Genomic DNA, 115,343 nt, shown 5'->3' with positions numbered 1-115,343 from the left:
GATCGGTCGTCGGCGCGGTCGAGGCGTCGGCCGCGCCGCCCCCACGGGAGGTGCGCGGGGAGGGCGCTTCATCGCCGCCGCCCCCGGAGGAGCCGGGGCTCCGGGACGGGGCGTCCGGGCCCCGGCGCGAGGGGCCGGGGGTGGACTTCGACCCCGAGGAGCCGCCCACGCTGTCGCTGACGGTGGTTCCGGTCCGGTCCTCCCCCCAGACGTTGGACACCGGGCCGCCGGAGAACATCTCGATCCCCGTGATGACGCTCATGGCGGCGACGAAGACGGCCAGCGCCGCGAGGACGGGGCGCCGCCGGACGCGCCGCCGGGTGCCGTGCGTGGTCGGCTCGCCGTACTCGCCGGATGCCGCCGCCGTCCGTGGGGGCGTGACCGGCTCGGCGGGCCCGGCGAACCGCCGCCGCCCCGTCGGCCGCGTCTGGTCCCGCACCTCCTTGATCTGCTCACCGGTACGCCGGAAGAAGTGCTGGAAGACGGTGCCGCCCGCGGTGGCCACCACGCTCACCACGCCGGCGCCCAGGATCGTCCCGTAGACGCCCAGTCTGGACGCGAGCACCGCGGCGGCGACGGCCGCCAGCGCGCTGCCGGCCACATGGGCCACGCTCAGGTCCATCCGCCCGCTCTTGTGTTGTCCGTCGCCGTCGGCCTTGCCGTGCATCTCCCGCCTCGCTGTGGACATTCGTTCCAGCCCTCAGGGAGAAGTGACCAATAAACGAAGCAGATCGTTCCGATTCTGTCGTTTCTGTGAAACTTGCCACCCAAATTGGGCCTCACTTCGAAGGATTCAGGCTTCGATCGCCCCTCCGGCCATGAACTCGGCTGGCGTGCCGCTCCACCTGAGCGGCCCGAATGGAGTACTGTGACGAGCCTTGGCCCCGCTTTCCCGTCCGGCCGCCCGGACCCAACGGGAGGGGTCAGAAGGCGGCAAACAACCGGCCCGGGCAACTCGGCAAAGTTGTGGCACGCTGCACCCCGGGCAGGCCACACTCGTCTAGCGGGAGAGCAGCGACGCAACCGTGACGTCGGCAGGCACCACCCGGGAGGTCCCCATGCCCGAACTGCGTGTCGTGGCCGTCAGCAACGACGGCACACGGCTGGTGCTCAAGGCTGCGGACAGCACGGAGTACACACTTCCCATCGACGAGCGACTGCGCGCCGCGGTGCGCAACGACCGCGCTCGGCTCGGCCAGATCGAGATCGAGGTCGAGAGCCATCTGCGGCCCCGTGACATCCAGGCCCGTATACGTGCCGGCGCCACCGCCGAAGAGGTCGCGCAGATGGCGGGCATCCCCGTCGACCGTGTGCGGCGCTTCGAGGGCCCGGTGCTCGCGGAGCGCGCCTTCATGGCTGAGCGTGCCCGTAAGACTCCCGTGCGCCGCCCCGGCGAGAACACCGGACCGCAGCTCGGCGAGGCCGTCGCGGAGCGGCTGCTGCTGCGCGGCGCGGAGAAGGACACCACGCAGTGGGACTCCTGGCGGCGCGACGACGGCACCTGGGAGGTGCTGCTGGTCTACCGGGTCGCCGGTGAGCCGCACTCGGCGAGCTGGACCTACGACCCGCCCCGGCGGCTGGTCCAGGCGGTGGACGACGAGGCGCGGGCGCTGATCGGCGAGGCCGACGACACGCCCGAGCCCAGCTTCCCGTTCGTGCCGCGGATCGCCCGGCTGCCGCGCGACCGGGACCGGGACCGTACGTCGTCCGAGCGCATCGACGACGACTCCCCGGCGCCCGCGTCCGCCTCGCTGGACGACGGCCTCGGTGAGCGGGACTCGCTCACCAGCCTGCTGGAGGCCGTGCCCAACTTCCGGGGCGACATGGTCGTGCCCGAATCGCCGGTCGCGTCGGCCCCCGCGCCGGACGAGCCCGCCGAGGAGGAGGCCGTCGAGCCGCCCGCCTCCGCGGCGAGCGCGGGTTCGGCGTACGCGGATGTGCTGATGCCGCGCTCGGTGGCGGGCCACCGCGACCGGCTGACCGGTACGACGGACCGTCAGGCGGAGGCGGACGGCGTCCGTCCGGGCCGCCGGGCCGCGGTGCCGAGCTGGGACGAGATCGTCTTCGGCACCCGGCGCAAGAAGCAGGAGTAGCGACGGAAGGAGCCGCCGGGCCGCGCCACGGCCCGCGGCGCCCGAACCGGGCCCCGCCACCGTACGCCGGTGACGGGGCCCGTCGGTGTGTTCAGCCCCGCTCGGAGCCCGTGGCCACCGGACGGTCCGCGTCCGAGGACCATTCGCTCCAGGAGCCGACGTACAGAGCCGCCGGAACGCCCGCGACCGCCAGCGCCAGCACCTGGTGGGCGGCCGAGACCCCGGAGCCGCAGTACACCCCGACCTCGGCGTCCCCGGTGGCGCCCAGGGCCGCGAACCGCTCCGCCAGCTGATCGGCGGGCAGGAAATGGCCGTCCGCGGTGACGTTCTCGGCCGTGGGGGCGGAGACCGCACCCGGGATATGGCCGCCGACGGGGTCGATGGGCTCGACCTCCCCCCGGTAGCGCTCGGCCGCCCGCGCGTCCAGCAGCACCCCGCGCCGCGCGAGCGCCGCCGCGTCATCCGCCTCCAGCAGCGGCAGCGCCCCGGGCCGCGGGACGAAGTCGCCCTCGGGCACGTCCGGCACATCGGTGGTCAGGGTGCCGCCAACCGCCGTCCAGGCGGGCAGCCCTCCGTCGAGCACCCGGACGGATGAATGCCCCGCCCAGCGCAGCAGCCACCACGCGCGCGCCGCGGCCCACCCCTGTCCGCCGTCGTACACCACCACGCGCCGGTCCTGATGTACCCCGGCTCGACGCATCGCGGTCGCGAACGCGGAAAGATCGGGCAGGGGGTGGCGGCCGGACTTTCCGGGCGGGCCCGCGAGCTCGGTGTCGAGATCGACGTAGACGGCACCAGGCAGATGCCCCGCCTCGTATGTGGGGCGGCCGGGAGGCCCGCCGAGCTGCCAGCGCACATCGAGCAGCAGCGGATGGCGATCTTCCGCCAGCTCGCTCATGAGATCGGATGCGGTGATGATGGCGTTCATGGGGATCATCCTTGCGTAGGTTCTCTGCGACGATTGGACCACCCGGTCACCCGGTGTACGTCTGGGTGACACCAGAGCGCAATGAAGCCGAAACGGATGTGCGGCAATAATTCGGGCATTCTGCTGTGAGGCACGGCGAATTGCGGCTCCGCCAGGGCGCTATGTGCGACAGGTGGTGCAAACATCTGTCGGGCCCCCCGCATCAGCACCTCCGCACGACCGCCCCGCGCCGCCGACCGGCCCGGGGCCGTACGTCCACCACGATGGTCCGAGGAGAGAATGACGTATGACCGAGGCAGCGACTCGGCGCACACCGGGCACGCCCTGCTGGACGAGCCTGATGGTGCACAGCCTTGCCGCGACACAGGACTTCTACCACTCCCTGTTCGGCTGGGAGTTCACCCCCGGCCCACAGCAGCTGGGCGCGTATGTCCGCGCGGTCCAGGGCGGCCGGCCGGTCGCCGGGTTGAGCGAGCTGCCTCCCGAACGCCACTTGCCCGTGGCCTGGATGACCTATCTGGCCTCCGACGACGCCGATGAGACCGCCGAGATGATCCGCGCGTGCGGCGGCACCGTGGCCGTGGGCCCGCTGGACACCGACGAGGCCGGCCGGATGCTGATCGCCGCCGACCCCGAGGGCGCCGTCTTCGGGGTGTGGCAGGAGTGCGCCTACGCGGCGGCCGAGCCCGGGGCGCCGGGCACTCCGGTCTGGCACGAGCTGCTGACCCGTGACGGCACCGGGGTCCTGAAGTTCTACCGGATGGTCTTCGGCTACCAGGCGGAGACGGCGGCCCCGGAGGAGCCGGGCTGCCGCACCCTGCGCCTGGACGGCCGGCCGGTCTGCGCGATCCAGAGCGTGGGCGACGCCCTGCCCCGCGGCCGCGGCCCGTACTGGATGACGCACTTCGCGGTGGACGATGTGGACGAGACGGTGCGCCGGGTGACCGCGCTGGGCGGTCAGGTGGTGCGGCCCCCGACGCGAGGGGCGACCGCTCATCGGGCCACGGTGCGGGACCCGCAGGGGGCCGCCTTCACCGTCGTGCGGCGCACCGAGGGGTGAGCCGGAGCGCCGGCCGGAGGGCTGGGGGCCGATCCACCGGACGCCCCCTCAGTCGACGGGCAGCACATCCGGCGACAGGGCGGCGGCGCGCGCTCGGGCGGCCGTCATCCGGCGCCGGTGGTGACGTCGGCACAGCACCTCATAACCGACCTCGCTCTCCGGCCGGTTGACATCGCCCACGACGACCTGGGCGCCCTCGACGACCATCTGGCCGCCGATGGTACGGGCGTTGTGCGTGGCCCGCGCGCCGCACCAGCACAGCGCCTCCACCTGGAGCACCTCCACCCGGTCGGCGAGCTCCACCAGGCGCTGGGAGCCGGGGAAGAGCTTGCTGCGGAAGTCGGTGGTGATGCCGAAGGCGAAGACATCCACCTCCAGGTCGTCGACCACCCGGGCGAGTTGGTCTATCTGCGGCGGGGTCAGGAACTGCGCCTCGTCCGCGATGATGTAGTCGACCCGGCCCCCGGCGGTCAGCGCGTGGACCACATGGGTGTAGAAGTCGAGGTCGTCGGCGACCTCGATCGCCTTGGTGGCCAGCCCGAGGCGCGAGGAGAGCTTGCCCTCACCCTCCCGGTCGTCCCGGGTGTAGATCATCCCCTGGAGCCCGCGCGCCGAGCGGTTGTGCTGGATCTGGAGAGCGAGGGTGCTCTTCCCGCAGTCCATCGTTCCGGAAAAGAACACCAGCTCGGGCATGGGGAGGCGGAGCCTTTCGTAGGGCGGGTGAAGAGGGGCGCTCAGGAGCGTACTTCGAGGAGCGGAACCAGCTGCTCCAGGGGGGTCATCGAACCGTGCAGCCCGACCATGGCGGACTCCTTGGGCTCGGTGTGCGAGGCGACGATCGCGACGTCGTCGCGGGCGGCCGCCACGATGTCGCCGATCCGCCGGCGCACCCGGTCGTCGACGCCCTTACCGCCGCCATCGGCACCGCCGGGGCCGCCGAACCAGCCCGCCTCGATGGCCTCGTCACGGGAGGCCACCCACATCCGCTCGCCCAGCACCTCACGCCAGACGGCGAGCACATCGCCCGCGGCGCCGGGGACGGCGTACACATGGCGGGCGCGGCCCTCGCCGCCCAGCAGCGCGACGCCCGCGCGCAGCTCCCAGTCGTCGTCGAAGTCGATGCGCGAGTCCGGGTCGAAGGGGATGTCGATCATGCCGTGGTCGGCGGTGACATACAGCGCCGAGCGGGGCGGAAGCCGCTCGGCGAGCCGCTGGACGAGCCCGTCGACATAGCGGAGCTGATCACGCCACTCGCGCGAGTCCACGCCGAAGCGGTGCCCCTTGCCGTCCACCTCGCTGTAGTACGTGTAGACCAGCGAGCGGCCCGCGGCGCCGAGCTGCTCGGCCGCGAGGTCCATCCGCTCCTCACCGGTGAGCCGCCCGTGGAAGGTGCCGCCGCTCAGCGCGATCTTGGTGAGCGGGGTCTCGGCGAAGGTCGGCGCGGAGACCTGGCAGGTGTGCACGCCCGCGGCGTCCGCCAGCTGGAAGACGGTCGGATACGGCTGCCAGAGGTGCGGATCCGTCCAGGGCTGCCAGCGCAGCTGGTTCATCAACTGGCCGGTGGCCGGGTCCAGCACCGTATAGCCGACCAGGCCGTGGGCGCCGGGAGGCAGCCCGGTGCCCACCGAGGCGAGCGAGGTCGCGGTGGTGGACGGGAAACCCGCGGTGAGCGGCTTCCCGGAACCGTTCAGCGAACTGGGCAGCAGCGAGGTCAGGAAGGGCGCCTGCTCGGGGTGGGCGCGCAGCAGCTCCCAGCCGAGGCCGTCGACCAGGAAGACGCAGACCCGGTCGGCGGGCGCGAGCACCAGATCGGAGGAGACCCCCGGGACCTCCTGCCCCGCGGCGACGGCGGGCAGCAGATCGGCGAGCGAGCCGGTGCCGTACTTCGGCAGGGGGGCGGAGCGGGGGTCGAGCGGGGTGGGCTCGGCCCAGAGGGAGGCGGCGGAGGACAGCGGGCCGGTGGCGGAACCGGACATCAGCGACCGGTGTCCGGGGTGGCCGCGGTGGCCTCGGAGAGCGCCTGGGCGAAGGCGAGGGTCTGGCGGACGGTGTCGGGGCCGTCCCCCGCCTCGCTGACCCGCAGGCTGAGGTCGTCGGCGGTGGAGGAGCCGGTGTAGCCGTGGTCGGCCTCGCAGTTGGGGTCGCCGCAGGCGGCGGGCTCCAGGTCGAGGCGGCTGACGGCGCCCCAGCCGATGGTCAGCACCACCTCGCGGGGCAGCGTGCCCGGGGTGTACGACTCGGGGTTGGCGACGACCCGGCTGAGCACGACCGACGAGATCCGCTGGAGCTTCACGGACTCGGTGGAGGTGGTGGCGTACGGCGACGGGGAGGTGCCGTCCGCGGCCTGCTCGTCGGTGTGGCTGACGATGAAGCGATTGCCGGTGAGGACGAGGACCGTGACATGGCGGCGGACCTCGTTGGCATCGAAGGTGGTCTCCTGGTGGACCAGGTACGACACGATGGGCTCGCCGCCCACGGCGGCCTCCACCGCCTCGGCCACGAGTGTCGGGTAATAGCCGCTGCGCTCGATCGCCGCGCGCAGACCCTGGGTCGTCGTACCGGTCTTCGCCATGGGCACCATCCTACGGGGCCGCGCCGACACCGGCGCCTGTGCCCGCCAAGGCCCGCAAGACTCAGTAGGCGGGCATATGGCGCGGGCCGAGGTCGGTGCGCGGGGGCGGCGGGGCGAGCCGCGCCGAGGCGCCGAGCACGGAGAGGCCGTGCTGGGCGACGACGACGGGTTCGAGATCGACGGCGACCATCTCGGGATGGTCGTCCACCAGACGGGACACCCTCAGCAGCAACTCCTCCAGGGCCGCGGTGTCCACCGGTTTGGAGCCGCGCCAGCCGAACAGCAGCGGCGCGGTCCGGATCGACCTGATCAGCTCGGCGGCGTCCCGGCCGGTGACGGGGACGAGACCGTGGGCGGTGTCGCCGAGCAGTTCGGAGGGGGCGCCGGCGAGCCCGAAGGAGAGCACGGCCCCGGCGGCGGGGTCGATGGCGGCCCGTACGACGGTGTCCACGCCGCGCGGTGCCATCCGCTGCACGACCAGCCCCAGCTCCTCGGGCCGGCCCAGGTAGTCGGTCAACTCGGCGTAGGCCCGGCGCAGTTCCGGCTCGACGCCCAGCTCCAGCCGCACTCCGCCCAGGTCGGCGCGGTGGCGCAGGTGGGGGGCGGTGGGCTTGAGCGCGACCGGGAAGCCGAGCCGCTCGGCGGCGCGCACGGCGGTGTCGGGGTCGGGCGCGGGGAGCGCGGGCAGCACGCTGACGCCGTAACGGGCCAGGAGGCGCTGGGTGTCGGCGGCGGACAGCTCGACGCCGGGGCTCACGTCGTCGCCGGGACCGGCGCCCGCGGTGCCGCTGGCGCCGCTCTCCGCGCCGACGCTCGTACGGTCACCGGCGCCGTCACCGATCTCACCGCCGGCGCCTTCACCGGCCCCGCCGCTCGCGCCTTCACCGGTCCCGGCGCTCGCGCCCTCGGCCGGGGCGAGCAGCACCTGGATGTCGGCGGCCGCGCCCGCCTCGTCGATGTCGTCGTACTCCGGGACCCGTCCGGGCTCGGCGGCCTCCTGCCGCCAGCGCGCGTACCGCACGGCCTCGGCGAGCGCGCGCACGGCCCGCTCTGCGGCGGGGTAGGCGGGGATCCGGCGGGTGCCCGGGGCGGGCTCGCCGCCGGTGCCCGCCAGGGCCTCCGCGAGCTCCTGGATCTCCAGGTGGACCACCGCCACCGGCTTGGCAGGGCCGGGCCCGGACGTCTGGGCCGCCTCCCTCACGGCCGTGGCGAGGGCCCGCGCGCTGCCGTCGCCGACCCAGGGGATGGCGGTGACGACGACGGCGTCGGAGGCGTCGTCGGTAAGGGCCTCGGCAAGGGCGCGCCGGAAGTCCTCCGGAGCGGCGGCCGTGGTCAGGTCGTGGGGCGGCAGCGGGCGGAGCCCCTCGGTGAGGCAGGCGTCGTAGGTGATCAGGCCGAGCGACTCGGAGTTGCCGAGGATCGCGACGCGCGGACCGGCGGGCAGCGGCTGGGAGGCGAGCAGCACCCCGGCGTCGGCGAGTTCGGTGACGGTGTCGACCCGAATGACGCCCGCCTGCCGCAGCAGATCGGAGACGGTGGCGTCCGGGATCCGGGTGGTGGGCACGGCATGGCCGGTGGGGGCGCTGCCGGTGTGGCGGGCGCCCTTGACGACGACCACGGGTTTGACGGCGGCCGTGCGCCGGGCCAGCCGGGTGAACTTGCGGGGGTTGCCGATCGACTCCAGGTACATCAGGACGACATCGGTCCGCGGATCGTCGTACCAGTACTGGAGCAGGTCGTTGCCGGAGACGTCGGCGCGGTTCCCGGCGGACACGAAGGTCGATATCCCGGCGATCCCGGCGAGGCTCGCCAGCCCGGCGCCGCGCCGGTGCAGTCCGGACAGCAGCGCGATGCCGATCGCCCCGGACTGGGTGAACAGGCCCAGCCGGCCGGGGTTGGGCAGCTGCGGGGACAGGGAGGCGTTCAGCCGGACGCCCTCGGCGGTGTTGATGACGCCGAAGGCGTTGGGGCCGATGACGCGCATCCCGTGGGACCGGGCCTGGCGGACGAGGTCGCGCTGCCGGTCGCGGCCCTCGCGCCCGCTCTCGGCGTACCCGGCGGAGAGCACCACGAGGCCCTGGACGCCGTGGTCGCCGCATTCGGCCACCACGGCGGGCACCCGCTCGGCGGGGACGGCGACGACGGCCAGGTCCACCGGCTCCTCTATGGCGCGCAGCGAGCGATGGGCCGGGACGCCCTCGGGCTCCAGACGCTCCATGTCGTCGGGGAAGGCGTGGTTGACGGCGTGGACGCGGCCGGTGAAGCCGCCGTCCAGGAGGTTGCGCAGCACGGTGCGGCCGACGCCGCCGGGCGTGCGGCTGGTGCCGATGACGGCGACGGAGCCGGGCGCGAGCAGCCGCTGGACGGAGCGGGCCTCGGCCCGCTGCTCACGCCCGCGCATGACGGCCAGGGAGCGGTCGGTGGGTTCGAGGTCGAACTCGAGCCGGACGACCCCGTCCTCGAAGCTGCGCTTCTGGGTGTAGCCCGCGTCCGTGAACACCTTGATCATCTTGGTGTTGGCGGGCAGCACCTCGGCGGCGAACCGGCGGATGCCCCGCTCGCGCGCGACGGCGGCGATGTGTTCCAGGAGCGCGGAGGCCACCCCACGGCCCTGGTGGGCGTCCTGGACGAGGAAGGCGACCTCGGCCTCGTCGGCGGGGGCCGCGGCGGGCATCCCACGGGCGTCGATGCGGTCGTAGCGCACGGTGGCGATGAACTCGTCCCCGACGGTGGCCGCCAGGCCCACCCGATCGACGTAGTCGTGGTGGGTGAAGCGGTGGACGTCGCGGTCGGAGAGGCGGGGGTAGGGCGCGAAGAAGCGGTAGTACTTCGACTCGTCCGAGACCCGCTCGTAGAAGCTGACCAGCCGCTGGGCGTCATCGGTGGTGATGGGACGGATCTGGGCCGTGCCGCCGTCCCTGAGCACCACATCGGCTTCCCAGTGGGTCGGGTAGGCGTGATGGTCCGACGGGCTCCGCATGGGGCCAGGGTACGGGCCCCGCCCGGTCCGGATGGTGGACACCCTTGCGTCGGGGCCGAGTGTCGGGGGAAGGTCCGTATCGGGCCGGTCCGGGCATGCTCGGACTCACTCGGACATCGTCCGGGTGGATCCGGACACCGTATGATTTTGGTCTAGACAACAGCATCGTCACACCTGAAGGGCAACACCATGGCTGAGCGCCGCGTCACCATCGGCTGGGCCGAGGGCCTGCACGCCCGCCCTGCGTCGATCTTCGTCCGGGCGGCCACCGCCGCCGGCGTCCCCATCACGATCGCCAAGGGCGACGGCACCCCGGTCAACGCCGCCTCCATGCTGGCCGTGCTCGGCCTGGGGGCCCAGGGCGGCGAGGAGGTCGTCCTCGCTTCCGTCGCGGACGACGCCGAGGTCGCGCTCGACCGGCTGGCGAAGCTGGTGGCCGAGGGCCTCGAGGAGCTTCCCGAGACCGTCTGATTCCCGTCCGATTCCCGGGGGATTCTCTTGTGATTCCCGGGTGAATCCGCGAGTCAGGGAATCGGCACAGCGGGGCCGCGGTGGCCGTAATGGCCACCGCGGCCCCGCGGTGGCCGTAATGGCCACCGCGGCCCCGCTGTTTTTCGGTTTCCGCTCTCGGAGACGGAGAACCGAGCGCCGTGAAACCGCGCCGAGAATTCCCACGACTTGTATACGGGATCTCTGTTAATTCCGGCCGCTCGCCGTGTTTTCGGAATGTTTCGAAACCCTCACCGGGGATGGGCGGCGCAGCCGGTATTCCGATAGCGCGCGCTCGGTGTGCGCGGCGGCCAGGGCCCGCGCCCGGTCGGCGTCGCCGCGCGCCACCGCGTCCACCAGCGCGCCGTGCTCCGCCCAGGACTCCACGGCCCGCGCGGCGGGGTCGGGGCGCGGGGCGGACCCGGGCGGCGCGGGGTGCGGCGCGGAAGCCGCCGCGTACACCCATGCGGTCTTGCGGCGCAGCTGGACCAGCATCGCGGCCAGGCTCGGGCTGCCGGACGCCTGGGCGAGCGTCTCGTGGAACCAGTCGCCCAGCGGCCGCAGTTCGCCGAGCCGGCCGCACTGGGCCCGCTCCCGGCCGAGCCGGACCAGCCCGCGCAACACCTTCAGATGGGCCTCGGTGCGGCGCTGTGCGGCCCGTGCGGCGCCCAGCGGCTCCAGCAGCGCGCGGATGTCCAGCAGGTCGGCCGCCTCACGCTCGGAGGGCTGGGCGACACAGGCCCCCGCGTGCCGCCGGGTGGTCACGAAGCCCTCGGACTCCAGGGTGCGCAGGGCCTCGCGGACCGGGACCCGCGAGACGCCGTAGCGCCGGGCGAGGAGTTCCTCGGTGAGCCGGCCGCCGGGCGGATATGTGCCGGAGACGATGTCGTCGCGAATCGCGGCGCACACCGCATGTGCCGAAATCCGGCGGCCGCCCTGGACCTCGGTCGTATCCCCGCTCACTTCCGGTCCCACATTGTCGAACCTCCGCCTTAACACCCGCGAAACGCGCCCATTGAACGCGCGTTGAACGACTCTATTCCAATCGGACGCAATTTCCGATGGCGGGGCCCATTTCATGGATATTTTTTGGTCAGTGGGCGGCCGCACGCCGAAGGCCCCGTCCGGTGGACGGGGCCTTCTCGGAGTCTCGCGGCACCGCGGCGGCGTCCGCGCGGTCTTCACGGCCTTCGCGGTCTCGCGGCCTTCACGGTCTCGCGGCCTTCACGGTCTTGCGGCCTTCACGGTCTTGCGGATCGGACGTCGACCAGGGCCGGATGCCGACCGGGGTTCTACGTCGACCGGGTCAGACGTTGACGCCGTGCGAACGCAGATACGACAGCGGGTCGATGTCCGAGCCGTAGTCCTCGCCGGAGCGGGCCTCGAAGTGCAGATGCGGACCGGTGACGTTGCCGGTGGCGCCCGACAGGCCGATCTGCTGGCCGGGGGTGACCTGCTGGCCGACCGAGACGCTGATCGACGACAGGTGGCCGTACTGGGTGTAGGTGCCGTCGTTCATCTTGATGACGACATTGTTGCCGTAGGAGCCGCCCCAGCCCGCCTCGACGACCTCGCCGATGCCCACGGAGTGCACCGAGGTGCCGGTGGAGGCGTGGAAGTCGATACCGGTGTGGCTGCCGGAGGACCACAGACCGCTGGACGCGTGGTAGCCGGTGGAGACGTAGGAGCCGGTGATCGGCGACACGAAGGTGTTGAGGCGCCGGCGCTCGGCCTCGCGCGCCGCGCGCTCCTTGGCCTCACGCTCGGCCTTGGCCTTCTTCGCCGCGGCCTCCGCCTTCCTGGCGGCCTCCTGGCGGGCGATCGCCTCCGCCTTGGCCTTGGCGGCGGCCTGCTCGGCGGCGGTCTCCTGGGACTGCGCCTGGGCCTCGATATGGTCCGCGATCCCGTCGCCGATGGCGATCGCCTGGGTCAGACCGGCCTGCTGGGGAGCGGTGCCCCCGTCGGCCGCGAAAGCCTGCCCGGTTATCCCGGCGACGACGCCCGAGGCGACCGTGGTGATACCCACGACGTTCGCGCCGGTGCGGATGTTGACCTTGGTGGTGCGGCGGTGCTTCCCGGTGGCAGCGCGGGTGGACGCCATATTGTGGCGCACTCCTTTCCTTCCTTCTCGCCTACCGGGTTAGCTGACGGGTTCGGAGCAGGAAGGTCTCCTACGGACTCCTCCCCCGGCCGGGGAAGGCGCCCGATTCACCCCTGGGGACGTGTTGGGTCCCCGGCTCCCCTGGCTTGCGCCGTACGGGGACTCGGCGATGGCTGTCCGTGCCGCGGGTGCGGCGAGTCGCTGGCGAACAGCCGGACCGACGCTAGACGGGCCCGCTTTCGATCACCAAACGGTTCCCGATTTTTGTTGCTCTCCCCACAAACCAAACAAGCAGCCACCCCCATAAACCGGACATGAAGGAAGGACCCCGGCACCTCTCGGTGCCGGGGTCCTTCCCCTGTTCGCTCGTTGCCGGACCGCCCTGCCGGACCGCCCCGCCGGACCGTCGGCGAGCCCGCCGGATGGGCGGCTCATCGACCGGATCCGGCCAACTCCGGGCGGTTCAGCCGGAGATGACGCGCACCTCGCCGATGCCCAGCGCCCGGACCGGCTCCGCGATCGCCGAGGCGTCCCCGACCAGCACCGTGACCAGCCGGTCCGCCGGGAAGGCGCTCACCACCGCGGCGGTCGCCTCCACCGTGCCGGTCTCCGCGAGCCGGGCGTACAACTGCGCCTGGAAATCGTCCGGAAGATGCTGCTCGACCTGGTCGGCGAGGGTGCCCGCGACGGCCGCCGCCGTCTCGTACTTCAGCGGGGCGACGCCCACCAGGTTCTGCACCGCGACATCGCGCTCCTCGTCGGTGAGCCCCTCCTCCTTCAGCGTGCGCAGCACCTTCCAGAGGTCCTCCAGCGCGGGTCCGGTGACCTCGGTGGCCACCGAGCCGCTGATCGCCAGCATCGCGGCGCCCCCGGATCCGCCCGCGGGCGCGGAGCGCAGCACCTGGCCGAAGGCGCGCACCCCGTAGGTGTAGCCCTTCTCCTCGCGCAGCACCCGGTCGAGGCGGGAGGTGAGGGTGCCGCCCAGGCAGTACGTGCCGAGCACCTGCGCGGGCCAGACCCGGTCGTGGCGGTCGGCGCCGATGCGCCCGATGAGCAGCTGGGTCTGCACCGCGCCCGGCCGGTCGACGATCACCACACGGCCGGTGTCGTCCGCGACGATCGGCGGAGCCGTGCGCGGCGCGGCCGTCCCGCCCGTCCAGGCGCCGAGGGTGTCGGCGAGCGCTTGGTCGACGTCGACACCGGCGAGGTCGCCCACGATGACGGCGGTGGCGGTGGAGGGCCGGACATGCGCCTCGTAGAAGGCCCGCACGGCCGCGGCGTCGATGCCCTCGATGGTCTCCTGGGTGCCCTGGCGCGGCCGGGACATCCGCGACTCGGCCGGGAAGAGGTCCGCGGCGAAGGCCATCGAGGCGCGGCGGGCCGGATTGGCCAGCTCATGGGGGATCTCGTCCAGCCGGTTGCGCACCAGCCGCTCGACCTCGCCGTCCGGGAAGGCGGGGGCGCGCAGGGCGTCGGCCAGCAGACCGAGCGCCTTGGGCAGCCGGGAGACCGGAACCTCCAAGGAAACGCGGACACCGGGGTGGTCGGCGTGCGCGTCCAGCGTGGCGCCGCAGCGCTCGAGCTCTGCGGCGAACTCCTCGGCGTCGTGCTTGTCGGTGCCCTCCGACAGGGCGCGCGCCATGATCGTGGCGACGCCTTCGAGCCCGGCCGGCTCGGCGTCCAGCGGCGCCTCCAGGTTGATCTCGACGGCGACGACCTGCTGGCCGGGGCGGTGGCAGCGCAGCACGGTGAGGCCGTTGGGCAGCTCACCGCGCTCGGGGGCCGGGAACGCCCACGGCCTGGGGGCGCCGCCCTTGGGCTGCGGGTGGAACGTCATGGTCGCGGTGACGGCGTCGCTCACTGGGCCGCCTCCCCTTCTGCGTCGGTCTCGGCGGCTTCGTCGGCGGTGCCGGCTGCGTCCTCGGCGCCCTGGACGGGCTCGTAGACCAGCACGGCGCGGTTGTCGGGACGCAGCCGCGCCGCGGCCACGGCCCGCACCTCCTCGGGGGTGATGTCCAGCACCCGCTCCACGGCGGTCAGCGCCAGCTGCGGATCGCCGAAGAGCACGGCGTACCGGCAGAGCTCGTCGGCCCGGCCGCCGACCGTGGCCAGCCGGTCCAGCCACTCCCGCTCGATCTGCGCCTGAGCGCGCTCCATCTCCTGCGGGGTGGGCCCCTCCTCGGCGAAGCGGGCCAGCTCCTCGTCGACGGCGGCCTCGATGGCGGGCACCTCGACACCGCCGGAGGTCTTCACGTCCAGCCAGCCCAGCGAGGGGGCGCCCGAAAGCCGCAGCAGGCCGAATCCGGCGGCCACCGCGGTGCGATCGCGGCGCACCAGGCGGTTGTGGAGCCGGGAGGACTCCCCGCCGCCGAGGACGGTCAGCGCCAGGTCGGCGGCGTCGGACTCACGGGTGCCGTCGTGCGGCAGCCGGTACGCAGCCATCAGGGCGCGGGCCGGGACCTCCTCCTCCACGACCTCGCGCAGCTGGCCGCCGATCACCTCCGGGAGCGTGCCGTCGCGGGGCGGCCGCTTGCCGTCGTGGGAGGCGATGGAGCCGAAGTACTTCTCGACCCAGGCGAGCGTCTGCTCGGGGTCGATGTCGCCGACGATCGACAGGACGGCGTTGTTGGGGGCGTAGTAGGTGCGGAAGAACTCCCGCGCGTCCTCCAGGGAGGCCGCGTCCAGGTCGGCCATGGAGCCGATCGGGGTGTGGTGGTACGGGTGGCCCTCGGGGTAGGCCATGGCGACGAGCTTCTCGAAGGCGGTGCCGTACGGGACGTTGTCGTACCGCTGGCGGCGCTCGTTCTTGACGACGTCGCGCTGGTTCTCCAGGCTCTCCTCGTCCAGCGCGGTCAGCAGGGACCCCATGCGGTCGGCCTCCAGCCACAGGGCGAGCTCGACCTGGTGGGCGGGCATGGTCTCGAAGTAATTGGTGCGCTCGAAGCTGGTCGTGCCGTTGAGCGAGCCGCCGGCCCCCTGCACCAGCTCGAAGTGGCCGTTGCCGGTGACCTGCGCCGAGCCCTGGAACATCAGGTGCTCGAAGAGGTGGGCCAGGCCGGTGCGCCCCTTGACCTCATGGCGTGAGCCGACGTCGTACCACAGACAGACCGCGGCGACCGGGGTCAGATGGTCCTCGGAGAGCACCACGCGCAGGCCATTGGCCAGGCGGTGCTCGGTCGCTTTCAGGCCGCCGGAGCCGGCCTGCTGCGTGGCCGTGTGACCCATGGGCATGTACGTCCCTTCGATCGCGTGATGGAGCGCGTGCCAGCCGCTTGCGCAGCGCTTCTGTCACTGTATGCAAGGGGACGGACATCTGGCGAAGTTCCGGTCCGTTCCCGTCCACGCGAGCTTCCCCGAACCGTTTCCGCGGCCCCTCGGGCACCTGACCCGGGCCCCCGCGAAGGGCCTTCGGACGGGGCCGCGGAGCGCGGTTCGGGGCCCCGTCCGGGCCCCGGCCACCCCGGGCCGTTCCACACTTGTCGGTGGACGGGGCCACAATGGTCCGCGTCAGATCCCGCAACGGCAGTTGAAGGAGCCGCAAGCGCGATGGCCCGCCGCCGCACCAAGACCCCGCCGCCGGACGACTTCGAGGAGCGCATCCTCGACATCGACGTCGTCGACGAGATGCAGGGCTCCTACCTCGAGTACGCCTACTCGGTCATCTACTCGCGCGCGCTGCCCGACGCCCGAGACGGGCTGAAGCCCGTGCACCGCCGCATCCTCTACCAGATGAACGAGATGGGGCTGCGCCCCGAGCGCGGCTTCGTGAAGTGCGCCCGCGTCGTCGGCGAGGTGATGGGAAAGCTCCACCCGCACGGCGACGCGTCGATCTACGACGCGCTGGTGCGCATGGCGCAGCCCTTCTCCATGCGCCTGCCGATGGTCGACGGCCATGGCAACTTCGGCTCGCTGGGCAATGACGACCCGCCGGCCGCGATGCGGTACACCGAGTGCCGGATGGCGTCGGCCACCTCGCTGATGACGGAGTCGATCGACGAGGAAACGGTCGACTTCTCACCGAACTACGACGGCAGTGAGCAGGAGCCCGTCACCCTCCCCGCCGCCTATCCGAACCTGCTGGTCAACGGCACGTCCGGAATCGCGGTCGGCATGGCGACCAATATGCCGCCGCACAACCTGGGCGAGGTCATCGCCGCCGCCCGCCATCTGATCAGGCATCCGGCCGCCGACCTCGACACGCTGATGCGGTTCGTACCGGGGCCCGATCTGCCGACCGGCGGCCGGGTCGTGGGCCTGAGCGGCGTCCGGGACGCTTACGAGACGGGGCGCGGCACCTTCAAGATCCGCGCCACGGTGGCCGTGGAGGACGTGACGGCCCGCCGTAAGGGCCTGGTCGTCACCGAGCTGCCCTTCGCCGTGGGGCCCGAGAAGGTCATCTCCAAGATCAAGGACCTGGTCGGCGCCAAGAAGCTCCAGGGCATCGCGGACGTCAAGGACCTCACCGACCGTGAGCACGGGCTGCGGCTGGTGATCGAGGTCAAGAACGGTTTCAACCCCGAGGCCGTCCTGGAGCAGCTCTACAAGCTCACGCCGATGGAGGAGTCCTTCGGCATCAACAACGTGGCGCTGGTGGACGGCCAGCCGCTCACGCTGGGGCTGAAGGAGCTGCTGGAGGTCTATCTCGACCACCGCTTCAACGTGGTCCGGCGGCGCAGCGAGTTCCGGCGCACCAAGCGGCGCAACCGGCTGCACCTGGTCGAGGGTCTGCTGGTGGCGCTCCTCGACATCGACGAGGTCATCCGCCTCATCCGGCAGAGCGAGAACGCGGCGGAGGCCAAGCGGTCGCTGATCGAGCGCTTCGGCCTCTCCGACATCCAGACGCAGTACATCCTGGACACCCCGCTGCGCCGGCTCACCAAGTTCGACCGGCTGGAGCTGGAGTCGGAGCGCGACCGGCTCAAAGCCGAGATCGAGGAGCTCACCCGGATCCTCGACTCCGACGCCGAGCTGCGCAAGCTGGTCTCCGGCGAACTGGCCGCGGTGGCCAAGAAGTTCGGCACCCCGCGCCGCACAGTGCTGCTGGAGTCGTCCAACGCGCCGGTGACCGCGGTGCCGCTGGAGGTCGCGGACGACCCCTGCCGGGTGCTGCTGTCCTCCACCGGGCTGCTGGCCCGCACCGCCGACGGCGAGCCGCTCCCGGTCGAGGGGAAGGCCAAGCGCGCCAAGCACGATGTGATCGTCTCGGCGGTCCCGGCGACGGCCCGTGGCTCCGTGGGGGCGGTGACCTCGACCGGGCGGCTGCTGCGGCTGTCGGTGATCGACCTCCCCATGCTCCCGGAGTCGGCCGCGCCCCCCAATCTGGCGGGCGGGGCGCCCATCGCCGAGTTCCTCTCGCTGGAGGACGGCGAGGAGCTGATCTGCCTCACCACCCTGGACGAGTCCTCACCGGGGCTCGCCATCGGCACGGAGCAGGGCGTCGTCAAGCGCGTGGTCCCCGACTACCCGGCCAACAAGGACGAGTTGGAAGTGATCGGCCTCAAGGAGGGCGACCGGGTCGTGGGCGCGGTGGAGCTGAGCACCGGCGAGGAGGACCTGGTCTTCATCACCGACGACGCCCAGCTGCTGCGGTACACGGCGAGCCAGGTGCGGCCGCAGGGCCGCGCCGCGGGCGGTATGGCCGGTATCAAGCTCGGCTCCGGCGCCAAGGTGATCTCGTTCACGGCCGTGGACCCGGCGGCCGACGCGGTGGTCTTCACGGTCGCGGGCGCGAGCGGCACGCTCGATGACTCGGTACAGCAGTCGGCCAAGCTCACCCCCTTCGACCAGTACCCGCGCAAGGGCCGGGCCACGGGCGGGGTGCGCTGCCAGCGGTTCCTGAAGGGCGAGGACTACCTGGTCATGGCCTGGGCGGGCGCGACCCCGGCCCGCGCGGCGGGGGCCAATGGAGCCCCGGCGGCGCTGCCGGAGATCGACCCGCGCCGGGACGGCTCGGGCGAGCCGCTCGCCAAGCCGGTGACGGTGGTGGCCGGGCCGGTGTAGTCCGGAGGCCGACACGGCCCGGACGAGCGGAACGAGCGCGTAGGGGCGCGGCACCGTGAAGGTGCCGCCCCCCTACGACGTTCCCGGGGCATCCGCGGCGTTGCCGCCCCTCGGGTCGGTGTTCGTGAACGCCGCCCCGCTTCCGGAGCTGGGCCTCGCCGCGTTGTCGGGGTCGGCCGAGGGGGCAGTACGCGAGCCCCCGGTACGAGGGCCCAGGACGAGCGCGATCCGCCACACGGGCGACCGCACCAGGCCCCCGGTGAAGGCGGACCCTGGCCTGCCCTCCGGACGGTGGAAGCCACGGCGAACGATTCAGTGGCCGCTGCCGTTGCGCCGGGCGCGCATCTGCCGCAGGGCCAGGCGCGCACCGTCATGGCCGCGGTCCGCCGCCCGCCGGAAGTGCCGCTCCGCCTCGCCGAGCTCGCCGTGGTCCAGATGGACGGTGCCGAGCACCACCAGGGCCGAGAGGTCACCGGTCGCGGCGGCCTTGCCGAGCCAGTGGACCGCCTCCGCGTAAGCGCCCCGCCGGCCCAGCCCGATGCCGTAGACGGTCATCCCCCGCGGATCACCGGCCTCGGCAGCCTTACGGGCGAGCGATTCGGGAATCGGCCGCCCCTCGTCGTAGGCCGCCCGCACCATCGCCGTCAGCCCGGGATCCAGCGCACGCGTCCCGCGTCTCCCCCGGCGCCTTCGCCATCGCGCCCATAAGCCGCCCATATCCACCCCCTCCGCCCCCGGAGCGCCATTCTCCCGCCTGCTCCCACCCCCATGGAACGGCGGATACGCGGCGGGATCCGGACTGCCGCCCTCCGCCGCACGGGGCCGATGAGGCGGCACAAGGCTGCTCCCGCTCTCGGCTCCACCATGGCTCCGGCGTCCACTCGCGACTTCGGTGCGCACAATCGATCAAGAGAGGTTAGGCTTACCTTCGTGAGCACGTGCGCGACCGCCTCCCGCGACCTGTCCGAGCCGCTCGCCGGGACGGCGGCCACCGCTTCCACCTGGCTGCTGGTGGAACAGCCCGGCCCCTGGGGCACCGAGGCCCTCACCTCCAGTCGGCTCGACAGGGCCGTCGGACGCGCCCTGGAGCGCGCCGCCGAGGGCACCGGCGTACGGGTCGCGCTGATCCGCCGCCCCGGCCGCCACGCCGATCTGCACACCGGCGCCCGGCACCGGGTGTTCGTGGCCCACACCCTGCCCGGCCGCTCCTGGATCCGCACCACCGCCCTGGACGACCCGGCGGGGCTGCTCGGCCTGGACTTCGCCGCGCTGGGCGCGGGCGACCCCGGCGGGCTCACCCTGCGGCCCCACACCCCCGCCGCCTGGGAGGAGTACACCGGCGATCCGCTGGTGCTGGTGTGCACCAACGGCAAGCGCGACCGCTGCTGCGCCCTGCTCGGCCGCCCGCTGGCCGGTGAGCTGACCGCCTCCGGGGTCCACGGCACCTGGGAGATCACGCATATCGGCGGCCATCGCTTCGCCCCCACCCTCGTCGTACTGCCGCACGGCTACACCTACGGCCGCGCCACCGCGCAGAGCGTCAAGGACGTCATCGAGGCGCTGCGCCAGGGCCGGGTCGTCACCGACGGCTGCCGCGGCCGCTCCGCCTGGGAGCGCCCCGGCCAGGCGGCGGAACTGGCCGTCCGCGAACTGACCGGCGAGGACGGTGCCGACGCGCTGACCATCGCACGGACCGAGGGCGAGGCCCCGGTCTGGTCCGTGACCGTCGCGCACCGCGACGGCCGGGCCTGGCGGGTGAGCGTCGCGCAGGTCGCCGGGGCGCCGCCGCGGCCGGAGAGCTGCGGTTCCCCGCTGGGCTCCCCGACCCGGATGGAGGTCGTCGGGATCCACACCGGCCGACGGCCCGCACGCGGCGTACGCGCGATGGCCGCGGGCCGCCTCTGAACACCCGGGCCCGGCATCGTAGGAACCACGCCGTAAGACCCGGGCCCGGCCCCGTAGGAACCACGCCGAAGACCCCGCCGTAAGACCCGCGCCCGGCCCTGTGGAAACCACGCCGTAAGACCCGCGCCCGGCCCCATGGGAACCACGCCGTAGGGCCCGGACCGTGCTCCGTAAGGCCCACGCCCCCGCCCAGTAGCGCCCCGGGAGCGCCGCTCCCCGGCCCCTCCCCCGGGTCCTGGCGCGGATCCCCCGGCCCGCCCTTGGTTACGCTTCGTTGCCATGAGCGCCGCGATACCGCCGGGGCGGTCAGCCGCGGCCACACGGTGGCGCATCGGCTGGCCCCGACGCGTCTTCTCCCAGGTCCTGCTGATGCAGCTGGCCATCGCCACGGGTGTCACCGTGCTCGCGACCGGCCTCTTCCTCGCTCCGCTCAGCGATCACCTCGACGACCAGGCCATGCGCCGTGCCCTCGCCATCGCCCAGACCACGGCCGCCGAGCCCCGGCTGGCCGAGGCGCTCCAGCACACCCGGCCGGCACCCGGCGGGCCGGTGCAGACCGAGGCGGAGCGCATCCGCCGCGCGACCGGCGCCGAATATGTCGTGATCATGGATCGGCACGGGGTGCGCTGGTCGCACACCTCCCCGGGCGAGATCGGGAAGCATGTCTCCACCGACCCCACCGACGCCATCCAGGGCCGGGACGTCATGGAGATCGACGAGGGCACGCTCGGTCGGTCGGCCCGCGGCAAGGTGCCGCTGCGCGCCGGGGACGGCCGTATCGTCGGCGCCGTCTCGGTGGGCATCTCCTACGAGAGCGTGCGCGCCCGGCTCGTCGCCTCGGTTCCGGAGATGCTCGCCTACGCGGGCGGCGCGCTCGCCGTCGGTGCCCTCGCGGCGTATGTGGTCGCCCGCCGGCTTCAGCGACGCACCCATGACCTGGCCTTCTCCGATATCTCCGCACTGCTCGCCGAGCGCGAGGCGATGCTCCACGGCATCCGGGAAGGCGTCGTCGCCCTCGACGCCCACGGCCGTATCCGGCTGGTCAACGACGAGGCGCAGCGGCTGCTGGAGCTGCGCCCCGAGGGCACCGGGCAGCCCCTGGAGGCGGTGCTGCCCCCGGGCCGTACGACCGATGTGCTGTCCGGGCGGGCCACCGGCGCCGATCTGCTGACCGTCAGCGGCGGCCGGGTGCTGGTCGCCAACCGGATGCCGACGGACGACGGCGGCGCCGTGGTCACCCTGCGCGACCGCACCGAACTGGAGCGACTGGGCCGTGAGCTGGACGGCACCCGGGGGCTGATCGACGCCCTGCGGGCACAGGACCATGAGCACGCCAACCGGATGCACACCCTCCTGGGCCTGCTCGAACTCGAACTCCACGACGAGGCGATGGAGTTCATCACCGAGACGATCGGAGTGCATCGGGCCACCGCCGAGCAGGTCACCGAGCGGGTGCACGATCCGCTGCTGGCCTCCCTGCTGGTCGGCAAGGCCACGGTCGCCACCGAACGCGGGGTGGCGCTGTACGTCGCCGAGGACAGCCTGCTGCCCAACCGGCTGGTGGATCCGCCCGGCCTGGTGACGATCGTCGGCAATCTCATCGACAACGCCCTGGACGCGGCGGTCGGCTCACGGGAGCCACGGGTCGAGGTGACGCTGTGCGCGGACGACCGTACGGTGCTGCTGCGGGTCTCCGACACCGGCCCCGGGATCCCCGCCGATCGGCGCGATGTGGTCTTCACCGAGGGCTGGTCGACCAAGGAGCCGCCCGCGCACGGGAAGCGCGGCATAGGGCTCGCGCTGGTCCGCCGCCTCGCCGAACGCCAGGGCGGCAGCGTCCGGGTGTCCGATCGCGAGGGCGGAGGCGCGGAGTTCACCGTCGTCCTCCCCGAGGCGCTGGCCGAACAGCCGGCCGGGGCGCCGCTGACCGCGACAGGAGAGTCACGATGACCCTTGGAACCGGACCGGGCGGGCACCTGGAGGTGCTGGTCGTGGACGACGACCTCCGGGTGGCCCGGGTCAACGCCGCGTACGTCGGCAAAGTGGCCGGTTTCCGCGTCGCCGGGCAGGCGCACAGCGCCACCGAGGCGCTGGCCTTCCTGAAGCGCACCCCCGTCGACCTGGTGCTGCTCGACCACTATCTGCCGGATGAGACGGGACTGTCGCTGGTGCGGCGGCTGCGTCAGCTCGGCCACCACAACGACATCATCATGGTGACCGCGGCCCGCGATATCGCGACCGTCCAGGCGGCGATGCGCCATGGGGCGCTCCAGTACCTCGTCAAGCCCTTCACCTTCGCGGGGCTGCGCGCCAAGTTGGAGGGGTACGCGGCGCTGCGCCGTGCGCTGGAGGGCGACGGCGAGGCCGGTCAGGACCAGGTGGACCGGATCTTCGGCGCCCTCGGCGGGGCCTCGGCCGGCCCCGCCGAGCTGCCCAAAGGCCATTCGGCGCTCACCGCGGATCTCGTACGGGAGGTGCTGCGGGGCGCCGAGGGCCCGCTGTCGGCGCAGGAGGTGGCCGAGCGCTCCTCGCTCAGCCGACAGACCGCCCAGCGCTATCTGAAGCTGCTGGAGCGCACGGGCCGGGTGCGGCTCAGCCTCAAATACGGCGAGACCGGCCGCCCCGAACATCGCTATGTGTGGGTCTGAGCCCTGCCCTCGCGCCCATGAGGCCGTGCCCGCCCATGAGGCCATCAGGCCGCGCCCGCTCCGGTTAGGGCGCGCACCTCCGTCTCGGCGTGCTTGGCGGCATGGCCGGGGACGTCCGCGGGCGCGGGTGAGGTGACCGTTCCGAGCCAGCCCGCGAGGAACCCGAGGGGCACCGAGACCAGGCCCGGGTTCCGCAGCGGGAACAGGTGGAAGTCCACCCCGGGGAAGATCGCGTCCGGGCCGCCGGAGACCACCGGGGAGAGCACCACCAGCACCACCGCCGGAAGCAGCCCGCCGTAGACCGACCACACCGCGCCGCGCGAGGTGAACCGCCGCCAGAACAGCGAGTACAGCAGCACCGGAAGGTTCGCCGACGCGGCGGCTGCGAACGCCAGCCCCACCAGGAACGCCACATTGAGGTCCTCGGCGAGCAGCCCGAGCCCGATCGCGGCCGCCCCGATCCCCACCGCGGCGATCCGCGCGACCACCACCTCACCGCGCGGTGTGCGGTGCGCCCGCCGGCTCAGCGAGCCATAGAGGTCATGGGCGACGGAGGCCGAGGAGGCGAGGGTGATGCCCGCGACAACGGCGAGGATGGTGGCGAAGGCGATGGCGGCGACGACCGCGAACAGCACCGTGCCCCCGGTCGATCCGGCGCCGCCGCCGAGGTCGAGCGCGAGCAGCGGAACGGCCGTGTTCCCGGCCGCACCGGAGGTCCGCACGGCATCGGAGCCCAGCACGGCGGCCGCGCCGAAGCCGAGCACGATCGTCATCAGATAGAAGCCGCCGATCAGCCCGATGGCCCAGATCACCGAGCGGCGGGCGGCGCGGGCGGTGGGCACCGTGTAGAAGCGCGAGAGGATGTGCGGCAGCCCGGCGGTGCCCAGCACCAGGGCAAGGCCGAGGCTCACGAAGTCCAGCCGGGCGGTCCAGTCGCCGCCGTACGTGAGCCCGGGGGCGAGGAAGTCCGCGCCGTGGCCGCTGTTCCGCGCCGCGGTGCCGAGCAGGGCGTCGAGATCGCCGCGGAAGCGTACGAGCACCAGGGCGGTCAGCGCGATCGCCCCGCCCATCAGCAGCACGGCCTTCACGATCTGGATCCAGGTCGTGGCGCGCATTCCGCCCAGCGTCACGAAGACCACCATCAGGGTGCCCACGCCGATCACCGTCCAGGCGCGGGCGCGGCCGCCGGTCTCCCCGATCAGCAGGGCGATCAGACTGCCCGCGCCGACCATCTGGGCCACCAGATAGAGCACACAGACCGTGACCGAGGAGACGCCCGCGGCGATCCGGACCCGGCGCTCCCGCATCCGGGCGGCCAGCACATCGGCCAGGGTGAACCGGCCGCAGTTGCGGACGAGTTCGGCGACCAGCAGCAGGACCACCAGCCAGGCCACGAAGAAGCCCACGCAGTAGAGCACCCCGTCATAGCCGAACAGCGCGATGAGACCGGAGATCCCGAGGAAGGACGCGGCCGACAGATAGTCCCCCGCGATGGCGAAGCCGTTCTCCATCGGGGAGAACAGCCGCCCGCCCGCGTAGAACTCCTCCGGCGAGCCGTGCCGCCGACGCCCCGCCCAGGTGGTGATCCCCAGGGTGACCGCCACGAAGACGCCGAAGAGCAGCAGCGCCAGGCTCTGGTGATTGCCGGTCACCGCCCGCGCCCCCGCATCATCTCCTGTGTCACCCAGCGGAGTTCGAGCGCGACCCGGTCCCTGCGCAGCCGTGCGTGCCGGGCGTATGCCCAGGCCAGCAGGAAGGTGGTGGCGAACTGCGCGAGCCCCGCGACCATCGCCACATTGAGCGCGCCCACCACCGGGCGGGCCATCAGATCCGGCGCGGTGGTCGCCGCGACGACATACGCGAGGTACCAGATGAGGAACGCGGCGGCCGCCGGGAACGCGAACCGGCGGTAGCGCCGGCGCACCTCCTGGAAGGCGGCGCTGCCGTGCACCTCCGTGTAGACCTCGCGGGCGGCGGGCGGACGCGTGCGACGAGGTCCGCTGTCCATGTCGTCCGCCTCACCCCAGCCGGACGCGAGCGCGTCGTACCACGGGTCCTCCAGGCGCGCCGCTCCCGTAGCGCGCGCGTTGTGCATATCCACCCCGAACACTCCTTGTTCACTACCGCATTCGCCCCGTGACCAAGGATGGGCAGATCAGAAAGATCCAGGACCCTTCAATACCGGACGTTCACCCCATCAGGTGACTCAGGTGATGAACAGCCCGGAAACGGCACCCCGGAAGGGGCACGCCGGAAGCGGGCCGGGCGGGAAACGACGGCAGGGCCTCCCGGGTGGGAGACCCCGCCGAACCGGCCCTGCCGGCGAGCCGCATGCCGGACGTCAGACGTCGATACGCGACCGGTCCAGGGTCGCCGCCGAATTGGTGATGAACTCCTTACGGGGCGCGACCTCATTGCCCATGAGCAGGTCGAAGGCGCGCTCGGCGGCCTCCAGGTCGCTGATGTTGATACGCCGCAGGGTGCGGTGGCGCGGGTCCATCGTGGTCTCCGCGAGCTGGTCGGCGTCCATCTCACCGAGACCCTTGTAGCGCTGGATGCCGTCCTTGTAGCGGACCTCCCGGCGCTGGAGGTCCAGCAGCGTCTCCTGGAGCTCCTGGTCGGAGTAGGTGTAGAGGTACTTGCTCTGCCCCCGCTTGGGGTTCACCAGCTCCACCCGGTGCAGCGGCGGCACCGCCGAGAAGACCCGCCCCTGCTCGACCATCGGCCGCATATAGCGCTGGAAGAGGGTCAGCAGCAGACAGCGGATGTGGGCACCGTCGACATCGGCGTCGGCGAGGAAGATCACCTTGCCGTAGCGCGCCTGGTCGATGTCGAAGGTCCGGCCCGATCCGGCCCCTATCACCTGGATGATCGCGCCGCACTCGGCGTTCTTGAGCATGTCGGCGATGGACGACTTCTGCACGTTGAGGATCTTGCCGCGGATCGGCAGCAGCGCCTGGAACTCGGAGTTCCGGGCCAGCTTGGCCGTGCCCAGCGCCGAGTCCCCCTCGACGATGAACAGCTCGCTGCGGCCCACGTCGTCACTGCGGCAGTCGGCCAGCTTCGCGGGCAGCGAGGAGGACTCCAGCGCGGTCTTACGGCGCTGCGCCTCCTTGTGCTGGCGCGCCGCGATACGCGTACGGGCCGCGGCCACGACCTTCTCCAGGACGGCCCGGGCCTGCTGCTTGGCATCCCGCTTGGAGGAGGTCAGGAACGCCTTGAGCTCCTTGGCGACCACATTGGCCACGATGCGGGAGGCCGCCGAGGTGCCCAGCACCTCCTTGGTCTGGCCCTCGAACTGCGGCTCCGCCAGCCGGACGGTCACCACCGCCGTCATGCCCTCCATGGCGTCGTCCTTGACGACGTCGTCCTCGGCGACGCGCAGCAGCTTGGCGGCGCGCAGCGCCTCGTTCACGGTCTTGGCGATCGAGCGCTCGAAGCCGGAGACATGGGTGCCGCCCTTGGGGGTGGCGATGATGTTGACGAAGGACTTGATGGTCGTGTCGTAGCCGGTGCCCCAGCGCAGCGCGATGTCGACGCCCAGCTCACGGGTGACCTCGGTGGGCGTCATATGGCCGCGCTCGTCCAGGACCGGCACGGTCTCCTTGAAGGTGCCCTGCCCGGACAGCCGCAGCACATCGCAGACGGCTTTGTCCTGCGCGAGGTACTCGCAGAACTCGCTGATCCCCCCGTCGTAGTGGAAGGTCTCCTCGACCGGCCCCTCCTCCCCCTCCAGGCCCCGCTCGTCCCGGACGACCAGGGTCAGCCCCGGGACCAGGAAGGCGGTCTGCCGGGCACGGGCGTGCAGCGTCTCCAGGGAGAGCTTGGCGTCCTTGAGGAAGATCTGGCGGTCCGCCCAGTAGCGGACGCGGGTGCCGTTGCGGGTCTTGGGGACCCTCTTGCCCTTGAGGAGGCCGCTGGACGGGTCGAACGGGGCGTCCGGCCCGGATTCGGTGAAGATCCCGGGGACGCCACGGCGGAAGCTGATCGCGTGGGTCTTGCCGTCGCGGTCCACCTCCACGTCGAGACGGGCGGACAGCGCGTTCACCACGGAGGCGCCGACGCCGTGCAGACCGCCCGAGGCCGCGTACGAGCCGCCGCCGAACTTCCCGCCGGCGTGCAGCTTGGTCATCACGACCTCGACGCCGGACAGCCCCGTCTTGGGCTCGACGTCCACCGGGATACCCCGGCCGTTGTCCCGCACCTCCACGGAGCCGTCGTCGTGGAGGATCACCTCGATGTGATCGCAGAAGCCGCCCAGGGCCTCGTCCACCGAGTTGTCGATGATCTCCCAGAGGCAGTGCATGAGGCCACGGCTGTCGGTCGAACCGATGTACATGCCGGGGCGCTTGCGCACTGCCTCGAGCCCCTCGAGGACGAGAAGGTGCCGCGCGGTGTAGTTGGAGCCGCCCCGGTCTGCCCCGGTCAGCAGCGCAGTGGACGGCACGGACGTGTCGGCGGTCACGCGGTTCGCTCCTCGCTGAATTTCTCTTGGCCCAGCTGTGGGCACGATGGTGGCATGTTCGCCCGTCAGAGCGTACCGAGGCTTGATAGAGCCTTTGTGCCGCCACCCGTTGAAACGTCCATGCTAGTCGCACCGGCCACCGTTTCGCTCGTATGTTCGATACCTCACGGCGGTGACGCACAGATCACGTTCCCTTTCAGGCATGAACCATTTAGGCTCCGGGCACGTCCTCATTCACAACCGGCAACCCGGCCGGGAGGGCAAACCAGACAATCGACGCGAAACATCGAAGCTAGGCAATACGGCTCATTCGCCGCCAAACGTCACCATCCGGCCTACTCAGAAGCAATTTTTGAGAAAAAGCCACGAGCGGGAACGATTTCAGGCTGGTTGGATGTTGACCCTGGTACGACAGCTCGTCGAGCTAGAGAAGAGGCGACGTGACTACTGTTCTGACCCCCGCGAGCCCGTTGACGGCCGCTGACCGCTGCGACCGCTGCGGCGCCCAGGCGTACCTGCGCGTCGTGCTGATCAGCGGTGGTGAACTGCTCTTCTGCGCCCACCACGGGCGCAAGTTCGAGCCGGAACTCAAGAAGATCGCCGCGGAAATACAGGACGAGACCGAGCGGCTCACCGCAGCTCCGGCGTCCGCGTCCAACGACGAACGCTGACGCCTCACACCCACGACGACGAGCGACGCCGGCCCAGGGCCGGGTTCCGGGCGGTCTGCCCCCTGAGCGGGGCGGCCGCCCACGCTCGTATCGCGGACCTTTCCGCATGACCCCACGGGCCCTCCGGGGCTCGTCCCAGGCTTCACCCCGGTCCTTCCGGGCTCCACCGCCACCCCGGCCTCCGCGTCAGCCATGGGCGGCCACCAGATCGGCCACGGCCGAGATCCTCGTGTAGACGCCGGGCCGCCCGGCCACCGCGCAGCCGCTGCCCCAGGACACCAGGCCCACCAGCCGCCCCCGGGCCACCAGTGGCCCTCCGCTGTCGCCCTGACAGGCGTCCCGTCCGCCGTCCGGCAGCCCCGCGCAGACCATGGACCGCGGGTCGTAGTCCCCCTCCGCGTTCCCCGGGTAGGCCCTCTTGCAGACGGTGTCGGCCAGCACCTTCACCGTCGCGGTGCGCAGCGCCGAGGCGTAGCTGCCATCGCCCTCCGTATCGCCCCAGCCGTAGACCGCGGCCCGTTCACCCGCCTTGTACGCCAGGTCGCCGGTGCGCGCCATGGGGATCGTGTAGGCCGCCGGCACCGGGACCCCCAGGGTGAGCACGGCGATGTCCCCGCCCCTGTTGTCGCCCTCGTACGCCGGATTGACCCACACCCGCGCCGGCGGGTACTCCACCCCGTCGGTCTTCCGCAGATCGTTGCGACCGATGATCACCCGGAGGTCCCGCACCTCCCGCCAGTCCTTGCCGAGCACCCCACGGCTCAGACAGTGGGCCGCCGTGACGACCGTCGTGGGGGTCACCACCGCCCCGCCGCAGAACTGGCCGGACCTCTTGTCGCCGAAGAGCGCACGGCTGGCCACGGCCACCGCCCAGGGCGCCTCGACCGTACGGGCCGGATGCCCGCCGATCACCACACGGTCGGCCGTCGCCGGACCGGGCGCGATGAGCACTATGGCGAGCGCGGCGGCCAGCGGTACCGCCAGGGCGACGAGGAGCGCGCGGGGCGACTTAGGCATATAGCCTCCTGACCATACGGAACGAGTCGCACACTCAGCGTTACCCCCTCTGCCGCGAAGCGCATCCCGAGTGGGCCAAGCGGGGAACATTTCGCCGCGACAGCGCGAAGGCCGGGCTCCCCCGAGGGGGCCCGGCCTTCGCGCGGCACCGCCTCCGTTACGAGGCGGTGGTCCGTATCAGTCCAGGTAGTCGCGGAGGACCTGGGAGCGGGACGGGTGGCGCAGCTTCGACATCGTCTTGGACTCGATCTGGCGGATGCGCTCACGCGTCACGCCGTAGACCTTGCCGATCTCGTCGAGGGTCTTCGGCTGGCCGTCGGTGAGGCCGAAGCGCATCGAGACCACGCCCGCCTCACGCTCGCTGAGCGTGTCGAGCACGGAGTGCAGCTGCTCCTGGAGCAGGGTGAAGCTGACCGCGTCGGCCGGGACGACCGCCTCGGAGTCCTCGATGAGGTCACCGAACTCGCTGTCGCCGTCCTCGCCCAGGGGGGTGTGCAGCGAGATCGGCTCACGGCCGTACTTCTGGACCTCGATGACCTTCTCGGGGGTCATGTCGAGCTCCTTGGCCAGCTCCTCCGGGGTGGGCTCACGGCCCAGGTCCTGGAGCATCTGGCGCTGGACGCGCGCCAGCTTGTTGATGACCTCGACCATGTGCACCGGAATACGGATGGTGCGGGCCTGGTCGGCCATGGCTCGGGTGATCGCCTGACGGATCCACCAGGTGGCGTACGTGGAGAACTTGTAGCCCTTGGTGTAGTCGAACTTCTCGACCGCGCGGATCAGACCGAGGTTGCCCTCCTGGATGAGGTCCAGGAAGAGCATGCCGCGGCCCGTGTAGCGCTTGGCCAGCGAGACCACCAGACGGAGGTTGGCCTCCAGGAGGTGGTTCTTGGCGCGGCGGCCGTCCTCGGCGATGATCTCCAGCTCACGCTTGAGCTTGGGGGCCAGCTTGTCGGAGTTGGCGAGCTTGTCCTCGGCGAACAGACCGGCCTCGATGCGCTTGGCGAGCTCGACCTCCTGCTCGGCGTTGAGCAGCGGGACCTTGCCGATCTGCTTGAGGTAGTCCTTGACCGGGTCGGCCGTGGCACCGGCCGCGGCGACCTGCTGCGCGGGGGCGTCGTCCTCGTCCTCGTCGGAGAGCACGAAGCCCGCGTTCTCCGGCTCGCCCTCGGCGCCCTCGGGACCGGGCTTGCCCGGCGTCTCCTCGATGACGTCCTCGCCCTCGAGAAGCTCGTCGGTGACGTCCTTCTTGGTGGCGGTGGTCTTCTTCGCGACCGTCTTCTTGGCGGCGGCGGTGGTGGTCTTCTTGGCAGCTGCCTTCTTGGCCGTGGCCTTCTTGGCTGCGGCCTTCTTCGCGGGGACCGCGGTGGTCTCACCGACCGGGGCGGCGCCGGTGTCCGCCGCGGGGGCGGCCGGGGCGGCGGGGGCCTTCTTGGCAGTGACCGTCTTGGCCGCGACGGTCTTGGTGGCGGTGCGCTTCGCCGGGCTCTTCGCTGCGACGCTCTTACGGGTGCGTTTGGGCGCCTCTGCGGCACTGACCATCAGCGTCACACCCTCCTCGTCGAGGATCTGGTTGAGGCTGCGCAGTACGTTCTTCCACTGGGTTGGCGGAATCTGGTCAGCCTCGAAGGCCCGGCGCACATCGTCGCCGGCGATCTGCCCCTCAGCCTTTCCCCGCTCGATGAGCGCCATGACAGACTCCGACTCGGCGATCTCCGACGGGAGCGTACGGGATGTGCTGGCCGACACGAACAACCTCTCGGAACGTTGGAAACGGCTTCCGGCTCGGTCCGGTGGGGACCGGAGCCGACGACCGCCGGCAGGGATGAACCGACGGCGCGGGCGGAGTGCGGAGGTGTACAGCGTTTACGAGCGACATCCGTATTCCCTCCGCGGCTGCCACCTCTTTAGTCATCGCGCTGCCTCAAAGAGCGTTACGCCCAATACTCGTGGCCCGAGTCACACCCCATAACGGTCTTAATGCCCATCCAACGGGACAGAAAACTCCCGGCGGCGCCCCGACGGGAGTCGCACGGCGCTGATCGATCGATCGCGCCGCGCCGCCGAACCCGCGGCGCGGGATCCGGCGGCGCCCTCTCGTACGCCGTACGGCATCCATCGGGCCGGTGCTCACCGCCGACCGACACCGCCTTGCCGTACGTCGTACGCCGCACGCTCCGGACGCCCAGCGGTCCGGGGTCCGGACGCGCCGCGGATCAGTGCTCGCGCGGCGCGGGCACCCCGACCTCGGCATGATCGAGATCCGGGTGGACGGTCAGCAGCTGGCGCATCGCCGCCTCGGCCGCCGTGGCGTCGCCCTCGCCGATCGCCTCGACGATCCGGCGGTGGTGGGCGACGCCCGCCTCGGTGAGGCGGTCACAGCCGGAGATCGGGGCCCCGGAGACATGGAGCGCGGCGGCGACGATGCCCGCCAGGTGCTCCAGCATCCGATTGCCGCCGACCTGGAGCAGCAGCGCGTGGAACTCGGCGTCGGCGCGGGAGAAGGTGAGGCTGTCACCCTGCGCCAGCGCATGGTTCATGATCTCGACCATGTCGGCGAGCCGCTGCTGCACCTCCTCGCGGCCATGACCGGCGGCGAGACGGGCGGCCAGCGGCTCGATGGTCCAGCGCAGCTCGCACAGCTCACGGCGCTGGTCGTCGCGCTGCGGGCCGAAGGCACGCCACTCGATGATGTCCGGGTCGAGCAGATTCCAGTCGCTGACCGGGCGGACCCGGGTGCCCACATTGGGGCGGGCGCTGACCAGGCCCTTGGCCTCGAGGACGCGCAGCGACTCCCGGACGACGGTGCGGGAGACCTCGAAGCGCTGGCCGATCTCCTCGGGGACGAGCGGACGGTCCGCACCCAGGTCACCGGAGACGATCATCTGGCCCAGCTGCTGAACGAGTTGGCCGTGCAGCCCGCGGCCCCGGTTGCCGGCCGCGCGCCGGCCCACCCGGCCGATCTCCGCCTCGGCACCGTCCCAGGAGGCGGGGGCGCTGCCGCGGTCGGCGCCGGGGCCGTCGGCGTAGGAGTAGCGGTCAAGCTCGCCCGAACCGGCCAGGCCGGAGTCGGCGGGGCGAGCCGCGGTCATCGTGGTGTGCGCAAGGGTACTCACGCATCCTTTGTCGGCGACGCCTCGGAAGCCCTTGAGGTCTTTGGTGAAAAGCACACGAAAGGGTGATCGCCCATTACCTCATAATTGACGCTCAATCGGACAGAAAGAAGCATCCTTCGGGGAGTTGCGAGCAGATCGCGCGATGAGTGTGCGAATCCGCTTCGGGCTTGATCCACCGGCTCCGGACGGGCCGGTCGGTCGGTCGCGGGCTGAGCGACCGGCGGACCGGGCGGGTGGCAGATCGGGCCCGGCCGCCCGGCGCGGGGCCTGGTGGGTGGGTGCTTTGGCGGGTGCTATTGGCGGGTACTCCTGCCGCGCAGACCGGTGAGGGCGTAGGCACACAGCAGGACGGCGACCGACAACATCAGGGCCTGTCCGACGGGTTGGGACGCGAGCCGCAGCGCGACCGCCAGCCCTCTGTCGATCATGGAGGGCGGCCGCTCCAGCGTCGCGGCGCGCAGCCGGTGCGGCAGCATGACCAGCGAACGCAGCGACGGATCCTGCGCCGCACGCTGGACGATGGGCACCGCGAGGATCGGCACGGCGAGCAGGGTGGCCAGCCCGAGCGCGGTGGACCGGAAGACCCCGGCGGCGAGCAGCCCGGCCCATGACGAGCCGATGGTCAGGCCGAAGACGCCGACCACCAGCTCGGGCCAGTCGCCCGGCAGCGGTACCGCGTTACCGCCGACGAGCAGCAGGAGCGCCGCACTGTCGAGCACGATGACGCCGAGCGACAGCAGGACCGCACCGGCCGCGCAGATGGCGAACTTGGCGGCCAGCAGCCCGATTCGGCGGGGCACCGCGTCCCGGGTCGCGGCCAGTGCCGGGTAGCGGAACTCGTCCCCGAAGGCGAGGGCTCCCAGAAGGCCGGCCGCGATGGCGACGGGAGGCAGCGGGAGGTCGGCGGGCCAGCCGGTGAGCCGGTGCAGCTCCCCGGTGGCGCCCGCGCGGGCGAGCAGCACCGAGGCCAGGAGGGAGGCGACGATGGAGGCGACGCCGATCAGCCAGCCGGTACGTACACCGATGGCACGGCGCAACTCATAGCGCATCGGCCAGGCGGGGCCGGGGAAGCGGAGCTTGGGCAGCAGCCGCAGCGGAGGCGCCTCGGGGTCGCGGGCACGGGCACCCGCGACGGTCCCCGGGCCCAGATCGGCGGTCTCCTCGACCAGTCGGTGGACCACGATGTTGTGGCGGTAGGCGGTCTCCCCGACGGTTGCGGGGGACAGACCGTAGACGGAGATGTGGGTCTCGTCGTCCCGCACCACAGAGAACGGGTCGGCGACGGCGGCGACCGGCTCTTCCTCGACCTCGGCTCCGGAGCCGGTGGCGGTAGTGGTACCGGTAGCGGTACCAGCAGCGGCCCCGGTGCGCGCGCCGACTGCTTCGGAGTCGGGAGCGGGGGCCTGGGCAGGCGCGGGGACGGGGGCAGGGACGACCTTGTCGGGCTTGCCGACCTTGCTCGTCTTGCCGACCTTGCTCGTCTTGTCGGGCGTGCTCGCCTGGTCGTCAGCCACGGCTTCCGCGGTGGCCTTCTTCGCTTCGGCCCGGGCAGCGGCGCCCGGGGCGACGGGCCGGGCCTTCCTGACCTTGCGCCAGATCGTTCGCTTCCTGGTCCTGGGCCCGGCGCCCTCGCCCTTGACGACGTCGCCCCCGTCGGCGACGTCGGACTGGACGGCGTCGGGCTCGGCGGCCCCCGCCTTGGCCGCGAGCTCGGCCGCCGCCCGGGCTTCCTCCTCCGCCCGGGCCTCGGCCAACTGCCGTGCGGCTTCGACCTCCTCCTCCAGGACGGCGGCGAGTCGGCCGACGAGCGGCGAGTGGACCACGACACGGGGGCGCAGCCGGGTGCGGGCGAACTCGTCCACCGACTGATCGGCCACCAGCCGGCCCGATTCCAGGGTGAGCACCTGGTCCGCGAGGCGGATGACGCCCTCGGCGTCCTCGGTGGCGACGAGGACGGCGCCACCGTGGGCGGCGAATTGGCGCAGCAGCCCATGGAGCCAGGCGGTCTCGCGGGCCGACAGGCCCCGTGCGGGCTCATCGAGGACCAGCGTGTGCGGATCCCCGAGCAGAGCGGTGGCGAGCCCGAGGCGACGCTCGGCCCCGGTCGACAGATCGCCGAGACGCTCGTCCGCCAGATCGGTGAGACCGACCACGTCGAGCACCACATCGGCGCGTGCGGCGGCCACCCCGGCCGCGGCACCGAGCATCCTCAGATGCCCCCGCACGGTGCGGCCGGGGTGACCGGGGACGTCCTCGAGGAGAACGCCGATCTCATGAGCCGGGCGCCGGATGCGATGCAGGGGGCGGCCCCGGAAGAAGGCGGAGCCATGGCCCCGGTCGAGCTGTAGCAGAAGCCGCAGCGCGGTGGTCTTGCCCGCGCCGGGGGCGCCAAGCAGTGCGGTGACCCGACCCGCCGGGGCCTCGAAGGTGAGGTCGTCCACGACGGGAGGGTGGTTGCGGCGGGGGGTGCTGGTCAGTCCGGTGGCCTGGATCATGGCTTCTCCCGCGGGGCATGGAACCGCTCGACGGCACGTGGGGACTCGCGGCGTACCGGAGAACATTAACCCGCTATGTCCTATTTCTTCGCTACATGCACCTTCCGGGAATTCGTCGTGTCATGGCCGTCACACCTCGGGACGGAGCATGGGCGGGTTGAGCAGCGTCGCCCCTCCGGCCCGGAACAGCTGGGCGGGACGGCCGCCCTGACGGGTCGTCGTACCACCCGTGGGCACCAGGAAGCCCGGGGTGCCGGTGACCTTGCGATGGAAGTTGCGCGGGTCCAGGGCCACGCCCCACACCGCCTCGTACACCCGGCGCAACTCGCCGACCGTGAACTCCTGCGGGCAGAAGGCGGTGGCCAGCGAGGAGTACTCGATCTTGGAGCGGGCACGCTCGACCCCGTCCGCGAGGATGCGGGCGTGGTCGAAGGCGAGCGGGGCGGCCAGATCGCTGTCCCGGCCGAAGGTCCCGTCCTGCTCGAGCAGCGATTCGACCGGGGCCCAGCGCACGCTGTGCGCGTCACCTCCGGGCCGGGGCGCGGGCAGATCGGGCGCCAGCGCGAGGTGCGCCACGCTGACCACTCGCATTCGAGGGTCCCGCTTGGGATCGCCGTACGTGGCGAGCTGCTCGAGATGGGCGGCGTTCGGCGGGACCGGAAGCGTGGGGTCATGGGCGAGCAGCCCGGTCTCCTCGGCCAGCTCCCTGGCAGCGGCGGCGGCGAGATCCTCATCGGACCGCACGAAACCGCCGGGCAGCGCCCACCGTCCCTTGAAGGGCGGCTCCCCGCGGCGGACGGCGAGCGCACACAGCGAATGCCGCCGCACGGTGAGCACGACCAGATCAACGGTGACCGCGAATGCCGGAAAGGCCGATGGGTCGTAGGGCATGACGCGATCATAGTCGTCTGCCTGACGATAATCAGGCCCTTGAGCATGATCACCGATGTTCGTGAAATCGCTCTCTCAACCGCTTGCCCACACGCTTCCCGAACCCCCTTCCGAATGCCGCCGTGCCGTCCCGCGCCCCGGGTCGTCGCGCCTCGGCCCACCCCGCCTGACCTGCCGTCCATCGTCCGTCGTCCGCCCCTGGCCGCCGCGCCCGGGCTTCCTGGCCCGGTCCGGGTCAGCGGCGGCTGCGCGTCCCCCGTCCACCGGTACGGCGCCGGGCGCGCGGCCGTCCTTCCGGCCGGCGCGTGCCTCCCGGGGTGCCCGCCCCGACCGGGCCGCCCTTGCCACCCGAGCCCGCCATTCCACCCGGCCGCTCCCTCCGGTTCTCCGTCTCCCCCGGCACCTCCGCTTCCACTTCCGCCTGTTCCTCCGCTTTCCCCGGCTCCTCCACTCCCGCGGGGGCGGACCCCTCGGTGGGATCGGCCGACTCGACCGGTCCAGCCGTCTCGACCGTTTCGGCTTCGGTAAGGGCTCCAGCGGCTCCCTGCGGCTCGGCGGCCGCCAAATCGCCGAGCCGCTCCAGTTCCGCGTGCACCGCGGCGTGCACGGCCCGGTCTGCGCGATCGGCCCTGTCGGCGCGATCGGCGCGGTCAACCCGGTTGGCGTGATCGGTCCCGTCAGAGCCGTCGACGCGTTCGGAACCGTCGACGCCGTCGGAGCTCTCCCGACGCAGGCATTGACGCAACAGCTTCGGATGGACCCCCTCATTGCACGCCTGGTGCAGCAGCCTGGCGAAGAGGTAGTCGGGATCGACTCGCAGGGCACGGCCGAACGCCACCCGTGCCGTGAGCTCATCACCCGCCGACCAGGCGACCCACCCCGCCAGGGTGAGCGGCGCCGCCGCATGCTCCCCGTACGAGCCGACACAGCGGCGGGCCAGCGCGCGCCACAGCCGCAGCGCCGCGTCGGCGTCCACTTCCTCCATCCACCCGGCCACCCGGTCCCGGGTGCGCCGGTCCTGGAGCCCAATGATCACCGCGGCGGCCTCCCGGTCGTCGAGCAGACCGTCATCGCTGAGATCGGCCGTACAGGCATCGGCGACCGGTGTCTCGGCCTGGAATTCGTCCAGCATCCGGCCCAGCAGACCGAGGGTCTGCGCACGGACCGTCGCGGAGCCACCACCATCCAGAATCCGGGGCACGAGCTCGGCCCCGGCCGCGTCCAGCGCCCGCTCCTGCCCATCGGCCCGGGGCGCGCCGAGCGGGGCGAGCCTGGCCTCCATCTCGCGCAGCGAGCCGCGCACCTGGACCCCCGCGAACGTCGCCGCAGCGGCCATGACCGAGGTGCCGGGCAGGGCGAGCGGAACGCCTTCCGGCGGACAGCAGCGCCGGTCGGGGCAGACATACGACCAGAACCGGCCGCCGGAGATGCACAGCGCCTCGAACACCGGCACGTCCAACCCGCCGCACGCGATGCGCAGCCGCTGGGCGAGGGGCCGCAGCCGCTCCATCGCCTCCTGCCCGGACTCGCCCTCGGCCGGCTCCTGGCACAGGAACAGAACGACCCCCTCCGGCCGTCCGCCACGCCGCTCACAGCCGCTGATCAGGCATTCGGCGAGCTGGTCGCAGACCTCGGGCCACTCCTCCGGGATCCGGGGAATGCCGAGCCTCAGCCTGCCGCCGAACCGGCCGCGCGAGCCGTGCAGCGCGATCATCACGATGCTGTCGTCCGGCTGAAAACCGAGGACATAGGGCAGGGCATCGGCGAGCTCGGCCGGGCTGCGGAGGGTGACCTGCTCTTCGCCGGGCAGCCCGGCCGCTTCGTTGTGTCGAGTCATGGCCCGACGGTCCCTCAGCCCCGGCGGCCCCGCCACCCCTGTGGATAACCTTATCCACAGGCTGCCGGGGGCGTTGGCGCGATGTCGGCGGGATCAGGTTGCATGGGGGCATGAGCGACGAAAATCTGCGTACCTCGGCCGACCGCGTCCTGGCCCGCCTCGTCGGGGACACCACCGGCTCCGCCCGGCTCCGGGAGGATCAATGGCGGGCGATCGAGGCGCTGGTCGCCGAGCGCCGCCGGGCACTGGTCGTGCAGCGCACGGGCTGGGGCAAGTCGGCGGTGTATTTCGTCGCCACCGCGCTGCTGCGCGAGCGCGGCAGCGGTCCGACCGTGATCGTCTCCCCCCTGCTCGCGCTGATGCGCAACCAGGTCGAGGCCGCCGCGCGCGCCGGTATCCACGCCCGCACCATCAATTCCGCCAACACCGAGGAGTGGGACACCATCCAGGCGGAGGTCGCCGCGGGCGAGGTGGATGTGCTGCTGGTGAGCCCCGAGCGGCTGAACAACCCCGACTTCCGCGACGAGGTGCTGCCCCGGCTAGCCGCCGCCACCGGTCTGCTGGTCGTGGACGAGGCACACTGCATCTCCGACTGGGGCCATGACTTCCGGCCCGACTACCGCAGGCTGCGCACCATGCTCGCCGATCTGCCCCAGGGCGTGCCCGTGCTCGCCACGACCGCGACCGCGAACGCACGGGTCACGGCCGATGTGGCCGAGCAGTTGGGCACCGGCGAAGGCACGGGGCGAGCGCTGGTGCTGCGCGGCCCGCTGGACCGGGAGAGCCTGCGGCTGGGCGTGCTGCCGCTGCCGGACGCCGCGCATCGGCTCGGCTGGCTCGCCGACCACCTCGACGACCTGCCGGGCTCCGGGATCATCTACACCCTCACCGTCGCCGCGGCCGAGGAGGTGACCGCGTTTCTGCGGCAGCGCGGCCACACCGTGGCCTCCTACACCGGCAAGACGGAGAACGCGGATCGTCAGCAGGCCGAGGAGGATCTGCTGGCCAACCGGGTCAAGGCGCTGGTCGCCACCTCCGCGCTGGGCATGGGATTCGACAAGCCGGATCTCGGCTTCGTGGTGCATCTCGGTTCACCGTCCTCCCCCATCGCCTACTACCAGCAGGTCGGGCGCGCCGGGCGCGGTGTGGAGCACGCCGAGGTGCTGCTTCTGCCCGGCCGTGAGGACGAGGCGATCTGGCGGTATTTCGCCTCGCTCGCCTTCCCGCCCGAGGAGCAGGTGCGCCGCACCCTCGATGTGCTGGCGGCGTCGGACCGGCCGGTGTCGCTGCCCGCGCTCGAGCCCCAGGTCGAGCTGCGGCGGTCACGTCTGGAGATCATGCTCAAGGTGCTCGACGTGGACGGCGCGGTGCGGCGTGTGCGCGGCGGCTGGACGGCCACCGGTCAGCCCTGGGCGTACGACGCGGAGCGGTATGCGTGGGTGGCACGCCAGCGGGAGGCCGAGCAGCAGGCCATGCGGGAGTACGCCACGACGGCCGACTGCCGGATGGAGTTCCTCCGGCGGCAGCTGGATGACGAGAAGGCGGCGCCGTGCGGCCGTTGTGACAACTGCGCGGGGGCTCGGTTCACCGCCGAGGTGTCCGCCGCCTCGCTGGACGCGGCGCGCGGTGAGCTGGGGCGGCCCGGTGTCGAGGTGGAGCCGCGCCGTATGTGGCCGACCGGGCTGCCCGCGGTGGGCGTCGATCTCAAGGGCCGCATCGCGGCGGGTGAGCAGGCCGCTCCGGGCCGGGCCCTGGGCCGTCTGTCCGACATCGGCTGGGGAAACCGGCTGCGGCCGCTGCTGGCCCCGCAGAGCCCGGACGCCCCGGTGCCCGACGATGTGGCCGGTGCGGTGGTGACGGTGCTCGCCGACTGGGCCAAGGGCCCCGGCGGCTGGGCCTCGGGCGCGCCGGACGCCCCGGACCGCCCGGTGGGCGTGGTCACGATCGCCTCGCGCACCCGTCCGCAGTTGATCCGGACACTGGGCGAACGGATCGCCACCGTCGGCCGGTTGCCCCTGCTCGGGAGCGTGGCGTACCACGACGGCGAGATCGACACCCGGGTGCCGCGCACCAACAGCGCCCAGCGGCTGCGGGCGCTGCATGGCGCGCTGACCGTGCCGCCCCCGCTGGCGGCGGCCCTCGCCGAGGCGGGTGGGCCGGTGCTGCTGGTGGACGATATGGCGGACACCGGCTGGACCTTGGCCGTCGCCTCCCGGCTGCTCCGCCGGGCCGGGGCGGCCGGAGTGTTTCCGCTGGTCCTGGCCGTGCAGGGGTAGGAGCGGCCGGGCCGAGGCGGGGCGTGAACCGGTCAGGAATATAGAACGCACATCCAGGAAAAACGGTCAGTGGCGTCAACTGCGCATTGCCGCGGGCGGGCGCGACCGCGAGAATTGTCAGTAGCTCCCCGCCCCCGGTCCGTCCGTGGTACCGACGGGCTGTGTCGTGGCCCGCGCCCGTGCCCGACCCTTCGCACGGACCGTGGGCGCAGACGAAGGGAGGACCGTGACCTTCGGCTTCGCTCCACCACCGTCCGCCGGTTCCGCTTCCCGGGTCGGCCGGATGCTCCAGCCCGCCGAGTGGGCGGCAGCGGGGATCCCGTTGCTGCGCAACCCGCGCGAGGTGGTCACCGGACTGCACAGTCGCCATCTGCCCACGCCCTCGACCGCCGTCGTCGCGGTCCTCGATCCGGACGAGCGGCTCACGGCGAGCGCTTCGTTCATCCGCCGCGCCGCCGCCGTCGACGGCTGGGACTTCCGGAACGCGCTGCTGGCGCAGTTGCGCCGGGTGATCCCGCACGACCTGCGCCGCCGCACACCGATCCGCACCGCCGTGCTGCTCTACTGCCGCGAGGGCGAGGGCCGGTGGACGGAAGAGGACGGCGCCTGGATGTGGGGGCTGCGCGACGCCTGCACCCTGCACGGTCTGCGCTGTGGCGCGTACATCACGCTGACCCGCGACGGATGGCGGGTCCTCGGCGAGGGGCGGGGCGGCCGTCGGCCGAACTCCGCTTCGCTGCCCACCGAGGTGGGGGTGGCGGTCGAGGGCGACGGCGACGCGAAGGCGCTGCCGCGGCCCCGCCTCGGAGCGCGCAAGGCGCTGAGCCACTCCGCCGCCGTCTGACCAGCTGCGGAGCACGCACGGCCCCTGGTCCGTCCGGCCGCCGGACAGCTCCGCCGCGGGGGCAGAGACTGCCGGACACCGGGCGTTCGGGGACGTGCGGCCTCAGGCGCCCGGACCGATAAGGGTGTTGATCCGCTTCGGGTCGCCGCAGACGATCAGCAGCGTCCCGGCACGGCCCATCGCCTCGGGCAGCGCGTGAGCCACGGCGTCGTTCGCACCACCGTTGACGGCGACGATCACGACAGGGCGGCCCTTGGCTCGGTCGGCACCCGCGTCGGCGTAGAAGACATCGTCTCCGGCGTCGTGCTGCGCCCAGTAGGACGCCTCGCCGAAGGACAGCTCATGCGCCGCCCATGGATGCTGCTCCCCGGTGGTCAGCACCAGGATGTCGGCCGGGGCCCGGCCGGAATCCAGCAGCAGGTCGACCGCCTCGTCCGCCGCGTCCAGCGCACCCTCCACCGTGGCGGGGATCAGCTGGATCTGGGGAGTGGCTTTGGCGGCGGGTGTTTTGGCGGCCGAGGCCGCCGGGGCGGTCGGCAGGGGCTTCGTCGCATCGCTCGTGGTGCGCTGCGACTGGGCCGACGAGGTTCCGGCGGAGCCACGGTTGGGACCGGGGCTTCCAGGCCGACGCGGTGCGGGCCGGGGGCCGGGACCAGGGACAGGACGAGGGGTCGGCGCGGTGCGGCCTGCGGCCGGTGTCGCGCGGGGACCCGGGACACTCTCGTGAATCTGAGGCTCCTCGGGGATGAGAGGCATGGGCTGATGTCTATCAAACGTCGGTGCGAGTCGCATCGGCGGGTGGCGGTTTTGACCGCTTGGTCTGGCTCAGAAGTCGAAGCCGAGTTGGCCTTCGTCCTCCAGCCCGACCGGTTCGGGGGTGTTGCGGATCCGCTTCAGGTGCCGCCAGCGGGGCAGCCCGTCCATATAGGCCCAGGACAGCCGGTGGTGGGGCGTGGGCCCCAGGTCCCGCAGTGCGGCGCGGTGTGTGGGGGACGGATATCCGGCGTTGTCCTCGAAACAGAAGTCCGTGTGGTCGGCTCCCAGTTCGGCCATCATCGCATCCCGGCGCACCTTGGCGATCACCGAGGCGGCGGCGACGGACACACAGGACTGATCGCCCTTGATGACCGTACGGACCGTCCAGGGACCACCGAGGTAGTCGTACTTCCCGTCCAGGATCACCGCGTCCGGCCGGACCGGCAACGTGTCCAGCGCACGCGTGGCGGCGAGCCGGAGAGCGGCCGTCATCCCCAGGGCGTCGATCTCCTCGGGAGAGGAGTGACCCAGGGCGTGTGCGGTGACCCACGAGTCCAACTCCCGGGCCAGGGCCGTGCGCTTCTTGGGGCTCAGCAGCTTGGAGTCGGTGAGTCCGGTGGGCGGACGGCGCAGACCGGTGACCGCCGCGCAGACCGTCACCGGACCGGCCCATGCCCCGCGCCCGACCTCGTCGATACCGACGACGATCTTGGCTCCCGTCGTGGCTCGAAGCGAGCGCTCGACACTGTGGGTGGGCGGTTCATAGGCCATGGCGAGGACAACCTTACGCCGCTCTTACCCGCATTCGGAACCCGGATCCCGGCAGCGGTTGCCAGCCGCCCCCGACGGTTGCCTCCCTGGTGAACCCGGTCGCCGCTTCCGCTCAACGCGGCGCGGCGGAGGGCCGGTTCAACAGGTGGGGCAAACCGGGCGACATACCTCATCACGCCCATGGAACGGGTCAGTCGCCCCGCGCCGGGACCCACCCGGGCAGCGCCTCGGTGCGGTCCTGCCAGTCGGCGGGCGGCGCACCGGCTGCCTCGGCCGCCACCACTCCCCCGGCGATGGCGCAGGTGGTGTCCACATCCCCTCCGGCCGAGGCCGTCTTCCAGATCGTCTCCTCGAAGGAGCCCAGGTGGCGGGCGGCCGCCCACAGGGCGAACGGCACGGTGTCATGGGCGCTGGTACGGCGGCCGCAGCCGAGCACTGCGGCGACGGTCCCCGCGTCCGCGTAGTCGAGCATGTCGCGGGCCCGGCGCAGCCCCGCATGGACGGCGCTGCGCGGCACCACCTCGACCACCCGGTCCAGCAACTCCTCGGGCCCGCCGTGGCCCGCCGGATCGGCCACCAGCGCCGCCGCGGCGGCCACCGCCATGGCGCCCGCCACCGCCTCGCGGTGTTGATGCGTGGTGTACGCCGAGATCTCCGCCTGATGTGTCGCCTGCTCCACATCGCCCGCATACCAGGCGCCCAGCGGGGCGATCCGCATGGCGGCGCCGTTGCCCCAGGACCCCTGCCCCCGGAACAGAGCGGCGGCCAGGTCACGCCAGTTGCCACCCTCCCTGACGAGGCGGAGCATCCGGTTCACGGCGGGGCCATAGCCCCGGTCGAAATCATGGTGGTCGGCGAAGGACCGTGCGAGATCGTCCTGGTCGATCCGGCCGTGGGTCACCAGGACGGCCAGGATCGAGCAGGCCATCTCGGTGTCGTCGGTCCACTGCCAGGGAGCGGGTGGCAGCTCGCGGCGCTTGAGGAACGGATAGTTGGCGGGTACGAAGAACTGGGAGCCGAGGGCGTCGCCCACGGCCAGCCCGCGCAGACTCCGAAGAGCCCGGTGGAAACGGTCAGCGGTCATCGTTGCGCACTCTAACCGGTGCGGCCGTAGGGCTCGGGGGTGCACCAGCGCTCGAACGGCCGGTCCAGGCGGTAGCGCCCGTCCGGGCCGAGCAGCAGGGCCCGTGTCTCACCGTTGCCGGGGTTCGACAGCGACTCGAATTCGGCGACGTTCCAGTGCAGCCACCGCATACAGAACAGCCTCATGGTCAGCCCATGGGTCACCAGCAGGACGTTCGGCGGATGTGCCGGGTCCTGGAAGCTGCGCCACAGGCTCTCCAGGAAGGCGTCCACCCGGTCATAGACATCCGCGCCCGACTCACCCTGCGCGAACCGGTAGAAGAAGTGCCCGTAGGCATCGCGGTACGCCATCTGTTTCCGCACGTCCTCGCGGTCCTGCCAGTTCCCCCAGTCCTGCTCCCGCAGCCGGGGCTCCTCCCTGACCCGGGTACGGGAGGGGTCCAGATCGAGCAGCTTGAGGGTCTGGTGGGTGCGGCGGTACGGCGACACATAGATCGACACCTGTTCGTCGCCGAAGGTGGCGCGCAGCCGCTCGCCCGCCTCCTTCGCCTGCCGGAGTCCGTTCTCGGTCAGCCTCAGAGCATGGTCGGGCACTCTTTCGTACACCGAGTCATCGACATTCCCCTCCGATTCTCCGTGCCGTAGGAGGACGATGCGCCGGGGTCGAGCCATGGCGCCACCCTAGATCGAGGCCGTGGCCAGTGCCTCACCCCCCTCCTCGGCCATGGGCCGGCCTCCGCGTATCTCGCGCCGCCGCCCGGTGAACCGGCTGCGCAGCAGCCGGTCGTGCGAGACCACCACCAGCGCCCCGGTCCACTGGGCCAGCGCCTCCTCCAGCTCCTCCACCAGGCCGAGGGCGAGATGGTTGGTCGGCTCGTCGAGCAGCAGCAGATCGGCGGGGCGGGCCAGCAGCCGGGCGAGCGCCAGCCGGCGGCGCTGGCCCGCGGAGAGCGATCCCACCGGGACATGGAGATCGTCCGAGCGGAACAGCCCGTAGGACAGCAGCAAGGCGGCCTGCTCCTCCGGCGTCCCCGGCAGTCCACGGCCGAAGGCCGACAGCAGCCGCTCCCGGGGCCGGGCCACCGGTATCTCCTGGGCCAAATAGCCGATCCTTCCCCGGCGGACCACCCGCCCCGCCTCCGGTTTCTCCACCCCGGCCATGACCCGCAGCAGGGTGGATTTGCCCGCGCCGTTCGCCCCGTGGACGAGTAGTCTCTCTCCGGCCACCACGGTGAGCCGGTCCACCGCCAGCCGCTCCCCCACGCGGACATCGTGCAGATCGACGAGTACACCGTCCGCCATGCCCCCGGCGGGCAGCGCCGAGAATCTCAGCGGCTCCGGCGGGCGCGGCACCGGGTCCTCCTGGAGCCTGCGCAGCCTCTCCCGGGCGTTCCGCACCCTGCTGGACAGCGAGGACTGCACGCGTCCCCGATCCCGGTCGTAGGCCATTTTGTTGCCGTCCTTCATGCCGCGGCCCGGGGCGACCCGGCGTGCGACGGTGGTGGCGGCCTCGGCCAGCGCGGCCGTCTCCGCGCACCATTCCTCGTATGCCTGCTCCCAGCGGCGGCGCGCGGCGATCCGCTCGGCGACGAATCCGCCGTACCCCCCGCCGTAGCGCACCAGGGCGCGCCGGTCCGCGTCCACCTCGATGATCGCGGTCGCCACCCGCTCCAGGAAGACCCGGTCGTGGGAGACCGCGAGGACGGTACCCGGATGTCCCCGCAGGGCCTCCTCCAGCCAGCTGAGCGCGGCACCGTCGAGGTGGTTGGTCGGCTCGTCCAGCAGCATCACTTCGGGAGCGGCGGCGATCAGGCAGGCGAGCCCGAGCCGGGCCTGCTCACCGCCCGACAGACTGCCGAGCCGGCGCTCGTACCCGATGCCGCCGAGCCCCAGACCGTGCAGGGCCTTCTCCACCCGGGCATCCGCCTCATAGCCGCCGCGGGCCTCGAACGCGGTGAGCAGATCGCCGTACGCGGCGAGCGCATCGGAGGCACCGCCGCCGAGATCCGCCTCCAGCTCGCGCAGCCCGCGCTCCATGGCACGCACCTCGGCGAGGGCGGCGTCCACCGCGGCGCGCACCGTGTGGTCCGGGGGCAGCTCGGGCGTCTGGCCGAGGCGCCCTATGCCGCCATCGGCCACCGTCACCACGGCGCCGTCGTCGGGCAATTCGCTCCCGGCCAGCAGTCGCAGCAGGGTGGACTTACCGGCTCCATTCTCCCCCACGACGCCGACGCGCTCCCCGGACCGCACCGCGAGGGACACGTCGTCGAGCAGCAGCCGGTCACCCCGGGACAGCGTGACGCCTCGCAGCGAGATCTGTGTGGGCACAGGGCGCACCTCCAAGCACGCGACCACATACGGCTATCCGAACCGCACGCTACAAACACAACTGAAGTTGCATTACCTTCACCATGACACGGCAAACCAACTAATACAACTGGAGTTGCACTTGTCCGCAGAAAGCGCCACCCCGACGCCGGGCACCGTCCGCCCCGGAGGGCGCACCGCGCGCACCCGCTCGGCGGTGCGCGACGCCGTGCTCACCGGCCTCGCCGAGCACGGCTATCCCGGTCTGACCGTGGAGTACGTCGCCGAGCACTCCGGCGTCCACAAGACGACCGTCTACCGGCGCTGGGGCAGTGTTGAGGGACTCGTGGCGGACGCGCTCGACCTCGCGGGCGAGGACGCCTGGACGCCGCCCGACACCGGAAGCCTGGAGGGTGATCTACGTGCTCTCGCCCGCGAGGTGACCGAGACCTTCGGCAGCGCGTCGGCCGCCGCCGCGCCGACCGCCTTCATCGCGGCCGCGTTCCAGTCCGAGCGCGCGGCCGAGGCGCTGCACACCTTCTACACCGGGCGCTTCGCCCGGTGTGAATCCGTGGTGAGGCGGGCCGTCGACCGGGGCGAGGCCCCATCCGGCACCGACGCCGCGTCGGTCGTACGCGCCGTCTCCGCGCCCTTGTTCTTCCGGGCACTCATCACCCGTGAGCCCATCGACACGCCGCTCGCCGACCAGACGGCGACCGCCGTCGCCACCGCGGTCCGGGCCGGGGCGTATCTCCCCGACCGCCGCTGACCAGACCGCCTTGGGAGCGGCAGGGTGCCGCGTCCCGCCCCTACACCGTCCAGGCGGATTCGATCCGAACGACGTCGCCGGTGATCGCCGCCACATCCGCTTCCGTCTGCGCCCGCAGGCCGAGCCGCTCGACCCGCTCCACGCGGTACTTTCCGTGCTCGGCCGCCGAGTCCCACAGCGACAGGACCATGAACTCGTTCCCCGGCGCCTCGCCGAACACCCCGCGCAGCATTCCCGGTGACCCGGCCATGGCCGGATTCCACACCTTCTCCTGCACCAGCGTGAAGTGTTCCACCCGGTCGGGACGAACACGGCAGTGCGCGACGCGCACCACATCCGCGTCGGAGAAGCGTGGCTCGAAGCCGACCTTCACATCGAAGCGGTGCTCGAACAGCCGGACTTGCATATCCCTGTACGTGCCCGACTGCGCGGCCGCCAGCCGGTCGTGTGAGCGCGCCATGAAGGAGTCGTAGAACGCCCGGCTCTCCCAGAACGAGAAGACATGCGCCACATCCGGCCGCCCCCGGCTCCAGCCACCGCCCTGCCCCCGGAATCCCGGTTCGCCGGGCAACCCCGCCCACTTCCGCTGCCCCCGCTCGAAACCCGGGCGGTCCACCACGGTGCAACGAATCCACTTGACCAGCACCGCGCCATCCTACGGCGGTGCGGTGGCCCTCATCACATACCGGAGAGTCCGCCCCCGTTTGGGCATCGCACCATACGGCACCCGAAGACAAACGCGGATGGTGACAGATACAGATGGAGACAGACCGCGGCGGGGCGCGAGCCCGAAGGCCCGCGCCCCGCCCCGGATGTCATCCGTAAGGACGCGATCAGCTACAGCCGCTCGTCGAACCGCAGCCCTCGCACAGGTAGCAGCTGCCCGCACGGCGCATCTTGGTGCCGCAGGAGAAGCAGAGCGGAGCGTCCGCGTTCAACCCCATCTGGATCTCGACCAGTTCGGTCGAACTGTGGGCCTCCCTCGCCGACCCGTTCGTGGTCCGCGGCTTGGACGTGCTGCCCTTGGGGGCCTCCACCACATGGCGCGGCGCCGACTGGGCCAGGCCCTCGACGTCCACCTCGTCGTCGGCGGCCTCGTAGGACCCCGTCTCCAGGTGGCGCTGACGCTCCTCGGCGGAGTGGATGCCGAGCGCCGAGCGGGTCTCGAAGGGCAGGAAGTCCAGCGCCAGCCGGCGGAAGATGTAGTCGACGATCGACTGCGCCATCCGCACATCCGGGTCGTCCGTCATACCGGCCGGCTCGAAGCGCATGTTGGTGAACTTCGAGACGTAGGTCTCCAGCGGCACGCCGTACTGAAGACCGACCGACACGGCGATCGAGAAGGCGTCCATCATGCCCGCCAGGGTCGAGCCCTGCTTGGACATCTTCAGGAAGACCTCACCGAGACCGTCGTCCGGGTAGGAATTGGCGGTCATGTAGCCCTCGGCGCCGCCCACCGTGAAGGAGGTGGTGATGCCGGGACGGCCCTTGGGGAGGCGCCTGCGGACCGGGCGGTACTCGACGACCTTCTCGACCTCGGGCTCGGTCTGCTCCTTCTCCTCCTTCTTCTTGGCGGAGAGCGGCTGGCCGACCTTGCAGTTGTCGCGGTAGATCGCCAGCGCCTTGATGCCGAGCTTCCAGCCCTCGAAGTAGATCTCCTCGATCTCCTCGACGGTGGCCGACTCCGGCATGTTGACCGTCTTGGAGATCGCGCCGGAGAGGAACGGCTGGGCGGCGGCCATCATCCGCACATGGCCCATCGGCGAGATGGAGCGCTCGCCCATCGCGCAGTCGAAGACCTCGTAGTGCTCGGGCTTCAGCCCCGGCGCGTCGATCACATTGCCGTTGTCGGCGATGTGGGCGACGATCGCCTCGACCTGCTCCTCCTGGTAGCCGAGCCGCTTGAGCGCCTTGGGGACCGTGTTGTTCACGATCTGCATGGAGCCGCCGCCGACCAGCTTCTTGAACTTGACCAGGGCCAGGTCCGGCTCGACGCCCGTGGTGTCGCAGTCCATCATCAGGCCGATGGTGCCGGTCGGCGCGAGCACCGACGCCTGGGCGTTGCGGAAGCCGTTCTTCTCGCCGAGGCGCAGCACGTCCTGCCATGCCTCGGTGGCCGCGGCCCAGACCGGGGTGTCCAGGTCGTCCATGCGCTTGGCCACGGCATTGGCGTCCGAGTGCTGCTTCATGACGCGCTTGTGGGCGTCCGCGTTACGGGCGTAGCCGTCGTACGGGCCGACCACGGCGGCGAGCTCCGCGGAGCGCTTGTACGAGGTGCCGGTCATCAGGGAGGTGATCGCTCCGGCCAGGGCCCGGCCGCCGTCGCTGTCGTAGGCATGGCCGGTGGCCATCAGCAGGGCGCCCAGGTTGGCGTAGCCGATGCCCAGCTGGCGGAAGGCGCGGGTGGTCTCGCCGATCTTCTCGGTCGGGAAGTCCGCGAAGCAGATGGAGATGTCCATCGCGGTGATGACCAGCTCGACGACCTTGGCGAACCGCTCGGCGTCGAAGCGCTGGTTGCCCGCGTCGTCGTCCTGGAGGAACTTCATCAGGTTGAGCGAGGCGAGGTTGCACGAGGAGTTGTCCAGGTGCATGTACTCGCTGCACGGGTTGGACGCGGTGATCCGGCCCGATTCCGGCGAGGTGTGCCAGTGGTTGATGGTGTCGTCGTACTGGATGCCCGGGTCGGCGCAGGCCCAGGCCGCCTCGGCCATCTTGCGGAAGAGCGACTTGGCGTCGACCTCCTCGATGGGCTCACCGGTCATCCGGCTGCGCAGCCCGAACGACGCGCCGGACTCCACGGCCTTCATGAACGTGTCGTTCACGCGGACTGAGTTGTTGGCGTTCTGGTACTGGACGGACGTGATGTCGTCGCCGCCCAGGTCCATGTCGAAGCCCGCGTCGCGCAGGGCGCGGATCTTCTCCTCCTCCTTGACCTTGGTCTCGATGAACGCCTCGACGTCGGGGTGATCGACGTCGAGCACGACCATCTTGGCGGCCCGGCGGGTGGCGCCACCGGACTTGATCGTTCCGGCGGAGGCGTCGGCGCCGCGCATGAAGGAGACGGGTCCTGAGGCGTTGCCGCCCGAGGAGAGGAGTTCCTTGGAGGAGCGGATGCGGGAGAGGTTCAGGCCGGCGCCGGAGCCGCCCTTGAAGATCATCCCCTCTTCCTTGTACCAGTCCAGGATCGACTCCATGGAGTCGTCCACGGAGAGGATGAAGCAGGCGCTGACCTGCTGCGGCTGCTGGGTGCCGACGTTGAACCAGACAGGCGAGTTGAAGCTGAAGACCTGGTGCAGCAGCGCGTAGGTGAGCTCGTGATCGAAGATCTCGGCGTCCGCGGGCGAGGCGAAGTAGCCATTGTCCTCACCGGCCTTGCGGTAGGTGCGCACCACGCGGTCGATGAGCTGCTTCAGGCTCGCCTCCCGCTCCGGGGAACCCACCGCGCCGCGGAAGTACTTGCTCGTGACGATGTTGACCGCGTTCACCGACCAGAAGTCGGGGAACTCCACGCCGCGCTGCTCGAAGTTGACCGAACCGTCGCGCCAGTTGGTCATGACGACGTCACGGCGCTCCCAGACCACCTCGTCGTACGGATGCACGCCGGGGGTGGTGTGAATGCGCTCGATGCGCAGACCCTTGTTCGCTTTGCTTCCCTTGGAGCGGGAGCCTCGTGCCGGGCCGCTCGTCGTCTCTGTCATTCCGCCTCCCTGTACGGGCGAAAACGCCCTGATGTGCCCATTTCTTCCCCAGGCACGGTGTCTGTCTTTCACCCGGATGCGCCAAGCGCCCCGGGCGGGTGTATGGGCCGCCGGTCAGTCGGCGGCGATGGCCGGCGCGGGGGCCTCCGCGGCCCCGTCGGCGCCGGACCCGCGGTCGTGCGCGGGAGGCCGTTGCTGGTCACGCAGCTCCGCGACGGCGGCCTCGAAGTCCTCGAGGGAGTCGAAGGCGCGGTAGACGGAGGCGAAGCGGAGGTAGGCGACGAGGTCGAGCTTCTGGAGCGGACCGAGTATGGCGAGCCCGACGTCATGGGTGGACAGCTCGGCGCTGCCGGTGGCCCGGACCGCCTCTTCCACCTGCTGACCGAGCTTGGCAAGGGCGTCCTCGGTGACCGGACGACCCTGGCACGCTTTGCGCACCCCCGAGATGACCTTGTCGCGGCTGAAGGGCTCGGTGACCCCGCTCCGCTTGATCACCATCAGTGACGCGGTCTCCACGGTCGTGAAGCGGCGCGAGCAGTCGGGGCACTGGCGGCGCCTGCGGATCGAGCAGCCGTCATCCGTGGTGCGGCTGTCGACGACACGGCTGTCGGGGTGCCGGCAGAAGGGGCAGTGCATGGCTCCGATCCCTCCCTCACCCTCAAAAACGGCGCATGACTGAACATGCCTGAACATGCCTGACTAGCCCCCACCGGGCCGCGAGGCCCGCCGGGACGGCCACAAGCATAAGCGAAAACCTTGGCAGGAAATCCACCAGGGACCACAACCTGTGGGTGGCTTACATCCATCAAACCACTAGATCTGGTGTCTGGCACTCAACCGACCCGGATGGCGTGTCACGGCTCGGGAGCAGGCACGAGACTACGCGAACCCCGCGCGTCCCGGATTCATGGGGGTCGGGATGCAAGACTGAGGCCGCCCCACAACGGCCGGACCAAACGGCCCATACACCTAAGCCTGCGATCACGTCAGCCCATCTGCGAAATTTCACTCGAACGTGTGTTTGGCGCAACCTTTCGAAAGCAACTACCGTTGTCCAACTAGGGAGAACATCTCGAGAGGGGCCGTCGTGACCACCACCGCAGAGAGCGCCACTATTACCGCCCAGGAGCGCTCCCAGAGCCGACTCGAACAGACACACGCGATGAACCAGACCCACCCGATGAACGAAGACGCCACGAACCCGGAGGGGCAGAAGCCCACGCGATCACTACCAGGGCGACCTCCAGGCATCCGGGCGGACAGCTCAGGGCTGACCGACCGGCAGCGGCGCGTCATCGAGGTCATTCGCGACTCTGTGCAGCGGCGCGGTTACCCGCCGTCCATGCGGGAGATCGGCCAGGCGGTGGGCCTCTCCAGCACCTCGTCCGTCGCCCATCAGCTGATGGCTCTGGAGCGGAAGGGCTTTCTGCGACGCGACCCCCATCGGCCCCGGGCCTACGAGGTCCGCGGCTCCGACCAGCCCAGCGCCCAGCCCACGGACACCACCGGCAAGCCCGCCGCCTCCTATGTGCCGTTGGTCGGCCGGATCGCGGCCGGTGGGCCGATCCTCGCCGAGGAGTCGGTCGAGGATGTTTTCCCGCTCCCCCGGCAGCTGGTCGGCGACGGTGAGCTCTTCGTGCTGAAGGTGGTCGGCGACTCCATGATCGAGGCCGCCATCTGCGACGGGGACTGGGTGACGGTGCGCCGTCAGCCAGTCGCCGAGAACGGCGACATCGTCGCCGCGATGCTCGACGGTGAGGCCACGGTGAAGCGCTTCAAGCGGGAGGACGGCCATGTGTGGCTGCTCCCGCACAACGCCGCCTACCAGCCGATCCCCGGCGACGAGGCCACCATTCTGGGCAAGGTGGTCGCGGTGTTGCGGCGCGTCTGAGCGCGCCGGATCGAGGTGCGCTTTCAGCGTGCCCCACGACCGGGCCCCGGGACCACTGCGCCGGTTCCGGGGCCCTGCTGTATATGGCGGCCGTCGAGGCCGTGGTCGAATGCGCCGACCGTAGGGCGGCGCCCCGCTACGCCTCCTGGGCCTTGGCCGCCGTGTCGATGGCGGCCAGCGAGCGGCGCACCTGGTTGCGGTCGGTCGTGTACCAGAAGTCCGGCATGGACTTGCGGAGGAACGAGCCGTAGCGGGCCCGCTCGACCCGGGGATCCAGGACGGCGACAATGCCCCGGTCACCCGAAGCGCGCACGAGCCGGCCCGCGCCCTGGGCCATCAGCAGCGCGGCATGGGTCGCGGCGACGGCCATGAAGCCATTGCCCCCGGCCTCCTCCACCGCCTTCTGGCGGGCACTCATCAGAGGGTCGTCGGGACGGGGGAAGGGCACCCGGTCCATCACCACCAGCTGACAGCTGGGCCCCGGCACATCGACGCCCTGCCAGAGGGACAGCGTGCCGAACAGGCAGGTCTTGGCGTCGGCGGCGAAGGCGCGGATCAGCTCGCCCAGCGTCTCCTCGCCCTGGAGGAGGATGGGCATGTCGATACGCCCACGCAGCTCCTCCGCGGCCGCCTGGGCGGCGCGCATGGACGAGAACAGCCCGAGCGTGCGACCACCCGCGGCCTCGACCAGCTCGGTGAGCTCATCGAGCATATCGGCGCGGCTGCCGTCGCGGCCGGGCTGGGCGAGGTGCTTGGCGACGTAGAGGATCCCCTGCTTCGAGTAGTCGAAGGGCGAGCCGACGTCGAGGCCCTGCCAGCGCGGCGCGGTGTCCTCGCCGCCCTCCGGATCCTGCGGGCTCTCGGGGGCGAGACCGAGTGAGGCCGCCACCCCGTTGAAGTCCCCGCCCAGCTTGAGCGTGGCGGAGGTGAGAACGACGGACCGGTCCTCGAACAGCTTCTCGCGCAGCAGCCCCGAAACGGAGAGCGGGGCGACACGCAGCGAGGCCCCGAAGCGATCGTGCCGCTCGTACCAGACCACGTCGTACTCGGAGCCCTCGACGATCCGCTCGGCCACCTGGTGGATGGTCTCCACGGCGCCCAGCGCCTGCTTGCGGACCGCGTCCTCGTCCTTGACCGAGGCGTCCCGCGTGGCGCCCAGCGCCGAGATCACCGTGCGGGCCGCGTCGCGCAACGCCATCAGCACATAGCCGAGGTCCTCGGGGATCTTCTCAAGGCGGCCGGGCAGCGCCAGCTCCATCAGCCGCTCGAAGCCCTCCGAGGCGGTCTGGAGGGCGTCCGCCGCCTGTTCGTTGACCAGCTTCGCGGCACGCCGAACGGCGCGGTTGACCTGGCCCGGGGTGAGCTCGCCACTGGCGACGCCGGTGACCCGGGAGACCAGCTCATGGGCCTCGTCGACGATCAGCACCTCATGGCTGGGCAGCACGGGGGCGCCCTCGATGGCGTCGATGGCGAGCAGCGCGTGGTTGGTGACGACGACATCGGCGAGTTTGGCCCGCTCACGGGACGCCTCGGCGAAGCACTCCGCGCCATAGGCGCATTTGGACGCGCCGAGGCACTCCCGGGAGGTGACCGACACCTGGGCCCAGGCGCGGTCCGAGACACCGGGGGTCAGATCGTCCCGGTCGCCGGTCTCGGTCTCGTCCGACCAGTCGCGCAACCGCAGCAGGTCCTTGCCGAGCTTGCTGGTGGGGGCGGCGGCCTCAAACGGGTCGAAGAGGCCGGCCTCATCGGCGTCCTCCTGCGGAACGCCCTCGTGGAGCCGGTGCAGGCACAGATAGTTGGAGCGGCCCTTGAGCATGGCGAACTCGGGGCGGCGGCGCAGGATCGGGTGCAGCGCCTCCACGGTGCGGGGCAGATCTCGCTCGACGAGCTGCCGCTGGAGGGCGAGGGTCGCCGTGGCGACGACGACACGCTCACCGTGGGCGAGGGCGGGCACCAGATAGCCGAGGGACTTCCCGGTGCCGGTCCCGGCCTGAACCAACAGATGGGAGCTGTCGTCAATCGCCTCCGCCACGGCTTCGGCCATGGCGGTCTGACCAGGGCGCTCGGTGCCGCCGACGGCGGTTACGGCGGCGTGCAGCAGATCGGCGAGTGGAGGCGAGGACGATTCAGTCATAGGGCAGCCAGCCTACGGGGCGGCACCGACATCACTCCCGTCTGTGTGGTCGGTGACGGACGGTTTCGGCCGAGGTGGAGCTGGGACGCATCCCGCCTTCGTGGGACGGGCGGATCCCCACTTGGTGGGACGGGCGGATCCGCGCTCGTGGGAACCGGGACCGGGCGAGCGGTGTATCAACAGTGGAATCTCGCACAGAGCTCGCAGAGAACTTTCACAGAAGCCGACAGATCACGGGGGCACGGATGGTTGTCGAGGCTCACAGGACGTGTCGCAGGGCACGGTCGCGCAGCATCAGCGCGGCGCGTTTGGCGGGGAGTTCGACTTCCGCGGAGAAGCGGAAGCCGGCGCCGAGGAAGGCGGCGACGGAGGGGGTGTTGCGGAGATCCGGTTCGGCCACGACCCGGGAGCAGGACGGACGGTGTTCGAGGACGAGGTCGGCGGCCGCCCGGAGCAGGGTCGTCCCCAGACCACGGCCGCGATCGCTGACCCGGCCGATCAGCAGGTGGATACCCGTGTCGTGCGGCCGGGCGGGGTAGTACCGCGCAAGCGGGTCCAGATCGGCGCGGTACACCTCCCAGTAGCTCATCGGGACGCCGTCCAGGACGCCCAGGCAGGGCACACTGCGGCCATCGCCGTCGAGCTGGTCCCCGAGGTGGCTCGCGGTGGTCTCCTCGGGGCCGTCGAGCTCCCAGAAGGCGGCGACGGACGGGTCGTTCATCCATTGGGCGATGAGCCGCAGATCGCGCCCGATGCGCACCGGGACAAGCTGGAAGGTGCCCAACGGGGTCCTGGTGGGCCCCCATTCGACGATGTGGTCGAGCAGATCCGGCCGGTCGTCGGCCTCCGGTCCGGTGGAGTCCACGTCGATGTGTGGCGCGACGTCCTCTTTCTGGCGCAGCCGCAGATCGATGGTGTCGTCGGTGCTGGAGCTCGCACTGGAGTCGGTGTGCGGCACGGCGACGCTCTCCTCTCGGGGGTCTCGGCACGTCGGGGGGAACGTGGGGGTGAGGGGCCTGATCGCGGGTCGCGGAGTCAAGCCATAGGAGGGACATCAGGGGTGCCGGAAGGAGAGACGGACATGGCGAGGGGGTTGTCGATGGTCACATAGACGGACTGGGTGTCCACCGGTCCCACCAGTTCGTCCAGGCCGCGCAGCCGGGTGAGCAGATTGGCCTTGCAGCGCAGGGTGGGCGCCTCCAGGAGCTGGGCGGGAAGCGGTGAGCGGGTACGCCCGGGGCCGGACGCGACCTCGGTGAGAAAGCGGCGGAACGCGGCCAGCAGGACGCGCTCCTCGACGAGTCGCTGGGACCCGAAGGCGCCGATCATTCCGAGGACGTTGTTGACACCCAGGTAGTAGGCGAACCGCTCGTCGATGACCTCATCGGGGACGAAGGTGTCGCTGCGGCCGCCGATACCGGGCAGCCGACGCTGGAGTTCGGCGTGCCGGGACGTACGGAAGTAGTAGCCCTGGTTGTCCCGGTAGCGGCCGCCGACCGGCCAGCCGTCCGGGTCCAGCAGCACCAGCGTGTTCTGCTGGTGTGCCTCGAGCGCGATCCCGGCTTCCCCGTCCAGCCAGAGCACGGGGCGTACGACCGTGTGCAGATAGCGCAGGAACCACTCCGCGCCGACGGCCGCGGTGGAACGGCCGGTGCGAGCGGCCAGCCGGGCGACGATATGGGCGAGCCGGGAGCGCATCACCGGCTGTCCGCGCCAGGGGCGCACCGCGAGGAGTCCGGCGACGCAGACGGCGTCGTCGCCGGGGCCGAACGGGTTGTGCCGGACGACGACGTCGATGCCGGTCAGGGGCTCGCCATCCGATCCGTCCACGGCGAGCCAGGCCGGGTCTCGGACGATGTCGAAGCCCGGGAAGCCGGGGAATGCCGTCCGCCACTGCTCGGCCAGTCCGCTGCGGAGCAGCCGGTGCACCTCGACACCGCGGCGGAGTTCCTTACGGAGGTTCTCACGACGGGAGTTGGTGATTCGCAGGCCGAGGGAGAGTTTCAGCATGGCGGGAGCGCCGGGCCGATAGACGGTACGGACCGACGAGGTGGGATACCAGTCCCCACCGCACGGCCCGAGGTCGTGCAACAGACCGGCGTCGAAGAGCGCGGCGACCTCCGGACGGTGCCGGATCTCGCGAGCCTGCCAGGGATGCAGCGGCAGGGGCACGGTACCGGTGGGCAGTTGGAGGCCGCTGCCCGCCAGGGAGAGGGCGAGCCGCTCGGCGGGCACGGTCCGGCCGCGCTCCGTCCAGGCCGACTCGCAGGCCAGTACGGACCGGTCCGCCGCGATCCAGTGAAGGGGGAAGGAGCCACGCGATTCCGGTGAGCAGACGGTGGATTCGGCGTCGGAGAGGCCCTCGCGACTCTTCGGCGTGGGATGCAGGGGGTGACCGAAGAGGAGGGATTGTTCGGCATTGAGAAACGGGGTGCCCGCGCCGGGATCCGCGGGCCTGGCCCGGCGGTGGGTGAGGAAGAGGGCGGTGCGTCGCACGGAGTCCGCGACACGGCCGACGAGCTCGGTGGCGTCCGCGTCGGGATCGTCCTGCCGCGCGGTGTACGCCGCCTCGCGGGTGAGCAGAGCCGCGAGGGTGACCGCGCCAACGGCGGGCGCGTCATGGGGGCCGTGCTCCAGCAGCGGCGGACCGAAGCGGTGCCAGCCGGTGGGCGACCAATAGCGCACCGGGACGAGGAGTACGGTTCCGCTGGCGGCGAGGGGGATGCGCAGGGTGTCCCTGTCGGGGCGCGCGAGACCGCGCTCGCGTACCCAGCAGCGCAGCAGGTTCTCGACGGCCGCGGCGTCGGCCGCAGTCAGGGGGTCGGGGTCGTCGAGCGGATCCACGCCGACCTCACGGGCGCGGCCGCCGGGCACCTCCTGGCTGTCGCGGTTCTGCCGGGGTACGGCCGTCGCGGCCAGTGGCGGCCCCTGGGCGGGCCGTTGTAGTGCGGACGGCTCCTCAGCCGACGGCTCCGGGGTGGGTGGCCTCTCCGTGGCGGATGGCTGGGGTGCGCCAGCGCCAGCGCCCGCTCCCGCCGTGCTGAGGAGCGGCGCCGTGGCGGGCCGCGCAATGGCGGGCGATGTCTTGGCGGACGACGTCTTGGCGGACGACGTCGCCGGGGGCTGTGGCGCCGAGGCCGGGGTCGGTGGCACCGCCGCCTCGGACGGTGGCACGGCCGCGGGGGACGGCGCCGTCGTGGGGGACAGTGGCGCCGTCGTGGGGGCAGATGGCACTGGCGCGACAGGGGATGGCGGTGCTGGGGGCGCTGTCTGCTCTCCGGCGGCCGTCATGGCGGTGGACGGTGCCCTGACCGCCGACACCGCCATGGGCGGGGCGGCCGGGGCGGGCGGTCTCGCCTCCTCAGCCGGGGGAGGCGCCGTATGGGGCGAGTGCGGGAGGGGCGGCGGGGGGCCGGGGCGCGCGGAGTCGCCGGGGTTGGTCTGGGCGGGCACGGGCTGCGGGCGGGGAGACAAGGGGGTTCCCCCGGGGGTATGCGGCATGGTGGGTGCGGCGCGGGCATCATGGCGTTCACGTCCTGGGCCCGGCGCCTGCCTCCTTCGGTGGTGCGATGGGGGTGCGGTCGTACGGTGCGGGGCGCGTCACCGGTGGTCTCCGGTGGACGGCGGGGCGAACGGGGCAGCGGTGGGCGGGAGTTCACGGGAGTGGGTTCCGGCGGTGCGGATCGACGCGTCCAGGGCGTCGGTGAGCCGGTCCAGGACGGCCTCTGTCTGCTCATCGGTGATGGTGAGCGGAGGGAGAAGGCGGATCACCGCACCGTGGCGTCCGCCGAGTTCGACGATGAGCCCGCGCCGCAGGCACTCCTGCTGAACGGCCGCCGCGAGCGCGGGAGCGGCGGGCGGTGCCGCCGTACGCATGGCATCGGCGTATAGGGCTGACTCACCCGGGGATGCCTCGTGCGGGGCTCCCCCACCCGGAGATGCCTCGTACCGGGATACCTCGTATGGGGTTGTGCCGCCCGGGGCTTCCTCGTGGTCGGGGTTCGCGACGGGTCCAGCCCCCGTTGGCGCGACTCCAGCTCCCGTCGCGAACCCAGTCTCCGGGGCGACGAGTTCAACGCCGATCATGAGGCCCCGGCCGCGCACGTCGCCGATCTGGGGCCGTCCGGCGGCGAATCGGCGCAGCCGCTCCAGCATCCGGCCGCCGACGGTTGCCGCGCGCCCGGCGAGGTTGTTCTGCCGGACATGGGCGAGGGTCGCCGCGCCCGCGGCCATCGCCAGTTGGTTGCCGCGGAAGGTGCCCGCGTGGGCTCCGGGCGGCCAGACGTCGAGGTCTTCCCGGTAGACCACGACGGCCAGCGGCAGGCCCCCTCCGATGGCCTTCGACAGCACCATCACATCGGGCTCCACCCCGCTGTGGTCGACCGCCCAGAAGGCCCCCGTGCGGCCGACACCGGTCTGCACCTCGTCAGCGATGAGCGGAATGGAGCGGGCCGCGGTGATCTCGCGCATCCGGCGCAGCCAGCCGTCCGGTGCCGGGATCACCCCGCCCTCGCCCTGTACGGGTTCGAGGATCATCCCGGCCGGGTGGGGCGCACCGCCCTTCGGGTCGTCGAGCAGCTTCTCGGCCCAGTGCGCCGCGAGTTCGGCACCGCGCTCCCCGCCGACCCCGAACGGGCAGCGGTAGTCGTATGGAAAGGGCAGCCGGGTCACACCGGCCGCCGCCACACCGGCCGCCATCACACCAGCCGCCGGGGCGCCGCCGGAGGCGGCCAGCGCTCCGGCCGTCATCCCGTGAAAGGCCCCGGAGAAGGCGAGCAGACCGTCGCGCCCGGTGGCGGTGCGGACCAGTTTGAGCGCGGCCTCGACCGCGTCCGTGCCCGCCGGTCCGCAGAACTGCACCCGTGCGCGGGAGGCGAGTCCGGGCGGCAGGGTGGCGAACAGCTCGTCCGTGAAGGCGTCCTTGACCGGTGTGGCCAGATCCAGGACCTGAAGCGGTGCCTCCGAGTCCAGAACGGCCCGGATCGCGTCCAGCACCACCGGGTGGTTGTGCCCCAGGGCCAACGCCCCCGCCCCGGAGAGGCAGTCGAGATAGCGGCGGCCGTCGGCCCCCTCGACCGTCATCCCCCGGGCGCGCACCGGCACGATGGGCAACGCCCGGGCGTAGGTGCGGGCGGCCGACTCACGCAGCGCCTGGCGCCGCAGAATGCCCTGTGTGGCGCCGCCGTCGCCGGGGACGGCGGCCAGGGCCATCGACGGGAGCTGGGTCACGGCCACGAGTCTCGGTCCTCCTGCTGCTGAACGCCCTCCGGCTGTCCCCCGTACGTACCAACGACGCGTAGGGCTCCGGATCACGGGCTCGGCGAAGATCCTTGTGGCCGGGAACCAAGGACCCGCTCGCAGCCGTCGTAGGCGGCACCGGCATAGTGGGATTCCACCCCATTGCCGGGGCGGTGCATGACAATTCCACACAGGCCGTAGAGCAGCTCAGAACCTCAGGGGGAGTTCCACCCATGCCATCCTCACGCCGACCCGCACTGGCCGTGGCCGCCATAGCCTCGGTTCTGGCGCTCACCGCGACCGCGTGCAACTCCTCGGACGACAACACCGACGCCAAGCCGACCGCGTCGTCGGAGCAGCAGGGCGTGGACGACATCAAGCTGCCCGACAATCTCAACGACAAGTTGAAGAATCTCGGCATCGATCTGGACCAGTGGAAGAACGGTGCCTGGAACAAGTGGGACAAGGACGACTGGCTGCGCGAGGCCGGTGACTTCATCAACCCGATCATCAAGGGTCTGTGGAAGCCGGACCGGATGCGCGACGCGCAGGAGCCCGACAAGCCGGTGGACGACAGCGACATCGCGGACGACCAGGGTGTGACCGACCCCGATCCGCAGCCCGTCCAGGCCAAGGAGGTCGCCAGCCCGTACAGCGCCAATGTGCCTTACGCGGGCAAGGTGTTCTTCGACGGCCCCGAGGGCTCGATGGTCTGCTCCGCGACGGTGGTCGAGGACCCGGCGCACCCCGGCAAGTCCAACCTGGTGTGGACGGCGGGCCACTGCGTCCACGCGGGCAAGGGCGGCGGCTGGTACAAGAACCTGATGTTCGTGCCCTCCTACAACGACGCGGGCAAGTCGCAGGCTGAGCTGGAGAACGCCACCAAGGAGGAGCTGGCGCCCAAGGGCGTCTGGTGGGCCGACTGGGCGCAGACCTCCTCGCAGTGGATCGACAGCGGCGCGGCCGTGGGCGGTAAGGGCGCTCCATACGACTTCGCGGTGATGCATGTGAAGCCGGAGGTCAGCGGCGGCAAGTCGCTCGAGGAGACGGTGGGCGGCGCGCTTCCGGTCGACTTCAACGCCCCGGCGGTGAAGTCCATCGACGAGATCACGGCCACCGGCTACCCGGCCGCCCCGCCGTTCGACGGCCAGAAGATGAACCAGTGCGCCGACCAGCCGGGCCGCCTCTCCCTGGATGCCGAGCAGCCCACGATGTACCGCATCGGCTGCACCATGACCGCGGGTTCCTCCGGCGGTGGCTGGGTCGCCAAGGGCGCGGACGGCAAGCCGTCGCTGGTGTCCAACACCTCGATCGGTCCGTCCAACGCGACCTGGCTGGCGGGACCGCACCTCGGCCCGGAGGCGAAGGGCGTCTACACCGCGGTCAGCAAGAAGTTCGCAAGCCAGTGATCGGCTGAGCCGCCGACCGTAAGGCACCGCAAGGGCCCGCCCCCGGATTTCCGGGGGCGGGCCCTCGTGGTGAATGGCTGTCGAGCCTGGCGCTGCCGACTTTCGGGACCGGCGCCGCCGGCCCTCGGGGCTAGCGCTGCCCGGCGGCCGCGGCCGGTACGAAGCGCCGCAGCTCCGCCGCGAGCTCCTCGTGCACCCGCGCCTTGAGCAGCGTGCCCTCGGGGGTGTGCTCCTCGGAGAGCACCTCACCCTCGGTGTGGGTGCGCGCGACGAGCTTGCCGTGGGTGTACGGCAGCAGCACCTCGATCTCGACCTGGGGCCGGGGCAGCTCCTCGTCGATCACCGCGAGCAGCTCGTCGATGCCCTGCCCGCTGCGGGCCGACACCGCCAAGGCGCGCCGCTCCATGCGCAGCAGCCGCTGCACGACCAGCGGATCGGCCAGATCCGCCTTGTTGATCACAACGATCTCGGGCACATCGACCGCGCCCACATCGCGGATCACCTCGCGCACGGCGGCCAGCTGCTCCTCCGGCACCGGATGCGATCCGTCCACCACATGGACGATCAGATCGGCGTCGCCGACCTCCTCCATCGTGGAGCGGAACGCCTCCACCAGGTGGTGCGGCAGATGCCGGACGAACCCGACGGTGTCCGCCAGTGTGTAGAGCCGCCCGCTGGGCGTCTCGGCCCGGCGCACGGTCGGGTCGAGGGTGGCGAACAGCGCGTTCTCCACCAGGACACCCGCACCGGTGAGCCGGTTGAGCAGCGAGGACTTGCCCGCGTTGGTGTAACCGGCGATGGCCACCGAGGGGACCTTGTGACGCCGACGCTCCTGCCGCTTGATGTCGCGGCCGGTCTTCATCTCGGCAATCTCGCGGCGCATCTTCGCCATCTTCTCGCGGATGCGGCGCCGATCCGTCTCGATCTTGGTCTCACCGGGACCACGCGTGGCCATACCGCCGCCCGAGGATCCGGAGCCACCACCGCCCATCTGGCGGGACAGCGACTGACCCCAGCCTCGCAGCCGCGGCAGCATGTACTGCATCTGGGCGAGCGACACCTGCGCCTTGCCCTCTCGGGACTTGGCGTGCTGGGCGAAGATGTCGAGGATCAGGGCGGTGCGGTCGACCACCTTGACCTTGACGACGTCCTCGAGGTGGATCAGCTGTCCGGGGCTCAGCTCACCGTCGCAGACCACGGTGTCGGCACCGGATTCGACCACGATGTCACGCAGTTCCTCGGCCTTGCCGGAGCCGATGTAGGTGGCCGGGTCCGGCTTGCCGCGCCGCTGGATCACACCGTCCAGCACCAGGGCCCCGGCGGTCTCGGCGAGCGCGGCGAGCTCCGCCAGCGAGTTCTCCGCGTCCCGGACCGTGCCGGAGGTCCATACGCCGACCAGCACCACGCGCTCCAGGCGCAGCTGGCGGTACTCGACCTCGGTGACGTCCTCGAGCTCGGTGGACAGGCCCACCACACGCCGCAGCGCGGCACGCTCGGAGCGGTCGTACTGGTCGCCGTCACGCTCCTCGTCGATCTCGTGACTCCAGGCGACGTCCTCTTCCATCAGGGCGTCGGCCCGAAGGCTCTCGGCGGCTCGCTGCCGGTCCTGCGGAAGGGAAGAGGAGTGGGTCAAAGGAATCCTTACGTCGTGGAATACCGTCACTGTCGACAACGCTCGGCGGGCCCCCGGGATTCCCCGCCGGGCCGGCCGCGACGCCGACCCCTTGATGGTCGCACGCGGCGGCCGGACCGTCACCCGGGTTTCACGGCCCATGGCACGGCGTAACGCACCGCGTGCCGCCCCGCCCGCGCGCCGGGCAGCGCGGCGCCCTTGGTGCTCTCCTTCGCCGTCGACCTCCAGTCGGGGTGTCCCGGCATCGGCGGCGTCCTGGCGCCGTACAGCCACGGATGGAGGAATCCGCTCAGATCGCGCCCCGCCACCTCGGAGGCCAGCCGGATGAAGTCGGCGGTCGAGGCCACACCGTCGCGGTGGCGGAGCACCCAGCGCCGTTCCAGCCGGTCGAAGGCGGCCGGGCCGATCCGCTGCCGCAGCGCGTACAGCACCAGCGCGCTGCCGTCGTAGACCACCGGGCGGAAGATGCCGATCGGCTGGCCGGGGTCGGCCGGCTTGGGGGCCGCGGGTGGCCCCGCCTCGGCCCGCCAGGCGTCGGACTGCCCGTACGCCTTGCGCATCCGCCCCGTCAGGCTCGCCTTACCGCGCTCATCGGCGTACAGCGCCTCGTACCAGGTGGCGTGGCCCTCGTTGAGCCACAGATCGGACCAGCGGCGCGGGCTGACGCTGTCGCCGAACCACTGGTGCGCCAGCTCATGCACCATGATCGACTCGATGTACCAGCGAGGCAGCTGACCGCTGGTGAACAGGTCGCGCTCGAAGAGCGAGAGCGTCTGTGTCTCCAGCTCGAAGCCGGTGGTGGCGTGGGCGATCAGCACACCGTAGTTCTCGAAGGGGTAGCGCCCGGCCTTCCGCTCCATCCAGGCCAGCTGGCCTGGAGTACGCGCGAGCCACTTCTCCAGCCGTGCGCGGTCCGCCACGGGCACGACATCGCGCACCGGCAGGCCATGGGGCCCGGTGCGGCGCGGTACGGCGGAGCGGCCGATGGAGATCTGCGTCAGCTCGGTGGCCATGGGGTGGACGAGACGGTACGTCCAGGTGGTCCGCGATCCCTTGCGGACGCGCGGTCCGGGCAGACCGCCCGCGACGACCGTAAGGCTCTTCGGGGCGGTGATCCGGAAGGTGAAGCGGGCCTTGTCGGCGGGGTGGTCATTGCACGGGAAGACGCGGTGGGCGGCGTTGGCCTGGTTGGCCATGGCCAGGCCGTCGCCGGTGCGGACCCAGCCGCCGTTCGTGCCGCCCTGGGGATCGCTGGTGTGGCGGACGGTGACCCGGAACGTGGCGCCCTTGTGGATCGGGGCGGACGGGGTGATCACCAGATCCTCTCCGGCCGTCGCGAACCGGGCCCGCGCTCCGTCGACTCTTACGGAGTGCACGACGCCCTGGGCGAAGTCGAGGTTCATGGTGCGCAGGGGGGCGGTGGCCCGGGCGTCGATGGTGGTCACGGCGTCGAGCGGCCGGTCCTGACGGCGGTAGTCGAACGCGAGGTCATACGCCGTGACGTCGTACCCGGGGTTGCCGAGCTGCGGGAAGAGAGGGTCACCGATGCCCAGGGGCGTGGGGTGCGCGGGGGATACCGGCCCCGCGGCCGAGGAGGGGCCGACCGCGAGGAAGACCGCGGCCATGGCGGCGGCCACCAGCGCGGTCCTGCGGCGCCCGGTCCGCGGTGGCCAGGGGCGGCGCCCCGAAGAAAGCGTCATGCCCTACGGCTACCAGCGCCCCGGCACCCGCGCAGTCGCTCCCGGCCTTGATCCACCCGAAGGAGTTCAGAGGCGGCCCGACGGCGCTCAGGAGTGCGCCGCAGCCACGCTGCGGCCCTCGCGCGTCACGTCGTAGACCCCGGGGACGTTGCGCATGGCCCGCATCAGGATCGGCAGCTTGCCCGCGTCGGGCAGCTGGAGCGTGTAGGTGTGCCGGACCCGCTGCTCACGGGGCGGTTCGACGGCGGCCGCCACCACCTCCGCGCCCTCCGCGGCGATGGCCTCGGTGAGATCGGCCAGCAGATGCGGTCTGCTGAACGCCTCCGCGAAGAGGGTCACGCGATAGTCGCCGCCCCCGTCCCCGTCGTCCTGGTCCGCCCAGCGCACCCCGACGGCCGTACGCCCGGCCGCGGTCATCCGCGCCACCCCGGGGCAGCGCACACGGTGCACGGTGACGGCCCCGCCGCGGACCGCGAAGCCGGTGACCGCGTCCGGCGGCACGGGGGTGCAGCAGCGGGCGAGCCTTACGGTCGCACCGGGCAGGTCGACGACGATGCCCGCCTCGGGGCGGCCCGCACCGACCGCGGGGACGGCGGCCTCGCCGCCCTGCGGGGCCTGGGAGCCCTGCGCGCCCTGCCCGGTGAGCTCGGCGCCGGACTCCGCCTCCGTCTCCCGGGCCGCCTCCCGGGACTCGTGCTGCGGCGCCGGATGGGCGGCCAGCCAGCGGTTGATGGCGATACGGGCGGCCGGGGTGCGGGCGTGGTCGAGCCACTCCGGCGAGGGGCCGTGGGAGGCGGCGTCCCTGCTGTCGCTCGCCATCAGCAGCTGGAGGGTGTCGCCGTCGCGCAGCACCGTGCTCAGCGTTGCGATCCGGCCGTTGACCCGGGCGCCGATACAGGAGTGCGCGTCATCGCCGTACAGGGAGTACGCGGCGTCCACACAGCTCGCGCCCGCGGGCAGGCCGAGCGTCCCGCCGTCGGAGCGGAAGACCGTGATCTCCCGGTCCTGGGCGAGGTCGTCGCGGAGCGAGGTCCAGAAGATGTCGGGGTCGGGGGTGGCGCTCTGCCAGTCGAGCAGCCGGGACAGCCAGCCCGGGCGGGTGGGGTCCGCCCGCTCGCCCTCGGGGGCGTCGGCGCCCTCCGTCGGGGCGTACGGATTGCCGAGGGCGATCACTCCGGCCTCCGCGACCCGGTGCATCTGGTGGGTGCGGATGAGGACTTCGGTGACCTCGCCGTCGCGCCCGGCCACGGCCGTGTGCAGCGACTGGTAGAGGTTGAACTTGGGGACCGCGATGAAGTCCTTGAACTCCGAGATCACCGGGGTGAAGCAGGTGTGCAGTTCGCCGAGGACCGCGTAACAGTCGGCGTCGTCGGAGACCAGGACGAGCAGTCGGCCCAGGTCGGTGCCGGTCAGCTCGCCGCGCTTGATCCCGGCCCGGTGGACGGAGACGAAGTGCCGCGGCCGGACGAGGACTTCGGCGGTGATGCCCGCCTCATGGAGCACGCCCCGTACGTCCCCGGCGGCGAGGGCCAGCGGGTCGGGGCGCCCGGCGTGGGCCTGGAGGAGCTCGCGGGTCCGCGCGTACTCCTCGGGGTGGAGGATGGCGAAGACCAGGTCCTCCAGCTCGGTCTTGAGCGCCTGCACCCCGAGCCGCTCGGCGAGCGGAATCAGCACATCACGGGTGACCTTGGCGATGCGGGCCTGTTTCTCGGGGCGCATCACGCCGAGGGTGCGCATGTTGTGCAGCCGGTCGGCGAGTTTGATCGACATCACCCGGACATCGTTGCCAGTGGCGACGAGCATCTTGCGGAAGGTCTCGGGCTCGGCCGCCGCGCCGTAGTCGACCTTCTCCAACTTGGTGACGCCGTCGACGAGATAGCGGACCTCCTCGCCGAACTGCTCCCCCACCTGATCGAGGGTCACATCGGTGTCCTCGACGGTGTCGTGGAGCAGCGAGGCCGTCAGGGTCGTGGTCTCGGCGCCCAGTTCGGCGAGGATCAGCGTGACGGCCAGCGGATGGGTGATGTACGGCTCACCGCTCTTGCGCATCTGGCCGCGATGGGAGGACTCGGCCAGGACATACGCCTTGCGGAGCACATCCAGCTCGGCTCCGGGATGGTGCACGCGATGGACCTTGGCCACATGCTCGATCGCGTCCGGCAGCCGGCCGCGCGAGGCCGGACCGAGCAGGGCCGCCCGGCTGAACCTGCGGAGATTGCGCAGGTCGATACGGGGGAGGCCGCGCCTGCGACCGAACGGGGCCTGGTCGGTGGCCTCTGCGCTCATGGGCACCTCCGGCGGCGTCGAGCGTCAACCGGCGTGGGCACTCCCCCGGGCCGGTGCTTGATGCTATCGAGCCCATCACGCACGGCCGACCGGCTCTCGCCCAGAGTGAAACGGATCACCCATTCGAGGGAAGTGTCAGCCGAGGTCCGTGCCCAGCCAAGAGGGATCCAGCTCCCCCTCGGCCACGATCACGGCAGGGCCGGTCATCTCCACCGTACCGTCCGGCCGTTCGCTGATGACAAGCCGCCCTCCCGGAACGTCCACGGTGTAGGTGACGGGGTGGCCGGTGACCGCCGGATCGGCCCCGTCACGGCGCGCCGCGGCCACCATCACGGCGCAGGCGCCGGTGCCGCAGGAGCGGGTCTCGCCGGAGCCGCGCTCGTGCACGCGCATCGCGACATGGCGCGGGCCGCGGTCGACGACGAACTCGACATTGGTGCCCTGCGGGTACGCGGAGGCGGGGCGCACGGCGGGGGCCGTGAAGAGATCACCGGCCTGGGCGAGGTCGTCGACGAACGCGACCGCGTGCGGATTGCCCATGTTCACGTTGCGCGCGGGCCAGCAGCGCTCACCGACCGTGACCGTGATCTCCCCTTCGGGGCCGGGCTCGGGCAGTATCGCCTCGCCCATCACCACGGTGATCGGGCCGTCGGACCCGGCCGTGGCCTCACCCGGCCGCGCGGCGTCACCGGCATCCTTGGCGATGTGGACCCGGCGCACCCCGGCCCGGGTGGCGACCGCGAGATCGCCCGCCTCGACGAGCCCGGCCCGCTGGAGGTAGCGGGCGAAGACGCGGACTCCGTTGCCGCACATCTCGGCGACGCTGCCGTCGCTGTTGCGGTAGTCCATGAACCACTCGGCCTGGTCGGCCATGCCCCGCGCCTCGGGATGCGCCGAGGACCGTACGACACGGATCAGCCCGTCACCGCCGATACCGGCGCGGCGGTCACAGATCCGGGCGACGGCGGCCGCGGACAGCTCCAGGCCGCCGTCCAGGTCGGGGACGATGACGAAGTCGTTCTCGGTGCCGTGCCCCTTGACGAAGGACAGCCGTGGTGCGGTGCTCATCCCTCGATCCTACGGGGCACCGCGAGCGCCGTCCCCCGGTGCCCGGCGGGCGCCGCCGGGGCGGCCCTGAGCCCGTGACGAGCCCGCACCGCCGCGAGGTGCCGGGCCCGGCGCCGGGACCCGGGAGGAGCCGCCGGAGGGGGCCTAAGCGGATCGGCGGAAGTCGGCTGCGGTTCGGGGGCGCCCCGAAGGGGCGCGGGGCTGTATCGATATGCGGCTCCACCGCGGGGCGCGACCAGCCACGACGGCGCCGCAGACGATCGACGGCAGGTCGGGGCACTTCCAGCTGAACGCTCAGCGGAGGCGGGCCACGCGCCAGAAGGTGAGGGCAACCAGCAGCGCGACGATCAGCACATAGAGCACCACGAAGCGCCAGTCCGGGCGGCGCCCGGAGCCCCTGGGGGGAAGGCCCGGCCAGGTGTAGCCCACCCGGCGGGCGGCCATCAGGCCCCAGCCCGCCGCACAGCCGCTCAGCAGGAGGCCGAGCATGGCCACGACCGCCCCTCCGTCGCCGAACTCGAAGGCGAGCGGGAAGGCGAACATCAGCGAGCCGAGGATGGCCAGGGCGACGATCGGCGCGATCTGCCAGATCCGCAGCCGGCGCGGCGGACGCAGTTCCCGGAAGGACTCCCCGGAGACCGACCCCGCGCCGTCCGGGTCCTCGGAGCCGTCCTCGAGGACCGCGCCGGCCTCATGGAAGGCTCCGGCCTCATCGTCGGGGCCGTCCGGGGTCAGCGACCGCGCGTCTCCGTGCGGCGATTGCTGCGATGCGTCGCGAGGGCCGGCCTCCATCGCCACACGCCCTCCCAACTCCAGACACCACGGCACGATCGGAGCTTGATGATGGCATGCCCGCCGGGGCCCCAATGACGAGCGGAGCGTCCCGATGCCATCACGTGATCAGGCTGTGACCGCCCGTTCAACCAACGCGAGGGCGCTCGCCAGGAGTTCCCCCCTACGGTCGGCGGCTCCGCTGAGCCAGTGGACCCTGGGATCGCGGCGGAACCAGGAGTCCTGACGGCGTGCGAACCGCTTGGTGGCGCGCACCGTTTCGGCCTTCGCGTCCTCCTCGGCGCACTCCCCCGCGAGCGCGGCGAGCACTTGCTGATAGCCGAGCGCGCGGGAGGCGGTACGGCCGGAGCGCAGCCCGGCGGCCTCCAGCCGGCGGACCTCCTCGACCAGCCCGGCGTCCCACATCCGGTCGACCCGCAGGGCGATCCGCTCGTCCAGCTCGGGCCGCTCGACGTCGACGCCGATCTGGAGCGTGTCGTAGACCGCCTCATGCCCCGGCAGATTGGCGGTGAAGCGGCGGCCGGTGATCTCGATGACCTCCAGCGCCCGGACCACCCTGCGGCCGTTGCTGGGCAGGATCGCGCGCGCCGCCTCGGGGTCGGCGGCGGCGAGCCGGGCGTGCAGGACCCCGGAGCCCCGCTCCTCCAGCTCGGCCTCGAGCCGGGCCCGGACGGCGGGGTCGGTGCCCGGGAACTCGAGTGCGTCGATGGCCCCGCGGATGTAGAGACCGGAGCCGCCGACCAGGACGGGGGTGCGGCCCTGGTCGAGCAGGCGGTCCATCTCGGCGCGGGCCAGCCGCTGGTACTCGGCGACGCTCGCGGTCTGGGTGACGTCCCAGATGTCCAGCAGCCGGTGCGGCACCCCCTGCCGCTCGTCCTCCGTCAGCTTGGCGGTGCCGATGTCCATGCCCCGGTAGAGCTGCATGGAGTCGGCGTTGACGACCTCGCCGCCGAGATGTCTGGCGAGCGCGACGCCCAGGTCGGACTTTCCGGCCGCGGTGGGGCCGACGACGGCGATGACTCGCAGCGGGTGGCCTGCAATATTCACCGGGCCAGTCTCGCAAATGCCAGGGGCTCTCCTCGAATGAGCGACGTGACGGGGCACCACCGGGTTCGTTGCCTGTTGCGAGGTTCCCAGGGCCGGTTCGGGGACTCGGTGTCCACGCGCGGCGCAAGGGGGCACTCCGAACGGCACGGGATTTCGCCCGCACGAGTAAGGTATGGAGTAGATATGGGCGTGTTTTCCAGGTTTCGACGTTCTTCCAGGTCTCACCGTGTGTCGAAGCGGACGATCCGATCGTCCGAGAGGGCACCGGAGGAGACACCATCCGCGCAGGACACCCAGGCCACGGCCGACGCCGCAACGGCGGAGGCCGAGTCCGGGACCGCTGACGGGGATGAGGCCGCGCGGAGCGGGAAGGAGAGTCCGGCGGGTGAAGGCGCCGGAATCCCCAGGCAGCAGTCCGCGGCCGAGGCGGCCGACAGCGAGACCGGTGAGAACGCCCGCACATAGGCAACCGACGAGGGTAGGTGGCACATGGGCCTGATGGACAATCTCAAGGCCAAGGCCGGTCAGATGAAGGGCAAGGCCGGCGGCTTCGCGCAGCAGCACGAGGCCAGGATCGGACGGGGCCTGGAGAAGGCGGCCAAGTCGGTCGACACCAGGACCAAGGGCAAGTACAGCGCCAAGATCGAGACTGGCACGGGCAAGGCGAAGGACGCCCTCAACCGCCTCTCGCACATGGACGAGCCCAAGCCCAAGCGCAAGGGCGACGCATAAGGCCGGCCAGGCCAAGTAGGCACGCAAGAAGGCACATCGGACGGGGGCGGACACGTCGGGGGCGGGTGACGCCGGTCCCGGACCGGCCGACCCCGCCGGTACGCGGCCGTGGAGCGCACGCTCCACGGCCGCGAGCGGTCTACGACAACCAGCTCGCCACGAAATACCCCACGCCGTACGGCGCTTCGTCATACCGCAACTCCCCCTTCAGGCGCGCCCCCTCGCCCGCCCCGGCGAGCACCTGCATCGGCGCGCGTCCTGCCGCCTTGAGCCCGTACGCCAACTCCTCGTCGAGCGCGGCCAGCGCTCCGGTGTCGGCGGCCGCCAGCGCCCGCGCCACCTCGGCGTCGAACGGGGCCGCCCGCTCGTCGAGATAGCCCGGCGCCTTCAGCGTGCGGCATGCGGTGCCGTCGCCCATCACCAGCAGCGCGACCCGCTCCGCCCGCCCGGCGAGCTCCCTTCCGACTTCAATACACCGCTCGGCCGCGAGAGGTTCCCCCACACCCAGCCCCTCGACGGGCACCGCCGGGTCCCACCCCGCGTGCTCCAGCAGCCAGGCGCCGACCGCAAGCGAGGTCGGCAGGGTGGGCGGCAGCGACGGCGGCAGCTCGGGCGAGAGTCCCCGCCCCGCGGCATCGCCGCCGCCGGACGTCCCCTCCGCCGTCGGCGCCGCAAGCCGCACATCCAGCTCCACCCCGAAGCCGCGGAACGATCCTGCCGCGCCCTGCGCATGTTTCCCGCGCCCGGCGAGATCGGCGGGTCCCACCACGATCAGGCAGTCCGGACGCGCCGCCGCGAGGGCGCGGACGGCCTCGGAACACGCCGCGCGCAGCCCGTCCAGCTCGGGCGCGGCTCCCGCGGCGACCTCGGGCACCAGCAGCGGCGGACACGGGCAGACGGCGGCGGCGATCAGCATGATCGTGAGCCTAGCCGCGCGTTCAGTCGCAGCCGCAGCCCGCGGCGGGCGTGGCCGGCAGCGGCGGCGGGGCACCCACCGTCGGCAGGCCCAGCAGCACACCCGCGGGCTGCTTCTCCCCTGGCGCGTTCCGCCGCTCCCAGGCGTCTCCGGCACGGGTGCGCCGCACGCTCCGGGCCGGGCCCTCGGCCAGCAGATGGTGCGGGGCGGCGTAGGTGATGTCGACGGTGACGACATCACCGGGGCGCACCGGCTCCTCGGGCCGTGCGAAGTGCACCAGGCGGTTGTCGGGGGCCCGGCCGGACAGCCGCCGCGTGGCGTCGTCCTTACGGCCCTCTCCCTCGGCGACCAGCACCTCCAGCGTCCGGCCGACCTGCTTCTTGTTCTCCTCCCAGGAGATCTCCTCCTGGAGGGCGACCAGCCGCTCGTAGCGCTCCTGGACGACCTTCTTGGGCACCTGGCCGTCCATCTCGGCGGCGGGTGTCCCGGGCCGCTTGGAGTACTGGAAGGTGAACGCCTGCGTGAAGCGCGCCTCGCGCACCACGTGCAGCGTCTGCTCGAAGTCCTCCTCCGTCTCCCCGGGGAAGCCGACGATGATGTCGGTCGAGATGGCGGCGTCCGGCATCGCGGCGCGCACCTTCTCGATGATGCCCAGGTAGCGCTCCTGCCGGTACGAGCGGCGCATCGCCTTGAGCACGGTGTCCGAGCCGGACTGAAGCGGCATGTGCAGCTGCGGCATCACGTTCTCCGTCTCGGCCATGGCGGAGATGACGTCGTCGGTGAAGTCGCGCGGATGCGGTGAGGTGAACCGGACCCGCTCCAGGCCGTCGACCTTCCCGCAGGCGCGCAGCAGCTTGCTGAACGCCTCGCGGTCGCCGATGTCGGAGCCGTAGGCGTTCACGTTCTGGCCGAGCAGGGTGATCTCGGTGACACCCTCGGCGACCAGGGCCTCCACCTCGGCGAGGATGTCGCCGGGCCGGCGGTCCTTCTCCTTGCCGCGCAGCGCCGGGACGATGCAGAAGGTGCATGTGTTGTTGCAGCCCACGGAGATGGAGACCCACGCGGCGTACGCGGACTCGCGCCGCGTCGGAAGGGTGGAGGGGAAGGCTTCCAGGGACTCGGCGATCTCGACCTGGGCTTCCTCCTGGACGCGGGCGCGCTCCAGCAGCACCGGCAGGCTGCCGATGTTGTGGGTGCCGAAGACCACATCGACCCACGGGGCCTTGTTGACGATGGTGTCGCGGTCCTTCTGGGCCAGACAGCCGCCGACGGCGATCTGCATACCCGGCCGCCGCGCCTTGATCGGCGCGAGCCGGCCGAGGTTGCCGTACAGCCGGTTGTCGGCGTTCTCCCGCACCGCGCAGGTGTTGAAGACGACGATGTCGGCCTCGCCCTCATCGGTGCCCTCGGGCGCGCGGACGTAGCCCGCCTCTTCCAGGAGGCCCGAGAGCCGCTCGGAGTCATGGACATTCATCTGGCACCCGTAGGTGCGGATCTCGTAGCTCTTGGGTGCTTGAACGTCCACTGCCGGGCTCCGGTCGCTGCTGATGGTCACCCGACAAGGGTAGGCGCTCACGGAAAGCCTCCCTGCCCGACGGTGGGCCGGGCGGCCATGGGCACAATGGGTTCCATGACACGGAACAGCTCCCAGGGCAACATGCTCGACAAGGCGGTGGCCGTCCTCGGCTGCTTCCGGCCCGACGGCGGCGCGTTCCGTCTCACAGAACTGTCGGCGCGTACGGGGCTGGCCAAGACCACCGTGTTCCGGCTCTGCGCCGATCTGGTCCGGCTCGGCCTGCTCGAACGTGACGCCGAGACCTACCGGCTCGGCGGCGCCCTGTTCGAACTGGGCTCGCTCGTGCCGCGCCGGCGCGATCTGCGGGAGGCCGCGCTGCCGTTCCTCCAGGACCTCTTCGAGGCCACGCACGAAACCGTGCACCTCGGGATGCGCGAGGGCCACGAGGTGGTCTACGTCGAGCGTATCCACGGCCACGACGCCCTGCGGCTGCCCTCCCGCATCGGCGGCCGACTGCCCCTGACCTGCACCGGCGTCGGCAAGGCGCTCCTGGCGTTCTCGGGCTCCGAGCTGGTCGAGGAGGTCCTGGCCGCGCCTCTGCCCCGCCTCACCGCCCACTCGATCACCGATCCGGACCGGCTGCGCACGGCCGTCGAACAGGCTCAGGTCTCGGGGCTGGCCTACGAGGAGGAAGAGGCGGCTCCGGGGGTCAGCTGCATCGCGGCCCCCGTCTTCGACGGACCGACGGCGGTGGCGGCGCTGTCAGTGGCCGTGCCGCGCGGCCGCTTCCGGCCGGCACATCTGGCGCCGGCGGTCCGGACCGCAGCCCTGGGCCTGTCGAGGGCCCTGCGCTCCGGCACCTGATCGAGCGGCGCCCACCGGACGGGATCCCGGACTCTCCTCGCCTCCCGTGGGCCTCGCCCCTCCCCTCCCGGAAGCGGGGCTGGCAGGATCCTCGCCATGGCCGTCACCCTTCCGCGCCTGGACCGGCGCCGTGCCCTCCAGTCCGCCGCCGCGGGCCTCGTCGCCCTCGGGCTGCTGCTGTGGTGGCTGCTGGCGACGGGCGGCGGCCCCGCGCCCAGCGGCCGGGTGACGTTCGCGACGGGGGTCTCCACCGGCGTCTACGACACCTACGGCCGGATGCTCGAGCAGGACCTCGCCCGGGACCTCCCCGATGTCGATGTGCGGCTGGAACAGTCCAGGGGGTCCCCGGAGAACGTCGAACGGCTGGCCCGGGGCAGGGCCACCTTCGCCATCGCCGCCACCGACGCCGTCGCCGCCTACCAGGGCGAGGGGGCGGATCAGCTGCGGGCCTGCGCCCGGCTCTACGACGACTACATGCAGCTGGTCGTGCCGAGGGGCTCGTCCGTGCGATCGGCCCGCGATCTGAAGCATCTGCGGGTGGGGGTGGGCGACGACGGCTCGGGCGTGCAGCTGATCACCCGGGCGCTGATCAAGGCCGCCGGGCTCGACTTCGAGCGGGACATCCGGGCGGAGCGGGTCGGCATCGACACCATGCCGAGGCTGCTGCGCCAGGGCAAGCTGGACGCCTTCTTCTGGTCGGGCGGGCTGCCGACCTCCGCGGTGCGCACCCTGGCCCGCGCCTACCCGATCCGGCTCGTCCAGCTCGGCGACCTCACCGGCCCGCTGCACCGGCAGGGCGGGGTGACGCGCTACTACCGGGCGGCCACCGTGCCCGCCGACGCGTACGAGGAGATACGCAGGCCGGAGCCGGTCAAGACGATCGCCGTACCGAACCTCCTGGTCACCACGGACCGGGTGGACCCCGATCTGGCGGAGGGCGTCACCCGCACGGTGATAGAGAACCGGGACCGCATCGGGGCGACGGTGCACGCCGCCCAGAAGGTGGACCTGCGCACCGCCGTCTTCACCGATCCGCTCGCCCTCCACCAGGGCGCGGCGCGCTATTACCGCTCGGTCAAGCCGTAGCCCGGCAACACCGCCGTCCCGATCCAGCCGACCGGCGGAACCCGCGTCCAGGAGGGACCCGCCTCCGGCAGGATCTTCACATGACAGCGAAGAACCGCAGGCGGTGGAACCACAACATCCACTACCACCCCCGCATCCTCCGCGCGGTCCCCGACGGCTCCCGGCGCGCCCTCGACGTCGGCTGCGGCGAGGGCATGCTCGCCCGCGCGCTCCGGCGGACCGTGCCACATGTCACCGGCATCGACCTCGACGCGCCCAGCCTCGATCAGGGGCGTGCGTACCGGGACGATATCGACTACATCCTCGGCGATTTCCTCAGCCACCCGTTCGAACCCGCCTCGTTCGACGTCATCGCCTCGGTGGCCACCCTGCACCACATGGACGCCGCCACCGGCCTGACCCGCATGCGCGAACTGTTGCGGCCCGGCGGCGTCCTGGCCGTCGTCGGCATCGCCCGCGACACCCTGCCCAAGGACCTGCCGCGCGTCCTTGCCGCCGTGGCCGCCGGTAAGGCCCATCGCGCCGTGAAGGGATACTGGGAGCACCCGTCCCCCATCGTGTGGCCACCGCCGGTGACCTACCCGGAGATGCGGGCGCTGGCCGCCGGGCTGCTGCCCGGCTCGCGGTACCGCCGTCACCTCCTGTGGCGCTACAGCGTCGTCTGGCACAAGCCGCGGGACTGAGCGGCCCTTACGGCGCCCGCCCGCGCCCTTACCACGACCGCTCACGCCCTTACGGCGCTCCTCACGCCCTTACGGTCTTCACGCCCTTACGGTCTTCACGTTCTCACCGGGCCCGGTCCTCGGGACGGTGATGGTCACACACAGGCCGCGGGGCTCGTTGGGGGCGTAGTGGATCGTGCCGCCGCCCGCCGCGAGCAGGGCGCGGGTGATGGACAGGCCCAGACCCGAGCCCGAGATGTTCTGGTGGCGGCTGCTGCGCCAGAAGCGGTCGCCGATGCGGGCGAGTTCCTCCTCGGTGAGGCCCGGGCCGCCGTCGGAGACAACGATCGCGACGCTGTCGCCCTCCGTCCGCGCCGAGACCTCCACATGCGCGCCCTCCGGCGTGAACTTCAGGGCGTTGTCGACCACGGCGTCCAGCGCGCTGGAGAGGGCCACTGGGTCGGCCCAGCCGGTGATGGCCGCCGGCCCGGTGTAGGCGAGCCCGACCTCCTCCCGTTCGGCCACCAGCAGCCACGCGTCCACCCGGTCGGTCGCCAGCTCCGCGATATCGGTGAGCCGCAGATCCGCGGCGGAGTGCTCGGCCAGGGCGAGGTCGAGCAGATCGTCCAGGACGCTGGCCAGGCGCTTGCCCTCCGCGCGCACCGAGGCGATCTCCTCATGGCCGTCCGGCAGTTCCAGCGCCAGCAGCTCGATGCGCAGCAGCAGCGCGGAGAGCGGATTGCGCAGCTGGTGGGAGGCGTCGGCGACGAACGCCCGCTGCTGCTCGAGGACTTGTTCGACGTTGTCGGCCATCTCGTTGAACGAGCGGGCCAGCCGCCGCAGCTCCGGGGGCCCGGAGGCGGCCGCGACGCGTGACTGCATCTGCCCGGTGGCGATGTCATGGGTCGCGCCGTCCAGGACGCGCACCGGCCGCAGCACCCATCCGGTGAGCCGGACGGCGGCCCCCACGGCCAGCAGCATCGCGGCGGCTTCGCCCGCGCCGATGACGAGCCAGCCGTGCAGGATGCGCGACCGCATCTGGCCGGTGGGCGAGTCGGTGACGACGACGGCCACCACGTCCCCGTCGCGGACGACGGGAGAGGCCACCGTGAGCCTGCCCCGCTGCCAGGGCCACACCTGGGGCGGATCGTGGCTGCGGCGCCCGGCGAGGGCCTCGTCGAACGCCTGGGAGCTCTCGCCCGTGTCCGGCAGCCGCCAGCCGCCTGGTGCCTCGGCCATGGGCGGTGCGTCCCGCTCCCGGTAGAAGACCCCGGCCCGGATGCCGTACAGCTCGTGGTAGCGCTTGAGCTCGGCGCGCAGGGTGTCCAGCCGCTCGCCCCCCTCCGGGCCCGCCGACCCCGTCGGCCCGGCGCTGACGAACTGGGCGAGCGCGGCGAAGCGCGCGGTGTCGTCGATCCGGTCGACGACCACTCGCTGCTGTTCGCGGGCGGCCAGGCTCCCGGCGAGCGGGAAGCCGAGCGCGAGCAGCACGCCCGCCATGAGGACGATGAGAAGCGGGAGCAGCCGGGTGCGCACCGAGGGAGCCCCGGTCGCTCAGCGAGCCGGTGCGACGAGGCGGTAGCCCACCCCGCGCACCGTCTCGATCAGGGCGGGCATCCGCAGCTTGGAGCGCAGGGAGGCGATATGGACCTCCAGGGTGCGCCCCGTACCCTCCCAACTGGTGCGCCAGACCTCGCTGATGATCTGCTCCCGGCGGAAGACCACACCGGGGCGCTGGGCGAGCAGGGCGAGCAGATCGAACTCCTTACGGGTGAGCGAGACGGTCGTGCCGTTGACGGAGACCTGGCGGGTGGGCAGTTCGATCGTCACCGGGCCGAGCCGCAGCGGCGGATGGGGGCCGTCCGGGCCCTCCTCGGCGCCATGGCCCGGGTCGTGGGCGGCGGTGCGGCGGCTGACGGCGTGGATGCGGGCGAGCAGCTCCATGGTGTCGTACGGCTTGACCACATAGTCGTCGGCGCCGAGGTTGAGCCCATGTATGCGCGAGCGCACATCCGCCCGCGCCGTCACCATGATCACGGGCGTGGCGGTGCGCTTGCGGATCTTGCCGCACACCTCGAATCCGTCCTGGTCGGGCAGGCCGAGATCGAGGAGCACCACGCCGAAGGGGGCGCCGGAGTCGGGCAGCAGCGCTTGCAGCGCCTCCTCGCCGCTGCGGGCGTGGGTGACCTCGAATCCGTGCCGGGAGAGCATGGCGGACAGGGCCGCGGCGACGTGGTTGTCGTCCTCGACGAGCAGCAGTCTCACCGGCCCCTCCGCCACCTTCCCGTCCCAAGGGGGACGCGCCCCGTACGCGTCCCCGTCACCATGGCTTCGAATGCGGCCATGAACATGGCCACAGGGCATCCACTCCGATCGACGGGCAGCCGTCAAGACGCATTCGGTCACACACTGGTTTCCGTTATGCAGCCGGTACGGTGAGCATCGTCCCGTTCACGCAGAGTGTCACGTCGCGGCCATATCGTTATCCTCAATTTCAGCTCAGATGTAATGACGCTGGTCGTGGGCGCTTATTAGTGTCCTCCCAACCGAGGAGGACGGAGCGAGACGCCGATGAGCGAAGTATCGGTGACCAAGGACGCCGCACCGGTGGCGAACGCGTTGGTTGCCTTGTCAGGAGTCAACAAGCACTTCGGCGCGCTGCATGTGCTCCAGGACATCGACCTGACCATCAGCCGCGGCGAAGTGGTCGTCGTCATCGGGCCGTCCGGGTCCGGGAAGTCGACGCTGTGCCGCACGGTCAACCGGCTGGAGACGATCGACTCCGGGTCCATCACGATCGACGGCAAGCCGCTGCCCCAGGAGGGCAAGGAGCTCGCCAGGCTGCGCGCCGATGTCGGCATGGTCTTCCAGTCCTTCAACCTCTTCGCGCACAAGACGGTGCTCGAGAACGTGATGCTGGGCCAGCTCAAGGTCCGTAAGACGGACAAGAAGACCGCCGAGGAGAAGGCCCGCACGCTGCTCGACCGGGTGGGCGTCGGCGCCCAGGCGGACAAGTACCCCGCCCAGCTGTCCGGCGGCCAGCAGCAGCGTGTGGCGATCGCCCGCGCCCTGGCCATGGACCCGAAGGTGATGCTCTTCGACGAGCCGACCTCGGCGCTGGACCCGGAGATGATCAACGAGGTGCTGGAGGTCATGCAGCAGCTCGCCCGGGACGGCATGACGATGGTCGTCGTCACCCATGAGATGGGCTTCGCCCGCTCCGCCGCGAACCGGGTGGTCTTCATGGCCGACGGCCGGATCGTCGAAGAGGCCGAGCCGGAGCAGTTCTTCAACAACCCCCGCAGCGACCGGGCCAAGGACTTCCTGTCGAAGATCCTGCACCACTGAGCCGGGCCGGCTCGGGCCGACCGCCGGCACGTTCGCCACTGCGTATCTGAAGCACGTACTGAACACAGAGGGATGGGCACCATGAGGATTCGTAAGACGGCCGCGGCGGCCACGGTGGTTCTCGCGCTGGCCGCGACGGCGACAGCCTGTGGCGGCGAGAAGGGCAACGCCGGGGACAAGCCGAAGGGCGGAGACGTCTTCACCGGCGACTACACGGTCGCGAAGGACGTGAAGATCGACTCGCCGACCCTGAAGGCGGCGCAGCAGCGTGGCAAGATCGTCATCGGCGCCAAGGCCGACCAGCCCTTCCTCGGGTTCCAGGACACCGAGGGCAAGCGCTCCGGCTTCGACATCGAGATCGCCAAGATGGTCGCCGCCGACCTCGGCTTCTCCGCGGACAAGATCACCTTCAAGACGGTGGACTCCAACGTCCGCGAGACCTCCATCTCCAAGGGCCAGGTCGACTACTACGTCGGCACCTACACCATCAACGACGAGCGCAAGAAGCAGGTCGGCTTCGCGGGCCCGTACTACCAGGCCGGTGCTGACCTGCTGGTCCGCATGGAGGACAAGGGCAAGATCACCGGCCCGGACAGCATCAAGGGCAAGAAGGTCTGCTCAATCGTCGGCTCCACCCCGCTCCAGGAGATCAAGAAGCCGAAGTACGGCGCCAAGACCACCGAGCTGAGCAAGTACTCGCTCTGCGTCAAGCAGCTGCTCGACGGCCAGGTCGACGCGGTCACCACCGACGACGCGATCCTCAAGGGCTACGCCGCCCAGCGCTCCAGCAAGCTCCACGTGGTCGGCAAGCCGTTCACCGAGGAGCCGTACGGCATCGGCATGAACAAGAACGACAAGGCGCTCCGCGACGCGATCAGCGACTCGCTCGAGAAGCACATCAAGAACGGCGACTACAAGAAGGCGTACGAAGGCACGCTCGGCAAGTCCGGCTCCTCCTACGTCGCGCCGAAGACCCCCCTGCCCCGCTACTGAGCAGGGCCGCCCGTCCGCCCGTTCGCCTGTTCACCTACGAAGCCGGTGCGCTCCGCACTCCGCTGACCTGACCGCTACCGCGGAGAATCGATGAACGTACTCCTCGATCATTTGCCCCAGTTCCGGGAGGGGTTCCTGGGAACCCTCTCCATCACGGCGGCCAGCGCGGCGCTGGCCCTCGTGCTGGGCGTCGTCATAGCCGGTTTCCGGGTGTCGCCCATACCGCCGCTGCGGGCATTCGGGACGGCCTGGGTCACCCTGCTGCGCAACACCCCGCTGACCCTGCTGTTCCTGATCGCGTTCTTCGTGGTCCCGCAGATCTTCTTCCCGGGGACGAGCCCCTTCGTCCTCGCCATGGGGGCGCTGGGCTGCTACACGTCGTCCTTCGTCTGCGAGGCCGTGCGGTCCGGTATCAACACCGTGTCGCTCGGCCAGGCGGAGGCGGCCCGCAGCCTGGGGATGACCTTCTTCCAGACCCTCCGGCTGATAGTCCTCCCCCAGGCCACCCGGTCCGTGATTCCCCCCATGAGCAGCATCTTCATCGCGCTCACCAAGAACTCGGCCATCGCCGGGGCGTTCAGCAACACCGAACTGTTCAATGTCTCGAAGCTGCTGAGTGACAAGGGCTTCGCGATCGGCTGGATCTTCCTGTGGATCGCGCTGTGCTACCTGGTCATCACCTTCGCCATCAGCGGTCTCTTCCGGCTGCTGGAGAATCGCCTGGAGGTCGCCCGATGAGCTCGAGCGTCCTGTACGACGCGCCCGGCCCCAAGGCCCGCGTCCGGAACCGCGTCTTCACCGTCGTCGGCGGGCTGGCCGTCCTCGCGCTGATCGTCTTCGCCGTGCTGCGGCTGAACGCCAAGGGCCAGTTCGCACCCGAGATGTGGGACATCTTCAACTACGCCGGGGTGCGGACCAGCATCCGCGACGGTGTGCTCACCACCCTGAAGGTGTTCGCGGTGGCGGCGGTCCTCTCGCTGGTCCTCGGCGTCCTGCTCGCCGTCGGCCGGCTCTCGGACCACAAGGCCGTCCGCTGGTTCGCGACCGGCTTCATCGAGCTGTTCCGGGCCGTCCCGCTGCTGATCACCATCTACGTGCTGTGGGTGCTCTTCCTGACCTACCGCTCGGACCTGGGCCTCAGCGGTGACAACACCGGCTTCTGGGCCCTGGTCATCGGACTGACCGTCTACAACGGCTCGGTCCAGGCCGAAGTGTTGCGGGCGGGCATCAACTCGGTGCCCAGGGGCCAGAGTGAGGCCGCCTATGCCCTGGGCATGCGCAAGACCCAGGTCATGTTGACGGTCCTGGTGCCGCAGGCCGTAAGGGCGATGCTGCCGACCATCATCAGCCAGCTGGTGGTGACGCTGAAGGACACCTCCCTCGGTTATGTCATCACCTACCAGGAGCTGCTGTTCCAGCTTCAGCAGCTGGCCGGCAACACCGTCGTCAACGACGACAACCCCTACGTTCCGGTGATCATCGTCGGCGGCGCCATCTACATCGCGATGTGTCTGGCCCTCTCCGCCCTCGCTTCCTGGATCGAGCGGCGCGGCCGGCGCGCCAAGACCGGCATCCGGGTCGCGGGCGCCGAACAGCCGCTCGCGGCCGGCGACGCGCTCGACGTCGTCGACCAGTCGGCGGCCCCGGCGGACGCGTCCGCCGGAAAGACGAACTGAGGGGCCGTCCGGGGGACCGGGCGGGCAAGCGAGACCCTTACCAGGGCGGTGGCGCACGCGCCACCGCCCTTCGTCGCTTGACGCGGGCACCGGCAGTCGGTTGCATGCTTTCTGTGATCGCTCACCCGGGTTCAACTGCCAATTTCCGTACGTCACGTACGACCCGCAGGGCCACAGGAACCGCACCGTGGACCCGGTGATCGTCGCCGGGGCAGGCCCGGTCGGCCTCACCCTGGCCCTCGCCCTCGCGCACCTCGAAGTGCCCGTCATCCTGCTGGACGAGTCCACGGGCGGCGAGGAGAGCCGTCTCGCCCAAACGGTCGTGCTGCGCCAGGACACCGCCGGTCTCCTGGAGCGGCTGGGCTGCCGGGTCACCGCCCGTACGCGGCCGTGGACCGGCTGGCGCACGATGCGGCGGCGGCAGCTGGTGCGGCAGGTGCCGCTCATCCCCGGCAGCCTCTTCGGCGGCGAGCGCGGCGCCGTCGGCTGGGACGGCGGCCTTACGGAGGCCATCGGCTCCCCCGACGGCGACGGGCCCGAGGACGCCTCGGCAGCGGCGCCGACGCCCTCACCGCTGCATCTGCCCCAGCACGAGCTCATCCGGGCGCTGCGGGGCTCGCTGGCCGCCATCGGCGACGAGGACCTCGTCCGCATCGTCTCCGGAACCCGGATCGACGACCTGGAGCAGGACGACCACGGGGTCGGGGTGCGCACCCGGGGCTCCCAGGCCACCTGGTGGCGGGGCAGCTATCTGGTGGGCTGCGACGGGCCGCGCTCGACCGTCCGCAAGCTCCTGGGCGTGCGCTTCCCGGGCCGTACGGCCGTGGAGCGGCACGCCGTCGCGGCGCTGCGCGCCGAACTCCCCTGGCCCGGCGAGGCCGTGCTGCACCGCTCCCCGCCCTGGCGCAGCATCGACGCGGAGGTGACCGCCAGGCCGCTGCCGCGCGGCCTGTGGCGGGTCGACTGGCTGCTGCCGCCCGGCCGCGATCTCGTCACCCCCGATGCCCTGATGGTGCGGGTGCGCGACACCCTCACGGGGTGGTGCGGGGATTCCGAGCCCCCCTATGAGCTGCTGGACACCGGCGTGCACACCGTGCACCACCGGCTCGCGCTGCGCTGGCGCGTCGGCCGCGCCTTCCTGGCCGGGGACGCCGCCCATCTGCTCGGCGCGCTCGGCACCCAGGGGCTCGAGGAAGGGCTGCGGGACGTCGACAACCTCGCCTGGAAGCTCTCCCTCGCCTGGCACCACGGGGCCTCGGAAGCCCTGCTGGACAGCTATCAGGCGGAGCGGCGCGGAGCCGTGAGCGCCCGCCTTCGCGCCGCGGACCAGGCGCTGCCGCTGGTGCGGGCGGCCGGCGGCTGGAGCGCGGTACGGCGCACCGTGCGGCCCGGTGGGGCGCGCGGGCACGACGCGCTGCTCACCGACGGTCACCTCGGGCAGGGCCCGCTCGGCGCGCCGCCGGTCTACGACCGGTCGCCACTGGCCCCCGCCACGCCGCCGGACGGCTCGGTCACGGTGGGCACGGCGCCCGGGGCACCGGTCGCCGATGTGCCGGTGACCGCGCCGGACGGCTCGGTCGTACGGCTGCGGGAGCGGCTCGGCCGGGAGCTGCTGGTGGTGCTGATCGCCCCCGGTACCGGGGTGTGGGACCGCCGCCACTGGATGCGGGCCGGGCTGATGCCGCGGCTCGCGGCGGCCGTCGCGGCGCTGCCCTTGCGCACCGAGCTGCTGGTCGCCGAGGCGTATCCGGGAGCCCCGGCGCACACCGTGCTGCTGGTGCGGCCGGACGGCCATCTCGCCGCGGCGCTGTCCGGGGTGCGGCCGGGGGCGCTGTACGCGTGCGCGGACGCGGCCCGGGGCGGGAACACGGCCAGGGGCGTACCGGCGGAGGCGAGCGCGCGGCAGTAGTGGCAGTAGCGGAGTAGTGGGGGGAGCGGGGCGACGGGGCACGCGCGGGCGCGTCCGGACGTGCGGGCCATCCAGGGGAGCGCGGTGCGCCCCCTGGCGTGCGCGGCCCGTCCCCCGGTGTGCGTGGTCCGGGCGCGAGCCGGTGAGGTTGACCTTCCTTTCCGGCTCATGATTCACTTCGCACCGTGACCGACACATGCTTGCCTCGCTTCTGGCGGAGGGTCCATCTGGACCTGGTCCGCTACGCGGGATGTGTGTGTAGTTCGTCCTGTTGATCCAGTTCTTTTCCGCGCGGTACGGCCGCGCCCCTTTCGCGATCTCTCAGGACGGTTCTCTGTGCCCGACGTACGCACTTCCACCCCCGGTCCCGTGGGCCCCTCCACGGACCTCATCACGGACCCCGCATCCGGCACCGCCGCTCCGCCGAGCGCCGCGGAACTGCTCGACTTCGCCCGCCGGACCGCCGCCGACACCGAGCTCGTGGCCTCGCTTCCGCTCGATCCGGAGGGCCGCACCTGGCTGCGTCTCGAGGGGCCGGGCGGCAGCGAAGCCTGGCTGATCAGCTGGCCTCCCGGCACCGGCACCGGCTGGCACGACCATGGCGGCTCCCATGGCGCCTTCGTCACGGCGGCGGGTGAGCTCGATGAGCAGTCGCTCGCCGCGCGTCTCCCCACCGAGGGCTGGAAGACCCTGGAGCTGGCCGACGGCGTGGACCGCGAGCGGCGGCTGCCCGCCGGGCAGGGCCGGGCCTTCGGATCGCATCATGTGCATGAGGTGATCAACCCGTCCGACACCGAGCATGCGGTGTCGGTGCACGCCTACTATCCGCCGCTGCCGCTGATGCGGCGTTACAGCCGCACCGGTCGGACGCTGCGGCTGGAGCAGGTCGAGCGCCCCGAGGAGTGGGGGTAACCGCGATGGGCACGACCAAACGGAGCGTGGACGAGCTGCTGGCCGAGGCCCGCGAGGAACTCGACCGACTGGAGCCCCTCGACGCCGCGGCGGCACAGGTCGAGGGCGCGCTGCTGGTGGACATACGGTACGCGGCGCTGCGGGAGCGCGACGGCACCATCCCGGGGGCGCTGATCGTCGAGCGGAACGAGCTGGAGTGGCGGCTCGACCCGCAGTGCGACCACCGGCTGCCCGAGGCCACCCATCACGGTTTGCGGGTCGTGGTGGTGTGCAACGAGGGCTACGCGTCCAGCTTCGCCGCCGTCTCGCTGCGCCGGCTGGGGCTGGAGCGGGCGACCGATCTGATCGGCGGCTTCCAGGCATGGCGCGCGGCGGGCCTCCCGGTGCGCTGAGCGCTCCGCTGGAAGTGGCCGAGATGCCGTCGATCGTCCGCGGCGCCGTCGTAACCGGCGCCCACACGGCGGAGCCGCACACCGACACAGCCCGCGCCCCTTCAGGACGCCTCTTCAGGACGCCTCTCGAGCTGAGAGCCGAGAGCCGACTTCCGCCGATCTGCTGAGCGCCCCGTGTCCGGGATGTCGCACGGCCCAGAGGTCGCATGTCTCAGGTGTCACACGCCTCGGCGGTCGGGAACTCAGAGGTCGGGGAGGTGGTGCTCCAATAGCTCCGGATCCTCTCCCTCCTCCTCCAGCGCGCGCCGCACCACCCGCAGCGCCAGCCCCTCGGAGTAGCCCCTACGGGCCAGCATCCCGGCGAGGCGGCGGATCCGCTTCCCCCGGTCCAGGCCCCGGGTGGCCCTCAGCTTGCGCTCGACCAACTCCTGTGCGGTCCGCTCCTCCTGATCGGCGTCGAGCTGCCCCACGGCATCGTCGATCAGGGCGGAGTCCACGCCCTTGGTACGCAGCTCTCGGGCGAGCGCACTCCGGGCGAGCCCCCGGCTGTGGTGCCGGGACTCCACCCATGCCCCGGCAAACGCCGCGTCGTCGATCAGACCGACGTCCTCGAACCGGGACAGCACCTCCCGCGCCGCGTCATCGGGGATGCCCCGGGTGCGCAGCGCGTCCGCGAGCTGCTTACGGGTGCGCGGGGTCCCGGTGAGCAGGCGCAGGCAGATTGCCCGCGCCTGCTCCTCCGGGCCGAGCGGCGACCCCTGCTCGGCCCTCGACGAGGAGGGGGCGCCGCTGTCCGGACGGTCCGGGCGCTCCGGACGGCCTGGGCCGTCCGGCCATTCGGTCCGCCGCGTCATGGATCAGCTCTTGGCCGCGGCCGTCTTGGCCGCCTTCGCCCCGGACTTGGCAGCCGGGGCGGCCACGGCCTTCACCGGTGCGGCGGCGGTCACGCCCGCGGCACCCGCCGCATCCGCGGTGGACCCGGCGGCAGCCGGGTCCTGGGGCTTCACCCCGATGCCGAGCTTTTCCTTGATCTTCTTCTCGATCTCATTGGCGAGATCGGGGTTGTCCTTCAGGAAGTTGCGAGCGTTCTCCTTGCCCTGGCCGAGCTGGTCGCCCTCGTAGGTGTACCAGGCACCGGACTTGCGGACGAAGCCGTGCTCGACGCCCATGTCGATCAGACCGCCCTCGCGGCTGATGCCCTGGCCGTAGAGGATGTCGAACTCGGCCTGCTTAAAGGGCGGTGCGACCTTGTTCTTGACGACCTTGCAGCGGGTGCGGTTACCGACCGCGTCGGTGCCGTCCTTGAGGGTCTCGATGCGACGGATGTCGATGCGCACCGACGCGTAGAACTTCAGCGCCCGGCCACCGGTCGTGGTCTCCGGGGAGCCGAACATCACGCCGATCTTCTCGCGCAACTGGTTGATGAAGATCGCGGTGGTCTTGGACTGGTTCAGCGCGCTGGTGATCTTGCGGAGCGCCTGGCTCATCAGCCGGGCTTGGAGGCCGACATGGGAGTCGCCCATCTCGCCCTCGATCTCCGCGCGCGGCACCAGGGCGGCGACGGAGTCGATGACGATGAGGTCGAGAGCGCCGGAGCGGACCAGCATGTCCACGATCTCGAGCGCCTGCTCGCCGTTGTCCGGCTGGGACAGGATCAGCGAGTCGGTGTCCACTCCGAGCTTCTGCGCGTAGTCCGGGTCGAGGGCGTGCTCCGCGTCCACGAAGGCGACCGTGCCACCCGCCCGCTGGGCGTTGGCCACCGCGTGCAGGGTCAGGGTCGTCTTACCGGAGGACTCGGGGCCGTAGACCTCGACCACCCGGCCACGCGGCAGACCGCCCACACCGAGGGCGACGTCGAGAGCGGTCGACCCGGTGGGGATGACCTCAATCGGGTCGTTCGGCCGGTCGCCCATGCGCATCACGGCGCCCTTGCCGAATTGCCGTTCAATCTGTGCGAGCGCGGCGTCGAGAGCCTTCTCGCGGTCGGTTCCTGCCATGGGTCCCACCCGGTTTGCTTGAGTCGATCGCTTCACGTCCAAGACGCTAGCGCCTGCCACTGACAAGCGGCCCTGACGTCCCCGGCCTGTGGATAACCTGCCGGTCCTCCATAAGAATGGATGTTCGATTTTTGTGTCAACCACGCCGCGCCAACGCGGCGCGCATCCGCGCGAGGGCCGAGGCCCCGCGCCGGCGCGTGCGCCCGTGCACCCGCGGATCGTCGGTCACGTCGTAGCGCTTGATGTACGCGCCGAGGAACGCTTGCAGCGTCGCGGTCGCCGGAATCGCGATCAGCGCACCCACCGCGCCCAGCAGCGCGGTGCCCGCTATCACCGATCCGAAGGAGACAGCCGGGTGGATGTCCACCGTCCTGGCGGTGATCCTCGGCTGGAGCAGATAGTTCTCGAACTGCTGGTAGATCACGACGAAGATCAGGACCCAGAGCGCGTACCAGGGCTCTATGGTGAACGCGATCAGCATCGGCAGGGCCCCGGCCAGGTAGGTGCCGATGGTCGGGATGAACTGCGAGATCAGCCCCACCCACACGGCGAGCGCCGGGGCGTAGGGCACACCCAGGGCCTCCAGCAGGATGTAGTGGGCGACACCGGAGATCAGCGCCATCAGCCCGCGGGAGTAGATGTAGCCGCCGGTCTTGGCGACCGCGATCTCCCAGGCGCGCAACACCTCGACCTGCCGGGTCGGCGGCAGGACCGAGCACAGGGCGCGGCGCAGCCGGGGTCCGTCGGCGGCGAAGTAGAACGCGAACAGAGTCACCGTCAGCGTCTTGAACAACCCGCCGAGCACCTGCGTGGAGACGTCCAGCACATTGTCGGCGCTGTTCTTGACGTAGCTCTGGAGCCAGTCGGAGTGCAGCAGGCTGTCCTGGATCTCCAGACGCGACAGATGCGTGTGGAACGTGTCGTTGATCCAGCTGACCACGTCGTCGAGGTACTTCGGGAAGTCCTGGACCATGGTCATGATCTGATCGGCGAGCATCGAGCCGAGCAGGGTGAAGAAGCCCGCGGTGCCGATGAGGATGGCGAGAAAGACCAGCCCCGTGGCCAGTCCCCGGCGCATCCCGCGGGCGGCCATCCGGTCCACGGCCGGTTCGATCGCGAGTGCCAGGAAGAACGCGATCAGGATGTTCAGCAGAAGCCCGGTCAGCTGGTCGAAGGCCCAGGTCGCCAGGCGATAACAGGCCACCAGGGCGAGCGCGAGCACCATGGCACGCGGCAGCCAGCGCGGCATGCGGGCGGGGGGTTGCGGGGGATCCGAGGAGGCCCGAGGGGCGCTCGGGGTGTCGTCGGCGTCGGAGGAGAGGGTCTCTTCGGTCGGGGCCACGGAGCAAGTGTGGCCTACACCGGCCGAAGAAATCCGGCCACCCCGGGAAGCCGGTGTTGCCGGGGAGGCCGGAGGGCCGCTCAGCGCTTGCTCTCGGGGATCTCCATCGCGGCGCAGACGCCGCGCCAGACGTCCTTGGCCTCCCAACCGGCGCTCAGCGCCTCGTGCACCGTCCGGCCGCCGAGTTGCGACATCACATGATCGCGCGCGAAGGAGTCGGCGTATGTCTCGCCGAAGTGATCCGCCATTCGCTGCCAGAAGTCCGTCAACCGCATGTGACCAGTATCGCGCTCCCGGGGGTGCACCCCGGCGTGAGCCCCCTACGGACCGTGTCTTCCGGCCTACGGTCTGTCCATGGATCGATCCGCAAGCCTCCCCTCCTCGCCGTCGTCGCCCTCCCTCCCCACGCCCGGGTCCGCCGAGCCGGCCCAGCCCGCCGAGTCCTCGGCGCTCTCCCGCGCCGAGCGGTTCGTCTGGCTGACCGCCCGCGTGCTGGAGCAGCGCAGATTCGCGTATCACTTCCTGGGCGGCGGCGCCGAGGCGGTCGAGACCGCGCTGGCCGCCTACCTGGGGCCCGATGGGGGCTACGGCCATGCGCTGGAGCCGGATCTGCGCGGCCCGGTGAGCCAGCCGTTGCACGCCGTGCACGCCTTACGGGTGCTCGACGAGATCGGGCGTTGCGGCGGGCAGCGGGTGGAGCGCCTGTGCCGCTATCTGACGTCCGTGTCCACCCCGGACGGCGCGCTGCCCATCTGCCACCCCTCGCCGCGCGGCTATCCGGCGGCCCCCTGGATCCCGTCGGCGGACGATCCGCGTGGTGATCTGCTGACCACCGGGCCGGTGGTCGGGCTGCTGCACCGCAACGATGTATGGCATGCGTGGCTCTTCCGGGCCACGGACTTCTGCTGGGCGGCGGTCGCCGCCCTGGGCGAGGCCGGCGCGACGGCGCGTCCGTACGAGATCGCGGCGGCCGTCGCCTTCCTCGACGGGGCACCGGACCGGGCGCGCGTCGAGGCGGCGGCCGAACGGCTCGGCCGCCGGGTGCGGGAGGAGAAGCTGGTCGTGCCGCCGGCGGCCCCCGAGCGCGCCGGGAGCCGCCCGCAGCCGCCGGAGCAGGACCCGGGCCCCGGCGAGTCCCTCCAGGTGCTCGACATCGTCCGTACGCCCGGCTCCCCGGCACGCCGGTGGTTCACCGACGCCGAGGTGGAGCGGTCCCTGGACGTCCTCGAGGCGGCACAGCAGGAGGACGGCGGCTGGCCGCCGCACCGGCGGGCGTGGACGCCCGGGGCCACGCTGGAGGGGCGATCGGTGGCGACCATCGAGGCGCTGCTGACGCTGCGGGCTCACGGACGGCGGATCTGAGCGGGGCGTCCGCGCCGGTCACAGGGCCCGGACGCCGGCCGTGACGACGACGGCCACGGCGACCACCACCAGGAAGGGGGCGCGGAGCACCAGTGCGAGCGCCGCCGCCCCCAGCCCGGCCGCCCGTGCGTCCAGGAGGAGATGCCGTCCTTCGCTGAAGGTCTGCTGGGCGGTGAGGGCGGCCAGCAGGGCCACGGGCAGCAGCGCGGCCAGGCGCCTGACGAGCGGGCGCTCCAGGACTCCGGCGGGCACCGAGAGGCCCAGCAGCTTGACGAGGTAGCAGCCCACCGCGGTGACGCCGATGGCGATCCAGGTGGTCATCGGCGCTCACCCGGCTCCGTACCGCGCGACATGTATCCGCGCACCGTAAGAACGACAGGGGCGGCGAGCGCCGCCACCAGGACCGGGACCCCGGCGGGCAGCAGTGGCTGGCAGAGGAGCACCAACAGGACGCCGAGACCGGCCACGGCCCGTTCGACGGTGCCGCTGAGCATGGGAGCCAGCAGGGCGAGGAAGACGGCGGGCCCGGCGGCGTCCAGGCCCCAGGCGTCGGTGTCGCCGAGCGCGGAGGCGCCCAGGGCGCCGATCAGCGTGGTGAGGTTCCACAGGACGTACAGCGTCAGCCCGGTGACGGTGAAGCCGAGGCGCGCGGTGCGCCGGTCGGGCTGTGCGAGGGCGACGGCCGAGGTCTCGTCGATGACCCAGTGGGCCGCCAGGGGGCGCACCGCGCGCGGCAGCCCGAGGAGCCCGGACAGCCGCAGCCCGTAGAAGGTGTTGCGCACCCCGAGGAAGAACGCCCCGGCGGCGGCGGTGAACGGATTGCCGCCCGCCGCCAGCGCGCCCACGAGGGCGAACTGCGAGGCCCCGGTGAAGACGAGCAGGCTGAGCGCGCAGGTCTGGAGCACGCCGAGCCCGGCGCCCGCCGAGGTCACCCCGAAGGCGAAGCCGGAGAGCCCCACCGCGACACCGACACCCAGGGCGTCACGGACAACGGCCGAGTCCGCCGGGGGCGCGGCGGACTCGGTTCGGATGTCTATCTGTTCTGGCACAGCGTGCACATTAGAAGAGCGCTTCGGATCCAGTCTTGTACGTTCTTGCGCGCTCCCGTCGGTAAGCACCCGGAGGCACCCCCACGATGCGGGTGAAGTGACGGTTCAGGTGGGACTGGTCGGTGAAGCCGACGGCCATGGCCACCTCGGCGGGCGTGGTCCCGGCGTCCAGCAGCCGCCGGGCCCGGCGGACCCGGGCGTCGGTGAGCCAGGTGTGCGGCGGCATCCCGTAGACGGCACGGAAGGCACGCAGAAGGGCGAAGGGGCCGGTGCCCAACTCGGCCGCCAGCCGTTCCAGGGACGGCGGCTCCGCCATGCGCTCCTGGAGGATCGCGCGGGCGCGCGCCGCCGTCCGCGCACCCGCGGTGCGCGCCGTGCGCTCGGGGAGCGGGCCGCCATGCTCGCGCAGCAGCCGGGCGACGGCGATGCGCAGCAGGCTGTCGGCGGCGAGCGCGTTCCCCTCCTCGGCGGCCCGGTGCACCGCGGTGACCAGCCGCGCGCTCTGGGGGTCGTCCACGCTGGGGGCCCGGAATCCGGCCGTGCCGCGGAGCGTGGTCGTCTCGGCGGCGATCCCGGCGACCAGGTCCGCGGCCGGGTACAGCACGCTGTACGCCCACCCCTCGGGCGCCCCCGCCCGTCCGGTGTGCGGCACATCCGGGTTGATCAGCGCGAGCCCGCCGGGCCCGGCGCGCTCGATAACGCCGCGGTGGTGGAACTCCTCGACGCCCTCGGTGATCGCGGCGATCACGAACGACTCGTGGGTGTGCCAGACGAAGGTCTTGTGGATGTAGCGGGCGCGCAGCAGATCGACGCCCGGAAGCTGGGGGTACCGCCAGTGCCGCGCGCTCTCCCGGGTGACCATGGCACCATTGTGCGCCCCGCTCGGGCGCCCTCTGACCTGCGACTCCGTCCGTTGTCAGTGGTGCGGTGCACGATGGAGGGCATGGCAGGCTCGGCGCTCGACGGTTTCTCCCCGGCCACCCGCGGGTGGTTCACGGGGGCTTTCACCGCGCCCACGCCCGCGCAGGAGGGGGCGTGGCGGGCGATCGGTGCGGGGTCGGACGTCCTGGTCGTCGCCCCCACCGGCTCGGGCAAGACTCTGGCCGCCTTCCTGGCGGCCCTGGACAAGCTGGCCGGTGAGCCGCCGCCCGCCGAGGCGAAGAAGCGCTGCCGGGTGCTGTACGTCTCCCCGCTGAAGGCCCTGGCGGTGGACGTCGAGCGCAATCTCCGCAGCCCGCTGACCGGTATCCGCCAGGAGGCGGTGCGGCTGGGCCTGCCCGAGCCGGAGATCCGGGTGGGCACCCGCTCGGGCGACACCCCGGCCGCCGAGCGCCGCTCCCTGGCCACCCGCCCGCCGGACATCCTCATCACCACCCCCGAGTCGCTGTTCCTGATGCTCACCTCCGCCACCCGGGAGGCGCTGCGCGGGGTGGAGACCGTGATCCTCGACGAGGTCCACGCCGTCGCCGGGACGAAGCGGGGCGCCCATCTCGCGCTGTCCCTGGAGCGCCTCGACGAGCTGCTCGAGCGCCCCGCCCGGCGCATCGGCCTGTCCGCGACCGTGCGGCCGGTGGAGGAGGTGGCGCGGTTCCTGTCGCCGCGGCGCAAGGTGGAGATCGTCCAGCCGCCGTCGGGCAAGGAGTTCGACCTGTCGGTGGTCGTGCCCGTGGAGGATCTGGGCGAGCTGGGCGGCTCCCCGGTCCAGGAGGGCGAGACGGGCGAGCGGCCGTCGATCTGGCCCCATGTGGAGGAGCGGATCACCGATCTCGTCCAGGCCCATCGCTCCACCATCGTCTTCGCCAACTCCCGCCGGCTGGCCGAGCGGCTGTGCAACCGGTTGAACGAGATCGCCTACGAGCGGGCCACCGGTGAGGCCCTGCCCGAGGACCACTCCCCCGCCGAGCTGATGGCCGAGGCCGGTGCGGCCCGGGGCGCGCCCCCGCTGCTGGCCCGCGCGCACCACGGCTCGGTCTCCAAGGAGCAGCGCGCGCTGGTCGAGGAGGACCTGAAAGCCGGCCGGCTGCCCGCCGTCGTCGCCACCTCCAGCCTCGAGCTCGGCATCGACATGGGCGCGGTCGACCTGGTCGTCCAGGTCGAGTCACCGCCCTCGGTGGCCTCCGGTCTTCAGCGGGTGGGCCGGGCCGGCCACCAGGTGGGCGCGGTCTCCACCGGCGTCGTCTTCCCCAAGTACCGCGGCGATCTGGTGCAGGCCGCGGTGGTCACCGAGCGGATGCGCGAGGGCGCCATCGAATCGCTGCGGGTGCCCGCCAACCCGCTGGACGTGCTCGCCCAGCAGCTGATCGCCATGACCGCCATGGACACCTGGGACGTGGACGAGCTCCTGGCCCTGATCCGCAGGGCCGCGCCGTTCGCCTCGCTCCCGGAGTCGGCGTACACCTCGGTCCTCGACATGCTCGCGGGCCGCTACCCCTCCGACGCCTTCGCGGAGCTGCGGCCGCGCCTGGTGTGGGACCGCGTCGCCCATACGGTCACGGGTCGCCCGGGGGCGCAGCGGCTCGCGGTGACCTCCGGCGGCACCATCCCCGACCGCGGGCTCTTCGGCGTCTTCCTGGCCGGCGCCGACCCCAAGAAGGGCGGCGGGCGGGTCGGCGAGCTCGACGAGGAGATGGTGTACGAGTCGCGGGTGGGCGATGTGTTCACCCTGGGCACGACCTCCTGGCGGATCGAGGACATCACCCGCGACCGGGTGCTGGTCTCCCCCGCCCCCGGCGTCCCCGGCCGGCTGCCCTTCTGGAAGGGCGACCAGCTCGGCCGCCCCCTGGAGCTGGGCCGCGCCCTGGGCGCGTTCCTGCGCGAGGTCGGCGCGCTGGCGCCCGAGGACGCCCGGCTGCGGCTGCTGGCCGCCGGTCTGGACGCCTGGGCCGCCGAGAACGTCATCGGATACCTGGACGAGCAGCGCCGTGCCTGCGGGCATGTGCCGGACGACCGCACGATCGTGGTGGAGCGGTTCCGCGACGAGCTGGGCGACTGGCGCGTGGTGGTCCACTCCCCCTTCGGCGCGCAGGTCCACGCCCCCTGGGCGCTCGCCCTGGGCGCCCGCCTCTCCGAGCGCTACGGCATCGACGCCCAGGTCATGCACGCCGACGACGGCATCGTGCTGCGGCTGCCGGACGCCGATCTGATGGGCCTCGACCTCCTCGACACGGACCCGATGCGCCAGGGCGCGGAGTACGACACCGAGCAGTCCCCGGTGGGCGCGGCCGATGTCGCCTTCGACAAGGGCGAGATCGACCAGATCGTCACAGACCAGGTCGGCGGCTCGGCGCTGTTCGCCTCCCGGTTCCGCGAATGCGCCGCCCGTGCCCTGCTGCTGCCCCGCCGCGACCCCGGCAAGCGCACCCCGCTGTGGCAGCAGCGCCAGCGCGCCGCGCAACTCCTCCAGGTGGCCAGCGATTTCGGTTCCTTCCCGATCGTCCTCGAGGCCGTCCGCGAGTGTCTCCAGGATGTCTTCGACGTCCCCGGCCTCACCGAGCTGATGGGCGACATCGAGGCCCGCCGGGTCCGGCTGGTGGAGGTCACCACCCCCGAGCCGTCCCCCTTCGCCCGCTCGCTGCTCTTCGGCTATGTGGCGCAGTTCCTCTACGAGGGCGACTCCCCGCTCGCCGAGCGCCGCGCCGCCGCCCTCTCCCTCGACTCGCGGCTGCTGGCCGAGCTCCTGGGCCAAGCCGAGCTGCGCGAGCTCCTCGACGCCGACGTCCTGGCCGAGCTGGAGCACGAGCTCCAGTGGCTCACCGAGGACCGCCGGATCAAGGACGCCGAGGGCGTCGCCGACGTCCTGCGGCTGCTCGGCCCGCTCACCGAAGCCGAGTTGGCCGAGCGCGGCGCCGAGCCCGGATGGGCCGAGGATCTGGCCGGGAGCCGACGCACCATCCGGGTCCGGATCGCGGGCGAGGACCACTGGGCCGCGGTGGAGGACGCGGGGCGGCTGCGGGACGCGCTCGGCACGGCGCTGCCGGTCGGTGTCCCCGAGGCGTTCACCGAACCGGTCAAGGACCCGCTCGGCGATCTGCTGTCCCGCTATGCCCGCACCCACGGCCCGTTCACCTCGGCGCGGGCCGCCGCCCGCTTCGGCCTCGGCGCGGCCGTCACGGAGGGCGCCCTGCACCGGCTCGCCGCGAGCGGCCGCGTCGTCCAGGGCGAGTTCCACCCCTCGGGGATGGGCCAGGAGTGGTGCGACGCCGCCGTGCTGCGCCGGCTGCGGCGCCGCTCCCTGGCCGCGCTCCGCCATGAGGTGGAGCCCGTACCGCCCTCTGCACTCGCCGCCTTCCTCCCGCAGTGGCAGCATCTGGGCACCCACAGCCTGCGCGGTATCGACGGTCTGGTGCGCGCGATCGAGCAGCTCCAGGGCGCGCCCGTCCCCGCCTCCGCCCTGGAGAAGCTGGTCCTGCCGTCCCGGGTGAGCGACTACACCCCCACGATGCTCGACGAGCTCACCGCCTCCGGGGAGGTCGTCTGGGCCGGTGCGGGAGCGCTGCCGGGGAAGGACGGATGGGTCACCCTCCACCTGGCCGACACCGCTCCGCTGCTGCTGCACACCCCGCACCCCCTCGAGGCGAGCCCCCTCCACCAGGCCGTCCTCGACGCATTGGCCGGGGGGTACGGGCTGTTCTTCCGCCAGATCGCCGAACAGGCCCGCGCCGCCGGGCACGAGTTCCAGGACCCCCAGCTCGCCGAGGCCCTGTGGGACCTGGTCTGGGCGGGCCTGGCCACCGGTGACACCCTCGCCCCGCTGCGCTCCCTGCTCGGCTCGGGCCGTACGGCGGGCGCCACCGCGCATCGCGCCAAGCGCACGGTCCCCCGGGGCCGCTACGGCGGCCTGACGGGCCGCACCGGCCGGCCCACCGCCTCGCGCAACGGCCCGCCCACCGTCGCCGGGCGCTGGTCCCTGCTGCCGGAGCGCGAGTCCGAGCCCACCCACCGTGCCCACGCCCTGGCGCGCACCCTGCTCGACCGGCACGGCGTGGTCACCCGCGGGGCGGTCGCCGCCGAGGGGGTCGAGGGCGGCTTCTCCGCCGCCTACCGGGTGCTGTCCGCGTTCGAGGAGACCGGCCAGGCCCGCCGCGGCTATGTGGTCGAGGGGCTCGGCGCCGCACAGTTCGCGATGGACGGCGCGGTGGACCGGCTGCGCGCGGTCAGCACGGCCCGCGACCGCGAGGCGGCCCCCGCCTTCGACGGACAGCGGGGGCAGTCCCGGCGCGCGTTCGTGCTCGCCTCGGCCGACCCCGCCAACGCCTACGGCGCCGCACTCCCCTGGCCCGATCCGCCCGCGGACGCGAGCCACCGGCCGGGCCGTAAGGCGGGCGCGATGGTGGTGCTCGTCGACGGAGAGCTGACGCTCTACATGGAGCGGGGCGGCAAGACCCTGCTCGCCTGGCCCTCGGGCGAGGCCGAGGCCGCCTCCCCCGAGGACGACACCCGGCTGTGGACGGCGGTGGAGGCGCTGGCCGAGTCCGCCCGCGCGGGTGCGCTCGGCTCCGTCACCGTCGAGCGCGTCAACGGCGCCCAGGCGCTCTCGTCCCCGATCGGCAGGCTCCTGGAATCGGCGGGCTTCCACCCGACCCCACGCGGATTGCGCCTGCGCCCCTGACCCCCACGCGGATTCCTGCCCCCTGAACCCCAACGCGAGTTCCGCCCGCGCCCCCGATCACCCACCGACGCTGATCACGCAGCGCCCCTGATCGACAAGCGCTCCGGCATGGCGCCCTTGCCCCGAGGGTCCGCGGCGCTCCCGTATGCCCACGCCCACCGGCATCATGGACCCCATGCCCGAAGGAGACACCGTCTGGCAGACCGCACAGCGCCTTCACCAGGCCCTCGCGGGCGCCCCGCTCATCCGCAGCGACCTGCGCGTCCCCCGTCTGGCGACCGCCGACCTCACCGGCCGGCAGGTCCTGGAGGTCGTCCCGCGCGGCAAACATCTGCTGACCCGAGTCGAGGGCGGCCTGACCCTCCACTCCCATCTGCGGATGGACGGCTCCTGGCAGGTGTACGGGCCCGACGAGCGCTGGCGTGGCGGCCCGCACCACCAGATCCGGGCCATCCTCGCCACCGCCGCCCACACCGCCGTCGGCTACCGCCTCCCCGTCCTGGAACTGCTGCGCACCGGCGACGAGGACCGGATCGTCGGCCATCTCGGCCCCGATCTCCTCGGCCCGGACTGGGATCCGGACGAGGCGCTGCGCCGACTGCTCGCCGATCCGGCCAGGCCCCTGGGCGAGGCGCTGCTGGACCAGCGGAACCTCGCCGGGATCGGCAATGTCTACAAGTCCGAGCTGTGCTTCGTACTGCGGGTGTCGCCCTGGCTGCCGATCGGCGAGGTGCCCTCCCCCGAGCGTCTGGTGGCCCACGCGAAGAAGCTCCTGGAGGCCAACAGGAACCGGCGTGCCCGGGTCACCACGGCCGAGCCGCGCCGCGACCGCCGACTGTGGGTGTACGGACGCCCGGGGCGGCCCTGCCTGCGCTGCGGTACACCGGTGCGCGCCGCCGACCAGGGGCGCGCGGGTCAGGAGCGCTCGACCTTCTGGTGCCCGAGCTGCCAGGCGGGGCCACAGGGACCCGGGCCCGGCCCGTCCTGACGCGGAGGGCCTCCCTGACGGGGACGACGCCCTCCCCTTCTCGGCGAGGGCCCGCAGTGCACCGGCAGCAGGCTCAGTCCCCAGCCGCCGACCGCGAACGCCCCCTCCACCGGCCCGGCCTCTCCCGGCTGTATCGCCAGCCGCAGCACCGACCACCACCAGACACCGCCCAGAGCGAGCGCGAGCACCCACCGGACCGGCCTGAGGCCCCGGGTGTCGGCCCCTCCGACGGCTGCCATGACTGCCTCCTTCGGGCGACGCCAGACGCCTGTTCGCACACGGCGGGAGGGCGCACAGGAGGCAGGTCGGCGCGTGTCGGACACTCGCGTTCCCCCCAGTTTGCCCAGCCGGGCCATATGGCGCACCCAGAACGGGTCGCCGAGCCGGAACCCCGGTCGAAGAGCAGCCTCCCCCGGGCCCGGAACCGACGCCTCAAGCGTCAGTGCCCGTCAGCGCCCCGAGGGTCGGTCCTCGGCCCACCCGGAGCCTTCAAGCCCGCCTCGGGCCCGCCGGGGCCGAGCCCGCCCCGGGCCCGAATCCGCCTCAACCCCCAGCCTCAGCCCCCTCAGCCCTCAGCCGCGCTTGCCGCCGTTCTCCGCCTGGAACATCCAGTGGTGCTTCTCCAGGTCCCGGGTGAGCTCGATGAGAATGTCCTGGGTCACCGGGTCCGGTTCGTCGGTCGCGCGGATACGTTCCCGCATCCGCCCGATCACCGCTCCCAGGGCGTCCACGAGCGTCCGGATGGCCTGCGTGTCTTCGGTCCAGCCGTCCTTGACCGTGTGGACACCGCTGGTCGCGGCGACCGTCTGAGCCCGACCGTCCGGCGGCACCCCGAGCGCCGAGGCCCGCTCCGCCACCGTGTCGGCATACTCCCTGGTCGACGCCACGACCTCGTCGAGTTGCAGATGGATCGTGCGGAATCGCGGGCCCACGACCGTCCAGTGGATCTGCTTGCCCACCAGGTGGAGGTCGACCAGGTCGACGAGTGCGCCTTGCAGCGCGTCGGCGACGACCTTGAGGTGCTCCTCCGGCAGTGGGCTCTTCACCACAGACATTCGCTTTCCTCCTGTTCGACCGTTCGGCCCCCCTTGATTGCCTCTCCTCATGCGGGGTGACCCGAATCCGGCCGGACAAACTCGGGCCCGACAAACTCCGGCCCGACAAACATCGAGGCCCCGACCCGGTATCGCTACCGGCCGGGGCCTCGAAGAGCTCTGGGGATGTCGTGGGGATCCCAGGCACGGCCTGGGCTTCGCAGGGGCTCAGGCCGCCACGACGTCCACGGCTTCCTTGGGCGGCTTGATGGTGACCCGCTCCTCCGGGACGCCCGTCACGGACGTCACGGAAACGGGGTTGAGCACGGGCCGCATGGGCGCCGGCACCTTCTCGGTGGTGGACGCGGCCGACTCGGCCAGCTCGGCGAGCGAGAGCTCGTCGCTGACCTCGCGCATGACCTGCGACATCCGTACCTCCAGGGCGTCGCAGATCGCCGACAGCAGCTCGGACGAGGCTTCCTTCTGGCCGCGCTCGACCTCTGACAGATAGCCGAGCGACACCCGGGCGGAGGAGGAAACCTCGCGCAGAGTACGGCCCTGGCGCTGGCGCTGCCGGCGCAGCACGTCACCCAGCAGGCGACGGAGCAGAATCATCGCTGGCTCCCTCCTCGGACCTCGGATCCGGATCCTTCACGCCCCACCGTACCGCCTCCGGCTGTACCCGTGCGGGGAGCGATGTCGTGTTCACTCAGGGCTGCAAACATCAAATCCCGCCGTGTTGTTCCGTATCCTTTGCCCCTGCGGTCGCGATCAATTCGCTGAACAGCAGCTTGACTGCGGCCTGGACGGTCTGTCCGCGGATTCCGGCACGGTCTCCTTCGAGCCGCAGCGCCGCCGCGGCCATCGCGTCCGAGGGCCCCGCGACGGCCACATGAACGGTGCCCACGGGCTGGCCGTCCTGTGGTGTGGGACCGGCCACACCGGTGGTGGCCACGCCCCAGTCCGCGCCCAGCGCACGCCGTACCCCCCGGGCCATCTGCCGGGCCACCTCGGCGTCGACCGCACCGCGCTCGGCCAGCAGGGCACCGTCCACACCCAGCAGCTCGCGCTTGAGCTCGGTGGCGTACGCCGTCACCGAGCCGCGGAAGGAGCGGGAGGCGCCGTCCACCGAGGTCAGCTCGGCGGCCACCAGACCGCCGGTGAGCGATTCGGCGACGGCCAGGGTCTGTCCGCGCCGCTCCAGCAGCGCCAGCACCTCGGCCGCCGTTCCGCCGTCGCTCACTTCGTGGTCTCCTCCGTCGTCCGGCCCGCCCTGCGCAGCACGATCGCCTGCCGGATGTAGTCCAGGCCGGTGACCACCGTAAGGATCACGGCCACGGCCATCATCCAGAACCGCAGCGAGGCCAGTGGCCCGGTCAGCACCAGGATGTACATCCCGACGGCGGTGCCCTGCGCGAGCGTCTTCAGCTTTCCGCCCCGGCTGGCCGGAATGACCCCGATCCGGATCACCCAGAACCGCATCAGTGTGATCCCGATCTCACGGAAGAGGATCACGCCCGTCACCCACCAGGGGAGGTCGGACAGGGCCGACAGACAGATCAGCGCCGCACCCATGATCGCCTTGTCCGCGATCGGATCGGCGATCTTCCCGAAGTCGGTGACCAGGTTGTAACGGCGGGCCAGATGACCGTCGAAAAGATCGGTGATCATCGCGATGGCGAACGCCGCCCAGGCGAAGGAGCGCCACACCGGGTCGTACCCGCCATTGTGCAGCATCAACAACACGAACGCGGGCACCAGGAGCAGCCGCACCATGGTGAGGATATTGGCGATGTTCCACAAACTGGCGGGCCCGACCGCGGCGGACGCCGGGCGGCGGTGGCCTCCCGCGGCGGAGGCCGGGACACCCGTCATCTGTCAGCCTCCCCGGTGGACGTGCCGCCGCCCTGTCGTTCCAGCGGCACAAGCGGCTCCGCGACGAGGTCCACTCCCTCCGTCGCGATCACCTTCGCTTCGACCATACGGCCCACCTCCGGCTCCCCATCGGTGCCGAGCAGCGTCTGGCCATCGGTCTCCGGCGCCTGGTGGGCGCCGCGGCCGAGGACAGCCCCGGTCTCGTCGATCTCCTCCACCAGCACCTCGACGACCTCGCCGAGCCGCTCCTCGGCCCGCTGGGCGGTCAGCTCCTCCGCGAGCCGCGAGACGCGCTCCAGACGCTCCGCGACCACATCGGGGTCGACCTTGTTCGCGTAACCGGCGGCTTCGGTGCCGTCCTCGTCCGAGTACCCGAAGACGCCGATCGCGTCCAGCCGCGCCTCGCTGAGGAAGCGCTCGAGCTCGGCCAGGTCCTCCTCGGTCTCACCGGGGAAGCCGACGATGAAGTTCGACCGGGCGCCGGCCTGCGGCGCCTTGCCTCTGATCGTCTCGAGCAGCTCCAGGAACCGGTCGGTGTCGCCGAAGCGGCGCATGGCGCGCAGCACTCCGGGCGCCGAGTGCTGGAAGGACAGGTCGAAGTACGGCGCGACCTTCTCGGTCGAGGTGAGCACGTCGATCAGCCCGGGGCGCATCTCGGCGGGCTGGAGATAGCTGACCCGGATCCGCTCGATGCCGTCCACCGCGGCCAGCTCCGGCAGCAGCGTCTCCAGCAGCCGGATGTCCCCGAGGTCCTTGCCGTACGAGGTGTTGTTCTCCGAGACCAGCATGACCTCCTTCACCCCCTGCTCGGCCAGCCAGCGGGTCTCGCCCAGCACATCGGAGGGGCGGCGGGAGATGAAGGAGCCGCGGAAGGACGGGATGGCGCAGAACGAGCACCGCCGGTCGCAGCCGGAGGCCAGCTTCACCGAGGCGACCGGGCTGCTGTCCAGTCTGCGGCGCAGCGGGGCTCGTGGCCCGGAGGCCGGGGCCACCCCTTGGGGCAGGTCCTCGGGCGCGGTGTCCTGGGCGTGGCCGGGCAGCGCCACCGAGGTGGCGTCCTGCCGCTCGGCCGGGCTGATCGGCAGCAGCTTGCGGCGGTCGCGCGGGGTGTGGGAGGCGTGGATGCCGCCGGAGAGGATGGTCTGCAAGCGGCCGGAGATGTCGGCGTAGTCGTCGAAGCCGAGCACCCCGTCGGCCTCGGGCAGCGCCTCCGCGAGCTCCTTGCCGTATCGCTCGGCCATGCAGCCGACGGCCACCACGGCCTGAGTGCGGCCCTGGTCCTTCAGATCGTTCGCCTCCAGCAGGGCGTCGACCGAGTCCTTCTTGGCGGCCTCGACGAAGCCACAGGTGTTGACGACGGCGACGTCGGCGTCGGCGGCTTCCTCGACGAGCTCCCAGCCGTCCGCCGCCAAGCGGCCTGCGAGCTCCTCCGAGTCCACCTCGTTACGGGCGCAGCCAAGAGTGACAAGGGCGACGGTGCGGCGTTCGGGCATGCGCTCAGACTACTTTGTCCCCACGACAGCCCCCGCTGCCAGGGCTCCCGATCGTCCCGTGGCTCAGCCCGCTTCGGGGTCTCCCTTGGTGTAGCTCAGCCGCTGGACGGCCCCGCTGGTGCCGACATTCTTCACTTCCTTGCCGTTCACGAACAGCTTGATCGCCCCGGCGTTGCCCAGCACCAGATCGATGCGCCGGCTGTCGCTGAAGGTCTTGGAGTCGCCCTCGCGCAGCACACCCTCCTCGAGGAGCCGGCCGTTGTGGTCCTGGGCGGAGATCCAGCTCTGGCCGCCCTCGGCCGTCAGCTTGACGGTGACCTTGTCCGCCGGGACGCCCGCGATGGCGCTGTCGGACGGGTCGGGCTTGTTCGGCGTGGCGGGCTTGGAGGGGGCGGCGCTGTTGGTGGGCGCGGAGGCACTGGGCTTGGGCGAGGCGGGGTCGTCGGCGACGGTCGAGCCGTCGCCGTCACCGCCCCGGACGAGGGTGAAGCCCACGAATCCGACGACGGCGACGATCGCCGCGACCATCGCGGCCGTCCAGTTGGGGCGCCGGGGGTCGGGGCGGATCCGCTCGGCCTCGAACAGCGGCGCCGGCGCGGTCGGCGCGGGCCGGCCGCCGTGTTCGGCGTCGAACTGCGCGATCAGGGGCTCCGGATCGAGGCCCACGGCGCGGGCGAGCACACGGATGTGCCCCCGGGCGTAGACATCGCCGCCGCAGCGCGAGAAATCGTCCTGCTCGATGCCCCGCACGATGGGGGTGCGCACCCGGGTCGAGGAACTGACCTCGTCGACGGTCAGCCCCGCGGAAATACGGGCCTGCTGGAGGGCGCGACCGATGGAAAGCCGGTCGTCTTCGGGGGAGTTGCCGTCTTCGGGGAGGTTGCCGATGGACACGGGGGCGCCTTTCGAGCGTGAGCCACCTGCTGGAGGTTCAGTCTAGGGGTGGGGCGAAAGGGTCGGGCAAGCGGGAGGACGGAGTTTGTCCGCCATCGGGATTGCCGTTCGGTCACGATTCTGGGGTCTCACTCCGCCACCTCCCTCAACTTGACGTTTCGGTAGGGGAAACGGTTGCCCGCCAAACCCTTATGAGTGAGCCTTACCGCGGATCACGTCGAGCACGCCATCCAATTCATCCGGCTTGACGAGTACATCGCGTGCCTTGGATCCCTCGCTGGGGCCGACGATGCCGCGCGACTCCATGAGATCCATCAGCCGCCCCGCCTTGGCGAAACCCACCCGCAGCTTGCGCTGCAACATCGAGGTCGAGCCGAACTGGGTGGAAACCACCAGCTCAGCGGCCTGGCAGAGCAGATCGAGATCATCGCCGATCTCCTCGTCGATCTCCTTCTTCCTGGACGTCCCGACCGTCACGTCGTCGCGGAAGACCGGTGCCATCTGCGCCTTGCAGTGCTCGACGACGGCCTCGACCTCGGACTCGGTGACATAGGCACCCTGCATCCGGATGGCTTTGTTCGCGCCCATCGGCAGAAAGAGGCCGTCGCCCTTGCCGATCAGCTTCTCGGCGCCGGGCTGGTCCAGGATGACGCGGCTGTCGGCCAGCGAGGAGGTGGCGAAGGCGAGTCGCGAGGGCACATTGGCCTTGATCAGGCCGGTGACGACGTCCACGGAGGGCCGCTGGGTGGCCAGCACCAAGTGGATACCGGCCGCACGCGCCAGCTGTGTGATCCGCACGATCGAATCCTCGACATCCCGCGGTGCGACCATCATCAAATCGGCCAGCTCGTCGACGATCACCAGCAGATACGGATAGGGCCTGAGCTCCCGCTCGCTCCCCTCGGGCTCCTTCACCTTCCCCTTGCGGACCGCCGCGTTGAAGTCGTCGATATGGCGGAAGCCGTATGCCGCGAGATCGTCATAGCGCAGATCCATCTCCCGTACGACCCACTGGAGCGCCTCGGCGGCGCGCTTGGGGTTGGTGATGATCGGTGTGATCAGATGAGGAATGCCCTCATAGGCGGTCAGCTCCACACGCTTGGGGTCGACCAGCACCATCCGCACATCGTCCGGGGTGGCACGGGCCATGATCGATGTGATCAGGCAGTTGATGCAGGACGACTTGCCGGAACCGGTCGCGCCCGCCACCAGGACATGCGGCATGGTGGCCAGATTGGCCGCCACATAGCCGCCCTCGACGTCCTTGCCCAGCCCGACGATCATCGGATGGTCGTCACCCACGGAGTCCGCCGAGCGCAGCACATCGCCCAGGTTGACCATCTCGCGGTCGCTGTTGGGGATTTCGATGCCGACGGCCGACTTGCCGGGGATCGGGCTGATGATCCGAACATCGGGGCTGGCGACCGCGTAGGCGATGTTCTTGGTCAGCGCGGTGATCCGCTCGACCTTCACAGCCGGGCCCAGTTCCACCACGTAGCGGGTGACCGTCGGACCGCGGGTGAAGCCGGTGACGGCGGCGTCCACCTTGAACTCCGTGAACACCTTCGTCAGCGAGTCCACGACCGCGTCGTTGGCCGCGCTGCGCGTCTTACCGGGCCCACCGCGCTCCAGCAGCTCGAGCGAGGGCAGCGAGTAGGTGATGTCCCCGGAGAGCTGCAACTGCTCGGCGCGCGGCGGCAGCGGCTCGCCCGCCTCGACCGCGGGCCGGGTGAGGTCGGGGACCTGGTGGGGATCCTCCTCGCCGGCTCCGTCCGGACGGTCCTTCCCACCCGCCGCCTTGCCCCGGGCGCCGCTCTTCCCCGGCTCCTTGTCGGCGTCGCGCGCGACCGGCACCCCGCCACTGGCGGCCCCGTCCTCGCGCTCGCCCGAAATCCCGTTGCTGAGCCCTGCGACGAGCGGCGAGGGCTGCACACCGTGCAGCACGGCCCCGTCCAGCGAGGCGGCGGCAGCGGCGGCCACGTCCACCGCGTCCAGGGGCCGGTCGAGCGGCGGTTGGACGGACGACGAGCGGCGCGAACGCCGGCGCTTGCGCAGCGCCTCCTCCTCGGCCCGCTCCGGGCCACCGGCCACGTCCGGGTCCTCTTTGGCGAGCGAGGTCCTACGAGGCCGTCTGGCGGGCGTCTCGCGCCATTCATCGGCGTACTCCGCCGCGTCGTACCCGGCCTCCGGCGCGTACCCGTCCTCGTGGTCGCGCACCAGGCCGAGCCGGACGCCCAGCTGCCGCAGCCTCTGCGGGATGGCGGCGACCGGCGTCGCGGTGACCACCAGCAGCCCGAAGACGGTGAGCAGCACCAGCAGCGGTACCGCCAGCACCTCGCCCATCAGGTAGATCAGCGGCCGGGAGACGGCCCAGCCGATCAGACCGCCCGCGTCCTGTATCGCCTCGGTGCCCTGGCCGCGCCCCGGGGCGCCGCAGGCGATGTGGACCTGCCCCAGGATGCCGATGACGAGCGCCGAGAGCCCGATGACGATCCGCCCGTTGGCCTCCGGCCGCTCCGGATGGAGGATCAGCCGGACCGCGATGATGCCCAGCAGTATCGGCACCACCAGGTCGAGCCGGCCGAAGGCGCCGGTGATCAGCATCTCGACCAGCCCGCCGACCGGCCCGTCCAGATTGGACCAGGTGCCCGCGGCAACGATCAGGGCGAGGGCGAACAGCAGCAGGGCGCTGCCGTCCTTGCGGTGGGCGGGGTCGAGCCCCTTGGCGCCGCGCCCTATACCGCGGAACATCGCCGCGACGCCGCGCGCCATCCCCATCCACACGGCGCGCACGATGCGGAACACGCCGCTGGTGGGATTCGGCGCGGGAGGGGGTGCCGCCTTCTTCGCGGCGGCCTTCTTCGCGGGCGCGGCAGACTTCTTGGCAGGCGCCTTCTTCGCGGGCGCCTTTTTGGCGGCCGCCTTCTTCGCGGCGCCTCCGGACTGCCCGGCGCGCTTCTTCGAGGTGCCCGCCGTGCTCTGGGAACCCTTGCCGGACGTACGAGAGGCCATGGAGGCGAGATTACCCGCGTCCGCCGTACGGAGCACGCATGGCGGGGGTATCAGGCGTCACCGACATCACACGCCGCCGCCGCGCCGACGAGGCGGTGAGACGGCCGTGACGGCGCGTCAAAGTGCGGATGACCGATCGGCGATGGCCGACCGACGGTGACGGTCGGTTGACCGGTCCGGTGAGGTCGATCGGTTCAGTTCTGCGAGGGGACCTGACCGGCTCCGCTGCCCGCACCCGGCTCCAGCGCGTCCAGCGCCCGCCGCAGACCGGTCAGCTTGCGCTCCAGATGCGCCGCGGTGGCCACGGCGGCGGCGTCGGCCGACTCGTCCAGCTGCTTGGAGAGCGCCTCGGCCTGCTCCTCGACGGCGGCGAGCCGCGCGGACAGCTCGGCGAGCAGCCCCGCCGACTCCTTGGCCTCCCCGGCGGCGGGCTGACCGCCCTCCAACTGGAGCCGCAGCAGCGACGCCTGCTCCCGCAGCTGGCAGTTCTTCATGTACAGATCCACGAAGACCGAGACCTTGGCTCTGAGCACCCACGGGTCGAAGGGTTTGGAGATGTAGTCCACCGCACCGGCCGCATATCCCCGGAAGGTGTGGTGCGGGCCGTGGTTGATCGCCGTGAGGAAAATGATCGGGATGTCGCGCGTCCGCTCCCGGCGCTTGATGTGCGCCGCGGTCTCGAACCCGTCCATGCCCGGCATCTGGACGTCCAGCAGAATCACCGCGAAGTCGTCCGTCAGCAGCGCCTTGAGCGCCTCTTCCCCTGACGATGCCCGCACCAGGGTCTGATCGAGCGCGGAGAGAATGGCCTCCAGCGCCAGCAGATTCTCCGGCCGGTCATCGACCAGGAGGATCTTGGCCTTCTGCACCATGCCCCGTCCTCCTCGTCCCGGCTTGGGGTCTCCCCAGCTCGAAAAGCTGGGGGAAGCACCGGGCGCCGCCCCAGGGGACGACTCCCTTGCGCCGTCCGTCCTTGTGCCGGTCATGGTAGCCGCACCCCGCTGTTCGCCACACCCTGTCACCGCGATGTCACTGTGCACGTAGCAGAAACGCGGTGGGAGACCAGAAGGTTCCCCGAATACCGCGTTCCCACACGTGTTCGGCGACACTCAGTCAACACCACTCCCGCCCCGGACGTACCTCGGGTCACTCCACCGACATCCAGTGCTCCATCACCGTAAGGAGATGATCGGTGTCGACCGGCTTGGTGACGTAGTCCGACGCGCCCGCGTCGATGCTCTTCTCCCGGTCGCCCTTCATCGCCTTCGCGGTGAGGGCGATGATCGGCAGCCCGGCGAACTGGGGCATCCTGCGGATCGCGGCCGTCGTGGCGTAGCCGTCCATCTCCGGCATCATGATGTCCATCAGGACGAGCACGACGTCGTCGTGCTGCTCCAGGACCTCGATGCCCTCCCGGCCGTTCTCCGCGTACAGGACCTGGAGCCCGTGCTGCTCCAGCACACTGGTCAGCGCGAAGACATTACGGATGTCGTCGTCGACGATCAGCACCTTCTCGCCGTGGAAGCCGCCCGCCGGCTCCGGGGCCACCAGGTCCTGACCGCCCAGCAGCCATGGCTCGGGGGCTTGCGCCTGCCGTGCCGGGCGGCGGCCCGCCGACCGGGGGTCCGGCTCCGCCTCCGGCGGCGCCTCCCCATTGGCCCGCAACGCCTCCTGCTCGGCCCGCTGACGCCGCCGGAACAGCCCGGAGCCGCCACGGCCGCCCGACGCCGGGGAAGCGCCTGAGACGTCGTGTGCGGCCTCCCGCTCCGCCGTCTCGTCCTCCTCGGCCTCCTCCGCGCCGCCGGGGAACGCCTCGAGCGCCAGCGGGCTCTGAGCCGCGCCGCTCGGAGCGAGCTGCGGATAGCCCTGCGGCGGCAGCTCGCTGGGGTGCAGCGGCAGGTAGAGCGTGAAGGTCGAGCCGCGGCCGGGCTCGCTGGCCGCGTGGATCTCGCCACCGAGCAGCCGGGCGATCTCCCGGCTGATGGACAGGCCGAGTCCGGTGCCGCCGTACTTCCGGCTGGTGGTGCCGTCGGCCTGCTTGAACGCCTCGAAGATCACCCGCATCTTGCTCGCCGCGATGCCGATACCGGTGTCGGTGACCGAGAAGGCGATCATGTCGGCGTCCGCGTCGCGCAGGGCACCGTGCTCCAGCAGCTGCTCCCGGATGGCGTTCGGCACATCCGCGCCCGCCGGCCGGATGACCAGCTCCACGGCGCCGCTGTCGGTGAACTTCACCGCGTTGGACAGCAGGTTCCGCAGCACCTGGAGCAGCCGCTGCTCGTCGGTGTGCAGCGTCGCCGGGAGCTCCGGCGAGACCCTTACGGAGAAGTCCAGGCCCTTCTCCGCGGTCAGCGGCCGGAAGGTGGCCTCCACGTAGTCGACGAGCTGGACCAGGGCGATACGGGTCGGGCTGACGTCCATCTTGCCCGCCTCGACCTTCGACAGGTCCAGGATGTCGTTGATCAGCTGGAGCAGGTCCGAGCCGGCGCCGTGGATGGTCTCGGCGAACTCCACCTGCTTCGGCGAGAGATTGCCGTCGGCGTTGTCGGCGAGCAGCTTGGCCAGGATCAGCAGGGAGTTGAGCGGGGTGCGCAGCTCATGCGACATGTTGGCCAGGAACTCGCTCTTGTAGCGCATCGAGACGGCGAGCTGTTCCGCGCGCTCCTCGAGCACCTGCCGGGCTTCCTCGATCTCGGTGTTCTTGACCTCGATGTCGCGGTTCTGGCGGGCCAGCCGCTCGGACTTCTCCTCCAGCTCCGCGTTGGACGCCTGGAGGGCCTTCTGCCGGTTCTCCAGCTCGGCCGACCGCTCGCGCAGCTGCTCGGTCAGCTCCTGCGACTGCTTCAGCAGCACCTCGGTCTTGGTGTTGACGCTGATGGTGTTGACGCTGGTGCCGATCATCTCGGCGATCTGGTTGAGGAAGTCCTTCTGGATCTGGGCGAAGGGCTGGAACGAGGCCAGCTCGACCACACCCAGCAGCTGCCCCTCGAAGAGCACCGGCAACACGATCACATGGGCCGGAGCCGCCTCGCCTAGCCCCGAGGCGATCTTGAGATAGCCCGGTGGCACGTTCTCCACCAGGATCGGGCGCTTCTCCTCGGCGACCGTGCCGATCAGCGTCTCACCGCGCTTGAAGCGCGTGGGCATCGAGCCGTGGGAGTAGCCGTAGGAGCCGACCAGAAGCAGTTCGTAGCCGTCGTCGGAGGTGCTGTCCGCGACCACGTCGGTGCCCTCGCCCGGCGGTACGGCCAGGAAGAACGCACCGTGCTGGGCGGAGACCACCGGGGTCAGCTCGCTCATGATCAGCCGGGCGACGTCCTCCAGGTCGCGCCGCCCCTGCATCAGACCGGAGATCCGGGCGAGGTTGCCCTTGAGCCAGTCCTGCTCCTTGTTGGCGAGCGTGGTCTCGCGCAGGTTGGCGATCATGGTGTTGATGTGGTCCTGGAGGACCTGGATCTCGCCCGAGGCGTCCACGTCGATCTTGAGGTTGAGATCGCCGCGGGTCACCGCGGTGGCGACCTCGGCGATGGCGCGCACCTGACGGGTCAGGTTGCCGGCCATCTCGTTCACCGATTCGGTCAGGTCCTTCCAGGTGCCGGCCACGTCCCGCACCCGCGCCTGACCGCCCAACTGGCCCTCGGTACCCACTTCACGGGCCACCCGGGTCACCTGGTCGGCGAAGGACGACAGCTGGTCCACCATCGTGTTGATGGTCGTCTTCAGCTCGAGGATCTCGCCCCGCGCCTCGATGTCGATCTTCTTGGTCAGATCACCCTGGGCGATGGCCGTGGTGACCATCGCGATGTTGCGGACCTGCCCGGTCAGGTTGGACGCCATCGAGTTCACGGACTCGGTGAGGTCCTTCCACGTCCCCGAGACACCGGGCACCCGGGCCTGGCCGCCCAGGATGCCGTCCGTGCCCACCTCGCGCGCCACCCGCGTGACCTCGTCGGCGAACGAGGACAGCGTCGTCACCATCGTGTTCACGGTGTCGGCCAGCGCCGCGACCTCGCCGCGCGCCTCGACCGTCACCTTCTTCGTCAGATCGCCGTTGGCGACCGCGGCCGAGACCTGCGAGATGTTCCGCACCTGGATGGTCAGGTTATTGGCCATCAGGTTGACGTTGTTGCTCAGGTCCTTCCAGATACCGGTCACGCCCGGAACCCGCGCCTGACCGCCCAACTGCCCCTCGGTGCCCACCTCACGGGCCACCCGGGTGACCTGCTCGGCGAACGACGACAGCTGATCCACCATCGTGTTCACGGTGGTGACGAGCTCCAGGATCTCGCCCTTGGCATCAACGGTGATCTTCTTCGACAGATCGCCCATGGCGACCGCCGTCGTGACCTCCGCGATGGAACGCACCTGGGACGTCAGGTTGTTGGCCATGCTGTTGACGGACTGGGTGAGGTCCTTCCACGTCCCGGAGACGCCCTGCACCTCGGCCTGGCCGCCCAACTGGCCCTCGGTGCCCACCTCACGGGCGACCCTGGTGACTTCCTCCGCGAAGGACGACAGCTGGTCGACCATCGTGTTCAGAGTGTTCTTCAGCTCCAGGATCTCGCCGCGGGCGTCCACGTCGATCTTCTGGGAGAGGTCACCGCGCGCGACCGCCGTGGCGACCTGCGCGATATTGCGCACCTGGGCGGTCAGATTGCCCGCCATGCCGTTCACCGAATCGGTCAGATCGCGCCACACGCCCGCCACACCGGGCACCTGCGCCTGACCGCCCAGCCTGCCGTCCGTACCCACCTCGCGGGCGACGCGGGTCACCTGCTCGGCGAAGTCGGACAGCTGGTCGACCATCGTGTTGATGGTGTTCTTCAACTCGAGGATCTCGCCGCGGGCGTCCACCTCGATCTTCTGCGACAGATCGCCGCGCGCGACCGCGGTCGTCACCTGGGCGATACCCCGCACCTGCGCCGTCAGGTTCCCGGCCATGGAGTTGACGGAGTCGGTCAGGTCCTTCCAGACGCCGCTGACCCCGTCCACCCGGGCCTGACCGCCCAGTCGGCCCTCGGTGCCCACGTCCCGCGCCATCCTGGTGACCTGGTCGGCGAACGAGGACAGCTGGTCCACCATGGTGTTCACGGTGTTCTTCAGCTTGAGCATCTCACCGGAGACGTCCACGGTGACCTTCTGCGACAGATCGCCGTTCGCCACCGCCGTCGTCACCTGCGCGATGTTGCGCACCTGTCCGGTGAGGTTCCGGAACGCGGTGTTCACCGAATCGGTGAGATCCTTCCACGTACCCGCCGCACCCGGCACCTGCGCCTGACCGCCCAGTTCGCCCTCGACGCCGATCTCCCGGGCCACCCGGGTCACCTCGGCGCCGAACGACTGAAGCTGGTCCACCATCGTGTTGACGGTGTTCTTCAGCTCCAGCATCTCTCCGGCCACATCGACGGTGACCTTCTGCGACAGATCGCCGTTCGCCACCGCCGTCGTCACCTGCGCGATGTCCCGCACCTGCGCGGTGAGATTGCGGAACGCGGTGTTCACCGAATCGGTGAGATCCTTCCACGTACCCGCCGCACCCGGCACCTGCGCCTGACCGCCCAGCAGCCCCTCGGCGCCGACCTCGCTGGCCACACGTGTGACCTCGTCCGCGAAGGTGCGCAGGGTCTCGGTCATGGTGTTGATCGTCTCGGCCAGCTGCGCGACCTCGCCGCGTGCGCTCACCGTCACCTTCTGCGACAGATCACCATTGGCGACCGCCGTGGTGACCTGGGCGATCCCGCGCACCTGCGCGGTCAGGTTCCCGGCCATGAGGTTGACGGAGTCGGTGAGGTCCTTCCAGACACCCGCGACGCCCGGCACCTTCGCCTGGCCGCCGAGCTCGCCCTCGGTGCCCACCTCACGGGCGACCCTGGTCACCTCGGAGGCGAACGAGGAGAGCTGGTCCACCATCGTGTTGACGGTGTTCTTCAGCTCGAGCATCTCCCCGGACACATGGACCGTGACCTTCCGGGACAGATCGCCCTTGGCCACCGCCGTGGTCACGAGAGCGATGTCACGTACCTGGGCGGTGAGCCGGGAGGCCATCGTGTTGACGGACTCCGTGAGGTCCTTCCACGAGCCCGACATCCCCCGCACCCGGGCCTGGCCACCCAGCTTGCCCTCGGTGCCGACCTCGCTCGCGACCCGCGTCACCTCGTCGGTGAACGCCGAGAGCTGATCCACCAGGCCATTGACCGTGCGCCCCACCTTCAGGAACTCGCCCCGCAGGGGATGCGCCGAACCGTCGGCGCCCTGCGCCCGCAGGTCCATGCGCTGCTCCAGGTCGCCCTCGGCGACCGCCGACAGCACCCGGCCCACCTCGGACACCGGCCGTACAAGATCGTCCACCAGGGCGTTGGACGCGTCAATGGCGGCGGCCCACTGGCCCTCGCAGGCGCCGGTCTCCAGGCGCTCGGTGAGCTTGCCCTCGCGGCCGACCACCCGCCGCACCCGGGTCAGCTCGCCGGTGAGCTGGAGATTGCGGTCCGCGACCTCGTTGAAGACCGCGGCGATCTCCGACATCACGCCCTCGCCCGAGACCGTGAGCCGCTTGCGGAAGTTCCCGTCCCGCATGGCCGTCATCGCGGTCAGCAACCGGTTGAGGGCCGCCGTGTCCACTTCAGTCGTCCCATTGCTCCGGGACCGTCCGCCTTTCGCGCGCGTATTCGTGCCCCGCGCCGCTGCGCCAGACTCCACCGTGTCCCTCCCGCAGGGTTGACCGTCCTCGTCGGGTTCTTCTTCCAGCTTCCCCAGTGTTTCACCATGCCCCAACCAGGCCATAACAGTTCGGCAGCATCCCACACCCCCGAAGGCACACTCTGGGTGGAATCAAGGGCGACCGGCATTCGCGCGGGCATCGATGGTAAGTAACCTGGCAACCGGCCAGGGCATCGGAGGGGCGCTGCGACATGGGTGAGCAGTTCGCCGAGACATTTATGAGGAGACCTGTGATCACCGCGCGGGCAGCCGCCACCTTCGAGCCGGTGGGACGCTCGGTCGCCGCCGCCCGCACCTTTGTCCGGGACACCCTCCAGGGGTGGGGCCTCACCGACATCGTGGACGACGCCGTCGTCCTGACCAGCGAACTCGTCACGAACGCGGTGGTGCACGCCGGTACCACCGCCGATGTGGTCTGCATCCGCGCCGACACCGGCGTGCGCGTCGAGGTCGCCGACCGCTACCCCGAGCGCGAGGTCCCGCTCCAGAGCAACGGCGGCCACCACTTCGGACACCCCGACCGCGAGGGCGGCCGCGGTCTGCTGCTGTGCGCCGCGCTCGCCACCCGCTGGGGCGTGGAGTACACCGCGACCCATAAGCACATCTGGTTCCAGCTCGACTTCCCCGACCGCCCGGCCGGCACCCGCGCCGCAGGACCCGCCCTGCCCTCCAGCGCCCTGCCCATCGCCGACGCCCGGGTCCGGGTCGGGGTCGTCCAGGTCGACAGCGGCGGTCTGATCAGCGCCTGGAACGACGACGCTCAGGAGCTGTTCGGTTACCCATCGGAGCAGGTCGTCGGCAAGCCGCTGACCGACCTCGCCGCCTGGCCGCACACCCCCGGCACCAGCACCGGCGTCGCCGAGGCGCTCCAGCTCTCCCGCTGGGAGGGCTCCTACGGCATCCGCGGCGCCGACGGCCGAGTCTCCCCCGTCTACGCCTCCCATCTGCGCATCCGCGACGCCGAGGGCGAGCCCTCCACCGTCTGCCTGCTGGTCCGCGACCGCGAGCGCGCCGTACTCCAGAGCCCGATGCGCGCTGCGAGCGCCGACACCACCGACGCCGCCGAGCGGGGCCCGGCCACCGACGCCTTCGAGGTCTTCATCGGCTCCCCGGCCCCCGACGACCTCGACGGCCTTCTCCAGCGCACCGTCGAGCGGGCCCGTGACATGCTCGACGGCGACGCCGCCTATCTGCTCCTCGCCACCGACGACGAAACCGAGTTGGAGGTCCGCGCCTCCACCGGGCTGCCCTCCGCCCGCCAGCGCTTCGCCCGCGTCCCCGTCGAAGCCGGCACCGGGCGCTACGGCTCGGCCCGGATGCCCGCCGTCCACGAGGACCTGTCCGCGGTGCCCGGCGCCGTCCCACTGCTGGTGAACACCGGAATGCGCTCCGTCGTCACCGTCCCGCTGAAGGTCGAGGGCCGGCTCACCGGCTCGCTCGGCGTCGCCGCCGAGTCCCCCGCCCGCTACAGCAACGAAGAGGCCCTGCGGCTGCAATTCGCCGCCGACCGCATCGCCCTCGCCGTCGAGCGCGCCCGCCTCACCGAGCTGGAGCGGCTGCGCCGCGGCTCGCTGTCCTTCCTCGTCGAGGCGTCCGACCTCCTCGCGGGCACCCTGGACCGCGATCAGACGCTGGCGCTCATGGCCCAGATGACGGTGCCCACACTGGCCAGTTGGTGCGCCGTCTATACGGTCGCCGACCAGGCGTCCGACCCCGAGCTGTCGTACGTGCTGCATGAGGACGAGGACCGCATCGACGGGCTCAAGGCCCTGCTGATGAAGATCGACCCACCGGAGCAGGTCCCCACCGGCGGGGCCCGCAGCTGGTCCGGTCCCTACGACGCCGCCCACGCCGCCGCCCTGCGCACCTCGCTGCGCAGCCTCAGCCTCGGCGACTCCGCCCGCCCCTCCTCCGGCCCCGGCGCCTCGCTCGCGACCGCCTCCGCGGTCGGCGGTGAGACGGTCGTACTGCCCCTGGTGGCCCGCAACCGCGTCATCGGCATGCTCATCCTCGGCAAGCCCACCGACGAGCACTTCCGCCAGGAGAACCTGGAGCTCGCCGAAGACCTCTCCCGCCGGGCCGCGCTCGCGCTGGACAACGCGCGGCTCTACTCGGAGCGCACCGCCATCAGCCAGTCCCTCCAGCGCAGCCTGCTGCCGCCCGAGCAGCCCGAGGTCCCCGGCGTCGAGGTCGAGGTCATCTACCGCGCGGCAGGCGAGGGCAACGAGGTCGGCGGCGACTTCTACGACCTCTTCCCGATCCGCGACGGGGCGTACGGCTTCGCCATCGGCGATGTCTGCGGCACCGGACCGGAGGCGGCCGCGGTCACCGGACTCGCCCGGCACGCCCTGCGGCTGCTCGCCCGCGAGGGCTTCGGCGGCCCCGCCGTCCTGGAGCGGCTCAACGCGGCCATCCTCGACGAAGGCGCCCGCAGCCGCTTCCTGACCCTTCTCTACGGGGAGTTGTGGCCGCAGCACGACGGCAGCGCGGTCCTCAAGGTCGTCTGCGCCGGACACCCTCTGCCGCTCCGGCTGCGCCAGGACGGCAGCATCGAGGCGGCCGCCGAACCCCAGCCGCTGCTCGGCGTCATGGAGGACCTCGAGCTGTACGAGCAGACGGTGACGCTCGACCCCGGCGATGTGCTGCTGTGCGTCACCGACGGTGTGACGGAGCGGCGCGAGGGCACCAGGATGCTCGGCGACGACGGCCTCATCGACGTCCTTACGACCTGCACCGGCCTTACGGCGGGCGCGGTGGCCGCGCGGGTGCTGCGCGCGGTCGAGCGCTTCGCCGCGGAGCCGCCCTCCGACGACATGGCGATCCTGGCGATGCGCGTCCCCGAGCCCGCCGACTCCTGAGGACGGCCGGGCTGAGCACGACCGGGCGCCGTGGCGTCCCCGGCCGTGCTCGAAGGCAATACCCGAACATGACGAAGGCCCCCGCCAATTGGCGGGGGCCTTCGCAGGAGAGCCCCAATACGGAATCGAACCGTAGACCTTCTCCTTACCATGGAGACGCTCTGCCGACTGAGCTATTGGGGCGCGTCGACGGAATAGATCATACCCGAACTCGGGTACGCCCCCGACCACCCGCCCAATGGCTCAGGCGGCTGACTCCAGCAGCCCGCCCAGCGCGTTGCAGGCAGAGACCACCCGCTGCAATTCCCGCCGCGACATGGTCGGATCGACGGGCAGCGCCAGGCACTCATCAGCCGCCCTCTCGGTCTCCGCGAGCCACAGATCGCGCCGGAAGCGCGCGGTGCGGTGCGCGGGCGTCTGTACGGGCACATGGCATACGACGCCGCGAGAACGCAGCGTACGGGCGAAGGCGTCCCGGTCCGGCCGGCCGTTGCCGGGAACCCGAACGACGTACTGCTGATAGGTGTGTTCCACTCCGGGCGAAACCGGCGGGGTAAGGACCCCGCGCAGCTTTCCGTCCAGATAGGCCGCGTTGGCCTGCCGCCGCAGAATCTCCCCGGCGGGCTCATGGGCCGCCCCGTATCCGATCACCAGCACGCCGTTCCGCTGGCCCAGCTCGGTCAGGGCCGCCATATCGGCGGGGTGTCCGAAGGTGTGAATGGCCACGATGGCCGCGGTCCGGGGCGTCAGCGCCCCGGCCACCGCGGCCGGGTCTATGCAGTAGGTATGGGCGTCGATGTCCACGAAGACCGGCCTGGCGCCGGCAAGCAGCACCGCTTCCGCGGCTTCGGGAGTGCCGTAGGACGGCACGATGACCTCGTCGCCCGGCCGCACACGCGCCCGGGTCAACTCATGCAGCAGCTCATCCGTAGGAGTCCCCATGAGCGGCATCGTGCCCAGACAACATGAACACCGAGTGGCCCACAACACAACAAAAGAAGAGCCCTGTCGGTGACCTAAGTCCCGACAGGGCTCTTCGCAAAATTTGTTCGGCGGCGTCCTACTCTCCCACAGGGTCCCCCCTGCAGTACCATCGGCGCTGAAAGGCTTAGCTTCCGGGTTCGGAATGTAACCG

General features: G+C 71.6%; 88 protein-coding genes, 1 tRNA gene, 1 rRNA gene and 1 riboswitch (1 of these 91 running past the window's edge). Of the genes, 29 read left to right on the top strand and 61 right to left on the bottom strand.

Features of this window, described 5'->3' with window-relative positions; translation table 11 throughout:
- A protein-coding gene (locus tag AB0E24_RS24080) for a hypothetical protein (RefSeq protein ID WP_359379768.1) crosses the window boundary here: on the bottom strand, positions 1-688 show its 5' portion. 188 nt of this gene lie to the left of the window's left edge; the window shows 688 of its 876 coding nt (coding positions 1-688); its start codon is at positions 686-688; its stop codon lies off the left edge, out of view.
- 337 nt (positions 689-1,025) lie between these two features.
- On the opposite strand from AB0E24_RS24080, the gene sepH reads away from it, so the two are divergent.
- Positions 1,026-2,093: a septation protein SepH gene (gene sepH, locus AB0E24_RS24075; RefSeq protein ID WP_093706618.1), complete on the top strand. Its 1,068-nt coding sequence runs from the start codon at positions 1,026-1,028 to the stop codon at positions 2,091-2,093.
- 91 nt (positions 2,094-2,184) lie between these two features.
- Here sepH and AB0E24_RS24070 read toward each other — a convergent pair whose 3' ends face one another.
- Entirely contained in the window at positions 2,185-3,021 is an 837-nt protein-coding gene (locus AB0E24_RS24070; protein ID WP_147966457.1) for a sulfurtransferase, read from the bottom strand.
- A 286-nt stretch (positions 3,022-3,307) separates the two neighbouring features.
- Here AB0E24_RS24070 and AB0E24_RS24065 point away from each other — a divergent pair, with 286 nt between their 5' ends.
- Positions 3,308-4,081, top strand: a complete 774-nt coding sequence (locus AB0E24_RS24065) for a VOC family protein (protein ID WP_147966458.1) — start codon at positions 3,308-3,310, stop codon at positions 4,079-4,081.
- A 48-nt stretch (positions 4,082-4,129) separates the two neighbouring features.
- Here AB0E24_RS24065 and AB0E24_RS24060 read toward each other — a convergent pair whose 3' ends face one another.
- From AB0E24_RS24060 to AB0E24_RS24045, 4 genes are all read right to left on the bottom strand, one after another.
- Positions 4,130-4,774, bottom strand: a complete 645-nt coding sequence (locus tag AB0E24_RS24060) for a thymidine kinase (protein WP_069867844.1) — start codon at positions 4,772-4,774, stop codon at positions 4,130-4,132.
- A 41-nt stretch (positions 4,775-4,815) separates the two neighbouring features.
- Positions 4,816-6,057, bottom strand: a complete 1,242-nt coding sequence (locus AB0E24_RS24055; RefSeq protein ID WP_359379762.1) for an alkaline phosphatase family protein — start codon at positions 6,055-6,057, stop codon at positions 4,816-4,818.
- Positions 6,057-6,653, bottom strand: coding sequence for a DUF5998 family protein (locus tag AB0E24_RS24050; protein ID WP_069867846.1), 597 nt, complete (start codon positions 6,651-6,653; stop codon positions 6,057-6,059). The genes AB0E24_RS24055 and AB0E24_RS24050 overlap by 1 nt, the downstream gene beginning before the upstream one ends.
- A gap of 61 nt (positions 6,654-6,714) precedes the next feature.
- The gene (locus AB0E24_RS24045) at positions 6,715-9,633 is read right to left on the bottom strand and encodes a bifunctional acetate--CoA ligase family protein/GNAT family N-acetyltransferase (protein ID WP_359379759.1); all 2,919 of its coding nucleotides are present in this window, start codon (positions 9,631-9,633) and stop codon (positions 6,715-6,717) included.
- Between the two features lie 189 nt (positions 9,634-9,822).
- Between AB0E24_RS24045 and AB0E24_RS24040 the strand changes: the two genes are divergently transcribed.
- Positions 9,823-10,104, top strand: a complete 282-nt coding sequence (locus AB0E24_RS24040; RefSeq protein ID WP_069867848.1) for an HPr family phosphocarrier protein — start codon at positions 9,823-9,825, stop codon at positions 10,102-10,104.
- A gap of 225 nt (positions 10,105-10,329) precedes the next feature.
- On the opposite strand, the gene AB0E24_RS24035 is transcribed toward AB0E24_RS24040, so the two are convergent.
- The 4 genes from AB0E24_RS24035 to AB0E24_RS24020 all read right to left on the bottom strand — a co-directional run bounded on the left by AB0E24_RS24035 (position 10,330) and on the right by AB0E24_RS24020 (position 15,448).
- Positions 10,330-11,097, bottom strand: a complete 768-nt coding sequence (locus tag AB0E24_RS24035) for a GntR family transcriptional regulator (protein ID WP_359379754.1) — start codon at positions 11,095-11,097, stop codon at positions 10,330-10,332.
- Positions 11,098-11,428: 331 nt separating this feature from the next.
- On the bottom strand, positions 11,429-12,223 hold the full coding sequence (locus AB0E24_RS24030; protein WP_069867849.1) for a M23 family metallopeptidase: 795 nt from the start codon (positions 12,221-12,223) through the stop codon (positions 11,429-11,431).
- 14 nt (positions 12,224-12,237) lie between these two features.
- A riboswitch (cyclic di-AMP (ydaO/yuaA leader) is annotated at positions 12,238-12,402 on the bottom strand.
- A 284-nt stretch (positions 12,403-12,686) separates the two neighbouring features.
- Positions 12,687-14,084, bottom strand: a complete 1,398-nt coding sequence (locus AB0E24_RS24025; RefSeq protein ID WP_079153269.1) for a M16 family metallopeptidase — start codon at positions 14,082-14,084, stop codon at positions 12,687-12,689.
- Complete coding sequence (locus AB0E24_RS24020) at positions 14,081-15,448, bottom strand: M16 family metallopeptidase (RefSeq protein WP_069867960.1); 1,368 nt, start codon at positions 15,446-15,448, stop codon at positions 14,081-14,083. Before AB0E24_RS24020 ends, AB0E24_RS24025 begins: the two co-directional genes overlap by 4 nt.
- Before the next feature lie 321 nt (positions 15,449-15,769).
- On the opposite strand from AB0E24_RS24020, the gene AB0E24_RS24015 reads away from it, so the two are divergent.
- Positions 15,770-18,223: a DNA gyrase/topoisomerase IV subunit A gene (locus tag AB0E24_RS24015; protein WP_069867850.1), complete on the top strand. Its 2,454-nt coding sequence runs from the start codon at positions 15,770-15,772 to the stop codon at positions 18,221-18,223.
- A gap of 312 nt (positions 18,224-18,535) precedes the next feature.
- Here the strand turns inward: AB0E24_RS24015 and AB0E24_RS24010 are convergent, their stop codons facing one another.
- Positions 18,536-18,862 carry an SEL1-like repeat protein gene (locus AB0E24_RS24010; RefSeq protein WP_231981262.1) on the bottom strand — a complete coding sequence of 109 codons (327 nt, stop codon included), beginning with the start codon at positions 18,860-18,862 and terminating at the stop codon, positions 18,536-18,538.
- A gap of 291 nt (positions 18,863-19,153) precedes the next feature.
- Here AB0E24_RS24010 and AB0E24_RS24005 point away from each other — a divergent pair, with 291 nt between their 5' ends.
- From AB0E24_RS24005 to AB0E24_RS23995, 3 genes are all read left to right on the top strand, one after another.
- Entirely contained in the window at positions 19,154-20,128 is a 975-nt protein-coding gene (locus tag AB0E24_RS24005) for a ferredoxin family protein (RefSeq protein WP_359379749.1), read from the top strand.
- Between the two features lie 279 nt (positions 20,129-20,407).
- The gene (locus AB0E24_RS24000; protein WP_359379746.1) at positions 20,408-22,078 is read left to right on the top strand and encodes an ATP-binding protein; all 1,671 of its coding nucleotides are present in this window, start codon (positions 20,408-20,410) and stop codon (positions 22,076-22,078) included.
- On the top strand, positions 22,075-22,776 hold the full coding sequence (locus AB0E24_RS23995; RefSeq protein ID WP_359379743.1) for a response regulator: 702 nt from the start codon (positions 22,075-22,077) through the stop codon (positions 22,774-22,776). Before AB0E24_RS24000 ends, AB0E24_RS23995 begins: the two co-directional genes overlap by 4 nt.
- Positions 22,777-22,820: 44 nt before the next feature.
- Here AB0E24_RS23995 and AB0E24_RS23990 read toward each other — a convergent pair whose 3' ends face one another.
- The 3 genes from AB0E24_RS23990 to AB0E24_RS23980 all read right to left on the bottom strand — a co-directional run bounded on the left by AB0E24_RS23990 (position 22,821) and on the right by AB0E24_RS23980 (position 27,241).
- On the bottom strand, positions 22,821-24,428 hold the full coding sequence (locus AB0E24_RS23990) for a monocarboxylic acid transporter (RefSeq protein ID WP_069867854.1): 1,608 nt from the start codon (positions 24,426-24,428) through the stop codon (positions 22,821-22,823).
- Positions 24,425-24,877: a DUF485 domain-containing protein gene (locus AB0E24_RS23985; RefSeq protein ID WP_435865314.1), complete on the bottom strand. Its 453-nt coding sequence runs from the start codon at positions 24,875-24,877 to the stop codon at positions 24,425-24,427. Before AB0E24_RS23985 ends, AB0E24_RS23990 begins: the two co-directional genes overlap by 4 nt.
- Positions 24,878-25,117: 240 nt before the next feature.
- The gene (locus AB0E24_RS23980; RefSeq protein ID WP_069867856.1) at positions 25,118-27,241 is read right to left on the bottom strand and encodes a DNA gyrase/topoisomerase IV subunit B; all 2,124 of its coding nucleotides are present in this window, start codon (positions 27,239-27,241) and stop codon (positions 25,118-25,120) included.
- 440 nt (positions 27,242-27,681) lie between these two features.
- Between AB0E24_RS23980 and AB0E24_RS23975 the strand changes: the two genes are divergently transcribed.
- Complete coding sequence (locus AB0E24_RS23975) at positions 27,682-27,912, top strand: DUF7455 domain-containing protein (RefSeq protein ID WP_069867857.1); 231 nt, start codon at positions 27,682-27,684, stop codon at positions 27,910-27,912.
- Between the two features lie 186 nt (positions 27,913-28,098).
- Here AB0E24_RS23975 and AB0E24_RS23970 read toward each other — a convergent pair whose 3' ends face one another.
- The 6 genes from AB0E24_RS23970 to AB0E24_RS23945 form a co-directional block, all read right to left on the bottom strand.
- A complete protein-coding gene (locus AB0E24_RS23970; protein WP_347235700.1) occupies positions 28,099-28,929 on the bottom strand; it encodes a S1 family peptidase in 831 nt (276 codons plus the stop codon).
- Between the two features lie 177 nt (positions 28,930-29,106).
- Positions 29,107-30,684: an RNA polymerase sigma factor gene (locus AB0E24_RS23965; RefSeq protein WP_180990881.1), complete on the bottom strand. Its 1,578-nt coding sequence runs from the start codon at positions 30,682-30,684 to the stop codon at positions 29,107-29,109.
- 461 nt (positions 30,685-31,145) lie between these two features.
- Positions 31,146-32,099, bottom strand: a complete 954-nt coding sequence (locus AB0E24_RS23960; protein ID WP_347211602.1) for a FadR/GntR family transcriptional regulator — start codon at positions 32,097-32,099, stop codon at positions 31,146-31,148.
- Positions 32,100-32,338: 239 nt separating this feature from the next.
- Positions 32,339-34,540 carry an ATP-binding cassette domain-containing protein gene (locus tag AB0E24_RS23955; RefSeq protein ID WP_359379737.1) on the bottom strand — a complete coding sequence of 734 codons (2,202 nt, stop codon included), beginning with the start codon at positions 34,538-34,540 and terminating at the stop codon, positions 32,339-32,341.
- A 129-nt stretch (positions 34,541-34,669) separates the two neighbouring features.
- Positions 34,670-35,431 carry an NUDIX hydrolase gene (locus AB0E24_RS23950; protein ID WP_069867861.1) on the bottom strand — a complete coding sequence of 254 codons (762 nt, stop codon included), beginning with the start codon at positions 35,429-35,431 and terminating at the stop codon, positions 34,670-34,672.
- Positions 35,432-35,666: 235 nt separating this feature from the next.
- Positions 35,667-37,268 (bottom strand): DUF4192 domain-containing protein, encoded by a 1,602-nt coding sequence (locus tag AB0E24_RS23945; RefSeq protein WP_359379733.1) that lies wholly within the window; start codon positions 37,266-37,268, stop codon positions 35,667-35,669.
- Between the two features lie 110 nt (positions 37,269-37,378).
- On the opposite strand from AB0E24_RS23945, the gene AB0E24_RS23940 reads away from it, so the two are divergent.
- On the top strand, positions 37,379-39,544 hold the full coding sequence (locus tag AB0E24_RS23940; RefSeq protein ID WP_069867862.1) for a RecQ family ATP-dependent DNA helicase: 2,166 nt from the start codon (positions 37,379-37,381) through the stop codon (positions 39,542-39,544).
- Between the two features lie 226 nt (positions 39,545-39,770).
- The gene (locus AB0E24_RS23935; protein ID WP_099015160.1) at positions 39,771-40,388 is read left to right on the top strand and encodes a hypothetical protein; all 618 of its coding nucleotides are present in this window, start codon (positions 39,771-39,773) and stop codon (positions 40,386-40,388) included.
- 102 nt (positions 40,389-40,490) lie between these two features.
- Here the strand turns inward: AB0E24_RS23935 and AB0E24_RS23930 are convergent, their stop codons facing one another.
- The 5 genes from AB0E24_RS23930 to AB0E24_RS23910 form a co-directional block, all read right to left on the bottom strand.
- The gene (locus tag AB0E24_RS23930) at positions 40,491-41,144 is read right to left on the bottom strand and encodes a hypothetical protein (protein WP_079153272.1); all 654 of its coding nucleotides are present in this window, start codon (positions 41,142-41,144) and stop codon (positions 40,491-40,493) included.
- A gap of 69 nt (positions 41,145-41,213) precedes the next feature.
- Complete coding sequence (rnhB, locus tag AB0E24_RS23925) at positions 41,214-41,915, bottom strand: ribonuclease HII (RefSeq protein WP_079259219.1); 702 nt, start codon at positions 41,913-41,915, stop codon at positions 41,214-41,216.
- A 190-nt stretch (positions 41,916-42,105) separates the two neighbouring features.
- Positions 42,106-42,999, bottom strand: a complete 894-nt coding sequence (locus AB0E24_RS23920) for an ADP-ribosylglycohydrolase family protein (protein WP_167503611.1) — start codon at positions 42,997-42,999, stop codon at positions 42,106-42,108.
- An 11-nt stretch (positions 43,000-43,010) separates the two neighbouring features.
- A complete protein-coding gene (locus AB0E24_RS23915) occupies positions 43,011-43,670 on the bottom strand; it encodes a histidine phosphatase family protein (protein ID WP_069867867.1) in 660 nt (219 codons plus the stop codon).
- Between the two features lie 9 nt (positions 43,671-43,679).
- Complete coding sequence (locus AB0E24_RS23910) at positions 43,680-45,326, bottom strand: ABC-F family ATP-binding cassette domain-containing protein (RefSeq protein ID WP_359379726.1); 1,647 nt, start codon at positions 45,324-45,326, stop codon at positions 43,680-43,682.
- A gap of 121 nt (positions 45,327-45,447) precedes the next feature.
- On the opposite strand from AB0E24_RS23910, the gene AB0E24_RS23905 reads away from it, so the two are divergent.
- Complete coding sequence (locus tag AB0E24_RS23905) at positions 45,448-46,074, top strand: TetR/AcrR family transcriptional regulator (RefSeq protein WP_079259215.1); 627 nt, start codon at positions 45,448-45,450, stop codon at positions 46,072-46,074.
- Positions 46,075-46,114: 40 nt separating this feature from the next.
- Here the strand turns inward: AB0E24_RS23905 and AB0E24_RS23900 are convergent, their stop codons facing one another.
- The 3 genes from AB0E24_RS23900 to nrdR form a co-directional block, all read right to left on the bottom strand.
- Positions 46,115-46,720 (bottom strand): YdbC family protein, encoded by a 606-nt coding sequence (locus AB0E24_RS23900; RefSeq protein WP_069867870.1) that lies wholly within the window; start codon positions 46,718-46,720, stop codon positions 46,115-46,117.
- Between the two features lie 187 nt (positions 46,721-46,907).
- Positions 46,908-49,772: a vitamin B12-dependent ribonucleotide reductase gene (locus AB0E24_RS23895; RefSeq protein ID WP_079259214.1), complete on the bottom strand. Its 2,865-nt coding sequence runs from the start codon at positions 49,770-49,772 to the stop codon at positions 46,908-46,910.
- 114 nt (positions 49,773-49,886) lie between these two features.
- On the bottom strand, positions 49,887-50,408 hold the full coding sequence (nrdR, locus tag AB0E24_RS23890; RefSeq protein WP_174884457.1) for a transcriptional regulator NrdR: 522 nt from the start codon (positions 50,406-50,408) through the stop codon (positions 49,887-49,889).
- A 451-nt stretch (positions 50,409-50,859) separates the two neighbouring features.
- On the opposite strand from nrdR, the gene lexA reads away from it, so the two are divergent.
- A complete protein-coding gene (gene lexA / locus AB0E24_RS23885) occupies positions 50,860-51,663 on the top strand; it encodes a transcriptional repressor LexA (protein ID WP_069867872.1) in 804 nt (267 codons plus the stop codon).
- A gap of 136 nt (positions 51,664-51,799) precedes the next feature.
- On the opposite strand, the gene AB0E24_RS23880 is transcribed toward lexA, so the two are convergent.
- The 4 genes from AB0E24_RS23880 to AB0E24_RS23865 form a co-directional block, all read right to left on the bottom strand.
- On the bottom strand, positions 51,800-53,800 hold the full coding sequence (locus AB0E24_RS23880; RefSeq protein ID WP_069867873.1) for an ATP-dependent DNA helicase: 2,001 nt from the start codon (positions 53,798-53,800) through the stop codon (positions 51,800-51,802).
- Positions 53,801-54,059: 259 nt separating this feature from the next.
- Positions 54,060-54,758, bottom strand: coding sequence for a GNAT family N-acetyltransferase (locus tag AB0E24_RS23875; RefSeq protein ID WP_174884456.1), 699 nt, complete (start codon positions 54,756-54,758; stop codon positions 54,060-54,062).
- A 77-nt stretch (positions 54,759-54,835) separates the two neighbouring features.
- Positions 54,836-57,091 carry an IucA/IucC family protein gene (locus AB0E24_RS23870; RefSeq protein WP_359379718.1) on the bottom strand — a complete coding sequence of 752 codons (2,256 nt, stop codon included), beginning with the start codon at positions 57,089-57,091 and terminating at the stop codon, positions 54,836-54,838.
- 309 nt (positions 57,092-57,400) lie between these two features.
- On the bottom strand, positions 57,401-59,011 hold the full coding sequence (locus AB0E24_RS23865) for a diaminobutyrate--2-oxoglutarate transaminase family protein (protein WP_359379968.1): 1,611 nt from the start codon (positions 59,009-59,011) through the stop codon (positions 57,401-57,403).
- Positions 59,012-59,271: 260 nt separating this feature from the next.
- On the opposite strand from AB0E24_RS23865, the gene AB0E24_RS23860 reads away from it, so the two are divergent.
- Positions 59,272-60,447: a trypsin-like serine peptidase gene (locus AB0E24_RS23860; RefSeq protein WP_232638453.1), complete on the top strand. Its 1,176-nt coding sequence runs from the start codon at positions 59,272-59,274 to the stop codon at positions 60,445-60,447.
- A gap of 130 nt (positions 60,448-60,577) precedes the next feature.
- Here AB0E24_RS23860 and hflX read toward each other — a convergent pair whose 3' ends face one another.
- The 6 genes from hflX to miaA form a co-directional block, all read right to left on the bottom strand.
- Positions 60,578-62,080 (bottom strand): GTPase HflX, encoded by a 1,503-nt coding sequence (hflX, locus tag AB0E24_RS23855; protein ID WP_069867876.1) that lies wholly within the window; start codon positions 62,078-62,080, stop codon positions 60,578-60,580.
- 119 nt (positions 62,081-62,199) lie between these two features.
- Positions 62,200-63,780, bottom strand: a complete 1,581-nt coding sequence (locus tag AB0E24_RS23850) for a M1 family metallopeptidase (RefSeq protein ID WP_251773083.1) — start codon at positions 63,778-63,780, stop codon at positions 62,200-62,202.
- 87 nt (positions 63,781-63,867) lie between these two features.
- The gene (locus AB0E24_RS23845) at positions 63,868-66,066 is read right to left on the bottom strand and encodes a RelA/SpoT family protein (protein WP_206333454.1); all 2,199 of its coding nucleotides are present in this window, start codon (positions 66,064-66,066) and stop codon (positions 63,868-63,870) included.
- A gap of 135 nt (positions 66,067-66,201) precedes the next feature.
- Positions 66,202-67,134: a diaminopimelate epimerase gene (gene dapF / locus AB0E24_RS23840; protein WP_206333453.1), complete on the bottom strand. Its 933-nt coding sequence runs from the start codon at positions 67,132-67,134 to the stop codon at positions 66,202-66,204.
- 294 nt (positions 67,135-67,428) lie between these two features.
- Positions 67,429-67,926, bottom strand: coding sequence for a hypothetical protein (locus tag AB0E24_RS23835; RefSeq protein WP_359379712.1), 498 nt, complete (start codon positions 67,924-67,926; stop codon positions 67,429-67,431).
- Positions 67,927-68,034: 108 nt separating this feature from the next.
- Complete coding sequence (miaA, locus tag AB0E24_RS23830) at positions 68,035-68,973, bottom strand: tRNA (adenosine(37)-N6)-dimethylallyltransferase MiaA (protein WP_359379710.1); 939 nt, start codon at positions 68,971-68,973, stop codon at positions 68,035-68,037.
- Between the two features lie 489 nt (positions 68,974-69,462).
- On the opposite strand from miaA, the gene AB0E24_RS23825 reads away from it, so the two are divergent.
- Complete coding sequence (locus tag AB0E24_RS23825; RefSeq protein WP_069867881.1) at positions 69,463-69,705, top strand: antitoxin; 243 nt, start codon at positions 69,463-69,465, stop codon at positions 69,703-69,705.
- 139 nt (positions 69,706-69,844) lie between these two features.
- Here the strand turns inward: AB0E24_RS23825 and AB0E24_RS23820 are convergent, their stop codons facing one another.
- Entirely contained in the window at positions 69,845-70,621 is a 777-nt protein-coding gene (locus tag AB0E24_RS23820; protein WP_359379706.1) for a class III extradiol dioxygenase subunit B-like domain-containing protein, read from the bottom strand.
- 22 nt (positions 70,622-70,643) lie between these two features.
- Complete coding sequence (gene miaB / locus AB0E24_RS23815; protein ID WP_174884454.1) at positions 70,644-72,176, bottom strand: tRNA (N6-isopentenyl adenosine(37)-C2)-methylthiotransferase MiaB; 1,533 nt, start codon at positions 72,174-72,176, stop codon at positions 70,644-70,646.
- 102 nt (positions 72,177-72,278) lie between these two features.
- Between miaB and AB0E24_RS23810 the strand changes: the two genes are divergently transcribed.
- The 3 genes from AB0E24_RS23810 (at position 72,279) to AB0E24_RS23800 (ending at position 74,770) form a co-directional block, all read left to right on the top strand.
- Entirely contained in the window at positions 72,279-73,001 is a 723-nt protein-coding gene (locus AB0E24_RS23810) for an IclR family transcriptional regulator (protein WP_359379966.1), read from the top strand.
- Between the two features lie 96 nt (positions 73,002-73,097).
- Entirely contained in the window at positions 73,098-74,087 is a 990-nt protein-coding gene (locus AB0E24_RS23805; protein ID WP_069867884.1) for a TAXI family TRAP transporter solute-binding subunit, read from the top strand.
- Positions 74,088-74,167: 80 nt separating this feature from the next.
- Positions 74,168-74,770 (top strand): class I SAM-dependent methyltransferase, encoded by a 603-nt coding sequence (locus AB0E24_RS23800; protein ID WP_347235714.1) that lies wholly within the window; start codon positions 74,168-74,170, stop codon positions 74,768-74,770.
- A 78-nt stretch (positions 74,771-74,848) separates the two neighbouring features.
- Here the strand turns inward: AB0E24_RS23800 and AB0E24_RS23795 are convergent, their stop codons facing one another.
- Positions 74,849-76,285, bottom strand: a complete 1,437-nt coding sequence (locus AB0E24_RS23795) for a sensor histidine kinase (RefSeq protein ID WP_147966909.1) — start codon at positions 76,283-76,285, stop codon at positions 74,849-74,851.
- A gap of 18 nt (positions 76,286-76,303) precedes the next feature.
- Entirely contained in the window at positions 76,304-77,014 is a 711-nt protein-coding gene (locus AB0E24_RS23790; RefSeq protein ID WP_069867887.1) for a response regulator transcription factor, read from the bottom strand.
- A 306-nt stretch (positions 77,015-77,320) separates the two neighbouring features.
- On the opposite strand from AB0E24_RS23790, the gene AB0E24_RS23785 reads away from it, so the two are divergent.
- The 8 genes from AB0E24_RS23785 (at position 77,321) to AB0E24_RS23750 (ending at position 83,979) form a co-directional block, all read left to right on the top strand.
- A complete protein-coding gene (locus tag AB0E24_RS23785; RefSeq protein ID WP_079259202.1) occupies positions 77,321-78,097 on the top strand; it encodes an amino acid ABC transporter ATP-binding protein in 777 nt (258 codons plus the stop codon).
- 81 nt (positions 78,098-78,178) lie between these two features.
- Positions 78,179-79,090 (top strand): glutamate ABC transporter substrate-binding protein, encoded by a 912-nt coding sequence (locus AB0E24_RS23780; RefSeq protein ID WP_069867968.1) that lies wholly within the window; start codon positions 78,179-78,181, stop codon positions 79,088-79,090.
- A 90-nt stretch (positions 79,091-79,180) separates the two neighbouring features.
- Positions 79,181-79,828 carry an amino acid ABC transporter permease gene (locus AB0E24_RS23775; RefSeq protein ID WP_069867889.1) on the top strand — a complete coding sequence of 216 codons (648 nt, stop codon included), beginning with the start codon at positions 79,181-79,183 and terminating at the stop codon, positions 79,826-79,828.
- Complete coding sequence (locus AB0E24_RS23770) at positions 79,825-80,766, top strand: amino acid ABC transporter permease (RefSeq protein WP_069867890.1); 942 nt, start codon at positions 79,825-79,827, stop codon at positions 80,764-80,766. The genes AB0E24_RS23775 and AB0E24_RS23770 overlap by 4 nt, the downstream gene beginning before the upstream one ends.
- A 187-nt stretch (positions 80,767-80,953) precedes the next feature.
- Positions 80,954-82,675: an FAD-dependent monooxygenase gene (locus tag AB0E24_RS23765; protein ID WP_359379694.1), complete on the top strand. Its 1,722-nt coding sequence runs from the start codon at positions 80,954-80,956 to the stop codon at positions 82,673-82,675.
- Positions 82,676-82,860: 185 nt separating this feature from the next.
- On the top strand, positions 82,861-82,950 hold the full coding sequence (locus AB0E24_RS23760) for a putative leader peptide (protein WP_359379691.1): 90 nt from the start codon (positions 82,861-82,863) through the stop codon (positions 82,948-82,950).
- A gap of 94 nt (positions 82,951-83,044) precedes the next feature.
- Positions 83,045-83,587 carry a cupin domain-containing protein gene (locus AB0E24_RS23755; RefSeq protein ID WP_206333447.1) on the top strand — a complete coding sequence of 181 codons (543 nt, stop codon included), beginning with the start codon at positions 83,045-83,047 and terminating at the stop codon, positions 83,585-83,587.
- Between the two features lie 5 nt (positions 83,588-83,592).
- Complete coding sequence (locus AB0E24_RS23750) at positions 83,593-83,979, top strand: rhodanese-like domain-containing protein (protein WP_069867892.1); 387 nt, start codon at positions 83,593-83,595, stop codon at positions 83,977-83,979.
- 242 nt (positions 83,980-84,221) lie between these two features.
- Here the strand turns inward: AB0E24_RS23750 and recX are convergent, their stop codons facing one another.
- From recX to AB0E24_RS23730, 4 genes are all read right to left on the bottom strand, one after another.
- Complete coding sequence (recX, locus tag AB0E24_RS23745; RefSeq protein ID WP_069867893.1) at positions 84,222-84,833, bottom strand: recombination regulator RecX; 612 nt, start codon at positions 84,831-84,833, stop codon at positions 84,222-84,224.
- A gap of 3 nt (positions 84,834-84,836) precedes the next feature.
- Positions 84,837-85,976, bottom strand: coding sequence for a recombinase RecA (gene recA / locus AB0E24_RS23740; RefSeq protein WP_359379686.1), 1,140 nt, complete (start codon positions 85,974-85,976; stop codon positions 84,837-84,839).
- Positions 85,977-86,112: 136 nt separating this feature from the next.
- A complete protein-coding gene (locus AB0E24_RS23735) occupies positions 86,113-87,318 on the bottom strand; it encodes an AI-2E family transporter (RefSeq protein WP_079259198.1) in 1,206 nt (401 codons plus the stop codon).
- Positions 87,319-87,398: 80 nt separating this feature from the next.
- The gene (locus AB0E24_RS23730; protein ID WP_069867895.1) at positions 87,399-87,593 is read right to left on the bottom strand and encodes a DUF3046 domain-containing protein; all 195 of its coding nucleotides are present in this window, start codon (positions 87,591-87,593) and stop codon (positions 87,399-87,401) included.
- Positions 87,594-87,672: 79 nt separating this feature from the next.
- Here AB0E24_RS23730 and AB0E24_RS23725 point away from each other — a divergent pair, with 79 nt between their 5' ends.
- Complete coding sequence (locus AB0E24_RS23725; RefSeq protein ID WP_359379682.1) at positions 87,673-88,680, top strand: hypothetical protein; 1,008 nt, start codon at positions 87,673-87,675, stop codon at positions 88,678-88,680.
- Positions 88,681-88,698: 18 nt separating this feature from the next.
- On the opposite strand, the gene AB0E24_RS23720 is transcribed toward AB0E24_RS23725, so the two are convergent.
- Genes AB0E24_RS23720 through AB0E24_RS23710 form a run of 3 tightly spaced genes read right to left on the bottom strand, consistent with a single transcriptional unit; the run spans position 88,699 to position 90,591 of the window.
- On the bottom strand, positions 88,699-89,001 hold the full coding sequence (locus tag AB0E24_RS23720; RefSeq protein WP_069867897.1) for an AzlD domain-containing protein: 303 nt from the start codon (positions 88,999-89,001) through the stop codon (positions 88,699-88,701).
- Positions 88,998-89,738 (bottom strand): AzlC family ABC transporter permease, encoded by a 741-nt coding sequence (locus AB0E24_RS23715; RefSeq protein WP_374523630.1) that lies wholly within the window; start codon positions 89,736-89,738, stop codon positions 88,998-89,000. The genes AB0E24_RS23720 and AB0E24_RS23715 overlap by 4 nt, the downstream gene beginning before the upstream one ends.
- 1 nt (position 89,739) lies before the next feature.
- Positions 89,740-90,591 (bottom strand): AraC family transcriptional regulator, encoded by an 852-nt coding sequence (locus tag AB0E24_RS23710; RefSeq protein WP_069867899.1) that lies wholly within the window; start codon positions 90,589-90,591, stop codon positions 89,740-89,742.
- Positions 90,592-90,672: 81 nt separating this feature from the next.
- On the opposite strand from AB0E24_RS23710, the gene AB0E24_RS23705 reads away from it, so the two are divergent.
- Entirely contained in the window at positions 90,673-95,337 is a 4,665-nt protein-coding gene (locus tag AB0E24_RS23705) for an ATP-dependent helicase (protein WP_359379677.1), read from the top strand.
- A gap of 175 nt (positions 95,338-95,512) precedes the next feature.
- Positions 95,513-96,325 carry an Fpg/Nei family DNA glycosylase gene (locus tag AB0E24_RS23700; protein ID WP_069867971.1) on the top strand — a complete coding sequence of 271 codons (813 nt, stop codon included), beginning with the start codon at positions 95,513-95,515 and terminating at the stop codon, positions 96,323-96,325.
- Between the two features lie 572 nt (positions 96,326-96,897).
- Here AB0E24_RS23700 and AB0E24_RS23690 read toward each other — a convergent pair.
- The 9 genes from AB0E24_RS23690 to AB0E24_RS23650 all read right to left on the bottom strand — a co-directional run bounded on the left by AB0E24_RS23690 (position 96,898) and on the right by AB0E24_RS23650 (position 111,329).
- Positions 96,898-97,380 carry a Dps family protein gene (locus tag AB0E24_RS23690; RefSeq protein WP_069867901.1) on the bottom strand — a complete coding sequence of 161 codons (483 nt, stop codon included), beginning with the start codon at positions 97,378-97,380 and terminating at the stop codon, positions 96,898-96,900.
- 207 nt (positions 97,381-97,587) lie between these two features.
- Positions 97,588-97,974, bottom strand: a complete 387-nt coding sequence (locus AB0E24_RS23685; RefSeq protein ID WP_069867902.1) for a helix-turn-helix domain-containing protein — start codon at positions 97,972-97,974, stop codon at positions 97,588-97,590.
- A 109-nt stretch (positions 97,975-98,083) separates the two neighbouring features.
- Positions 98,084-98,602: a CinA family protein gene (locus AB0E24_RS23680; RefSeq protein ID WP_079259193.1), complete on the bottom strand. Its 519-nt coding sequence runs from the start codon at positions 98,600-98,602 to the stop codon at positions 98,084-98,086.
- Positions 98,599-99,234: a CDP-diacylglycerol--glycerol-3-phosphate 3-phosphatidyltransferase gene (gene pgsA / locus AB0E24_RS23675; RefSeq protein WP_359379670.1), complete on the bottom strand. Its 636-nt coding sequence runs from the start codon at positions 99,232-99,234 to the stop codon at positions 98,599-98,601. The genes AB0E24_RS23680 and pgsA overlap by 4 nt, the downstream gene beginning before the upstream one ends.
- The gene (rimO, locus tag AB0E24_RS23670; protein WP_069867905.1) at positions 99,231-100,727 is read right to left on the bottom strand and encodes a 30S ribosomal protein S12 methylthiotransferase RimO; all 1,497 of its coding nucleotides are present in this window, start codon (positions 100,725-100,727) and stop codon (positions 99,231-99,233) included. Before rimO ends, pgsA begins: the two co-directional genes overlap by 4 nt.
- Before the next feature lie 63 nt (positions 100,728-100,790).
- Complete coding sequence (locus AB0E24_RS23665; protein WP_069867906.1) at positions 100,791-101,621, bottom strand: helix-turn-helix domain-containing protein; 831 nt, start codon at positions 101,619-101,621, stop codon at positions 100,791-100,793.
- 189 nt (positions 101,622-101,810) lie between these two features.
- On the bottom strand, positions 101,811-104,633 hold the full coding sequence (locus AB0E24_RS23660; protein WP_359379667.1) for a DNA translocase FtsK: 2,823 nt from the start codon (positions 104,631-104,633) through the stop codon (positions 101,811-101,813).
- 194 nt (positions 104,634-104,827) lie between these two features.
- Entirely contained in the window at positions 104,828-105,505 is a 678-nt protein-coding gene (locus tag AB0E24_RS23655; protein WP_020868040.1) for a response regulator, read from the bottom strand.
- A gap of 274 nt (positions 105,506-105,779) precedes the next feature.
- The gene (locus AB0E24_RS23650) at positions 105,780-111,329 is read right to left on the bottom strand and encodes a HAMP domain-containing protein (RefSeq protein WP_359379664.1); all 5,550 of its coding nucleotides are present in this window, start codon (positions 111,327-111,329) and stop codon (positions 105,780-105,782) included.
- Between the two features lie 251 nt (positions 111,330-111,580).
- On the opposite strand from AB0E24_RS23650, the gene AB0E24_RS23645 reads away from it, so the two are divergent.
- Positions 111,581-114,208, top strand: coding sequence for a SpoIIE family protein phosphatase (locus tag AB0E24_RS23645; protein WP_099015135.1), 2,628 nt, complete (start codon positions 111,581-111,583; stop codon positions 114,206-114,208).
- A gap of 110 nt (positions 114,209-114,318) precedes the next feature.
- On the opposite strand, the gene AB0E24_RS23640 is transcribed toward AB0E24_RS23645, so the two are convergent.
- The 3 genes from AB0E24_RS23640 to rrf all read right to left on the bottom strand — a co-directional run.
- A tRNA-Thr gene (locus AB0E24_RS23640) sits at positions 114,319-114,391 on the bottom strand.
- Positions 114,392-114,451: 60 nt separating this feature from the next.
- Positions 114,452-115,150 carry a DegT/DnrJ/EryC1/StrS family aminotransferase gene (locus AB0E24_RS23635; RefSeq protein WP_099015134.1) on the bottom strand — a complete coding sequence of 233 codons (699 nt, stop codon included), beginning with the start codon at positions 115,148-115,150 and terminating at the stop codon, positions 114,452-114,454.
- A gap of 105 nt (positions 115,151-115,255) precedes the next feature.
- Positions 115,256-115,343: ribosomal RNA gene (gene rrf / locus AB0E24_RS23630) — 5S ribosomal RNA — on the bottom strand; the annotation flags it as partial.

The organism is Streptomyces malaysiensis subsp. malaysiensis, from assembly GCF_040653035.1.
GTDB lineage: Bacteria > Actinomycetota > Actinomycetes > Streptomycetales > Streptomycetaceae > Streptomyces > Streptomyces malaysiensis.
This window is presented reverse-complemented; position numbering and strand designations above follow the sequence as displayed.

Coding starts and splice junctions, on each gene's coding strand:
- recX (WP_069867893.1), bottom strand. CDS start 84,833: ATGACGCGGCGGACCGAATGGCCGGACGGCCCAGGCCGTCCGGAGCGC.
- AB0E24_RS23805 (WP_069867884.1), top strand. CDS start 73,098: ATGGCCGTCACCCTTCCGCGCCTGGACCGGCGCCGTGCCCTCCAGTCC.
- AB0E24_RS23945 (WP_359379733.1), bottom strand. CDS start 37,268: ATGACTCGACACAACGAAGCGGCCGGGCTGCCCGGCGAAGAGCAGGTC.
- AB0E24_RS23850 (WP_251773083.1), bottom strand. CDS start 63,780: ATGACGCTTTCTTCGGGGCGCCGCCCCTGGCCACCGCGGACCGGGCGC.
- rnhB (WP_079259219.1), bottom strand. CDS start 41,915: ATGGCCTATGAACCGCCCACCCACAGTGTCGAGCGCTCGCTTCGAGCC.
- nrdR (WP_174884457.1), bottom strand. CDS start 50,408: ATGCACTGCCCCTTCTGCCGGCACCCCGACAGCCGTGTCGTCGACAGC.
- AB0E24_RS23845 (WP_206333454.1), bottom strand. CDS start 66,066: ATGAGCGCAGAGGCCACCGACCAGGCCCCGTTCGGTCGCAGGCGCGGC.
- AB0E24_RS23895 (WP_079259214.1), bottom strand. CDS start 49,772: ATGACAGAGACGACGAGCGGCCCGGCACGAGGCTCCCGCTCCAAGGGA.
- AB0E24_RS23865 (WP_359379968.1), bottom strand. CDS start 59,011: ATGGCCCTGGCCGCCGTCCCCGGCGACGGCGGCGCCACACAGGGCATT.
- AB0E24_RS23940 (WP_069867862.1), top strand. CDS start 37,379: ATGAGCGACGAAAATCTGCGTACCTCGGCCGACCGCGTCCTGGCCCGC.
- AB0E24_RS24040 (WP_069867848.1), top strand. CDS start 9,823: ATGGCTGAGCGCCGCGTCACCATCGGCTGGGCCGAGGGCCTGCACGCC.
- AB0E24_RS24060 (WP_069867844.1), bottom strand. CDS start 4,774: ATGCCCGAGCTGGTGTTCTTTTCCGGAACGATGGACTGCGGGAAGAGC.
- AB0E24_RS23950 (WP_069867861.1), bottom strand. CDS start 35,431: ATGCCCTACGACCCATCGGCCTTTCCGGCATTCGCGGTCACCGTTGAT.
- AB0E24_RS23700 (WP_069867971.1), top strand. CDS start 95,513: ATGCCCGAAGGAGACACCGTCTGGCAGACCGCACAGCGCCTTCACCAG.
- AB0E24_RS23660 (WP_359379667.1), bottom strand. CDS start 104,633: ATGGCCTCTCGTACGTCCGGCAAGGGTTCCCAGAGCACGGCGGGCACC.
- AB0E24_RS24030 (WP_069867849.1), bottom strand. CDS start 12,223: ATGGCGTCCACCCGCGCTGCCACCGGGAAGCACCGCCGCACCACCAAG.
- AB0E24_RS24020 (WP_069867960.1), bottom strand. CDS start 15,448: ATGGGTCACACGGCCACGCAGCAGGCCGGCTCCGGCGGCCTGAAAGCG.
- AB0E24_RS23930 (WP_079153272.1), bottom strand. CDS start 41,144: ATGCCTCTCATCCCCGAGGAGCCTCAGATTCACGAGAGTGTCCCGGGT.
- AB0E24_RS23825 (WP_069867881.1), top strand. CDS start 69,463: ATGGGCCTGATGGACAATCTCAAGGCCAAGGCCGGTCAGATGAAGGGC.
- AB0E24_RS23690 (WP_069867901.1), bottom strand. CDS start 97,380: ATGTCTGTGGTGAAGAGCCCACTGCCGGAGGAGCACCTCAAGGTCGTC.
- AB0E24_RS24050 (WP_069867846.1), bottom strand. CDS start 6,653: ATGGCGAAGACCGGTACGACGACCCAGGGTCTGCGCGCGGCGATCGAG.
- AB0E24_RS23860 (WP_232638453.1), top strand. CDS start 59,272: ATGCCATCCTCACGCCGACCCGCACTGGCCGTGGCCGCCATAGCCTCG.
- AB0E24_RS23785 (WP_079259202.1), top strand. CDS start 77,321: ATGAGCGAAGTATCGGTGACCAAGGACGCCGCACCGGTGGCGAACGCG.
- AB0E24_RS23780 (WP_069867968.1), top strand. CDS start 78,179: ATGAGGATTCGTAAGACGGCCGCGGCGGCCACGGTGGTTCTCGCGCTG.
- pgsA (WP_359379670.1), bottom strand. CDS start 99,234: ATGACGGGTGTCCCGGCCTCCGCCGCGGGAGGCCACCGCCGCCCGGCG.
- AB0E24_RS23775 (WP_069867889.1), top strand. CDS start 79,181: ATGAACGTACTCCTCGATCATTTGCCCCAGTTCCGGGAGGGGTTCCTG.
- AB0E24_RS23810 (WP_359379966.1), top strand. CDS start 72,279: ATGCTCGACAAGGCGGTGGCCGTCCTCGGCTGCTTCCGGCCCGACGGC.
- AB0E24_RS23995 (WP_359379743.1), top strand. CDS start 22,075: ATGACCCTTGGAACCGGACCGGGCGGGCACCTGGAGGTGCTGGTCGTG.
- AB0E24_RS23835 (WP_359379712.1), bottom strand. CDS start 67,926: ATGGAGGCCGGCCCTCGCGACGCATCGCAGCAATCGCCGCACGGAGAC.
- AB0E24_RS24065 (WP_147966458.1), top strand. CDS start 3,308: ATGACCGAGGCAGCGACTCGGCGCACACCGGGCACGCCCTGCTGGACG.
- AB0E24_RS23705 (WP_359379677.1), top strand. CDS start 90,673: ATGGCAGGCTCGGCGCTCGACGGTTTCTCCCCGGCCACCCGCGGGTGG.
- AB0E24_RS23750 (WP_069867892.1), top strand. CDS start 83,593: ATGGGCACGACCAAACGGAGCGTGGACGAGCTGCTGGCCGAGGCCCGC.
- AB0E24_RS23770 (WP_069867890.1), top strand. CDS start 79,825: ATGAGCTCGAGCGTCCTGTACGACGCGCCCGGCCCCAAGGCCCGCGTC.
- AB0E24_RS23710 (WP_069867899.1), bottom strand. CDS start 90,591: ATGGTCACCCGGGAGAGCGCGCGGCACTGGCGGTACCCCCAGCTTCCG.
- AB0E24_RS23820 (WP_359379706.1), bottom strand. CDS start 70,621: ATGCTGATCGCCGCCGCCGTCTGCCCGTGTCCGCCGCTGCTGGTGCCC.
- recA (WP_359379686.1), bottom strand. CDS start 85,976: ATGGCAGGAACCGACCGCGAGAAGGCTCTCGACGCCGCGCTCGCACAG.
- AB0E24_RS23920 (WP_167503611.1), bottom strand. CDS start 42,999: ATGACCGCTGACCGTTTCCACCGGGCTCTTCGGAGTCTGCGCGGGCTG.
- AB0E24_RS24000 (WP_359379746.1), top strand. CDS start 20,408: ATGAGCGCCGCGATACCGCCGGGGCGGTCAGCCGCGGCCACACGGTGG.
- dapF (WP_206333453.1), bottom strand. CDS start 67,134: ATGAGCACCGCACCACGGCTGTCCTTCGTCAAGGGGCACGGCACCGAG.
- AB0E24_RS23730 (WP_069867895.1), bottom strand. CDS start 87,593: ATGCGGTTGACGGACTTCTGGCAGCGAATGGCGGATCACTTCGGCGAG.
- AB0E24_RS23870 (WP_359379718.1), bottom strand. CDS start 57,091: ATGACGGCCGCCGGAGAGCAGACAGCGCCCCCAGCACCGCCATCCCCT.
- AB0E24_RS24010 (WP_231981262.1), bottom strand. CDS start 18,862: ATGGTGCGGGCGGCCTACGACGAGGGGCGGCCGATTCCCGAATCGCTC.
- AB0E24_RS23970 (WP_347235700.1), bottom strand. CDS start 28,929: ATGCCTAAGTCGCCCCGCGCGCTCCTCGTCGCCCTGGCGGTACCGCTG.
- AB0E24_RS24045 (WP_359379759.1), bottom strand. CDS start 9,633: ATGCGGAGCCCGTCGGACCATCACGCCTACCCGACCCACTGGGAAGCC.
- AB0E24_RS23725 (WP_359379682.1), top strand. CDS start 87,673: ATGGATCGATCCGCAAGCCTCCCCTCCTCGCCGTCGTCGCCCTCCCTC.
- AB0E24_RS23635 (WP_099015134.1), bottom strand. CDS start 115,150: ATGGGGACTCCTACGGATGAGCTGCTGCATGAGTTGACCCGGGCGCGT.
- AB0E24_RS24015 (WP_069867850.1), top strand. CDS start 15,770: ATGGCCCGCCGCCGCACCAAGACCCCGCCGCCGGACGACTTCGAGGAG.
- rimO (WP_069867905.1), bottom strand. CDS start 100,727: ATGCCCGAACGCCGCACCGTCGCCCTTGTCACTCTTGGCTGCGCCCGT.
- AB0E24_RS24070 (WP_147966457.1), bottom strand. CDS start 3,021: ATGAACGCCATCATCACCGCATCCGATCTCATGAGCGAGCTGGCGGAA.
- AB0E24_RS23720 (WP_069867897.1), bottom strand. CDS start 89,001: ATGACCACCTGGATCGCCATCGGCGTCACCGCGGTGGGCTGCTACCTC.
- AB0E24_RS23800 (WP_347235714.1), top strand. CDS start 74,168: ATGACAGCGAAGAACCGCAGGCGGTGGAACCACAACATCCACTACCAC.
- AB0E24_RS23685 (WP_069867902.1), bottom strand. CDS start 97,974: ATGATTCTGCTCCGTCGCCTGCTGGGTGACGTGCTGCGCCGGCAGCGC.
- AB0E24_RS23915 (WP_069867867.1), bottom strand. CDS start 43,670: ATGGCTCGACCCCGGCGCATCGTCCTCCTACGGCACGGAGAATCGGAG.
- AB0E24_RS24055 (WP_359379762.1), bottom strand. CDS start 6,057: ATGTCCGGTTCCGCCACCGGCCCGCTGTCCTCCGCCGCCTCCCTCTGG.
- AB0E24_RS23880 (WP_069867873.1), bottom strand. CDS start 53,800: ATGACTGAATCGTCCTCGCCTCCACTCGCCGATCTGCTGCACGCCGCC.
- AB0E24_RS23655 (WP_020868040.1), bottom strand. CDS start 105,505: ATGGTGCAGAAGGCCAAGATCCTCCTGGTCGATGACCGGCCGGAGAAT.
- AB0E24_RS23955 (WP_359379737.1), bottom strand. CDS start 34,540: ATGATCCAGGCCACCGGACTGACCAGCACCCCCCGCCGCAACCACCCT.